The organism is Sphaerochaeta associata, from assembly GCF_022869165.1.
Classification (GTDB): domain Bacteria; phylum Spirochaetota; class Spirochaetia; order Sphaerochaetales; family Sphaerochaetaceae; genus Sphaerochaeta; species Sphaerochaeta associata.
Window position 1 is genome coordinate 1,670,476 of the sequence record NZ_CP094929.1, and the last position, 115,343, is coordinate 1,785,818.

Consider the following 115,343-nt stretch of genomic DNA (forward strand, 5'->3'; position numbering starts at 1 on the left):
AATTGCCTGTTGGATTTCCTCGAAGCTAGGAATGGTGGCAGTGGCGATGACTTGCCCTTCGGGATCGAGGGTATCTGTTTCCGATCCGAATGATATTTCAGCGCGGTAGCTTTTATCCATTGTTGAGAAGAGAACATTCAGCTTGGTCATGCTCCCAGTCAATACAATCAACAGCCCGCGGGCAAACTTATCAAGCGTACCGGCATGACCCACTTTAGGGTCGATGGTACGCTTGATATCATTGAGGGACGAAAAACTGGTAAGACCCGGTTTTTTATTGATGAGAAGAATGCTAGCTTTTGTTCCCATCTTCCACCAGTGTATCGATCAGGGCATTGATTTTCTGCCCCTCTTTGAGGGAGATATCGGCCTTGAAGGTCAATACCGGAGTATTCCTGGTTTTCAGGAAAGCCCCTACCCGCTTTTGGATGAAACCACTTGCCTTCTGCAAGGCATCAACGCTTGCATGCAAGGATTCATCGTCAAGGACACTCGAGATGAAGACGGTGGCAAATGCATTGTCCACCGAAAGTTGAACCCTGCTGACCGAGCACAGGGTGCTCAGCAGCGGATTCTTGATCTCTCCTTTGACGATCAGCGTGCTGATCGCCTCGGAGAGTTTTGCTTCTATACGTTTTTGACTGTATTCACTCATATTTTCACATTGCTTTCCAGCTTGCGGGCGATTTCTTCGGTTTCAACAACCTCAAGAATATCACCGACATGCAGGTCGTTGAAGTTCTCAAGACCGACGCCGCATTCGAAGCCTTCTGCAACTTCCTTGGCATCGTCCTTGAATCGCTTCAAGCTCGAAATCTTGATCATCTCGCTGTTGATCTGGATGGAGTCACGGATGACCCTGACCAGACTATTGCGCTTGATCTTACCCTTGGTGACCATACAACCGGCAATGGTGCCGACCCTGGGTACCTTGAAGGTGTCACGGACCTCGACGGTACCGATCTCAACCTCACGAACTTCAGGACTGAGCATGCCTTCCATCGCCAAGCGAATATCATCCACCACATCATAAATGATGTTGTACTTGCGGATTTCAATCTTCTCCTGGTCGGCCAAAGCCTGTGCACGGGGAGTCGGCCTTACATTGAAGCCGATGACCAGTGCATCGGAGGCGCTTGCCAACGTGACATCACTTTCAATGATGGCACCGGCACTCGCACGGATGACATTGAGATGGATCTCATCGTTGGAAAGTTTCTCAAGCGAACCCTGCAATGCTTCCACAGAACCCTGAACGTCACCCTTGATGATGACATTGAATTCCTGGATGGCCCCTTCCTTGATTTTCGTATAGAGGTTGTCAAGGGTGACCTTCTTCACATTACGGCTGTCACCTAGGCGTTCCAGTTCCTGACGCTTGGCACCAACCTGGCGGGCCTGGCGCTCATCCTCAGTCACCTGGAACGGATCACCGGCACCAGGGATATCGCTCAAGCCAATGATCTCAACCGGAGTTGATGGACCGGCCTCATCGATTTTTCGTCCCTTGTCATCAAACATTGCACGTACTCTACCGGGGTAGATGCCTGCTACGTAGTGATCACCCTGCCTGAGTGTTCCTCTTTCAATCAAGACCGAAGCTACAATACCACGACCCTGGTCGATGCGGCTTTCAATAATCTTGCCTTCAGCCCTGCAATCAGCATTGGCCTTGAGCTCAAGCATTTCAGCCTGCAACAGAACAGTATCAAGAAGCTCATCGATACCCAGTTTCTTCAATGCAGAAATCTGGCAATAGAGAGTCTGCCCGCCCCAATCCTCAGGCATCAGTCCTAAATCGGAGAGCTGTTGCATGACACGTTCGGGCTTCGCTTCAGGAAGGTCGCACTTGTTGATGGCGACGATGATGGGAACATTGGCAGCCCTTGCGTGGTCGATGGCTTCACGGGTCTGCGGCATGACTCCGTCGTTGGCGGCAACCACCAGAATGACGATATCGGTTACCTGTGCACCACGGGCACGCATCATGGAGAATGCGGCGTGACCCGGAGTATCGAGGAAGACGACCTCGCCCTTGCCTGGCAGATTCACCTTGTAAGCACCAATGTGCTGGGTGATCCCGCCGAATTCCCCTTCGGCGACCTTCGTAGAACGAATGGCGTCGAGCAGCTTAGTCTTACCATGGTCAACGTGGCCCATGACTGTGACGATGGGGGCACGATAGACCAGGTTCTCCTCACTGTCAGGTTCACTGGCGATCAAGGTCTCATCGTACAAGGAGACAAGATGCACTTGGCAGTTGTACTCGCTGCAGATGATTTCAGCAGTCTCGAAATCAATCTGTTGGTTGATGGTGACCATCATGCCCATCTTGAAGAGCTTGGCAATGATTTCACTCGCCTTCAAGTTCATCTTTTTAGCAAGATCGCTGACGGTGATTACTTCCATCATATCAACAACCTTGGGAACCGATGCGAGCTTTGCAGCAGCCTGCTCCTTTCTTCTCTGAATCTGGAACTCTTTCTCTTCCTCGGCATTCCGTTTCTTATAGGAAGCCTGATCCTTCTTCTTGGTGAAGGTTTTCTTGGGAGTTCTCTGATTCAGCGTATCCATATCCTGAGAGCCGGGAGCTCCTGAACCAGGTCTTTGCCCTGCACCGGGGCGCTGACCGAATGGAGGTCTTCCGCCTGCTCCCTGCGGTCTGAAGCCGCCTTGTCCCTGGGGCCTGAAACCACCGGGACCCGAAGGTCTTTGTCCGGGAGCTCCACCAGCAGGACGTCCCTGATACGGAGGCCGGTTCTGAAAGCCACCCTGACGAGGAGGCTGCGTTCCTTGGTAAGGAGTTGAAGGACGGGGATTCTGTCCCTGATAGCCCTGACCGGCGGGAGCACCCTGGCCCTGGTAACGGGGATTCTGTCCCTGATAGCCTTGACCTGCAGGAGCGCCCTGGCCTTGGTAACGGGGATTCTGTCCCTGATAGCCTTGACCTGCAGGAGCGCCTTGGCCCTGATAACGGGGATTCTGTCCCTGATAACCGCTTGAAGGCCTATTACCTTGATACGGCGGGCGTGTTCCAGGTGCAGGTCTACCACCTACGGTTCCGGCGATGCGAGGTCCGTTGGAAGGTACCGGTGGCTGCTGGGCAGCTGCAGCCTCAGGTCCACGACTCTGCATTTCGGCATGATCCTTGACCGTTAGGCCTTGATTGGGTACCGGCGGAAGATTGGTCGGCCTGATCACAACCGGACCATTATGCAACGGGGAAGCGGAAAGCTTATCAGAAGCAGGACGTGTTGTTTTGCGCACCCCGCCCAGGCGATGCTGGGTGCCCTGTTTTTCATGAGACTTGGTACTTTCATCCGATTTGGGTGATTCAACAACACTCTCGGATGCACTCTGATCGGAGTCGCTCTTAGGCTGAGGCTTTACCACCACCACTTTCTTTTTTACAACCACAACCCGGCGTTTTTCGGGGGCTTTCTGTTTTGCATCCTGTTCCTTGGCGGGGCTCTTGTTCTCTTCCTTCTGCTCCGAGGGAGTTACTACATGCTTGATCAATGTTGCTTTGGGCTTATTATTCTCTTCCGTCATTATTTCCTCTTGGATGGTTTTACTCTACCTCAAATGCCAGACCTGTTCCACAGCTGGGGCACACGGTCATATCCATGGTGATGGAGGCACCGCAATTGGGGCAGACATATTCGGTCTCTCCATCCTCTTCGTCCTCAACGATATCTACATACTCGTTGATGGTGTCCTTGATTGCGATGATCTCTTCCTCATTCAAATCACCGAACCCTGCCAACTCCTCGTCACTGAGGTTGATGAACTCTTCAACACTATATACATCGTGGAATTGAAGCTTCTTGAGCAACATGGAATCGAGGGGGAGTTCAGAAAGTGCAATCTCATCCTCTTCGACAAAGCTCTCAGCCTCCGCCTCAACAGCCACTTCAGTGGCAACGAACTCCTGTTGAGGTATCTGTTCCTGTTCAAAGATTGGTTCACCATTACCGAAAATGCTTTCAGCCCTGAACCTGGCTTCCTTGGCGATATCCATCTCATCGAATTGGGCCTGGGTTTTCACATCAATCATCCAATCGACCAGTTTATTTGCCAATCGAACATTGAGGCCCTGCTTTCCAATGGCAAGAGAGAGTTGACTGTCCTCGACAATCGCTACTGCATGATAAATGTTCTTATCGATGATCACGACATCCTTGACCTGAGCGGGCGACAGGGCGTTGCGGATATAGTTTGCAGGATTCGTGTCATAGCGCAGAATATCGATTTTCTCTCCCTCTATCTCACTCATGATAGTCTGAATTCGATTTCCCTTCAACCCGACGCAAGCACCGACCGGATCGATATCGTCATTACGGCTGGCTACAGCAACCTTGGAGCGATATCCCGCCTCACGAACAATCTTGATGATGTCAATCTGGTTCTGGGCTATTTCAGGAACTTCGACCTCAAAGAGCTTGCGAATCAGTTCGGGGCTGGTCCTGGAGAGGACGACGCGAAGTCCACGTTCTGCTTTTTCGACTTTTTCCACATAGCACTTGATCTTGTCGTTGCTGCCATAGCTTTCTCGACTGGATTGGTTTCTTCTGGGGAGCAATCCTTCGGTGGTCCCGATATCCACATAGATATCGCCATTGGGAAGCTGCCGGCGATAGTAGCCGATGATCAACTGTCCTTCCTTGGCCTTGTACTCGCTGTACAGGGTATCCTTCTGGATGTCCCTGAAGCTCTGATGGGCACGCTGCTTTGCACTCTGGACGCTGATGCGGTCGAACTCCTTGAGATCGACCGGAATGAGCAATTCGTCGCCGATCTCACACTCCTCATGAATCTCCTTGGCCTCGCTGAGAGGAATCTCAGTAACCTCATTGTACCAGTTGTCATCGTCAACAATCTTTCTGCGGCTGGCAAGCTCGACCGACATGTAGTCTTCACTGAATTCAATGACTGCATTCTCATCGGTACCGAATTTACGTTTATACGCTGCGCGAAGTATGTCCTCGATGGTGCTGATGACCAGCTCTTCGGAAATGTTCTTTTCCGCTACCATACTCCGGATAGCGTCACCTATTTCAGTTGCCATGTGAATCGTCCTCCCATCTATAGTCGAGCTTTGCCTTCTGGATGTCGGAAAAAGCTACAGACATAGTCTCAATCATCTCTTTTGCATCCTCAATAAAAACCTGTGAGAGCTGTACGGAAGTCTGGTCGGCCTGTGCTATGATTCCACTGACCCACGCTTCCTTGCTCGTATCATACACTCTGACTCGCTTGCCCGTAAACAAGCCGAACTCGTACACATCCTTAAACGTTCGCTGCAGTCCAGGCGTACTGACTTCGAGCTGAAGATCACGTTCTCCAAGCTGCAACTCCATACGTGGATACACAAGGCGGTAGACCTTTGCACAGTGGTCAACGCTCACTTCTGCTTCTTTTGCGACTATCACCATGGTAACGGTGACACTTTTTCCCCGATCAATGCGATTGATGTCTACCAGAGTAATCCCCATCGCCTCGAGCAGCGGTTCATACTCCATGAACAAATTGGTTTTTTGTATTCCTGTTGCTAACATATAATTCCTAAAAATTCATAAAAAAGGGATACGCCTGCCAGCGATCCCCCAATAATCAAACATATCCTGATTTGCATAGTAAGCACTTGCTTCATTTTTGTCAACTCAGCAACCAATGTCTGCAGCGTCATGGGGATTCTTCTTCAAGAAAGTGCATCAGATTCCGCATGTAATGCCTGTCATTCGCCTTAAGAGAAAAATTTAAGCAGATTCTAAGCACATAAAATTTACACAATAGTAAAAATGTCGAATATACTTATCATGTGCAGGGTCTTGCCGATAGTGAAAACTATACATGGAGGTGGTGAGTGGCACCGTTCAGTCGTAAAAGATTGTTGCATGGCATGTCCAAGCGGGAAGTACGTGATTTGTATGCCTTTATTGGCTTTACCGCACCGACTTTCATTTTACTGGGTGTTTTCATTTTCTGGCCCATTTTCTACAGCTTCTACTTGAGCCTGTTCAAGTGGAATATGATTTCACCCAGAAAAACATTCCTGGGTTTTCAGAATTATCAAGACATGTTCAATGATGCCGTATTCTGGTTGGTGGTTAAAAACACCCTTCTGATGGCTTTCTTCACCGTTATCGTTAAAATGGCCATTTCCTTGTATCTGGCAGCCCAGCTCAACAAGAAGGTGAAAGGAAGCTCGGTGTACCGAGCAATTATTTTCTCCCCCACATTCACGGCCAATGTTGCGATTGCCATGGTCTGGGCTTGGATTTTTGAACCTACATACGGTCTGCTCAGAGTAGTAATGAAACCTTTGGGATTTCCGATGATCGATTGGATACACAGCACTACACATTCGCTGCCGGCGGTGATCATCGTTTTGATTTGGAGCGGTATAGGCTATGATATGGTTCTATTTCTTGCAGCACTTAAAAACATATCCTTGGAAATATACGACGCAGCTTTGGTCGATGGAGCAAATCCCTTCCAGACTTTCTGGCATATCACCTTTCCTTTGATCTCTCCTACCACATTCTTCTTATTGATAACAGGATTCATCAATGTATTGAAAGCGTTCGACATCGTGCGAATCATGACTGAGGGAGGGCCGTTGAACTCCTCCAACGTTGTTGTTCATTTTCTGTATCAAAATGCCTTCCAATGGTTCAGAACCGGCTATGCATCGGCATTGGCGCTGATGCTCTTTGTATTCATCATGTTCATCACCCTGATTCAGAACCGGTTGTCAAAACGGTGGGTGCATTATTAGGAGGCGGTATGCAAGTGAATCAGATTCAACCGAACCGATTATACAAGATTGCCTCCAAATTCATTACACACAGTATTCTCTTTCTGGCGACCATCGGTATCGGAATGCCTTTTGTCTGGATGCTCATCACGGCAATCAAGAGTCCCCAGGAAGTGTCAATCTTTCCGCCCATATGGTGGCCTGAAGTAGTCAGGTGGGATAACTTTGTCACTGCGTGGCAGACTGCTCCTTTCGGGCGTTTTTATATAAACAGCATCGTGACTGCAGCCGCAGGCGTACTTTTTGGCTTGATCACTTCATCCTTCGCAGCCTATGCATTTGCCCGAATCCGTTTCAGATACAGGGATTTCTTCTTCTTGCTGATGCTTGCTGCCATGATGATTCCCGGCCAAATCGCCTTGATTCCCAATTATGTGATTCTTGCGAAACTAAAATGGATCAATACGTATCAAGGCATTGTAGTGCCCCATATAGCGAATGTATTCGGGGCTTTCCTGTTGAGACAGTATTTCATGACCATTCCTGATTCCCTGTACGATGCTGCTGAAATAGATGGTCTGGGCCATCTGAAAATCATGCTGCATGTCGCCCTCCCCCTTTCAAAACCTGTTTTTGGAACCTTGCTGCTCTATTTGTTCATTCAGAAGTGGAACGCATACCTGTGGCCGTTGATTGTTACTTCCAAGCAAAACATGCGGACACTTCCAGTCGGTCTTGCAATGATACGTTCTGCAGAATATGCAATAGGCCCGGAACATCTGATGGCGGCATCAATTTTTGTTCTTGTGCCTGTATTGATAATCTACTTCTTCGCACAAAAGCAATTAATCGAAGGAATTGCGTCCGGCGCCGTCAAAGGTTAACCAAAGGAGATTCGGTATTTTACCGATTTGTTAGTTCAAGGAGGAGTTCAAGATGAAGAAAAACGTTGCTATCGTACTATTGATTGCGATGGTTCTGTTCGTGACCACCGGTTTATCGGCCGCAGGTCAGGTAGAGCAAGCGAAACCGAGTGGACCAATCAAAATCATCTACTGGAGAAGCCTGACCGGAGTAGCCGGGGAAGCCCAGGAAGAGATTGTAAAGCGCTTCAATGCATCAAGAAGCGACATCATCGTCGAATCTCAGTTCCAAGGCGCCTATGCAGAAATCCTGCAGAAGTTGCAAGCCGGTCTTGCCGCCGGTGATGTACCCGATCTTGTTCTGCTCGATTCACCCCATTTACAGATTTTTGCGAAAGAGGGGGTATTGGTAAATCTTGATGCCTTTGTGGCAAAGGAGCCGAAAGCATTCCTTGACGATTACATACCTGGACTGCTGGCCGACAGTTACTATAATAAAAACCTCTATGCACTTCCGGCACTCAGAAGCACCCCGCTGCTCTATATCAATGAGGATATGCTGGAGGAGGCCGGACTTCCCAGAAAAGCCCCTGCTACGTGGGATGAATTCCGTGAGTATTGCAAGAGGTTGACAAAAGTCGATGCCAATGGAGAAACAATCCAATATGGTGTCGGCTTTACGATGGGAGCCACCACAGCCCATTGGTATTTCCAAGGTGCAGTGTACGCCTTTGATGGAAAAATCAGCGACGAAACGTTTGCAGTGCATTTGACCGAACCTCCTACGGTAGCTGCAGCTACACTCTGGCAGGATATGGTATTCAAGGATAAGAGTGCTGTTCCTTCCACCTCTCATGACGACCTGTTCAACAAGAAGGTTGCCATGGTATTCGGTTCCACCGGCTCAATGGGCAATGTGATGAACCGCTCGACCTTCAAAGTCCTTCCAGCATTCATCCCCGGACAGGTTCGCAATGGTGTGCCGGTAGGAGGATCGGTGCTTGCAATGCCCAGTACCGACAAGTGGCGACAATGGGCGGCGTGGGAGTTCATGAAGTACTTTACCGGTACCGACAGCCAGGCATATCTTGCCGAGAAAACGGGATACATGCCCAACAGCACCTCTGCAAGCAAGCATCCCGATCTTGTAAAGTATTACGCCGCGAATCCTCAATGGAAGGTTGCCATCGACCAACTGAAATACGTCCAACCCCAAGCCAGTGTAATTAGTCTTCCCAAGGGGACGGAGATTCTTCGTCAGATGGTTGAGAAGCTGCTTATCGCAAATATGGATGTCAACAAAGTAATGGCTGAAACCAAAGCAGATCTCGAGAAAGAGTACAACGAGAATTTCAAATAGAGAATAGGAGTGTGATGGCCGCTTGTGCGGCCATCAACGTCATATCGTTGCTATACAAGTGCTCATGCAACGTCCCTTGGCTCTTGCATTCATGCTCGAGCCAATATGCATACTCCGACAGAAACGTCTCCTGTTGTCTGTATGAGTTCGCGTGCCCTCCTACAGGTATTACCCGTAGTGAAGATGTCATCGAGAATGAGAAAGTTGTGGGTGCCGTCTTGGAAATAGGCTTGCATGTTCTTCAAGGCTTTCTTTTTTAGTATGAGATTGTTTGTCTGTTGACGCTGTTTTCGCGTCAACAGTGTGTACAAATCATGTCTTTGTTGTGCGAGCAATCGAACGGATGAAAGATGTAATCGTCTGCAGAGTATGGCTGTCACCAGTGCCATGTGGTCGAATCCCAGATTCCGTTTTCCCGATATTGAGGATGGGATGGGAATGAGTATCGGTGAGCCGAATTTTCTCACTAAAGGCTCAAAGAGGGTTGCCAACTGCCAGGCTGCCTGAACGTTGCCGGCATGCTTGTATGACGTAATAAGTTGCTCGAGAATCCCATCATACACGCCATAAGAAAGCAGTGCATCCTGACAGAAATCACATCCATACGCCGTATCGAGAACAGGCGTGCCGCAGGTTGGGCAACGGTGCTCATAGAGCTGTGCATAAGAAAGTGAAGCGAGCTTTTTCCTGCACCCTGAGCAGAGTGGAGCATCGGAGAGGGCATTGCATGTCAAACACCACATACCCCTTAAGAGGCAATGGTTGTCATTTTGCTTGCAGCATCTCCTGTAATCCTTTCAGAAACAGAAGCGCTTCCAAAGGCGATGACTGCTCTATCGAGAAAGAACGCAATCGATGCAATGCTTCCTGTTCACTTTCATCGTAATATATGTGCTGCGGCGAATCCTCATTGATTGCACTGAATAAATCCGGTTGCACGGAAATAAAATCATACTCGGCGAAATGTTGTTTCTGGAATGTTCGGGCATGGGTCAGGACATCCCTGCCGATACCAGCCATACGCGCAACATTCAAACCATAGGATGAGTTTGCGATTCCTTCCACCACCCTTCGCAGGAACCTCACCTGCCCGCCTTGCTCCGAAACTTGCAGGGTGAGCAGCTGGATGGCGGAGGTGTCGATTCTGGCCAGCTCATGGTAGTGGGTGGCAAAGAGCGTTTTTGCCTGCATTTGCAGTAGCTGTTGCATCACGGCATATGCGATGGACATTCCGTCCTGGGTGCTGGTTCCCCTTCCGAGCTCATCGACGATGACCAAGGAGTTTCTGCTGGCGGTGCGCAGAATGTGGGCGGCTTCCTGCATCTCCACCAAGAATGTCGACTCGCCTCGAGCCAGATTGTCACTTGCACCTACCCGGCAGTAGAGCTTGTCTACAATCCCCAAGCGGGCCTTTGCAGCCGGAACATAGCTGCCGATCTGGCTGAGCAACACTAAAAGTGCTGTCTGCCTGAGGAACGTGGATTTACCTGCCATATTAGGACCGGTTATGAGACAAAACCGTTTACCGGTACTGCCGATTACGAGATCGTTGGCAACAAACTGACCGGCTCCGAGGTGTTGTTCAACCACTGGATGCCTGCCACCCTCAAACTCCAACACATCCTCATCCGTGAAAACGGGTTTGCAATAGGAGTGCGTTACGGCCGTAGATGCAAAACTCTGCAGACAGTCCAAATCACTGAGGAAACGGCTGATCGACAAGAGGGATTGCTGCAGATTCATCACCTCTTCAACCAACGTCTCATACACCTGCCGTTCCCGCTTTTCGGCTTCGTAGGAGCTGGCAAGTATTTTCTGTTCACATGCTATGAGTTCATCACTGGTAAAGCGCTCGGCATTGACGAGAGTCTGTTTCCGATAGAATGTGGCCGGAACTCTGTCCGCCTGGGCCTTGGAGACTTCAATATAGTGGCCCAGGATCTTGTTCGAGGAGAGACGGAGCGTTGTAATGCCGGTTTCCCCCCTGATCTTATCCAGATACGCATCCAAAATAGCCTTGCCGCCACCCTTTACCGCTCTGAGTTCATCCAGTTCAGCATCAAAGCCTGAGACGATGATTTTCCCTTCCTCGAAGGGACCCTGATGATCGTCGGCTATGCCATCAGCAATGCGTCTGGCAACAACAGCAAGTGCCGTAAGTGTCTCTTCCTGCAAGCCATCACCCAATAACTCTTGGTATCTGCCATCTGCAAGGTTGAAAAACGAGCGGATGGTTTGGCTGATACCTACTAAATCCTTGGGCACATGGCGGTGCATGGCCAACCGACTGGAAAGACGTTGTAAATCGAGTACTTGCTTCAGATGTGAACGAACTCTGGCCAGTTCGCCGCGGTCTTCATATAAAAGTGTTACCCAACGCTGCCTGAACGTAATCTTTGCAATATCGGTAAGTGGACTTGCAATCCATTGTTTCAGTTGCCTTGCTCCCATACTGGTCAAGGTTGCATTGATTGAAGCATAGAGGGTGTACTTCTCCGATCCGTCTGCGAGATTGGTCAAGAGTTCAAGGCTCTTCCGACTTGCCTCGTCGATGTGGAGAAATTGCGATTCGGGGACGACGGTGTATCCTTCAATCTGGTTGAGGCTGGTCTTTGCCGTCTCCCTAAGGTACCACAGCAATGCCCCGGCACTGCTGAGCATCGGATCTTTCGCTTCAAGTCCGAATGCTTTCAGCGAAGCCGATCCAATCTGATTGCAGAGCCTCTGATATCCTTCAGAAATACTGAAGTGCCAGGAGGGAAGTTTGGTGACCATGGCCGGATGGCCGTCCATCAGGGCTTGGAAGTCCTGATGAAGGAAATAGTCATCCTCATTTACTAAGATTTCACGTGGGTTGACCTGCTGCAGTACACTGAGCAGCATGGCGTACCGATTGTCCTTATCGACCAAGCGCAGGAAAAATTGTCCGCTGGTGATGTCGGCATAACTTATGGAAAAACCTTGTTTCTGAAAGGAGAGACTGAGGACAAAACTGTCCCGGTCGGCTTGCAAAAAATCCTCTTCCACCACAGTGGCGGGTGTAACCACCTGCACCACTTCGCGTTTGGCAAGCTGGCGTGTGCCGTCAGGCAGCTCAGTCTGTTCGCATATGGCGATTTTCTTACCTGCTTCCAAAAGACGTTTGATGTAGACTTTTGCTGCATGGTAGGGAATTCCGCACATCGGTTGACCGTTGCGTTTGGTTAGCGTGAGATTGAGAAGACGAGAAACCTCGACGGCATCCTCTTCGAACATCTCGTAGAAATCACCGAGACGGAAGAAAAGGATGCTCTGTTGGTGTTGCTCCTTGATCTGACGGTACTGTACCATCATCGGAGTCAATTTCTCTGCTTCTTTTTCCATGCTTAGTACAACGTCGTGGTAATGGCGAGGACCAGTTTCAGCCCGCTCTCATCACTCTTACCCTTGAAAATATTTCCTCCGACCCACGAGAATGCATCATCGATGTAGCTTGCATTCTTAACCAAATACAAGCCGAGCGGGAAACCTGGAACCTTCAGCTTTATGCCGGCCCCTGCAGAGAAGTACCACGCCAAATCCGATGCACCGATGGTATTCAGATCCGTGCTCACACCGGTGGCACTTGCATATACCTCGGCTGAGAGTACATTGTGGGCAAGCGGCCAGCTGATGGAAACTTGGTTGTCCCATAAATAAGCCTGGTCAAAAACCACGTTGAATCCGCGGCCTGTATTCATCCCGTCGATGTACAGCATTTCGTAGCGGGTGGCTCCCTGTTTTGCATCGTACCAATTCCAGGAGTCTGTATCATAGTGCTTGTAGTACTGCGGGAGCATTGCACTGAGGCTGGTGGTGACTCCAAACACAACATTGGCAGGCTTCTCATCCAAATCAAAAGTGAACAGCGTAAGATAGCCGCTTGCCGAGCTTGATGTCCTGATGTAGTTGGAAAGTCCCCCGAGGATGCCTCCTGCATAGGTGAAGCTCTGACTCAAGTAATAACCACGGCTGGTGTTCTCGATCAAATCCCTCCCGTCCCAGGCGAAGGAGAGCGTGAGGCGATTGCTGAACTGCCATTTATCGTGGTAGAGCTTGATAAGTCTCTCATACGGATCATATACATTATCGTCGTACTGGGCGTAGTTCAGTCCGACGGTGATGCCTCCGCCGACATTCAGCGAACCAGGTTGGAACATGAAGGTGTAGCCGGTATTGTATCCCAAGGAAATACGATAGTAGGTATAGCTCATCAAATAGCGTGAGGAAGGCAGGGCTTGGTCGGCTGCCAGGTAACTGGCGTAACTGTCATACCCATAGGGATACGGATTCTCTTCAATGGAGATCTCATCGTGGCCTGTGTAGTATTTGCTGCCGATACCCCGCTGCAACGCAGAATCCTTGACACTGCGTTCAAAATTGAAGGAGAGTCCATTCGACCAACGCCTGTTTCCGAACCATCCATCGGTGAATGAAATGGATATGTTCTGGGTATCAGGGCTGAGGTTTGTGGCGATGGCAAGGTCTCGTCCAGTACCACCGAGGTTCTTGTCCGACCACTGCAGGAAGCCTGAGACGGGGAACCCGTCCACGTTGCCGCCGAAGGTTGCACCAAACTGGATATCCATCTGGTTGCCCTCCACCACCGTAAATACGGGGATGACGCTTCCTTCCTGAGTACCGTTGATGATATCAAACTGCACATCGGTAACGATCAAGGTATTGTAGATGTTCTGGGCGCTCTTGATCAGTTTTTCCTTCGAGAAGATATCACCTTTTGCAAAGGTTAGTTCACGCTCGAATACATAGGGCTTTGTTTTGGTCAGTCCTTCGATGCGGATATCCTCGATGACTGCCTGTTGATTCTCCTGCACCTTGAGGATATAGGTGACTGTCTTGTCCTCGTCACTACGCACAAGATCGCTTGAGATCAGATTGAAGATGTATCCGTTGTTCCAGTACAGGTCGGTGACCGCGGTGATTTCACGCTGCACGCGCGATACATCAAGCACCGAACCCTGCTTCATGGAAATGAGCGACTGGAACTGCTCATCGGTAAAGACCGTGTTTCCCTCAACCTCGATGCCGCCGAAGAACCACTGTTCTCCCTCTTTGACCGTGAATACAACCCTGAGTCGCGTGTAGGCATCGTCATCGGTGCTGATGTCCTCGGTTCGTACATCCATGATTTCAGCATCGATGTAGCCTCTGCTTTGGTAGAAGGAGATAAGCTTTTGCTTGTCGGTTTCTATGGTAAGTGGATTGTAATACCCTGAGTTGAAGTAACTGACCTGCTTGGATGAGAGTTGCTTGGAGAGCATGTCGGATGAAAGCTTCTCATTGCCTTCGAAGACAATTTGTCCAATGCGCTTCTGCTGATTTTCAATAATCCGGTAGGTAAGATCGGCTGAATTGCTTGCTTCATCGATGGTATATTCACTTTCAACGGTTGCATCGGCAAAACCTTTTTCCTGATACAAGGAGACAATCTTTTGCTTGGAAAGTTCGATATTCTGCTCATCCAGGAACAACCCTTCCTTGGCGAGCAAAACTTCTGCTATATCCTTCGTCTTGATGCCCTGGTTCCCTGCAATTGTTGCTGTACGGATATACGGCAACTCATAAAACGTCATGGCAATCTGCAGTTCGTTGTTGCCCTCCCCTGTCCTCTGGGCATCGGCAAGGAAGTACAGAAAGTTCTCCAGACCATAGAGTTCACCCTGCAACTCATTAAATACTGCATCACTGAAAGTTTTGCCGATATACTTGTACTGGATATCCAATACAACGCTCTCCTTTACATTCTGCAACCCGCTGTTGGAAAAGGATGCAATACGCTTTCCGACATACCAAGGGTCGGTATCAGCGGCGGCAAGGAATGAAAAAGATAGGGCTGAAATGAGCACAATGCTCACAAGAAAGCGTGTAAGGCGCTTGTCCATGATGTCTCCTCTATAAACGTGTTTAACGCAAAACAATTCGTTTGGTTACACTAAAGCCAATGGTATCCAAAATATTAGTGAACGACAACTCGTTGGGTTGGGTAAAGAAGGAGAATGTCCCCAGCGGGTTCACCCAATCCAGCGAGAGCTCGAGATCGAGGGAGATGTCGGGTGAAATGAACGAACGCTTCACCCGGGAACGGTCCATGGCGCTCAGATGCACAAGAGCCTGCAGGAAAAACTGTCTTCCCACATACTTGCCCATGAAGATGGACGTATTGTTCAGATACCGAGCCAAGGGAGTAAGCGTTCCTCCGATGTTGCTTCCCGGCAGTGCATCAAACAGAATGTTCTGCAAAATATTGCTGCGAATGCTGAACATATCCAGGCCGAGAGAGATGCGAATGGACTCGGTCAAGGCGGTTGTCTGACTTGCATCTATGTACCCGAGCCTCTCGGCAACATCGGTGGCAGCGGCCGCAAGGCTCACGACGCTGTACAGGTTCACCTCTCCATATGCTCCGGTGGGCAGGATTGACTGGCCCAGGATCTCCAGAATCTCATTCACATCCTTGGAGGGAATCGATTCAAATTGTGGATTGAGGTTGGAGAGTCCGGAATCACGCAGCACCAAAAAGATATCCACGCGATTGCCCTGAGCATCGAAGTCGGTCATTTTTGCTCGAAGGTTGATGGTTGGTTGAATCTGATTCCTGCCGGTCAAGGCATCGGTATGGATGGCCAATGACCCTTCGGTTATGAAGAAGTTCTTCTGGAAATAATAGATTTCACCACTTCTGAAGGAAAGCGTACCGTCGGCAACAAACTCATCGGTGATGTGGTCATACAAGAATGAAATATTCTGGTTTTCCGTTATGGTCGCTTTTATGAACGGATTGGGGGTATTGGGGTAGTAGAAGGAAACATTCTTGCCGGTAACTACATCAAAATTGGTCGTAGTCAGGTTGTTCGCAATATACCAATCAGGCAAATCCCTGATACCCAAGGTCATCGTGGTATCCTGGATGGTGACCTTCCCGTCAAGCCATGTTTCGAATCCAACACCGAACAAGTTGAACGTTCCGCCGGCATACGTTCTAATATCTGCATCGAATCCCTGCATGGGTATCCATACATATACCTTCTCATCGCCGCTATCTGCATGGATTTCGTAGTTTTCCAAGCGCAAACCATCAAAGGATGCACCGAGCCATCCATATCCCTCAATGGTTTTGCCGGTAACACTGTTGGTGGAGAAGAACGGGACACGCGCTGTGATGGCACGGCTTCCATCGCTGGTCGCACTCACGTTCTTCATTGTGATGATGTCCTGAGGAAGCCAGAAGAGTTGCATCCGGGCCGAGTCGACCCACAACTGTCCATACGGCCTGAACCCGTCCTCTGTTTTGGCAATGAACAACTCCCCTTCGGCCACACCGTCAAGGAAGGAAAAAATCGGTTTGAGGAATGTTCGATTCAAAAAAGGAAGAGGCATATGGATATCGGTGATGCTCAACCCGAAATCAGAATCAGAAACAGAACCTTCAACGGCAAACCCTATACCGAAGGATTTGTTGAGTGCAGCCTTCAATTGTCCGGTTGCATGTGCATAGGTGAGATCGAGATGGTCGCCGCCGATCGAAAGCAGGCCATCGTCGAGATTGATGAAATAGGTGCCGTCGCTGATGCCTCCTTCTCCATATACAAGAACATCGGAGATGCTGAGCTTTGCCATAAGGTTGCCGCCGAGTATCGGCTTGAGGGCTGCTGGAAGTGTAAATATCGATTGCATGGTTCCAAGATCGATGGATACATCATAGCTAAGCTGTGACATCTGATCATTGTAGGAGAGATGCCTGATATGTTCAAATCTACCGGAGGAACCAAGCATTGTTCCATCGAACGTTACAGCTTCACCTTCATAGGAAAAATCAGGCATGGTGAGTCTGGATTCGTAAAAATTCAATGCATTCTGGTTGAATGCAAGTTTGGAACTGAAGATGGCATCGCCGCGTGCAAGATCCAGAAGTCCGTCAACACTCGCCGTACTCTTGAAATCGGAATACCCGACCGCTGAGAAAGTAACTACGGTATTTTCCAGGGTTTTTGAGAATCGGTCCAAGGGAAGCGCAGAGAGCTCTATGGCTCCGCTTATCCGGTCCGCTTCTCCTAGGAGTGAAATGGAGATTTTTCTCTTTTCTTGCGCATCAAGGCTGAAAACAGCCTCGAATGGTGCAAGGAAGGAGGCTTGGATAAGTGTTGCAAAATCGGTTCCCCGATAGCTGAGCCTGCCGGGGAATACAAACTCGCCTTCCTTCAGCATAAGGTCCGAAAGTAAAAGCTCCCGCTCCGATGCAGTAAGTGATGTATTGACATCATACAACCTGTTTTGGAATTGCACCCCTTCAAGGGCGAGCCGGCTGCTTCTCACATGCCAATCACGAAGGTTGAAGTATTCTGCTTCCAAGTCGCCGTAAATTGAAGCAAGAGCAAAAAATCCAGAATCCGGCAGCCGCAGGCCATCGAATTTCAAGGAAGTAATGAGCGGAGGAGCAAGATTCGCCGTCAGGCCCAGATGCTCCATTTGGTCGAGTGAGAATTGAAGCGTACTTGTATCAAGACGAAAGGTGAAGGGATACGTGGTTGAGAAGACAGAGAAGTCTGCACTTCCTACAATGTATTTGGAGGCTTCCCTGCTGATCGTCCCTTCTACAAGCAGGGATGGCTCGAAGGGGGTGGTGACATTAAATCGATATTCTGACGGCGGGATGTCTAAAAAATTGATGGAAAGCATGCGCTGACCATCGTCGATGCGGAACAGGTCCAATCCTCCACGGGGCAACCAGTAGTTGAGTTCGGTTGAGCCCGAAAAAACAAGACGATAGCCGCTGCTGGCAAGCGTCATGGCATCGACGAGAATCGAGTCCCCTTGGATATCGGCGAGGAATGTGAATCCGGCATCCAGTTCAACCTTGCCCACTTTCGCCGAGAGCAACGCCAACTCGATGGCGGCCTTGCCATCGAATGGAAGTATGCTCCCCCCCCCCTTCGACGACTGGAAGGAGATGTTTCCGATCAGATTTGTTCCTTCCTGGTAGTAAGGCTTGATGAACGGTGCATACGTCTCGAACATCGGGGAGAGGATGCTCAAGGGGAAATTATCCAGACGAGAGGCAATATGGAAGGTGCCTTCGGAGGAGGATGGCAGATTGTAGATCGATCGGATTGACAGCTTGTCCTGATAATCAAGTTCAGCCTGCAATTGGCTGGTTTGTCGGTTTGACTGGTAGGAGAATCGAGCCGAAAGTGGTTTTGTCGTAAAAGAAGAGTTCAAGCTGGTGAACAGGGCCGAGCTGCTGAGCGATGTGTCGTCCTCTCGATATGCAAACGATGCTGAGAGCGGTGAAGTGATGAATATGTCCCTCTCTTGGAACAAGGCTTGAGCATTCGCTTGCAGGCTCAGCTCGATATCCATCAGTCTCAAGCCATCAAGATTTGCATTGGCCTCGACGTATACGCCGGTAAGACCTGCAGCAAGCGCATCATCCGCATACTGTATACGTCCCAGTGAAAGTTGGAGTTTCAAGGTATCATCGGCTGTATACTGTGCGTTTGCCAGCAGGCTCTCCAGCTCAAGTGAAAGCTCCTGTCCATACACAGCCGTGAAGCGCGATCCCTGCTTGATAGCAAGACCGAAAGACAGGTTTTCATCCTGTTTTCGCGCAGTAAAGGTCGCTGTCGGCGAAAGAACATGAATCCGGCCATAGTCAACTGAAAGCAAGTCGTATGAGAGTGTTGTATAGTCAAAGGCGCCATCCTTGAGTTGGATATTGCCCGAGAGTGTGGGAACAGAAGCATTCAATGGTTCCGCCGAGACCGTCAAGTCGGACAACGATAGGTCTATCGAGGTACCGAGGTCGGAAAACGAAAGTGAATCAAGTGCCCCCAAAGCCACCAGCTGGTTGAATGAGATTTCCAAGCCCTGTCCCAGCAAACTGACTTTGCTGACTCTGACCAAGGCATTTCCTGCACCGTCAAGACTCAGATCCGATTCATCGAACATCCCTTTCCCCAAGGGTGTTGTGAAATCAAAGGCAGAAATACTGCCTCTGACAGAGGGAAAGGTATTCTTGCTGTCCAGCAGGAAAGTGATTGAGGAATTCTCTACATCTGCAGTAAAATCTGGTACATCCACTGAAGCACGAAGATTCTTGAAATCTATGGAGACCGTGTTTGATTCCAACCAGGTTTTCAGAGGCGAGGAGGAGGCTGAGCCTTCAAAAGACAATTGGTCCAGGGTGCCTGCAATACGCACTTCAGGCTTTTCAACGGAAATTGAAATCTGCTTGGAACCGAATAAGAACGAGTTCAGCAACTCGGGAAGACCCCCCGCTACTTCAATGTGGGATGCGGTAACGGAAGAGTCTCCAGAAAGAGACAGAGAAGGATTGTTGATGATGAGCGTTTTCAGGAACATTCGGTCGATACTCTCAGCCTTGAAGGAGACAGGTTTTCCTGCATCGAAGGATTGCAGAAGACGGTCGGCAATATATTGGCTTGGATTTCCCATACCCAGGTTGACCATTCCATACAGGCAAAGAATGGCACAGCTTATGAGAACAAGAACCGAAACCGTAATGTCTTTGAGAGTTGTATGATATCTCACCTTTCATCCAGTATAGCCCATTGTCGAAATCTTGGGCACCTCTTTTCATGTTGGTTCGATGGAGTTTGATAAGGCTGGGATGAAAAACTCATTTACCTTGCTTCGCTTTTACCGTACCATACAGTCATGATAGGAGATATGCATATGCCTTCAGTATTGACCAATTTTATCGTTTTTGAGGGTTTGGACGGGGCCGGAACCACCACGCAGATGCAACTGCTTGCAGAGGCGTGCGATCGGTCGGACCGCCCGTGCCGTGCAACATTCGAACCAACCGACAAACCTATCGGGCGTTTGGTTCGATCGGTGTTGCAAAAGCAGATACTTACCACCCCCTTGGCGCTGGCTATGTTGTATGCAGCCGATAGGGAGGACCACCTGTATAATCCGGTATATGGGCTTGTACACGATTTGGAAGCCGGTAAACTGGTGATATCCGATCGATATCTTTACTCTTCACTTTCCTATCAAGGGGTGGAATGTGATTTTAAAAAGATTGCGAGCCTCAATGAGTTCCCCTCCCCCCAGTATGTTTTCTTCATCGACACACCGGTGGAGGAGTGCCTCAGGAGAATCAACAGCAGGGGAAACGAGGCCGAACTCTTCGAGAAGCAGGAGTTCCTGCATAAAGTAAAGGAAAATTACGAACGCATTTTCAGCTCGCTCGACCCTGCGGTTACCCTTGTTCGCTTGGACGGACTTTTGAAGAAAGAGGAGATAGCTGCTCAGATCCAAGAGATTCTTTTCAGCAAATGAACATCGCATCCCCGTAACTGAAGAATCGGTATGACTCGGAAACAGCATGCCTGTAAGCCTTGTCTATCAGTTCTTTCCCGGCGAAGGTGGAGACCAGGACCAAGAGAGTCGATTCCGGGGTGTGGAAATTCGTCAGTAGCTGGTCCACAATCTTGAATGCATAGGGGGGTCGGATAAAGAGATTCGTCCGACCCTGCCCATGTTCCAGCAAACCGGTTTCGGTGTTGAAGGCACTCTCCAGGGTTCTTACGCTGGTCGTCCCCGTGGCAACAATCTTCCGTCCTTGCGCCTTCGCCTCATTGATGATGCGTGCACTCTCTTGCGAGATCTCATAGGACTCATAATGCATATGATGATCTTCAAGATTTTCCGTCCTGACAGGAAGAAAAGTTCCAGGTCCAACATGCAGCGTTACTGCAACGATGGTGCAACCTTTGTCCCGAACCGAAGCGAGTATCTCATCGGTGAAATGAAGCCCCGCGGTCGGTGCGGCAACCGACCCTTCCTTCTGTGCATACACGGTCTGGTATCGATTCTCATCGGCAAAGCTGTCATCGCGCTTGATGTACGGAGGGAGTGGAACATGCCCGAGTTTTGTGAAAAACATCTCATCCAGTATTTGGTCGAACCTGATGGTTCTGGTGCCGTCATCGTTGGCCTTGATGATGCAGCCGGTTCGGACATAGCTTCCTTGGGCATCACTGAAGGTGTAGTGTTTGCCTACATGCTGCTTCTTGGTTTTTGTGACCATGACGTTCCAGCTGTGGTCGAGATTCTCCTCCAAGAAAAGAAACTCCACGCGACTGCCCGTTTCGCTTACGGCGTACACGCGAGCTTTTCGTACCTTGCTGTTGTTTATAACCAAAACACTTCCTTTCTCAATATAAGAGGAAAAGTTGGTCATCTGTTCATCGATTATGGTTCCAGTCTGCTTGTCGAGCACCAGTAGACGATCGGTGCCTCGTCGGTCGACCGGTGTCTGTGCTATCAGGTGCTCGGGCAGGTCAAAAGAGTATTCCTTGATTGTCATCCATGTTCCTTTTGCAGGGAATACCCAGCAAATCATAAGCTTTTTTAGTGGTCATTCGTCCACGGGGAGTTCTCTTGAGGTATCCTTTTTGAATCAGGTACGGTTCGTAAAAATCCTCAAGCGACTCAATGGCTTCCCCGACACTGATCGAAAGCGTCTCAGCCCCTACCGGTCCACCGTCGTAAAACTCAATGATGGTTCGCAAAATATTGCGGTCCTGGGTCTCAAGGCCGTTGGTATCGATGCCAAGTCGTTCCATTCCATGGTCGACTATGGGGATGGTTACGTTTCCGTCCCCCATAACCGATGCAAAGTCCCGAAGCCTTCTGAGCAGGCGGTTTGCGATTCTCGGGGTTCCTCGGCTGCATCGGGCAAGGTGCGCAATGGCATCCTTGTCAATGTGTACGGCCATGATCTCCGCCGATCGATGAATGATTGATGCGAGCTCGGCCTCATTGTAGAAATCGATGTGGCAGGTGATGCCGAAGCGTGATGAGAGCGGGCTGGATACTGAACCGGCCTTGGTGGTTGCTCCCACCAAGGTGAACTTAGGCAGAGGGATGCGCATCGTGCGGGCTGCAGGACCTTGCCCGATCACCCAGTCGATCTCAAAATCCTCCATGGCGATGTAGAGCATTTCTTCAAGAGCCGGCTTGAGTCGATGAATTTCATCGATGAAAAATACCGATCCCTCGGTGACATTGGTGAGAATACCCGCAAGGTCCTTTGGCTTATCCAACGCCGGTGCGCTGGTCATCCTGATCTCAGCTCCCATTTCATTGGCAATGATGCTTGCCAATGTTGTTTTCCCAAGTCCCGGAGGGCCGATAAGAAACGTATGATCAAGTGGTTCCTTGCGCTCCCGGGCCGCCTGAATGAATACTGCCAGGTTGTCCTTCAGCCGCTGTTGGCCTTGAAAGTCTTTCAACATTTTCGGCCGAAGGATATTCTCCTGCTTGTCCGCCTCCTGTTGGAAGGAGGTGGAGACAACAGAGCTTTGTATCAAGTCGTTCAATTCAGTTTGGTGTGTGTCCATTCCCTCTCCTATCACCCAAGCAATTTGACAGCATTGCGAAACAACAGTTGTTCTGCATCATGGTGGCTGAGTTTCCCGATTGCTTCAGCTTCCTGCTGGCTCAGCGAATCAATTACTTCCTCAACCTTGCGTCTATCATAGCCCATATCGACCAATGCGTTGACAATGTCAGACCATGCACTGGCTTTGCCCTGGTTGCGCTGTACACCGGCTTTGCTTCGTTCATCCTCAAAAACAAGCACATTGCGAAGAGCAAGAATCATTTTCTGGCCTGTTTTAGGGCCGATACCCGGAATTGAGGAAAGAAGTTTCAGGTTCCCGGTATCGAGGGCTTCCGCAAGATGCCTGACACTGATGCCGCTGAGTATTTTCAACGCCTGCTTGGATCCGATTCCGGAGACGGTCTGCAGCTGCAGAAACGCTTCGCGCTCGGCTTCATCAAAGAAACCGAACAGCGACATGCTGTCCTCTCGATGCACCAGGACGGTCAGTACCCGTATACCCTTCCTCTCTTCAATGCCGAGGTTGCTGAGCTTGCTTGTGGTCTGTGCGGAGACAGAAAGAATGTACTCCACAAATCCTGCACGGAGTATAACCTCACCTTCCTGTACTCGAACTACATCTCCAATGATTGCGTTGATCATTACAATTTCATCCTTATCTGGGTAAAATCATATACAGCGAGGCATAAGGCTGCAGCCAAGGCATCCGACGCATGGTCCGGCTTGGGAATCTTATCAAAGCCCAACAGGATGCGGACCATCTCCTGGACCTGATGTTTCTCGGCACCACCGTACCCGGTAACCACCGTTTTAATAGTAGGCGGACTATACAACCGTACTGGAATTTCCAGCAAGGACAGTTGATGAATGCATGCACCGATGACTTTTGCCACCGGGATGGCGGAACTGACATTCTTGGTGAAGAAAATATCTTCCATCCCACAGATGGCAACATTGTGTTTGGTTGCCAACTCCCCTACTGATTTGGCAATGAAATGAATTCGTTCACTGTCAGGTTGCGTCGTGGAAGTCTTTATGACACCAAACGAAACAGGCCGGTTATGCTGTCCATCTGATTCGACAACACCCCAGCCTGTCTGTGCATATCCTGGATCGATGCCTAGGATTCGCATGCGTTATTCTTCGTCGCTGTCCTCAAAATCATCGGGGAGTTCCAGATTTGAGGAGACCTGCTGGACGTCGTCCAGTTCCTCGAGTTTGTCGATGATCTTGAGTACTTTGCGGGCTTTTTCACTTTCCAGTGTTACGGTCTGGTCTGCAACCTTCTCAACCTCAGCACTCTCCTGCTCGAAACCGGCACCCTGCATAGCTTCCAAGACGTTGGCAAAATCAGAGGGAGTGGTGATGACTTCTATGACTCCATCGCTGGTGGTCACATCATCGGCCCCGTTTTCCAAGGCTACCTCGAAAATCTGTTCTTCGCTGTATTTGCCTGCATCATAGGTGATGATGCCTTTGGTCTGGAACATGTAGGAGACACAACCGGTTGCACCGAGGGTGCCGCCGTTCTTGGTGAGTGTCGAACGAACATCGCTTGCTGTTCTGTTCTTATTATCGGTCAGTGTATCGATAATCAAGGCAACTCCACCAAGAGCATACCCTTCGTAGGTGAGTTCATAATACGTGGAGTTGTCGAGTTCCCCGGCACCTTTTTTGATTGCCCTGTCAATATTGTCCTTGGGCATATTCTCTGCGCGAGCCTTGAGGACTGCGGTACGAAGCCGTGCGTTGCTTTCAGGGTCTGAACCACCCATTTTAGCTGCAACGGAAATTTCCTTGATCAGCTTTGTAAACTTCTGACCGCGCTTTGCATCGGCGATACCCTTCTTGTGTTTGATTGTAGCCCATTTACTATGGCCGGACATAATTGAACCTCTTAACTTTATAGAATGCGTGAATTATCTCAACCCAATTAAGCTATCACAACAGGTAGAGGCGGTCAAGGGCTTACGAGATTACCAAGGCCAAACGGAGCAGGATTTCGTCAAGTACCATAAATCCATATTCTGTCAATACAAAGAGATCTTTTGCATCGTTGAACCAAGAGGAATCGAGGGCGGAAATTACTGGTAAAAAAAGTGTATCGAAATCTTTGCAATACCGTGCCTGAAATACCTGCTTGTCAATGCCCGTATTGGTTCGCAGTGCCATCATCAGGTACTCCTCCATTTGTTGGTTTGAATCAACAATCTCTTCCTCGTACCCGGTGAAGAGGGGTGAAGATGCATAATCGCGCAAATCCTGTACTTGGGAATAGTGGCGTGATACGGTTCCTTCCCTGATCGTTGAGGCTGCGCTGCTGCCAAGTCCAAGGTAATCATCCAGTTTCCAATACACCATATTATGTCTGCTCTTCTTCTCGTTGCGGCAGAAGTTTGAAACTTCGTAGTGGTCGAAGTGCAGACGACCGAGCTCTGCCCAAATCCCTGATAAAAAGTTCTGCTGACCGTCCTCATCCAAGACTGTTGTTGTACCGAGGCCGACCTGCTCGGCAAGCTCTGTTCCCTCTTCCACCGTAAGGCAATAGAGGCTGATGTGATCGGCCTCGCTGAGTGTGAGAACTTCCTTTAGGTCGGAGATTGCATCGTCGACGGTTTGCCCTGGAAGGCAAACCATCAGATCAAAGGAAAGTTCAATGCCATAGGCTTCATGCGCTTTCTGTGCAAGATTGATGCCCCTAAGGTTATCACATCGTCTGGCATTACGACCCAACCGATTCAGTGTAGCATCGTCCATGCTTTGGATGCCCATGCTCAGTCTGGTAACCAAACCTTCTGAAAATACATCGAAGAACGCTTCAGAAAAAGTTTCGGGATTCATCTCTACGGTGACTTCATCACTCAGACCGGCTTTAGCGGCTACAAGCAGTCTTCGTAATTGCTCGGCCGAAAGTGAGCCTGGATTGCCGCCACCGATGAAAATTGTGGCAAAACGTTCCACTCTGGAAGCGACTGCAAGAATCTCCTGTTCAAGTCGATCCACATAGGCGTTTAGAAATGCAGTATTTTCATTGATTGGTTCTGAATAGAAGGCACAATAACTGCAACAGGTGGTACAGAACGGGATGTGCAGATAGAGTGACAGGTCTCCATCGGAGGGAAAGCTGAGCACTATTTGTTCCCCATGTACCTGATTCTACTGAGAGGCCAAAAGAGAAATCTCACGCTGCCGTTGATTTTCTTTTGGGAGACGGGACCGAAGTATCTGCCGTCGCGACTGTTGTCCCTATTGTCGCCGAGCGGCAATACAGAACCTTGCGGAATATAGATGCCTCTTTTCATGGAGACACTAGCACTTCTTGCACTGCTGTCTGAAGGGTCGAAGAGATGTTTGCTCCGGTTCTTCGCCATTTCAAAGGCATACATATCATCGGGATAGTTGTCGTTTTGGACCAGCGCATAATTGCTCTTCAAATAAGAAGGTACACTGTTCATGTCCACACCCTTTTCTTGATAACCGAACAAAGAACCCCATGCCTTGATGCCGTTGTACAGATTGGCATCGATGCTGCGGTGAGGGCCGTCGACCAAGGAGAGTGATGTCCGAAAACTTTGGTCATCGATATAGTCGGAGAACCCGGCGCGCTTGATCTCAATATTGCCGTCGTTGAAACGGACATGTTCCAATCCCATCCCTATTGCTCGTTTCACATACAGTCGTTCGGCGATGCTGCCGTCCTCGTTTCGGTCGATGTTTACCAAAGAAAAGGTCCCCATGTAGATGATTTGCGAGAGGATGTCAAAAAAGGGTCCTTTGGATTTGTACTCGGGGTTGTAAAAGGTGATGATGTCATCGCGGTTTACTTGTCTGTTCGCCGATAGGATTTTCGGTCCGCTTGGATAGACTTCAATGCCATAGATGGTCTTGCTTACAAACACACGGTCGCCGACATTGAGCGTTCCGTCCATGGATGGCGTAGGGATGACAAAGAGTTGGAAAATGTATTGGTTGATCAGCAACACTGCAAATACGGCGAAAACGAGAGCATCAGCCCAACCTTTTACTTCACCGATGAAGGTCCGTTTGGGCTTGTTTGCAACTTCATAGGCTTTCAAGGCTTTCCTATGAGTGAGAAACCGTATGGTATTTCGCTCGATAAAACTCAACAATTGTTCCATAGCAAGCACGCTATCACAATAGGTCTGAGTTGACAAGCCAAGGGCGGACCGCTACCTTACTATGTATGAAAAGACGTATCGTTCTTCCTGATGTAGAAGAGGTGAAGCTGCCAGTTCTTTTTTCGATGAGACCCGGCCTCTATCTCCTTATTCTCTACACCATCTGCATCCTTGCTGTTCTTTTTTGTATTGCGTACCTCCCTGGTATTCTCAAGGGTGGTCGGTACGTCACCTTCACCGCCCCACTCTCCGAGAGCGGTGTAGTCCTCGATGGAACCTATCTGGGTGCTGCAGACAACCAATATTTCGTACGCAGCGGGGAGCATGAGGTTACCTACATGAAGGGAGGTGTTGCCTACGCTTCCCATACGCTTGATGTCGACCACCCGGTCTTCTTGACCTGGCTCTTTCATCGTACCAAGCAGGTAGGTGTTCCGGCTTTACAATTGGATGACGACCAAAAGAAACAGATCATCTCCTATGATCTTGAACAGATCCAGACTGCCGGCGCCATTCTCTCGTACGACGCGGTTACCCGCTACGAACCGGTGTACTCCAATTTGGCCGCAGACCTGAAGGCCTTGGATGTCCACCAAGACACGGCACAACAGGCACTCGAGCTTGCTCTTTTATATAGTTCCAATCAGACCATGCTTGAAGAAGCCAAAGAGGCGCTTGAATCATCTCAGATAAGCCGGACTTCCTTCATGCAGGAAATCCTCGTCTCGGCAGAAAGCCTATTTACAACAGGTACTTCATCAGTCGGAATGTCCTTTACAACCCCCACGATACGCAAACAAGAAACATCCCTCAACGCCGGTGACTTCGTGCTTCCAGGGTACGTGTATCCTCAGACGAGTTTTGTAATGGGACGCTCCACAGAACATACGTATCCGGCAATCAATGAGGCAGGTGTACAGATGACCACCCCTGCTTTTGCACTATCTGCTTATGAGGTCAACCAATATCAATGGGCTCTTTTTTTGGAAGAAAATCCGATGTGGGCGAAGGGCAATCTTTCCTCGCTTATAGAACAAGGCTTGGTCGATGAAGCATATTTGGCCGGCATTTCACCCTCAACTATTTTTGTGACCAATAGACCCATCCATAATGTAAGTTACTATGCCGCCCAAGCTTTTTGCGCATGGCTGAGTGAGAAAACCGGAAAAACCGTTTTCCTCCCCTCCGAGGGCATGTGGACGCTTGCTGCAGCAAGTCATGACAATTTGAAGTTCGATGCCTCACTTTCCCCTATTCCATCACAGCTTAAGGAGCCGGTTGCTCTACTTGGTGGTGTTTGGGAACTGACGCAAACCACGCATATTCCGTTGGCAAGGATTACGGATTACCAGAAAGCTCATGCTTTGCATCGGAGTTTCGGTCTTCCCCCGCAGCCGATCGTGAAAGGTGGAAGTTACCTCAATGATGCGAAGAGCATCTCATCCAATACCGTTGGAGTTGTCGATCCCGATGCATGCGGAGACCTCATCGGTTTCCGTGTTGCCTGGTATGAATAAATGAAACAAGATAAGAACACATTCAAGCCGCTTCAGAAGAACAAGAAGGCCTACTTCAATTATGAAGTCATAGAAGATTTGGAATGCGGCATTGCTTTGGTGGGTACTGAAGTGAAATCGTTGCGTGAAGGCCGTTTTAGTTTTGCCGACAGTTATGTAACAGTCACCGACCGGACGCTGACTCTGGTAGGACTTACCATACAACCCTACACACATGGGAACATCCATAACCATGACCCTAACAGGAACAGAAGACTGCTTGCCCACAAGAGTGAGATCAAGAGGCTCAAGCGCAAGGTAATAGAAAAAGGCTTTACCCTCGTCCCTACTTCCATCTATCTTCGAGGCAACTTGGTGAAAGTGCAAGTATCCTTGTGCCGTGGTAAACAATTGCATGACAAACGTGCCGCAACCAAGGAACGTGATTTGAACAGGGATATGCGCAGGGAAGTCAAGCAGCTACAGTACTAAAAGAATCCAATCGGAGTCATAAGAGAACACCAAGGAAGCAATTTCTTGGTGTTTTTTTCTGTCCAAATGTAAGAAAAAATTTTCTAATGTTTATAATAGAAAAAATTATAAGAATCAATACTGCTGATAAGGTGATAGATTGAATTTATAAATTACATAATGTATAGATATGTCATAAATAACTAGTAGGAATGTATAAATTTATGTATATGTATTAATATGCAAGATTATAGAATATATCTTATATACCATCCAGTATTATATATATGTTTTTAAGCACAAGAAATATTATATTAAGGATTTTTTAATATTTTATAGTTAAATAAAATCCAATAATCAAATATATATACTGCTAATTTGGTAGATTATGTTATATAAAAAAAATGGATATTACCTACAATTTATATGCATATACATTATATATAATATAAATATATTTTTATACATAACTATACATACTTACTCTATATAAGTAAGTATGTATAAGATTAATCTCGACACAGAATAAGTTTTAGTCTACTATATTATATAGATATAAATATTTTTAATGTTTCTAATAGTATTCAAAAATTTGATACGATTGAACAATAAGTTGAACAAATAGTCCAAATGGAGATACACAATGGCGAGCCCTGCACCCTACACGCTTTGTAGAATATATCGAGGTGAAAGAGTCTATTATTATGCACTTTTTCGTGATCCAACAACCGGGAAACGCACGAATAAGAAAAGCGTTGAGACGCTGCGCAAGGCTCTTGGGATTATTGAGACAGCCCCAATCAAGAGAAGGGATGAAGCTATTCGTATCTGCCAAAAGGCTTTGGAACAAGGATTGATCTTCGAAAAGAAACAGGAACGAACACTTCTCTCCTACCTACAGGACTTTTATACCTGGGAAGAGAGTGAGTATGTGAAGCGTAGAAATACTTTATCACCTGGCAGTATCTCGATCGATTACATAGGAACACGGAAAAACCTCCTGGATAACCATGTGTTTCCTTTGCTTGACAAGAATCTGTTACTCTCTAAAGTAACAGTAGGAATCCTTGAACAATTGCAGCTTCAATTGGTTGAACAAGGTGTTTTACATCATGCAACGATCAACATATGCATGACAGCTGTTTCAACCGCACTGCGGGAAGCACAACGAAAAGGCTACATCCCATCTTCCACTTCTCTCTTCATTGCAGGCTTGCCGTGCATTCATACGCCCAGGGGAATTCTTAGCGAGCGGGAACTTGCTCTCTTCATGCAGTATGCAAAAGAAAAGAGTGAAAAACGAATATATCTGGCTTGTTTGGTAGCTCTTCTGACTGGAATGCGTTCAGGGGAACTGAGAGCACTCAGGTATGATGCTATTGGATGTGAGATGATTACCATTGACCAAGCCTATGCAGACAGGGCGGGAATAAAAGCACCGAAAGGGAAAAAGACGCGTTATGTCCCCTGTCCTGAGTTCCTGTGCACCGCTTTAAAGGAGTTGGCATTGGAAAATCCATTCGTTACCATGCCGTCATTGGTATTCTGGAGCAAAAGAAATGGTTCTGTGGTATCGAGCCACTACTTCAGCGAACGATTCACCCAGGAACTTGTACGTTCGTCCCTATTCACAAAATCTGCATTGGCGGAAAGAAACATTAGCTTTCATAGCCTGCGACACATGGCTAATACCCTACTCCGGGGATCGGTCGATGAACATGTACTGCGTATGACCATCGGGCACAGCAGTCAGCAACTGAGTGATCTCTATACGCACTTAAGTCAGCGCGGCTTGAAAAGTGTCGCCCTTGCACAGCAGAACAATATATTGCCATTGCTGGGGCAAGGGTTCGCATTATCACCAGAACAAGTGGATGAACAGGAACAAGAGGACAAAGAGTATATTGACGATGGTGAAGAAGCCTAGGTACACAATCGTTCGCTTGGCTTCGTAGTGGGCGAAAATCTTGAAGGAAATCACCGAGGCCATGGATGCAATCAGGGTGCCGCATCCTCCTGCATTCACACCTTTCAAGAGTTCAGTAGCATTGCCGGTAAATTGGGCGAGCAACAATGTTGCAGGAACATTGCTGATAATTTGGCTGGCAAGAAGGGATACAAAGAACTCACGTTTTTCCAATAACCTTGTCAAGGAGTCGGTAACTTGCTTGAGGTGTCCGATATTACCAACAAAAACAAAGAAACCTACAAAGGTAAGGAGCAAAGAATAGTCCACATCCTTGAGGAGCAGCTTCTCACTTGCAACCACCACTATGAGGACCGCAACAGGCCAGGAAACAAAATCAAATACTGCGGCCAGTGATACCAGGAATAGAAGCGTATATCGAATCAGTTTTCCCTTGGCAATTGAAGGAGTCTCCTGCACCTGAAGGGTGAAGGACTGAGAGACTTTGGGGATGAAGAGTAGCAGGAGGCCTACCAGGACACCGCCTGAAAATACATATGGGAACATGGTAAGAAAGAAATCTCCAAGTCCGATGTGATAATACGAATAGATGAAGAGGTTCTGAGGATTACCGACCGGCGTAAGAGAACTGCCGACATTGGCAGCCACTGTCTGCAGTATGACGGTGAACAGGATCGGTCTAGTCTCTTTGCATAACGAGAAAACAACGATCGTCAACGGAACGAAGGTGATCAAGGCGACATCATTGGTCACCAGCATGGATGAGAAGAAGGTCACCCCCACCAAAATCATGCTTACTTGTCTGGGTGTATGTGCATATCGTAAAAGAATTGTTGATAGCTTGGTAAACAGATACATTTTCCTGAAACCTGCGACGACGAGCATCAAGGCAAATAGGCAGCCAAGGGTTTTCCAATCAATATAATCGATATACCCCATACTAGGTGGCACGAAAAAAAGGGAAATGCACGCCAGAACCAAGGCAATGCTTAAAACAGGTTCCTTCTGTAAAAATGCACGAATCGAGCGAGCTTTCATTCACACCACCCTCACCGAGGGTACAATACTGCTCTTTCGGTATTTTTGCAATGAGTCCTAAACTTTCTGAAAGCAAGAAATTGTGCATAGGAGCGGGTGCAAAGGTTTTCTTGCACTTGGTCGTATGGTAGAGTATTTGCATATACCACAGAGGAGGTAGCAAGATGAAGTGTGCAGTGCTCAGTGACATCCATGGAAACCTACGAGCCTTCGAAGCGGTACTCGCAGATGCTAAGGCCTCCGGCGCTGATAGTATAATTTTTCTTGGAGATCTCATATTCATGGGTTTGGACCCACAGCTTTGTTACGATCTGCTGATGGAACAAAAACCAATAGTCGCCATCAAGGGCAACACCGATGAAAATTTGGAACATATAGCTGAGTTGAGCGGAACATCCTCCAAAGAGGAACATCTGCTCAAACTCATCAAATATGCTCATATCCGCATGCACGAGCAGGCGAAAAAACACCTCGCAACCCTTCCTACTGTAAAACGGATGGAGCTTGAAGGGTTGTCTGTCTTGTGTTGCCACGGAACACCGTACAGCGTAGATGAAGGAATCTATCAAAACCAACCGTTCTCACCTGCATTTGCAAAGCAATTATCCGATGAGAAAGTAGAACTTGTCCTCAGTGGTCATACCCATATCCATGCCGACTTCGTACGCAACGGCATTCGATTCATCAACCCAGGTGCAGTCGGGTATTCTTTTGACGGGGATGTTCGTGCAAGCTATGCTCTGCTCTCGCTTTCAGATGGCAGTGTGCAGTGCAAGATTCGCAGGGTTGAATATGATATCAAACGCTACCAGATGGAAGTAGATCATGCAATGGAAGGATTCAAACTACTGGATCGACTTCAATATGCACTGACGTATGGCAAGCCGTTGAATTGAGGACTCTGATCAGGCGGTGAAAATCAAAACCGTTGTATAGATTGCATACATAATCAGCAGTCCGGCCCCTTCGAATCGGTTCACCCGGCCTTGTCTGTTCTTCCTGAAGCCGTAGCCGATGATGAAGAGAGATATTGTAAGTATGGTCATCACCACCATGTCACGGCTGAGAACAAGGCTGTCAACCGTAAACGGTTTAATCGCACCGGCAACACCGACTACCGCTGTTGTATTGAACAGGTTCGAGCCGATGACATTTCCAATGGCAATATCGTGTTCACCTTTCTTGGCTGCAAGGATCGAGGAGGCCAATTCAGGCAAAGACGTTCCGACCGCAACGATTGTCAGGCCGATTATCAAATCACTCACTCCAAAAATTTGTGCAATTTCGACAGCGCCCCAGACGAGAAGACGGGAGCTTAGAATTAAAAAGAGCAGACCGAATACCAGGTACAGCATGGCCCGCCGAAGACTTATCGGTTTAGGCACAGCTCGCTCGATGTCATCGGCCAAAGCATCAGGTTCTTTCTTAAGTCCATTGAAAAATGTCCAAATCATCAGAAGCGCCAACAGCAGAAGCAACAATGCTGCGTCGAACAAGGATAGTTCCAAATCCAACAAGAGAAATCCAGAGAACAAAGTAACGAAAGTAAGAATCGGCAACTCTTTTCTCAAGATTTTTGAACTGACCTGTACGGGATTGAGCAATGCAGTCAAGCCTAATATCAGGGCAATGTTTGCGATGTTGGAACCATAGGCATTTCCGATGGCGAGGCCAGGATTACCATCCATTGCAGCAAGCATCGATACCACCAACTCTGGTGCGCTTGTTCCAAACCCGACAATCACCATACCGATGAGTAAGGAAGGCATTCCAAAAAACCGAGCAGTAGCTGCAGCTCCGTCGACAAAACGGTCGGAGCTGATAACCAGGACAATCAAGCCGCCGACGACGGCAAGGATGGGAAGTAGCATACAAATCCTTTCTTGTGGTCATACACAAGGTTTCATAGAGTAATTCCAAAAGAAACCGGACCACTCATTTGGTGAGTAATCCGGTTTCGGTGTTTTGGAGGTGGGGGGATTCGAACCCCCGTCCTAACGTGCCACCCAGGGACGTCTACAAGCTTAGCCTGTGATCAAATGTTCCAGAGGACGTTGGGTTCACCGGCAAGACGTCCATCCTCTGTATCCTACTTTAGTGTCCCCTCTCTCCATAGGAACTAGAGCGGGTAAGCCCTTGCTTTTACAGGGAACCGATACTTAAGAGCGGCAGTATTCGGACCTGTACGTCATCGTGCTGTTAAGCAGCGAAGGCGTATTCTGCGTCGAAGGAGACTTCGTCTTCTTTTTTGGCAGTTAAATGTTTTTGCTAGTTTAAGGAGTTGGCGCTCCGCTTGCAGCCACTGGCCTGATCTTCCGCCAGTCGAAACCGAAACACCCCCTTTGGATTACTCCATCGAGGTAATGAAACTATACTCATACTTGAACAAATAATCAAGGGAGGGATTTCTCCCTCCCCGATTCTTGCTTTTCTTTGGTTGCCTAGAGTGCGCGGATACCATCAAAGGCTATGCTACAAGACTCAGGCCCAGCGTATCTCATTGTATAAGTGCACAAATGAGAGCCTTCGTCGTCTGCTACCAGTACCTTCATGTGCTTTATTGTACGGCCAAATGCACACGAATGAAAGTCAAACCAATAGTTTTCGAGGTTCCAAGGCAACCAAATACTTTTCAAGGGCCTCAGAGAATTGCTGCAGGTCTGTAAACCGAAGCGTGGCCGAACCATCAAAGCTGGTCTTTTGTGCGTTTACTATAACCAACGGGGCTCCCCGATGCACGGTATATGCAGGAAAAGATGCTGCAGGTTGAACAACCAAGGAGGAACCCAAAACCAGGCACAGATGGGCATGATTGAACATCTCATAGGCTCTGCTGAGGGTGAAGCCATCAAGGTTTTCTCCGTAAAACACGATGTCGGGCTTGATCACAGAACCGCACTCGGTGCATCGTGGAACCTGTCCGGTTAGTACGATTGGTGCAACCCAGTGGTAGGAGTAGTATGCATTGCAGTTGGTGCAGTGATGATGCTCAGCACTTCCATGAACCTCATAACATTTCCTGCTTCCCGCTTTCTTGTGAAGCATATCGATGTTCTGGGTGAAGAGACCTTCAAGGTATCCCTTCTGTTCAAGCAGAGCCAAAGCTGTATGTACCGTATTTGGTTTATAATCATCAAGCTTGTACCAATATTCTTTGGCCCATGCATAGAAGATTTCCGGATTATGTTTGAAAAAAGAGATGCTGAGGATCTCCTCCACCTGGTAAGATTTCCACGTGGTGGCGTACACTCCCGAGGAGCTGCGAAAATCGGGTATGCCCGAGAGCGTGGAGATGCCGGCGCCGGTAAGCACGACCGTCGATCGGGAATTTTTAATCAACGCCTTGAGGATTTCAAACTTCTTTGCAAAGACCGCCTCTTTCTCCGCCACCCTTGGACTCCTTATGCTAGGGACATTGTACACCCGTATAGGTATTACCGGAGAGAGACGTCAGCTGAACAACGACAAACTCCCCTATGCGGGCTGTAGAGGGAAAAGCCACCATTTCGTTGTGTTCGGTTTTTCCGAGCATGTTCTTATGGTCATGTTTCGAAACCTGTGTTACCAGTACTTCAACCATCGAGCCAATCCGTTTTTGTTTTTCCCTGGCAAAGATAGCATGCTGGAACTCAATCATGGCCTGAAGCCGCCTTCCCTTCTCCTCCTCATCGATCTGCTCCTGCATTTCAACAGCCTTTGTGCCTTCACGAGGGTTATAGTAATACATGAAAGCTTCAAGACACCGCATATGCGAGAGGACAGAAAGCGTCTCCTGATATTCCTCCTCTGTTTCAGAGGGGAAGCCCACCATTACATCGGTGGAGAACGTTATGGATGGAACAGCAAGCCTCAGATCGTCTATGAGCGATAGAAACTGTGTACGCGAATACTTTCGGTTCATCAAGGACAAAATGCGTGAAGAGCCGCTTTGCAGCGGCATGTGCAGGTGTCTGGCAATCTGCTTTTCTTCCTTGATCACCTGTATGAGTTCCTGTGAGAAGTCCTTGGGATGAGGGCTGTCAAAACGTATCCATTTGATGGAATTCTTCTCACTGCAGATTCTTTTCAGCAACTTTGGGAAGTTGACGACCTGCCCATCCGCTTCAATGTAGTGGTAGCTGTTGACGTTTTGTCCAAGCAGTGTCACTTCCTTGACACCCTTTGAGTCCAGGAATGCGAGCTCCTTCAGAATATCTTCAACAGGACGTGAAACCTCTCGGCCACGCACATAGGGAACAATGCAGTAGGCGCAGAAGTTGTTGCATCCGTTCATGATGGGGATGTAGGAACTGAATTCACCTTCCTGATAATATGAGGTGCCGAAGGTGTAGGAGTGGGAGTGCTCGTCCATTTTCCCATCCACTGATGTGAGAATATCTACGATTCTTTGTTTGTCGTTGGTACCAATTACATAATCGATTTGCGGGGCTTCATCCTTCAGGTCTTCTTGAAGACGTTCAGCCATGCAGCCTGTAACAATCAGGGTCAAGGGCTTTTTACTTTTTATATGGGTGAAGAATCCGAGTCTTCCCCATATGCGGTTGTCGGCGCTTTTGCGCACCGTGCAAGTATTGAGTATGGCGCAGTCTGCATCCTCTGCTTTTTCTGCCGGCACCAGTCCTGCCCCTTTGAGCTGAAGTTCCAGTGCATTGCTTTCAGCTACGTTCATCTGGCAACCATAGGTTTCCAGCCAATAGGTATGAATCATTACATTTCCTTCTGTGCAAGCTGTAAAGCTGCTTGCATAGTGTTTTTCATGAGCATGGCTATGGTCATGACCCCGACCCCACCGGGAACCGGAGTAATGGCCTTGCAATGGGGAGCAACGTGTTCATAGTCCACATCCCCGACCAGTCGATAGCCACGTTTTCGACTGGGGTCTTCTACACGATTGATTCCGACATCGATGACAATACAGCCCTCTTTGACCATGGATTCGGTCACAAACAGCGGTTTGCCAATGGCTGCAATGAGAATGTCGGCTTGTTTGGTAATCTGTTCAAGCTCTTCCGTCTTGGAGTGGCAGATGGTTACCGTTGCATCCCTGCCCTTTTGCATCAACAGGCTCGCCATGGGCTTGCCTACGATGTTGCTGCGGCCAAGCACGACAACATGCTTTCCTTCACAGGAGAGGGCGTAGTAATCCAAAATATGTAATACACCAAGCGGCGTGCAACTGATAAAGCCTGGTTTTCCGATCAGAAGATTTCCTACATTCTGCGGATGAAATCCGTCGACATCCTTTTCCACCTTGATGTTCTGTATTACCAGGTCGGCATCCAAATGAGGGGGAAGCGGCATTTGTACGAGGATACCATGGACCGAAGGATCATTGTTCAATGTATGAATAAGCTCAAGCAGTTCATCTTGGCTTGTTTCTGCATCGAGATGATAATCGCGATGGCCGAACCCAAGAGAGAGGCAAGCCTGTTTTTTGCCCTGCACATAACTCTGGCTTGCCGGATCGGTCCCTACGAGAATCACAGCCAACGTTGGGGGAAAACCATACTTCTCCACAAATGCGTTGCAATCGGATTGCAGTGTTTCGTATACTTTTTCCGCTACTTCTTTTCCTGTTAGTATCTGCATCGCTTTCTCCTCACGTTCAAAGAGTACAGTACCCTAAAACGTTTGTTTTTGGCAACAAACCCTACAATGGGATTTGCCTTTCGGCTAGACACTTACTATACTGCAAGCAGGTATGCATACCGCTTTGTATCGGGTATAGTCTTACCAACGCTTATTGTAACGGAACATTCATATGAGTTGTTCTCTACGTACATTGAGGTATTGAATGAAAAAATTCCTTCTGCTTGTAGTATTGATGTCTATAGCCATCACGTCGGCTTTTGCCGTTCCCTATTATGACAAGGGAAACCAGATGTTCTCCTTTACCCTGGGCACATCGTTTCCCACATTCACTTATTTTTTTGAGGACAATGAGTTCCGTGCAGGTCTTGGAGAGGGCAATACCGGTGCCAAGATCGGTGGTTATGGAGCTATTAGTTATCAGGTGTTCAATTCCCCTACATCGGCAATCGGTGGTGAGATCGGATACGATTTCAACTTTTCGGCATCCAACATGCTTTTCACCGCTGTTCCCTTCTATGCCAAATATTCGTTCTTCCCGGTCCAAGGCCAATTGGACCTTCCTATTTCATTCGGCCTCGGCGGGGCGTACATCAAGTACAACGATGCCTCCCTGATGACTCTGTTCGCCAATATGCAGGTTGGACTTACTTGGTATCCCGGCGATCATTGGGGATTTGGATTGACTACCGGGCTTTGGCTGATTCCTGAGTTCAACTACGACGATGCACTCAAACAGGATAATGCCCTTGCCGGCTTCATTCCTCTCACGCTTTCCATTACATATAGACAATAGGAGCAGCAACCATGAAGACAAAGCGGACATATAGTATTCTTTTTTCAATTCTTGCAGCACTTCTGGTAATTACTGGCTGTAATGCCGATGCTTCAGCTGGTTTGTTCAGGCAGATCAGCGAGTCCACCAAGCCTGTGGGGATACAGTATAAACAGCTGTTAGGGCTTGATGCAACGAAAACTGTTCTGTATTACTCTACTACTAAAGGAATTTACAAAAGTCCCAATGATCCTCTTAAATCCAGTGTTAAAGATGAGATCATTCAATCGACATTTTACGATACTGCTTCAACGGAAGTCGCATATCTGACAAATGAAGATTCTGTGAGTATCAATATTTTTAATGTTGGTAGTCCGAATTCTGTTACCGTGATCACTCCAACAGATGGGGCTCTCGATCCAAGTGAAACAGTTAGAATCGTAAACTTATATCCCAATGGATTGGTTATGTTGCAAGGAACCTCAGCTGCTGATGCAACCAAAACACTATATGCATTGGGACAGTATGGATCGGGAACAACAACCTCAAAAATCACTTTCCCGGAAATGGATGGCTACAGTTTAGTATCAGTTATTCAAGAATCGGGTTTCGAACAGTCTCTTCTCAGTACTACTTCTCCAGTAATAATTTCTTTTGTTGATAATGCCACAAAGAATATATACAGGCATGTTTTCTATGATGGCACCACTAGACAGGAATTACCTTCTACTTTTAGCGATAAGCGTTTAGCTGGTTTCTCCATAGATACATCTTCTAACATCTACATCATAACAACACTTGGGGAACTATACGGAGGAACAGCCACCGGGGCTTTCGTCGAGATGTATGATGCTGCAAAAACATATGATGTGCATGGGTTTATGTATATGGCAGAAGGAACAACAAATACTCACATCATTACAAAATCATCTAGTAAAAATGATGCACTTTTTGTGTATAGTTTTCCCAAAGGTTCCATCGCAGCAAACGTAACATCAACTAATTCAATTCGTAGTGGATACGGAGAATACTTATTCTCTGCTGAAATTGTAAGCACATTGTATCTAGGCAGTAATTCAGGCATAGATACCTTATTAATTGCAACGAATGAAAATGGTTTATTTAAAATTGGAATTAAAGTTGATACAGCCAACCAAGATAGCAGTAACAACGGTAGATCCAGCCAATCTGAGGAATATCAAGACTTCACCCTATATAGTACATTATAGGGAACGTAACAACACCCCAAGGATTCCTCCCTGGGGTGTTCTTTTTTCTAGTTCTTGATGGCTTTTAGTTCATCCAGCTATCTTTGGTATCAAATACCTGATAATTCTTCTTGTCATCCATTACAACCTTGATCAAGCCATCGTTGAGAGTCAGATGATACTCTGCTCCATAGCGCTTGTAGTTGTTGTAGACGGTCATGCTGTCGAGCTGGTCATGCATGGCAACAACGATCCTGGCGTTGAGGTTCTTGATCCATCTCAGGCTGTTCGAGGTATCACCGCCATGATGATTTGCTTTCGCCACATCAGCTTGCAACAGCTCACCGTATTTGGTAATCAGAGTGCGCTCTTGCGCCATATACAGGTCACCCGAGAACCAAGCCGTCGACTCTCCATATGTAAGTTTCATCGCAAGTGATTGGTTGTTGATGAATTGGGTGGAATTGTCAGGGTAATTCTTCGGATACGTAATTTCCTTCGGAGGATTGTAGATATCCACCTTGACGTAGTCACCAAACATGAAAGAATCACCTTCACTGAGTATGGTGACCGGCAGGTTGTACTGCTCCATCGCCTGAAGGGCTGCCTGATTCACATTGGTACCATACTCAAGAGACGAACGATACACCTGCTTCACCGCAAACCTTGCAGCCACCTGTGGAAAACCTCCAATGTGGTCGATATGCGGGTGTGAAGCAACAAAGATGTCTATAGTCTTCACATCAAGCGCTTCCAAGGCATCTATAACCAAATGAGCACTCTCAGGGTGGCCGCTATCAAGAAGCATCACCTTCCCTTCCGGACTGATGAGAATCGTAGAGTCGCCACTCTTGTCAACAGCTTCAGGACTTACCTCTAAATCAAGAAAATAGAGAGCAAGAGCACCGTTCTCCCTGGTCAGATGCACCGATGCGAACAGTGATACTGAAATACAGACTATGAGAATGAGAGAAAGAAATCGTCTCTTATGCATGCTTTTCTCCCAGCAGAGCAAGGACGGGAGCACAGTGATTGGTGAACACACCATCGACGTTCCAGGTAATCATCTTATGCAACAGCCCCAAGTCATCGATCGTCCACACATTTACCCCGACACCTTGATCCTTACACTCGTCAACGGCAGCCTTCGTGAGAAAAGCTCCATCCGGATGGTAGTACTCCACCTTGAAATTCTTTGCATAGCTGCCGACATTGGCAAGTCCCCTGCCGCCGACTAAGAAAGCACACTGCATACTTTCGCACAGTTGACGCATCCTGATAACAGAGCCATGATTAAAAGAACTTATCAGGGTTTGCTCAATCAAATTATACTTCTCAAGCAAAGCCAACACCTTTTCTTCAATGCCAGGATAGTAAATCAAATTGGTCTTAATCTCTACATTGGTGAAAATCCCATGTTGCTTCGCCCACCGGCAATACGTATCAAGACTGGGAATGGCTTGAAATTGTTCCTCCGTGCCGGCATTGAAAGCTTGTAATTCAGCCAAAGTATGGGAGCAGACCAAACCTTTTGCATTGGTTGTCCGGTCTAGCATCTCATCATGGATGATGACCAGCTCCCCGTCCTTGGAGAGATGCACATCGAGTTCCATTGCCTTGCATCCAGCTTCTCGTGCCTTATCGAACGCCAACATTGTGTTTTCAGGATACAACCCGCTGTATCCCCGATGTGCGAAGACTCTCATATAAACCTTCCTTATTTCATTGCGGTTTTTTCATAACCGGTAAGCATATACTTTTGGAAAATGAAGAACAGGACAATTACGGGAAGAACTGCGAGCACGGCACCAGCCATGATCTCATGATTATTCATCGTATCGAGTCCTGCGAATGTGTTGCGCAGATGAACCAGACCAACCGTCAACACCCTTCTTGTTTCATTCTTGGCTATGATCTTCGGCCAGAAATACGAGTTCCAGCCATTCGTGAACGTAACCAAGGTAATGGTAATCAAGGTGGACTTGCACATCGGAACCAAAACACGGGTGATAATACCAAGTCTTCCCATGCCGTCGAGCTTAGCCGCCTCGATATAAGAATCATCAACCGTAAGAAAAGCCTGACGCATCATGAAGATGTAGTACGGGCTGACCATCTCGGGAAGAATAAGGCCCAAAAAGGTATCGGTTAATTTCCAATTGGCGAACATTATGTACAAGGGGATGAAGGTAACCTGCAGAGGAATCATCAAAGCTCCGAGAACGAGAAGAAACAAAATCTTCTGCCCCTTGAATCGGCCCTTTGAGAACCCATAAGCAGCCAATACTCCCGTTACCACCTGGCTGAACAGAATGCCTGCCGTCATCACAATGGTGTTATAGTAGTACTTGCTGAAATTTGCCCGGCTGAGTACGTTACTGTAATTCTCGAAATGCCACTCCTTGGGCCAGAATGTAGGCAGTGCAAGCAAAACCTCTTCCTGTGACTTTACGCTGGTAATGAACATCCAGTAGAGCGGGAAAATCATAAAGAGAGTAACACCGACAGCAAACACATATTGAAGGACGGTTGCTGCTTTGCGTTTCGCAATCGCCCTTTGGTTGAGCAAAATCGCCTGCTCTTGGGAAAGAGGTTCATGCGTCATAATTCACCCTCTTGTTTGAAATCCTCATCGTGGCTGCGGTAATTGCAAGCAGGACGACGAAGAAGAATACTGCAATGGTGGAAGCACGATCCATTCTGAAGTCTTCCATTGCATATTTGTAGATCATGAACACAATCACTTCAGTGGACCTATAGGGACCGCCTCCGGTCAAGACGTCAACCGATTGGAATACCTTCATCGCTGAAATAAATGTTGTGACAAAGAGGAACAACGTTGTCGGCGAAAGAAGCGGCAACGTGATTCGGGTGAACTGTACAAACTTACTCGCACCATCAATGGAAGCTGCTTCGTAGTAGTTCTTGCTGATACCCCGCATCGATGCTATGTATATCATCATGCCATAGCCGACGGTTCTCCAACCTGTCAGCATAAGAATGGAGCCCAGGGCCCTATTCTTATCACCAAGCCAATTGACCCGGTTCTGCCCTATCTGTTCCAAAAAATAGTTTAAAATACCGTTTTGGGTATTGAGTATCCAAATGAATACGACAGCGGCGCTGGACATGGCCACATATTTTGGTAAGAAGACCAAAGCGCGCATTATTGAAAAACTCGTGGTGATCCGATTGAGTATGATTGCGAACATCATGCCACCGATTATGGTGATGGCAAGCTCCCCAAGGGTATATAAGGCTGTTACTTTCAGTGAATTGAGCAGATATTTTGTACCTGACCCTTGGAACAGCCAGATCCAATTTTTCATCCCGACATACGAATAATTGTCGTTGATGAGATTCCAGTTGGTGAAACTGATGCGTATCACCTGTACTACCGGATAGTAGACAAATATACCCAGGAACAACAACGCAGGTAATACCGTTCCTAAATCTTTACCTTCCTGTATTCGTCTATGCAAGGATTTTTGCTGTTTCATTGTAATTGTGTATCCTTATCCAATTGAAAAGAGATAATGCCGCCCGGTTTACACCGGACGGCAATGTAATGCAAATACGCCTATTCAGAGTCTTCGAGGACTTCGTTGATCTCTTCAGCCATCATCGTCAGGTGACTGTCTACATCAACTCCTTCAATCATAATCTGGTCGAGGTAGGATTTCCAGATGGTAGCCAACTGGTTCCAACCCGGATGCTGAATGCGGGGATTGATCTCATCGAGATTATCGAAGATTGCCTTGAAAGCAGGCTTCCTGTTCAGGAACTCCTGACCTTCGCTCGAGGTGAGCACGGAGTTTCTGGTCGGAATATAACCCGTTCCATCAGCCCACTTCATGTTGACATCCTTTCCGATCAGGTACTGCAGGAAAGCCCATGCGGCATTCTTGGTTTTCTGGTCGTTCTTTGCAGGGATGAGCAGGACGCTGCCGCCGATCTCACTGATTTTGGTATCGCCCGCAGGAAGCCATGCCATTCCAACTTCAAAGTCCTTCACCAAATTGACATAGGTGTTATACAGCGAGCTGGTGTGAATGACGGAGAAAGCCTTCTGGTCGATGAAATTCTGTCTCATGTTGGAAGAAGCACTGGTACCTGAAGCCCAGTAGGTGTAACCCTTGTTGACCCAATCCTGGAACTTCTTGGTAAGAGCGGTTGCAGCAGGACCGGCAAGATCTGTGCTGATACGATCATCGTTCACAATCTTTACACCGCTGTTGAGATAGAAGGTCTCGAAATACCACTGGTCCCAACCAGGAATGATGGTGGCCCAGCGGGTGGTTGTGCCGTCGGCTGCTTTCTTGGTAGCCTTTGCAAGGAATGCTTCCATGTCATCGATTTTGGCAGGAATGACGATTCCTTCCTTATCAGCCATGGTCTTGTTGTAGTACATGACCTGGGTTGAGATGAGGAACGGAACGGTGACCTGCTTGCCCTCATAGCTGGTGGCAGTAATCATACCAGAACCGAAATCATCGATATCGTAACCGGTAGCCTTGATGTATGGAGTCAAATTCTCAGTCAAACCACCCTTGCCATACTCTGCTACATACGGAGTATTTGCTGCACTGAGGGCAGGAAGGCCGGTACCTGCTGCATGGGCCGCAACCAACGTCTCATTGAGTGTTGTGTAGTTGCCGATGTACTTGGCTTCGACTTTGATCAAGGGATGGGTGGTGTTGAATCCACCAACAATCTCATCAACCAACGGCCAATACTGCTGTTCCAGTGCATGCCACCATTCAATGGTAATCGGTTCGGTTACTTCATACGAAACAGCTGGAGCAGCGGGTGCTGCCTTTGTTTCTGCAGCGCCTCCTGCAAACACCATGCCCATTACGAGAAGCAAGGTTGCCGACAAAAGTACAAATCTTTTCATCTAACGTTCTCCTTGTGTGGGGTTATCCCATGAGACAGTCTACGTTGGACCGGCCCATATGTCAAAGTAAATTTGTGAATTACCATGTTAAAATGTGTTAAATATTTATGTATAATTTTATATATATTAAGCTAATTTAAACATATGCCTTACTGTGAAACAGATAATTGCTTATATAGATTTAATTAATTACATAAGCGCCAATCCGTTTATACAACAATCTGAGAAACATGGAAACCACAATACAAGCGGGTCCTGCTGAAAAGATAATTGTTGCAGGAAGAGCGTATATGCTTAAAAACCAAAGTACTATCACTACAAGTACAGTAATGGTTGTGGCAATATGGGTGATCGAAAGGATGAACGCTCGTGTACAATGTTCCTTTATCGTTTTCTCCTGCACACTCATGAGGGCGAAGATATGTAGACTCGGAAACAACAACAATACGTAAAGAGCAACTGCAGCAAAAAAGAGAAATGGGATCGTATTAAGAAAGAACCACGCATCAAAGGCTAAAAATACCGTTGCGGCCAGCACTATGATGGTAACGACAATCCCTTGCTTGAAAGACGAAGCAAACGTTGAGAAGAATGTCCGTAACAGATATGATTCGCGACCATCCAAGAGTGCAAAACAATACGTAAATAGAGCTATTGTTGCAGGTCCCAGGGTGATGATGGGAAGACTGCAGATAAACCAGAGCAACCCGGCCAGAGCGAGGGAGTAGAGCTTCATCAGAAAGGACCACACTGCGTTATCAGGGTCGAAGATTGTCTGGATGTCCACCGATATACCTCGCTTTTCATTGATGAAGATAGATAGTATCATACGTGGAATGGAAAAGTGAGGCAACATACGCGTGAAACGGTTTCAGAGACCCAGTATCATCCAAATACTACTACTACTTGTTGGTTTGCTTGTTGCTGTTTATGTGGCTGACTTGCTTATCCAACGGACAAAAACAATCGTGCTCCAGTTGTTTGTTGCAAACGACGACCAGGATGTGTTTGAGGCAAAACGCATCGAATCGGAGCTGGCTTCAGTATTCTCCATTCAATCTGATGAACGCATCATCGTCGATGATTCTCTGTATGTGGTACTTGGCAGCAGCGACCATTATGTGGAGTCGAGCCTTTCTAAAATCTATGCTTATATGGCTGCAAAGGAACTCGACGCCCTGATAGCTCCTCTGAATGTAGTCGAGCACTATGTAAAAGGGCTGCCGATGCTCGACTTTCCCACCCTGCTTTCCCAAAGACCCGGGCTGCTGGAGCATCTTGCCCCATTTCTTAAAGTTGCTGAATCAATTGATGGCCAAGAAAAAGAATACCTGCTTGATTTGACTCAAAGCAGGTATGAACCTTCTACGCCATTTTATATGGCAATACCTCAAAGCGTACCGCATACTCAGGCGCTCATCACATTTCTACAGTACCTGTTTCCTCTCTACTGATCGCCCCGGACTTCGTGGAGAATTTCCCTGACCTCCGGATCGGTGAACTGCTCATCGACTTCCTGCGAGCTCAAGCCAAGGAACTCGTGGCAGTTGTAATGAATCCATCGTTCATCATCAGGACTGTTGAGAATATGTTTTCTGCAGTAGTAATCCGGCTGGATTGGAAGCGGTTCTTCCTTTTTATAGAGCGGCACCTTGTAGTCGAACACGACAATCTTGATATCCTCACGGGGAATGCCTTTCTGCATAATGATCTGTGCAAGGGCATTCACCGTTTTACCGGTATCAAAAATATCATCGACAAGCAGAATCTTGTCACCGGTGCGCAAATGTTCGGGAGAATAGGTCCAACCATCGACCATGACATTTGTCTGGCTTCTTAAAAAACCATAGGAACGGGCAACAACCGCAGCATAAAAGACAGGTCTTCCCTGCTCACGGATACGAACCATTTTGTAATATTCACTGAACACGTTGGCCATGTATGCACCGCCGCGTAAGGAAGCGTAGATAATATCGGGCACAAAGCGGTCTTGTTTGTACATCTGATGCGCAAGCTTCAATGCACTGTCGCGAATTGTGTCACAACTGATGAATTCCTTGATTACCATAGCTTCTCCTCGGCTCTCAGACTACTGTTAAGATTTCCAGCCCATTTTGTGTACACGCAACAGTATCCTCAAAATGTGCAGATGGCAACCCATCAAGGGTGACTACCGTCCAATCATTGGCCAGCACCTTCACCTTGTGGGTACCCAGATTGATCATAGGCTCGATCGCTAAAACCATTCCTTCACGAAGGCGGGGGTTTGGTAGATACGATGATGTGTAGTTGGGTATCTCGGGCTCCTCATGCACATCCAACCCTACACCGTGACCGCAATAGTCGCGAACGACACCATAGCCGTGCTTGGTGGCGTGCTTGTACACAGCAGCGCCGATATCCTGGATTCTTGCATTTTTTGCAGAGGCCGCTTCTATTCCAAGTACCAGGCATTGTTCGGTGACTTCACATAGTTTTCTGTACTCGTCCTTGGTTTTCCCGATAATGAAGGTCCGTGCCATATCGGAATAGTGACCATCAAGGTTGATCCCCAGATCGACGTCAACCAAATCTCCTTCCTTGACTATGGTTTTTTTGGACGGAATACCATGAATCACCTCTTCATTGACTGAAATGCAGGCGGTTGCCGGAAATCCTTCATAATGGAGAAACGCTGGAACACCTTTGTGCCTGGTTATGAAATCATAGCAATACTGATCAATATCCCATGTGGACATTCCCGGCTCGATGAAACTTGAAAGTTGCTGCATCAAACGTGCGGTCAGATGACACGATTCGCGAATCCTTTTGATCTGTTCTTCAGTCTTCAAACGTATCATGCCTGATATGCTCCTTCACGGGAAACAGCTGTTTTTGCATTGTATCAAGAATTCCGTTGATGAACTTATAATTCACTTCTGTTGAAAAATCCTGGCTGAGCTTTACAGCTTCATCGATGATGATGTGTGGATGGATATCCCCGTAACGCAGGCAGAATACACTCATCCGCAACACATTGCGATCGACGATGTCGATACGCTCCAGAGGCCTGTTCAGAGAGTATTTACTGATGAGTTCATCTATCTCGACGAGGTTCTCCAGCGTCCCGCGAACCAGGTACATGCCGTACAGTTTAACCTCTTCCTCAAGCTGCTCATACTCTTCCTCCGTATTCCCGCTGAATATGGCGGGAATGTGGAGAATGTCGAGTTCCTTGTTGAAATCCATGGCGTACAGTGTCTGCAGTGCCAATTCTCGTGCTTTATGTCTCGTTTTCATATTACTTCTTGTAAAGGATGTTCACCGTGGCGCTCTTACGCAAATCATCAACCAAACCATTGATGGCCTGATAATATGTCTCCTGTTGTTTTGCGGAAGTAAGTTCGCTTCTGATGTAATCACGAATCGTACTGGTGGTATTGGGACTGATCGGTTCATCAAGTCCAAGAATCTTGGTCTCATTGTACGCCAGCACCTTGAGGATGTGATAGCCGGTCAGCGAGGTGACTACCGGGCTCGTGGTCCCTACATCGGTTGTGAAGGCAACATCGAAGAATGCATCGCCGAGCCCGGCCTGGGCATCGGTGTTGTCCATGGTGAGCCAGCCGATATCACCGGCTTTATTCTTACTCTGTGCATCCTGCGAATAATCGACGACAGCCTTTTCGAATGTCATCGTTCCAGCCTTGATTTTTGCCGCCACCTCATCCAACGTCGCCTTATTCTTGTCATTGGTTGCCTGGTCGGCGGAAAAGGGAATATAGATGTGGCTGAGCTTTACAGTCTCAGGACTTACGAACTGAGTCCTGTTCTTCCGATAAAAACTATTGATTTCAGTGTCGGTTATTGAAACAGGCTTGTTCAATACATCGGCCTTCTTCAGCCTGACATACGAATCCACCATCAATTGCTCACCTACCATCTTGCGATATGCTTCCACCGATCCGAAGTTGTTCTTGATTACCTCGGAGAACTGTTCATCGCTGATGTTCTGCCCGTAGGATGCTTCCAAATTTGCTTTCTGGGAAGCATACGCGCTATCGATCATACTATCGGTAATCTTGACTCCATCACGGGCTGCGCCTTGACGGAAGAGTTCATTGTTTATAAGAAGGTTTAAAACCTGCAGGGGATCGATGGTGGAGGGATCCTGTCCTGCCGTTTTTGCACTCTGTTGATATTCAGCAACTTCGGCATCAAGCTCAGCCATGCTGATCGGGGTGGTTTTCGTAAGTCTGACGGTTGCAGCAGGTGCTCCGATAGTGGCGGCAACAAGGTGAAAACCGACAAGCAGCATGACTGCGATAACAATTGCTCTACGTTTCATATACGATACTCCTAGGGTCTTCATGCTCACAAGGTACTCTTTTACAGGAAGAGAATCAATCAAATCTGTAGATGTTTGCCAACAGCCTTGGCAAAATCAACTTTGGAAATCAGTTCGCTCTTTTTGAGGAACATTCCCTCTTTCTCCATGGCTTTCATCAGTGTCTGCAAGGTTTTCATCGATCGTACTCCACCCTTGGTAATAAATGCCATGCACCGCTTACCGGAAATACTGCCTGCAGTTTTCAGGAAGCCGGACACCGAGTTTGGGATTTTTCCACCAAAGAAGGTCGGGCTTTCCGTACCGATAATCAGATAATCGTAAAAGGAGACGATTTTACCCGTCTCAAGGGTCATATCAAGCACGTCCACTTGGTGCCCCTGGGCTGAAATCCCCTCACTGAGCGCTTTGGCTATCGCCTTCATCTTCTCATTGCCTTTTGCAGCTGGTGCATACAGGACACAAACTCGCATGATACCTCCCTTGAAACAGCTACCGACCGCAATTACGCGGCCGGTAGTCACTAGTTAGAACGTTGCTACCGTCCTAGTTGGTACTGGGTACTTCACCAGCGGCTGCAGCTTCACTGGCATTCCACCAGTCGGTTGTCTGCTGTACCTGTTCAGTGGTTACGGAGTCGAGCAGTTTGTCTTGAGACGGAGTCTTGTTGACAAAGGCTACTACGAGAGCCAGTACCAAAAAGAGTACGGCAAGCGTCCCCGTGGCCTTCGTTACAACACTGCTTGCGTGTGAACCAAAGGCGGTATTGCTTCCACCACCAAAAATGCCACCCAAGCCTTCACTCTGCTCATCTTGTACTGCAACAAGGAAGATCAAAAGCAGGCTGACAATCACGAATAAGACCAACAGAATAATGCTCAAAACACCCATTTCTCTACTCCGGTTACTTACTTATCGAAGTTGACAATCGGAAGAAATTGCTCCACAGAAAGTGAAGCCCCACCCACCAATGCACCATCGATATGTTCCTTGGACATCAAGGCTTTCGCATTCGAAGCCTTCACTGAACCACCATACTGTATAATGAGCTCTTCTGCAACACCCTTTGTATAGAGTTTTGCAATAAGAGAGCGGATAAAAGCATGAGCTGCATCAGCATCCTCGGGAGTTGCGGTCTTCCCGGTTCCAATAGCCCAAACCGGCTCATAGGCCAAGGTGATTCGCTTCATCTGCTGCTCGGATACACCCTTGAGTCCTTCAGTAACCTGTCTGGTCAAGACTTCCTCAAGTTTACCACCCTCTCGTTCAGAAAGCGTCTCACCGATGCACAGATCCACATCCATCTCCTGAGAAAGCGCCAACAACACTTTTTTATTGATGAACTGGTCGGTCTCCCCGTACAAGGATCTTCTTTCACTGTGGCCAAGAATGACGGTATTCACGCCAAGGTCCTTGAGCATCAGTGCGCTCACTTCACCGGTAAATGCACCGTTGAGATTGTCGCTCATATTCTGGGCGGCGACAATAATCGAAGAGCCTTTCACGGCCTCAACAACAGCAGGAATAGTCACAAACGGAGGAGCGATCATGACCTTCGTCGTCGAGCCTTTCAGTGCGCTTACCAACTCCTTGGCGAAGGCGGCGCCTTCGCTGGGGGTCATATTCATTTTCCAGTTGCCTGCAATATAGTGTTTTCTCATCTTATTTCTCCAAAGCCTTGATACCAGGAAGCACCTGGCCTTCGAGGAACTCGAGGGAGGCGCCACCGCCGGTACTGACGTGGCTGATTTTATCTGCGAGATCGAATTTGTTGATGGCTGCCACTGAGTCGCCTCCACCTACAACGGTTGTTGCACTGCTTTGCGCAAGAGCTTTTGCAACGGTAAGCGTCCCGTTGGCAAACGAGTTGAACTCAAACACACCCATTGGACCGTTCCACACAACACTCTTAGCCTTTGTTACCGCAGCAACTATTAGCTCGACGGTTTTCGGCCCGATATCCATGCCGATCAAGTTTTGGGGGATGTCGGCGCTGTCAACCTTGATTACAGCAGTATCTTCCTTGAACTCTTCACCGCAGAGATGGTCAACAGGAAGAATGACCTGTACACCTTTCTCCTTTGCTTTCGCAAGGAAGGAGGCTGCAGTCTCCTTGTAGTCCTCTTCAACCAAACTCTTGCCGATGCTGTGACCTTGGACGGCAAGGAACGTATATGCCATACCCCCACCGATTACAATGGTATTGCAGGTTCGGACCAAACTCTCAAGCACGCTGATCTTACTGGAGACCTTTGAACCTCCGATTATCGCCACAAACGGCTTGTCGGGATTCTCAAGCAGCGGAGCCATGAACTTGACTTCCTTTTCGATCAGGAAACCGGCATAGGAAGGCAGGTAGTGTGCAACTCCTTCAGTAGAGGCATGTGCACGGTGGGCGGTGCCGAAAGCATCGTTGACATAGACATCACCAAAAGCGGCCAGACTCTTTGCAAATTCAGGATCGTTTGCTTCCTCTTCTGCATAGAAGCGGACATTCTCAAGCAACAGTACATCACCCTTATTCAAAGCGGCGACCTGAGCGGCGACTTCACTGCCAATAACATCCTTGGCAAGCACCACGGGTTTACCCAGAAGTTCAGAAAAGCGTTTAGCAATGGGGGCCATGGAGAATTCAGGGTTCTTCTTTCCCTTGGGTCTTCCGAAATGGCTCATCACCACCACCGAGGCGCCCTTCTCGAGCAAATAGTTGATCGTAGGAAGAGCTGCCTGGATACGGGTATCATCTGTTACCACTCCATCCTTCAACGGCACATTGAAATCTACACGTACCAAGGCTTTCTTGTTGGAGAAATCACACTCCCGAATAGTATTAAGAATCATAGGTTTCCTCTTTTGATTGGCAGGATAAAATCGTTTCTACAGCCTTAATGAGCGAATCAGGCCTGCTATGAAACAGGCCTGACCCAAATGTTTTATAAACGTTATTTCACCAACTTCTTTGCAAGGTCGACAACACGGGTGGAGTACCCCATCTCATTGTCATACCAGCTGATGACCTTGAACATTCTCTCACCCATCTTCATGGTGAGAGCGGCATCGAAGATCGAGGAGTGGTTGTTGCCGACGATGTCGTGGGAAACAATCGGATCCTCGGTGTACTGAAGCACATTCTTCATTGCGCCTTCAGCGGCCTTCTTCACCGCAGCATTCAATTCCTCAACGGTGGCATCCTTCTCAAGAAGAACAACCAAGTCAACAACAGAACCGGCGGGTACGGGTACGCGCATTGCCATGCCGTTGAGCTTGCCCTTCAGCTCGGGGATCACCTCACTGACAGCCTTGGCGGCACCAGTGGTGGTGGGGATGATGGAGACAGCACCGGCTCTTGCTCTTCTGAGGTCCTTGTGGGGCTGGTCGAGCATGACCTGGTCGTTTGTATAGGCATGGACGGTGGTCATCAGACCGCGTTCAATGCCGAAGTTGTCCTGCAGGACCTTGGCAAGAGGAGCCAAGCAGTTGGTGGTGCAGGAAGCGTTGGAATACGCAAGCAGGCTGTGGTCGATCTTATCGTCGTTTACGCCGCAAACGATGGTCTGGTCAATCTTGTCCTTGGCGGGAACGGTGAGGATGACTTTCTTGGCACCAGCCTTGATGTGATCCTTGTAACCACCCTTCGGGCTTTCGGCTGCTGTGAATACACCAGTGGATTCGATAGCTACATCGACTCCAAGCTCTTTCCAGGGCAGTTCTGCGGGATTGCGCAGTGCATAGACAGGAATGGACTTGCCATCAACGACAATTGCGTTCTCTGAAGCGACAACGCTCTTGGCATATACTCCGTATGTGGAGTCGTATTTCAGAAGATGCGCAAGAGTCTTGGGGTCGGTCAGGTCATTGATACCTACGATCTCAATGTTCTTGTCTTCAAAAGCTACCTTGAAAACATTGCGTCCGATTCTTCCGAAACCATTAATTGCAATTTTCATTGTTTGTGTTCCTCCGGGAATTCTTGTTGTGTATCGATATTAATATACTGTTTTCCTTCTCTAAGGGTCAACGTATATACTTATGATTTAACCACCAATTTCAATTGGTTGATCTTATGCCCATCGATGTCCTCGACGGTAAAAATAGCCTCATCATCCTCGACCGACTCATCCTTGAGTGGAATTCTTCCGAACAACTCAAAGACATAGCCTCCGATTGTCTCAAAATCCTCTTCAGAGAGATGCAGACCGACTGATTCATTGACTTCCTCGATGGAAGTTCGCGCCTCTACAACGAAGGTATTGTCATCCAGCTTGCAGATTCCATCGTCCTCATCCTCATCAAACTCATCCTGGATTTCACCGACGATGACTTCAAGGATGTCTTCCATGCAGACAATCCCGCTGACACCTCCGTACTCATCGATGGCGATGGCAATATGCACCTTGCGCAGCTTGAACTCCCTGAGCAGATCATCGAGATGCTTGCTTTCGGGAATGAAATACGGCTTACGCATCAATGCTTTTGCATTGAAGCCGTTGGTGATGCCGTGTCTGAGAATATCCTTGGCGTACAAGACTCCGACGATGTTGTCGATCGTCTGTTCATACACAGGATAGCGGGAGTACCCTTGTTCCTGGATGATCGTATATAAATCATCCAAATTGATGTCACTGCTGATAAACTGGACATCAACTCTGGGAACCATGATTTCCTTGACTGTCTTATCCCTCAGCTCCCGTATACCCTCTATCATGGTCTGCCGTTCTTCCAAATCAACCTTGGACTGCAATTCACGATCCTTGCCGTCCAGACTTTTCCTAAACAGACCTCTCCATGGCAAGCTCAACGTTTGCTCCCCCTCACTTGCTGCAGCAGCTGCTCCTGTTTCACCAACATTGGTTCATCAGGGTCGTTGGTAGCATGATCCTCGCCCAATAAGTGCAAAAGACCATGAATCAACAAACGATGCAGCTCCTCATCTGGTTCTACACTAAAGGATAGTGCGTTTCTTTTCAAGGTATCAAGAGAAATAACCATGTCTCCGAGAACCTGAATTTCTTGTGGCAGCGACCCGGTTTCCTCAAAAACAACCTCAGGCCAAGTAAAATCCTCGACATCGTCTTCCTGGACGAACGAAAGGATGTCGGTAGGTTCATCCTTGCCCCTGTAGGTACGATTCAATTCCTGCATGGAGGCATCACTGACAAAACTGACCGAGAATTCACAACCTGGTTGTTCCAACATTGTTAAAACCTGTTCCAACCGTTCTATGACGAGAGCCTGCCCTGCACTCTGTTCATACTCATCCTGCTCATACGCCACATCAATATAATACGTTTCCAATCTCCTACTCTCCCCTTGATTTCTGATCCGGTTCATCCGGATAATCGATTCTGTGATGGTCCCGTCCGATCAAGGTCTGGACGAAAGCATCTTCAATTTGGTCAAGATCGGTCAGTGAAAGCTGTGAATCCTTGAGCTGGTCCCGTTCGAACTTACCCATGATGATCGCATGTACCAATTTCTGGTATTTGGAGTGGTTGGGTTTCTTGATGGTCCTGCTTGCCGCTTCAACACAGTCGGCAAGCATGACTATCGCCGATTCAGGAAAGGTTGGTGGGCTACCGGTGTAGGAATAATCATCAGCCTTGACCTCGGCACCCGCCGACAGGGCCTGCTCCTTGGCTTCATTGTAAAAGAACTGAATAATATCGTTGCCGTGATGTTGGGCGATGATGTCCAGAACTTCCTGGGGAAGTCCCGCCTCCCTGCCCTTTTCCAGGCCGAGTTTCACATGGCTTTTAATGATTGCCGCCGACAAACTCGGCTTGATGTCATCATGTTTATTCTCTGTTCCCTGGTTCTCAATAAAGTATTCAGGGTGATCGGACTTGCCGATATCGTGATAAATGCCGCCGACTTTAGCAAGCATGGCATTGACGCCGATGGCTTTTGCGGCCTGATATGCAAGATCCGAGACATAGCGTGAATGATTATAGGTTCCTTGGGCGACGGTCCCAAGTCGGTCAAGAACGGGACTGTCCGTGAACGCCAGCTCGCTGAGTCGATAGGCGGTAGGGATGTTGAACCCACGTTCACATAAGGGAACAAGGGCCTCAACCAATACCAAGCTGATGGTAACGTTCAGAAGCATACCGCCGATAAGAGGAAGAACCGACTGCAGAGGAAGTCCTACCAGCAAGTTCAGTGCCAGGGCGGCAAAACTGCAGATGACACAGGCATAGAACCAGTTGAACAGGTCTTCCAGTCGTTTGAAGGTATATCGGAAGAAGTACAAACAGATTCCTCCAGCTGTAAGGCTGAAAAAGAAAGTCATTGCGGAAGCCTGAGGCATCAGCGAAGCATAGCAGGACAATAAAAAGGCGGCAACCAAGCCAAGACGTTTCTTACTGGTTATATGCGCCGTAAACATCGGTGCGAAGAGAATCGGAAGAAATGAATCAAGGAACAATATCGATTGGGTGTGCAAAAGATGTGATACTGCATACATGGCAAGCATGGAGAGGGCTACCGATGCTAGCATCAGGTTCAAATACAGGTAGAGTCGTTTTTCAGCATACAAAAATTGAATAAAAACATAGACCGATACGCTTGTCGCGAGCAGGATGAAAACAGCCCTTCCGATCATTTCAAGAATGGTGTACTGAAAGGCCTGATTGCCCATCGCCTCCAGCAAAGCCAACTGCTGTTCGGTGATGACGGTGTCCTTGGTGATGATTTTCTCGCCGCGCTCGACCAAAACCACAATGCTTTGAACGGAATCCGCAGCCTTTTGCCGCTCGGTCAGTGTTTGAACTTCCTCATAGACTACATTTTCTTCCAACAACCATGAAAGAGCATCCACCAACAGATACGGCTGGAAGGCCTGCTGCACCTTGCGGTACCCATCCAGCCAGGAAATCAAGACAGTTGCAAGATTCTCCTTGGTGAAGACCGTAGAAACCAATTGCGGTTCCAGCAGCTTCGCATCCTGCATCGAAACGGTATTTTGCAGCACATAGGAGTCATATCCTTCTGCCTCGATTACTGCAAGATCTGATGCAGAGAACAACCCCTGCTTAAGAATGACTTCGGCTGTTTCTTCAAGCGCTTGAAGGAAAAACCATCGGTCGGATTCTGTAAATGAACGAAGCCGCTCAATGACATTGCCAGTGTCAGTCAGCTGGGTCTGTGCGAGAAACGACTCTGCACCATCTTCTCCGTTGTCCATAAGATCAATGAACAAATCGATTCGCTGGCGGCTGAGCATGGTAGAGCGCAGGGAGAAGGTGAACAAAGGCGCTACCGCCCTCTGCTTTTCTTGAATCAAAGCCTGGGTGCGCTTCTCATCGATATAGGAGAAGTTTTCAGTTGCATATACATCGTCCTCAGCCAACTCTCCAACCTGATGCATCCGTCCCCTGTCCTGCAATAGACTATCAGCCGACTTGCTGCTGAAAAGGGGAACCAACATGGCCAAAACGACAATCAGGATGATGAGGGCGATGGAGATTTGTCGCTCCAACTTATTCGGTTTGCGTTTCTCACCCAACCTCAATCGCTGATCTTTCATAAGCTGCTCCGCTTCTGTTGATTGAGATCTTGCGCGTACGCGTCGATGATATGGCTTACTATTCTTGAGCGAACCACATCACGAGAATCAAACAGAACAAAATCGAGGCCTTCGATATCCTTGAGAATATGCATGGCATGTACCAATCCACTGTCCTTGTTGCGCGGCAGATCCACTTGGCTGATGTCGCCGGTGATGATGGCGCTGGAATTTTCCCCTAGGCGTGTCAAGAACATCTGCATCTGTTCCCTTGTGGTGTTCTGCGCTTCATCCAGTATGACTATGGCATTCTGCAACGAGCGACCCCGCATATACGCCAGAGGGGCGATTTCTATGCTTCCATTCTCTTCAAGACGTCTGATATTCTGTACGCTGATCATCGATTCCATTGCATCGTACAATGGTCGTAGATAAGGATTGATCTTTTGGGCCAAGTCTCCGGGGAGGAATCCCAGATTCTCACCCGCTTCCACAATAGGACGGGTGAGTATCAACTTATGCCGTTTTCCCGAGAGCAGTTGGCTCAAGGCGTAGGCTACCGCCAAAAAGGTTTTGCCGGTACCGGCAGGCCCGATGCCAAAGACAATCTGGTTCTCTTCCATGCTCTTGATATATGTTTCCTGACGAGGACCTTTGGGATACGCGAAGCGATTATGCACCAAAATGTACGGTTTCGCATCCGTTTGCGGCAACAGCACCTCGTCCAAGGTAATCGAAGCGTGCTTCAGACTTTGAAACTCCATGAAAATCTCTGATTCACTGAAGTAATGCTGCTGTTCGGAGACTCGTTGCAAGCGGGCGATCAATTGCTGGAATCGGTTGACGACCGTCTCATCCTTACTCAGGCAGGAGACCGTGTTGCCTTTTACATACATATCACAACCCAACAAAGCCTCAATATACGGCAGGTTCCGGTCATTGATTCCGAGAACCCGCTGCATCTGCTCTTCACTGGAGAAATCCACACTTCTTTCCATTCGCAATCCTATGTTGCCTGTGTACGAATCCATTCTTGGTTGGATTGCGTCCACTTCTCTTCTACATTCAACTCCGGGATGGTATTCCAAGTAAGGAAAACCGATACTGTAGGAACCCAGTTGTATTGATTGTTCGATAATACAACACTTCCGGTGTATTTACAATTCAACGACCAATCGCCCAGATAATGGACCAAATCGAACGAGATCGAACTCAGGTTGAACTGGGTGAGGTAACGGCCGTTTCCGCTCATATCAAAGCTTCTGAGCAGGTCCTCCCATAAGAGCGGGAATGAAAACAATCCCTGATCGTCATAATACCGGAAGAAGCCGGTATTCGAACTCTTTACCGCTAGGTTGCAATCCAAAAACTCTGCAATACTGAATCCGACGCTGCCCACCACATCCAGACTGCTGGCATACCGGTCCTGGAAATGGAAATTGAAGGAAGCATCCAAACCGAGCCTGAATTCGATGCGTCGTTTCCACAATCTGAATGACAGTTGTTTTGCACTGATGGTTGCACTCAGCTTTTGCGGTTCAAGCGTACCGACCTGCCCCTGCATCACATAGGTAAGGGCAACCGAAGGAATTTCAGCCTTGAATGTCAAATTTTCAATCCAATCTTGAATATTCTTTGTCGTAAGGCCTTGGTAAGAGACGATTTGTGACAGTTTTACCTTGTTGGTAAAAAGTGAAGTACTCATGCTTTGCTTTACACTGAGCGCATCACGTGTACGAATGGGATTTCCCTTCAAATCATAATTGGCATCGACTTGGAAGGTGAAGGCTGTAAGGGTATACCGTACCTGGCCGAACATTGCATCCTTCTTCAAGACCTGATCCTGCTCCGTCCAACGATAGGAGGCCGAAAGAAGAAATGGTCCGTTCTTGTAGGAGAGCATGGGAAGCAAGGATTGGGTGACCGGGTACAGACCGGCTGTCACAGATGGTGTGAGCATGCCATTCCCAAGCGGCACCGCCCTTTCAAATTTAAGCTGATGAACGGTTACCGTATCCTTGGTGAAAGCGTATTCCTCTTCTTTGGTGTCCACAATCACCGTTACAGGATTTGTCGAGGTTCTTGTCTGTGTCTCCTGCAAGCGGTATAAGCGTTGGCTGAGTGTATAGGAGAGCCCGAGGGCGGGGAGTTCGGCCTTGGTGACGCTGAACAGTTGCACCTCTTGGTTATAAAACACATTCTTGCTCTGGTCCTCAACAACACTGACCTGGGGTATGATCTCCTGGGTCAGCTTGAGCATGTGCGTGTGCGGTGAAGCTGACAGGACGAAAGAACCTTTGGTAAAGCTGTACAGATACGCATCGTCCTCCCAATCGAGGGCGGTAGTGGTTGCGGTGAGGGAGTGAGTAAGTTTCTGGTCGATTGAATAGGTGAAAGAGAGGTTCCGGTTTGCACCAACCTTACTTTTTTGTGCATCAGACAGACCTGTCTCATATGCTTTGGGAACCAGCGGAGGAAGCTCAAGAGAGGCCGTTTGAACCTTTTCCGCTTTCTTTGCTTCGATGGGTGAAGATAATGAAAGCAGAGAACCGGAAATGTTCGCCTGAAGTTCGGGGATGACTACGTTCTTCAGTACATAGGAATATGTACTGTCCTCCTTCTGCCAATCCCACTTTGCCTGTGCACTGAGATTTGAAATGTTCAGTGAATTCAGGTAGGGAGACAGCGTAGTCTTGGGAAGGGAGAAAGAACCGGCAAGTTTCCAGGTATAACTGGTAATGTCATTGTTGAAATCAGTTGGGAACTCCTGTGCCTTTCCCAAGGGCGCATCGAAGGAGAACATGGATAATCGATTGGCATAGAGACGTTTCACCTTGGGGTCCGAGTAATAAGGAAGATCAAGGCGGACATCAAGGAGGTTTGTGTCGAGCTTGAGGGTATGTTCTCCGTAATACCGATAAACAGGCACATCAGAGTAAGCAGCCAGGACATCCTTGCCATCAGCATAGAGGGCGAGAGAATCATGTATATCGATACTGAGTTTTTTCTCAAAAAGAGAGATATGACCGGTAAGGCCGGTGTGTAGTCCAGCCAGTTCATATGCATCTGCGAGAAATGTGAGGTAGGAGCCGCTCAGGCGCGCCCAGCTCTGAAATCCAGTCTCACGTTCTCTTGGGGTGTAGAGGATTCCATCGGGAAACAAGGCCTGGCTGTTGGATGCAGAGAGCAGGCTGGCAAAGCTTGATTTCTCGCTTTCCGAGAGTTTTGGATTGGTGCCGAACAATTCAAAACTCGTGGAAACAAACATCCCTCGTTCACTGGCAAACCCCATGGCGGGATTACCCGTCATCCGATTTCCCGGAAACAAGAAAAACGGAGTCCAAAATACCGGCACACGCCCTACATGCAACGATGCCCGATGCACCATCAAATCTCCACCGGGAAGGAACATCATCTGTTTCGCCCTGATCGAGGAGAGGCTTTCCTCCTTCCTGGTGCCGATCCAACCATCAGTATAGAGAAGGCTTGAAGCGTTTCCGTCATAGGTGATCTGCGTTCCAGAAGTAAAAAGCGTAATCTTCTGGTCCTCACTGTTTGTTTTCTCGCTTTGCGTAGTCGCTCCCCTGATAAAAAGGGTTGAATTCGACCAATCCAGGGTGATTATGGAGGCGTCGACGTCTTGCAGAGCACTGTCAATCGTCGGATCTTCGTAGGATACTGATCCTTGCGCACTGAGCATGGTATGCTCAAGATCGATGAGCATTTTCTGTGCGGATAACCTTTTTTCCTTGCTCTCGCCTTCCAGCTTGAATGAGATCACCACATTTCCCTGCAATTGGACGAGTGAGGAAGCACCGTCGGTGGACAGCTCATCGGCATGGAGGATGGTCATCTCATACTGTCTATCCTTCCCTTCCTGCAATGGGATGGATGCGACATCCAGATTATGGTAGGCGAGCAACTGCTGTCGCAAATCTTTTACATCTGCAGCAGTGATATCCCGGAGCCGGGCCATTTCCTGCAATGTTCCCTCATCGGCCTGCTGGATGCTGAGTGCAAGCATCAGATTGTCCGTCTGTGCATGTAAAACAGAACCCATGATGAAAATCAGGGCAAAAACACAGACAATCCTTTTTTGTTTTCGTTCAGCCTTTCTCATGGAACATCTGAGCAAGATAATACCCTGTGTGGGAGTCCTTGCATAGGGCAAGTTGCTCAGGAGTTCCAGTTGCTACAACCATACCGCCGCCATCGCCGCCTTCAGGACCCAAGTCAATCACATGATCGGACTGCATGATTACATCAAGATTATGTTCGATCAACAGAATGGTATTGCCTTGATCCACCAAACGATTAAGGACTTCCATCAATTTCTTGACATCGGCAAAGTGCAGACCTGTAGTAGGCTCATCGAGAACATACAAGGTCTTTCCCGTCCCGTACTTGGAGAGCTCAAGACTCAGCTTGACCCGTTGGGCCTCTCCTCCACTGAGGGTGAGGGCGCTTTGACCGAGTTTGATGTACTCAAGACCTACGGAAATGAGGGTGTCTATCTTGCGCTTGATCTTGGGAATGGCAGAGAAGAACCCACTCGCCTCTTCCATGGTCATCTCCAAAACCTCATGAATATTTTTACCCTTGTATCTTACAGCCAACGTTTCCTTATTGAAGCGCTTTCCATGACACACATCGCAGGTTACATACACATCCGGCAGGAAATTCATCTCAATTTTCAGATTCCCGTCACCTTGGCAATTCTCACAGCGGCCTCCTTGGACATTGAAGGAGAAACGCCCGCTCTTATACCCCCTGGCCTTGCTGTCGGGCAAAGAGGCAAAGAGATCACGGATCGCCGTGAATACACCGACATACGTGGCGGGATTGCTCCTTGGCGTTCTTCCGATCGGGCTCTGATCGATATTGATCACCTTATCAAGATGCTCCACCCCTGAGATGGAGGAAAACCCATCGTAATTAGGATTCTTTCGGGAGAGCTGCCTGCGAACCGCAGGAAGCAGCACTTCATTGAGCAGAGAGCTTTTGCCGCTGCCGCTTACTCCGGTGAATACAACCAATTTGCCAAGCGGTATCTCCACATCGATGTGTTTGAGATTGTTCTTGTTAGCCCCTTCGACACGAATCACACTTTTGTTGCCCGTCCTGCGTTTTGTGGGGATATCCATACGTAAGGCACCACTTAGATATTGACCGGTTATGCTGTTTGGATTACGGGCAACTTCTTCGGGTCTCCCTTGGGCGGTGATATAGCCGCCGTGTACACCGGCCCCCGGTCCTAAATCCACAAGATAGTCGGCTTCCCGAATCGTAGCCTCGTCGTGCTCTACGACCAGAACCGTATTGCCCAGATCCCTGAGATGCTTCAAGGTATCGATCAGCTTCTGATTATCCCGCTGATGCAGCCCGATGGATGGTTCATCCAGTACATAGAGCACTCCGCTGAGAGCCGACCCTATCTGCGTGGCTAGTCGTATGCGCTGTGCTTCACCGCCGCTGAGCGTGGCGCTGCTGCGATCGAGGGTCAGATAGTTCAATCCGACATCACGCAGAAATGAGAGGCGACTGCGGATTTCTTTGAGAATCTGGTAGGAAATCTGTTGCTGGCTCTCGGTAAGTGTCAATGTTTGGAAAAAGGCATTTGCTTCTTTTACCGACAACCTCGTAGTCTGCATGATGTTCATGCCGTTGATCGATACTGCAAGGGCTTCCTCCCGAAGTCGGTCCCCATGACACGTTGGACACACTTTCGAGGTTTGGAATCCATTCATCCACATTTTAATCTGCATGCTGTTCGTCTCATAATAACGACGTTGCAAATCAGAAATAATACCGGGGAACGGCTTTTCCACGCGATACGTCTGGCTCGACTTCTCCCTGGTATACTCAACGAAAATCCTCTCCTCGGTTCCATAGAGTATTGCCTGGATGGTTTTTTCACTTAAGTCTGCGAATGGAGTATCCAAGGTAAAATGAAAATGTTTTGCAAGGGCTTCGAATTGCGAACGAGACCACTGGGCATCCGGATTCATCGTGGCTATCGCCCCTTCATTGAAGCTTTTCGAGTAGTCGGGAATGATTAGATCAGGATCGAATTCAGTCTTGACACCCAGACCATTGCACTCAGGACATGCTCCGAAGGGATTGTTGAAACTGAACAACCTCGGTTCAAGTTCAGGCATGGTGATCCCGCAATGGGCGCAACTATTGCGTTCACTGTAGATCTCCTCATGCTCCTCATCATTTGCACCCAGAAAAGTAATCTTAACCAATCCTTGGGTCATCTCGATACAGGTCTCGATGCTGGAGGCAAGACGAGTTCGGATATCGCTCTTGAGTATCAAGCGATCGACAACCACATCGATGGAGTGCTTGTACTGCTTATCCAACTTGATGGGGTCTTCCAGACTTACCATCTGCCCATCCACTTTCACACGCACAAACCCGGAGGCTTTCGCATCGTCGAAGACCTTCTTGAACTCCCCTTTCTTACCTATGGCAACGGGAGCACTGACTATGATTTTTGTCCCCTCCTGGGCTTTGAAAATGGCATCGATAATTTGATCGACGCTCATCTCACTGATAGGACGACCGCACACATGACAGTGGGGTTCTCCGACACGAGCCCACAAAAGACGGAAATAGTCATATATTTCAGTAACCGTACCAACAGTCGAACGAGGATTGCGGTGCGTCGATTTCTGTTCGATGGCGATGGCGGGACTCAACCCCTCCATGTAATCTACATCGGGTTTGTCCATTCGATCCAAAAACATACGCGCATAAGAGCTGAGGCTTTCGACGTACCGCCGCTGTCCCTCGGCGAAAATGGTATCAAAGGCAAGCGAACTTTTACCGCTGCCGGAAATCCCACTGATGACGATCAGTTGGTCCTTGGTCAATTCAAGGTCTATATTTTTCAGATTGTGCTCTCTCGCACCTTTGATGATCAATGTATTAAGCATGTTCAATGGCTTCCAACAAAGCAGCTTTAGCATCCTGCTGCGTCACTTTCTTTATCAACGTACCCTTCTCATAGAGAAAAATACTATTACCGATGCCTGTGATGGCCAAATCAGCTGCTTTGGCTTCCCCGGGCCCATTTACCTGACAACCCATAATGGCTACTGTCAAATCCTTGTCCATCATCAGCAAATCAGACTCGATGGACTCTAGGAATCCTTGGGAATCAAAACTATGCCTTCCGCAACGGGGACAGCTGACAACCCTGATCCCCTTCTTTCTCAAGCCAAGGGTCCTCAGCAGTTCGACACCCGCCTGTACTTCAGTCTCAATGTCACCGGTGATGCTGATTCGAAGCGTATTCCCGATTCCCTCGCTGAGAAGCTGTCCCAAAGCCCATGTCGAGCGGGTGATTGCACTGACAACCGACCCAGCCTCGGTTACACCGAGGTGCAGAGGATAATCACTGAGCTTTGCAAAGAGACGGTTCGCCTCAAGCGTCACCTCGGTATCGCTGGCTTTCAAGGAAACCACCGTATTGTAGAAATGCGCCTGCTCAAACCACGAGAGATACGTCAAGGCGGTGTTGCACATCAAAGTCGGCACAGGATCGTTTCCTTTGGGAAGGGAGCCGCTGTTCAAACCAATGCGTATGGCGACATTATGATCCTTTGCACTCTTGACCACCTCATCGACTTTCCACCTTGCCCCGATGTTCCCGGGATTGATGCGGATTTTCTGGCATCCGCATGCTATGGCGTCAAGGGCGAGCTGGTAATCAAAATGAATATCAGCCACTACAGGGATAGGGCTTCGTTTACATATATAGGAGAACGAATCTTGGTCATCCTTTGAAGGATATGAGAACCTAATAATATCGCAACCCATTGCATTGAGCTTTCCAATACGTCTGAGCAGTTCATCGAGGGCCTCTCCCTCCTTGGGAAGGGCGCTGTCATACATCGTTTGAATAAGAACAGGGAAGCCTTTGCCGAGCATTGCATTCCCGATCATTACCTGATGATCACCTGTCATTGTGCATCTCCTCGTACATCGTACACAAACACTTTACAATTGTAAAGTACATGCCTACGGTTGTAGAACAATTGTCATTCGTCTTACCACAGAAGGTGAATTCGTGCATGCAATACCCAAGGCATACGGCTCACGCGGTAAAAACAGGGTAAACATACCCTTTTTGGCTGTCACCACAGCTTTGATGGGACTGTCGTCGATGGCCAACCAACCCTTTTCATCTCTGGCGATTCCCTTGCATCGCTCGCTGTATGTCAGGCCGAACAACTCTTCTCCCTCAAGCATCACCACCACAGTGGCAGCCGATTCATGAGCCCTGAAGCTGCCTGAAAAGGTGGATGGAACATATGATTCCACCTTCACAAGGAGTCTGCCGATTTCATAGGTCCCGTCTTCGTAGGCGTTTCCCAGAACATTTGAAATCTGATCGATACCATCGAGTATCGGAGCATACTGCATAAGATTTGAGAGACTGTCGTGAATCATTGCCACCTCACCTGAATGCTAGGATATACCGAATGGAAATTCCTTACAAGAAGCGTCGTTGACCTGATACCTTGCCAACTTTGGGATGGTACCGTACAGTAATTGGCATGCAGTACGAAAGAACATATCACAGCCCGATAGGCCCTCTCTATTTGAGATGCAGTGACACGCACATCGTCGAACTCTCGTTTCATGGAGAGGCTTCGGAAGTCGAAGCACATCATCATCTGCTTGATTTGGCACATCTGCAATTGGATGAGTATTTTGCCGGAAGCAGAAAAGCATTCACCCTTCCCTTGTTGATCGGAGGGACCCCCTTTCAAAAGAAAGTGTATGAAGCTCTGCTTTCCATCGAATACGGCCAAACGGCAAGCTATGAGGAAATTGCCATGAGAATCGGCAATCCAAAGGCCTGCAGGGCGGTCGGGATGGCGAACAACCGCAATCGATTGGCCCTGCTCATTCCCTGCCATCGTGTAGTCGGCAAGCATGGCTCTTTAGTAGGTTATGAGGGAGGTTTGGAGAAAAAGGCCTGGCTGCTGGATTTCGAACGCAGGCATCGTTCCTCATAAAAAAGAACATCCCGGAAAGGGATGCTCTCTATCATGAACCGTTGCTTGGTAAGCTGCTTATTGCAGGGCGAGCAGGCTGAAGACCAAGGTGAAGAGTGCCACGGTCTCAACGATACCGATAACGATGAAGTAGTTGGCGGTTCCCTTGCCGGTTTCAGCAAGCGCATCACAGGCATTGGCTGCAACCTTTCCCTGCATCCAGGCTGAAAGCCCGATGGCAAGACCACCAAAGACACCAACGCCGAGGGCAAGTGTAGAAGCTGCGCCTGCTGCGATGGCGGCGGCGATGAAGTTCATCAACAAGAAGCCATAGATGGTCTGGGTCAGCGGGGCACCAGCGAACGCAACCATGATGAAGGGAGCAGGCTTTCCATTGGCATAGCACTTCTTCCAACCACCAACAGCCGCCTGTGCAGCTGCACCTGCGCCGAGACCGGAGCCGAGAGCAGAAAGAGCCAAAGCGCAAGCCATTCCGATAAATTCCAAATTTGCCATGATTTTCTCCTTAGTTGTTACCAAACAACGATCAGTTTTCTTCCACCGTTTGTGCAAACGGTTCATATGCGATTCCGGTCCACTCCATTCCTAGCTGGCCGGAGAACTCCAAGAGATTGAGACGTACGCCATGTACGACCACACTGAGCAAACCCATGACCAAGTTCAAGGAGTGCCCGATAACCAAAATCAGAATACCGGCCGGTAAAGCCCAGCCGCTGAGCATGCCGCTTGCCATACTGTTGAAACTTTGAGCAATCGCAACCGATGCCATACCCACCGCAAACAACCTGATGTAGCTCATGATATTTGAGAAGGCGCTGATGGTGTTGAGAAAGGTGGTAAAGAAACCACCCAACCCGCTGAGGAACCCTTTCAGAAAAGGCACTCCAGGAGCTTGACTTCCGAAGCTGACAACCAAAAGGAAACCAATTCCTACAATGCTGAATATCAGCATTACATCCGCAGGTTCTCCCACAACCAGTTGCAGGACGATGAAATAGAGCGCAAGGATATCGATCAACCACCCGATATCGGCGACAAAACTGAGGTCTTTCTTGGGAATCTTGTGCATGATGTTCATAATGCACGCAAGAGAAAGCTGAACAGTTCCAATGATGAAGCAGAACTTCATCACCTGGTTCTGCGCATCCACCGCAGTCAAGCCAAAGAGCTCCGGATAGTTCGAGATGGAAGGAATTACCAAGTTCTGAAGGAAGGGGAAAGCGACCAAGATTGCTTTGGAACCGAACCAGGTTCCTGTCAGGCTCCCCCACACCAGTGTTGCGATACTCAGTACATAGATGAGCATCACCAAGGTGGTTGCCTTTTTCTGCTTTGCATGCAAACCCACTGCAGCACCCAAGAAAATCAAGCCATAGCCTGCATCTCCGATGATCATGGCAAAGAAAAGGGTGAAGAAGAGCAAGAACCAGGTACTGATGTCATTCTCGCGATATCCGGGTACCGTGCCCAAGATATCGAACACAGGCTTGATGATTCCAAGACCCTTTGCATACTTGACCAACGTCGGAGGAGTGTCCTCTTCTGAAACATCATCGAGCAGATAAGCCCACTGATGAGAAGCTGCAAGACTGGTGAATTTCTCAACTTCCATTTCTGGCAGATATCCGCAAATCCACGTCAACTCCTCGGTTGCTTGTAAAGACTCACCCACCCGTTCAAAACGCATCGCCATCTCGATTTTCTTGAGTTGCAGGGCAAAAGCATCAAGATATTCTGCGCCATGCTTGAGGTTTTGAACAATGTGCGAAAGCTGCTTCTGATCCGAGGCGAACCTCTTCTGCAGAAATCCAAGCCCATACTCCGGAAGGTAGAAACGAGTGGCCGAGACCTCGGAGGGAAGTTCACTCCCAACCGTTGCAATGGCCTCCAGACTGCCTACAGGAGCCAAGGGAAGGTACTGGATTGAAGCGTCTAGTTTTTCCAGGTCTTTCTTGGTGATGGTATAGAAATACAGCTTGATTCCTTGCATTGCAAGTGTACGTACCTGATCGGGATCGAAATCACCCCAGGCACTTAGTGCTTCAATTTGAATCTTGTCATGAGAAATCTGCTCTTCAAGCTTCTTTCTACTCTCCAAGAGTCCTTGATAGCGTTCCGCAACTTCGGCAAAGACTTCATCAGAGAGCGTCAGCTGCTCCTTAGGTTTTTTCTTATCCTGCAAATCTGCAATGGCAGAGCGAATTTGGCTGATCTGGTCATACGTCTTTTCAAGCCCTTCAATCCGATCATTGCGGACCTGCTGGGTGTCGATATGCAGGAGCCCGGCTTTTCTCAGGTCCCTGAGCATGGAGCGACCATTATGCGCCTGTACAATGATATAGGCTTTTTTCATTGGTACTATCATATCAGGCCCCCTGCACCAGTTTTTTCTTGGCGATTTTACCCCGGACGACGGCAGCAGTCTGCTGATCTCCCAGATAAATCCCAATGCGTCTGATATTATCTTTCGCCTCAGGAATTTTTACTTTCTCAAAAAGATTGACTCGTTGGCTCGTGGTTCTCAACTCCCTTCCCAGCAACTTGATCTGCTGTTCCAAAGTTGATATCAAGGCATCGTACCGGGCACAATCACGAAGACTTTCCAATCCTTTATCGACCCACAGGGGAAACTCCCTCAAATCGTAGGAGATGGGAACAAACGTCAATTCCTTGAAAACAGGAATGTTAACCCCTGCAATATTTCCCTTGGTACGAACCACCCGGTCGACTTTCACCAACTGTTCAACCTTGTGCTCAGCGCTGAATGCCGAGTTTTCATGGTAAACGGCGATCCAGCTCTGCATATCCTGAACCAGCTTCTCCTGTTTTACCCGCAATGAAGCAACCTCGGTCTCAATCTGCCTGATGACCATCTGCAGCTGTTGTTTTTTCAGCTGCAGGGTCGGCAGATACCGTTGGTATTGCTTCAATCGGTCTTTTTGCAGTTTTTGCTCGTTCTTCGTCAGTTTGACGGCCATGCAAGCTCCTTAGTCGTTCAACTTCTTCGGCCAGCGGCTGAGGATAAGGTCACTCTTCAAACCGGTTTCATTCGGTTCGAAACACTGAGAGAGAATCTCCCAACCCAGGTCCAATGCCTGCTCAAGAGAAATATTCACACTCAAATCCATCAACTTGGACTCAAACAAACGACCATACTTAAGGAGTTTGTCGTCCCATTCGGTCATCATGAATCCCATGGACTTCTTCTCAACAGACTCCTTGTACGAAGCATAGAGCTTGATCATACCGTCCATCAAGGAACGATGGTCGTCACGGGTATCCTTGTTTACCTGCTGCTTGAGTCGGCTCAACGAACCAAAGGGTTCGATGCGTCCGCCCTTGAGGTAGTACTGCCCCTCGGTGATATACCCGGTATTGTCTGGAACCGGATGGGTTACGTCGTCACCAGGCATGGTGGTAACAGCCAGGATGGTAACCGAGCCGGCACCCTCGAAGTCTACAGCCTTCTCATAACGGGAAGCAAGTGAACTGTAAAGGTCTCCCGGATAGCCGCGGTTGGAAGGCACCTGATCCATGGTAATGGCCATTTCCTTCATGGAGTCGGCGAAGTTGGTCATATCGGTAAGCAGTACCAGAACCTTCTTTCCATCGAGGGCGAAGCGTTCGGCTACTGCAAGAGCCATGTCCGGCACCAGCATGCACTCAACGGTCGGGTCGCTTGCAGTATGGATGAACATAATCGTCCTGCTCATTGCACCACTGCTTTCCAGGGTATCCTTGAAGAACAGATAGTCATCATACTTCAATCCCATGCCGCCAAGAACGATCAAATCAACTTCAGCCTGCATGGCGATGCGGGCGAGCAGTTGGTTGTACGGCTCTCCGCTGACAGAGAAAATCGGCAGTTTCTGGCTTTCTACGAGCGTATTGAATACGTCGATCATCGGAATACCGGTTCTGATCATGTTTCTCGGGATGATGCGCTTCGCCGGGTTTACTGCAGGACCGCCGATATCGATCATATTCTCGGTCATGGACGGGCCGTTGTCACGAGGAGTGCCGGTACCGTCGAACACACGACCTAAAAGATTGTCGGTATAGGAGACACGCATGGGAACTCCAAGGAAACGAACCTGATCACCGGTTGAAATTCCCTGCGCACCACTGAAAACCTGCAGCGAAACCAGATCATTGTCGAGTTTGATGACGTTGGCATAACTCTGCACTGAACCGGAAGTTACAATAGCCAATTCACTATTACGTACATCCTTTGCACGGACTGTGATGACGTTACCGACAATGGACTCAATTTTTGAATATACCTTTTGCATCTGCAACCCCTTAGATCAGCTTCTCGGCATCAGGATCAACAGCAACCTGTTTACCCTTGTAGAGCGTCTCAATTTCTTTCTCAATCTGAGCAAATCGCTCTCCCTTGAAAGGAACGTTGTTCCAGTCCAGGAAATGCTGCCTGATAGTATTGAAGAACGAACGAACCTGTTTCTTGTCATCGAAGGCGAACTCGCTTGCCAAGACCTTGAACAACAAGTCGAACAAGTAGCGCTGTCGTTCAATAGGGATTGAGGAGTCGACCGGGTCGAAGGAGTTCTGCTGAAGATAGCATGCATCCAGGAGCTCACCCTTCTGATACGTTACATAGTCGACGACCGAAGTTCCCTCTTCACCTACAACCTTCATCATCTGGTTGATTTCACTACCCCTGAAGAGGATGCGTCGAGCATACTCCACTTTGCTTCCCTTGATGACACCCTCATATTTCGACCATGAGGAGAGAGGGTCGATGGCAGGATACTTACGTGCATCACTTCTCTCCCTGCTCAGTCCATGGAAGGCACCGACAACCTTCAGTGTAGCCTGGGTGACAGGCTCCTCGAAGTTACCGCCTGCAGGACTTACCGTTCCGCCGATTGTGACGGAACCAATGCGTCCATCCTTGAGTCGAACTTTGCATGCTCGTTCATAGAACTCTGCAATCCTGCTCTCGAGGTAGGCAGGGAAGGCTTCCTCACCTGGAATCTCCTCAAGTCTTCCACTCATCTCCCGCATGGCCTGCGCCCAGCGGCTGGTGGAATCGGCAAGCAGAAGAATGTTCAAACCCATCTGCCGGTAGTATTCTGCGATTGTGACCGCTGTATACACCGAAGCCTCACGACTGGCTACAGGCATGGAGGAAGTATTGCAGATGATGATGGTTCGTTCCATCAAGGACCGACCGGTCTTCGGGTCGGTGAGCTCGGGGAACTCCTTAAGTACTTCAACGACCTCACCGGCGCGTTCACCGCAGGCTGCTATGATTACGATATCCACATCGGCATTACGGCTGGTCATATGTTGCAAAACAGTCTTTCCTGCTCCAAATGGTCCGGGAGTACAGTAGGTGCCGCCCTTGGCGACAGGCAGGAAAGTATCGATGATCCTGATTTTTGTAACCAGTGTCTCATCGGGACGAAGCCGCTCTTCGTAAAGCTTGATGGCCTTCTTTACAGGCCAGGTAAAGACCATGGAGAGCTCCTTTTTTGCGCCCTTTTGGTCTTCAACCACACAGACAATGTCACGCACCCCATAGGAGCCCTTTTCCTTGATCGAAAGCACCTTGTAGGGAACATTGGCGAATGTGAACGGCACCATGATTTGATGGGTGAACAACCCTTCGGGAACAGTGCCGAAGGTATCGCCGGGATAGAGGGTGTCACCGACGCCGGCGGTCGGGGTGAAATCCCAGTTCTTATTCGGGATGGCATCGAGGTAGACGCCACGCTGCAGGAAAAAGCCGCACTGCTCGGCAAGCTGGGGAAGAGGATTCTGCAGACCATCGTAGATTTGTTGCAAGAGACCGGGCCCGAGCGCCACGCTCAACATTTCGTCAGTGAATTCAACACGGTCGCCTACACTGATGCCGTTGGTCATTTCAAACACCTGAAGAGCGGCGGTATTTCCGTTGATGCGGATTACCTCGCCCTTGAGGCGGTCGGAACCGACCTGAATATACCCTACCTCGTTCTTGGAGATGGCATTGTCAAATTCGACTGTTACCATGTTTCCATTGACGCCCAGAACACGTCCACTTGTATTTGCCATATCAAACTCCACTAATTATTCGCTATTTCAGTTTGAATATTGGAGAAGAGACGCTTGAACTCGGCATTTCCCTCCTCACGGGTAAAGAGACTCTTTCGCTGAAGCAATTTCAACTTGAGTGCAAAACTCAAGAGAGCCTCTATGTCAAAGGTATGCAAGGTTGCAAGCTCGTCCAAGAATTTCCAATGCAAGGTTAGCAAGAGCAACTCCGCCTCCAGTACATTCTCTTGGGCAAGGGCCTGACGGACCGTATCGCTGATTCTTCCTTCCTTGTCCGCATCGTTGCGATAAGCAGGGTCGGAAAGGGACAGCTTTCGACTTCGTTGTTCCACCAGTTCCTTGTTCACCATCGTCTCGAAGTGCTGATACGCCTTCAAGAAAGGGTGAGAGGCCTTCTCCCCGCTCAAAGCCATGCAAAGCAGGTGGTAGTGCCGTTCACTGACCTGCGTTTTGCATAGCGTGAGAAAAGTTTCGGTGGAAAACGAAAGCGGCCCGTCCAAGCGCAACGTCGGCAAGGTCGCAACCAGATAATAGTAGGAAGCCACGTTGTCTCCTTACTTCGCCGAACTGAAGACGATCTTTTCGATTGCAGCAGAGAGGAATGGCTTAAGCAGCGCCGCTGTCTCTTCTGCACTGAAGTCATAGAATGAGGCGCCATCCTTCGCGGCAATCCTGAAACCAGTAGACACGGAGGCAACCGGCTTGATTTCAAGACCGGCCTTGATGGCATCGCTCAACTGTCCAGCAAGACTCTTGGCAAGTGCATCAAAGTCTTTCCGGCTCAACTGTACTTCGTGTTGCTTGGCATCGCCAAGGGAAGCAACGACACTGGCAATCAGTGAAACCAAATCATTTGAAGCATAAGCCTTCTCGACCTGCTCGACGAGCAGTCTATCCAACTGGGTGGTGATGGCTTTCTTGAGCGAGAGCTGCACATCACGGCTGGCCTGTTGCAGGCTGGAACGTGCGCTTTGGTCCCGAGTGTCGATCTCCCTCTGTGCTTTCTCCAACAATGAGGCTGCTTCTTTTTTCGCCTCTCTGATCAAATCTTCGGCCTGGGCCTTCGCATCAGCAATAATCTGGGCTGCCTCTTTTTGGGCAACCTCAATCCCATCCTTGCGGATGGAAGCAACCAAATCTTGAATTTGTTGAGCCATCTGATTTCCTACCTTCTACTGTGTGCATAATGATACGGGATAACGCTGACTTGTGCAATCAAACCAAAGCCCATACCTTCTGGACAAACTCTGACAATTATCCAGCAATGATACAGAAAATTCAACCTATTTCAGCATACTTTCGCTCAGTAAACACGGTAATATGAATTTTATTTGCCATTATATGAAGCAAATCACACAATTGAGGATGCAAGTGTGATTGTGGTTTGCATACTTGTCCCACTTTTGATACGATGCCTTCATGCTTGTACACGATCGATATTCCCACTTGTTTACCAATCAAAAAGTCCGTGGATTGCTGCGAATCAAAAACCTGCAAAGCAATAAGGTCCTGTTGGTTATGAGCGAGGACCTGGCATCGGACATACAGAAAATCCGTTTCTCCTTGGATCTCGGCACCTATGAGCACGAGGTACTGCAACAAGAGTATGAAACCATCGGCCTTGAGCTTTTCAGTATCGATGCCTACTATCAGGCAACGGCGGAAGAAAATCTGCAACGCTTGCTTGAACAGCATACTCATGCCCTGAAATTGCAATCAGCTTCCCTTTACTGAAGCAAAAGAGCTGGTGATGCACCTGTCCCTTCAGGAGGAGGCGGATGTATTACCTACTTACCTATAGAACCCGACGGTGTTTGTTTGCTACAGCAGACGACGCATTTCACTGTCTGCAAGCATGGCAGCAGTGGGCCGAAGCGCATACATGCAATCTAATCGATTATTTGCTCTTGCCTCATTGCCTGCAGCTTGTTCTGCAGGGTCGCATCCAAGTGTACCGGACCAAGACATTGGTTATACAGCAACTCACAGACGAAGAGCTGCTTGCATCTCTGGCAAGACTCGGCATGCATGGCAGGAACTATCCATTTTGCGGAACCTACGAACTCTATCACGCGAGCAACTGTTACGCCGCATTGGGAAAGGCAGGGTTTTACGCCCTGCCCTATCCTTTATCAGTTATTTTGAAAGCAAAAAAGAACCAATCAAGCAAGAGAGCGCGCACGGTCGATTGCGATGAGATTGCGTAGGGCTTGTACTGTCACCCGGATTGCATCCTCGGTATCATGAAGCTTTGGATTGTCCATACCCAGTATCTCACGTTCCTGGTTTCCCACCACCGAAAACGCACTGCCGCATCGCGCTCCCAAACGGGCTGCCACGACAAACAAAGCTGCACTTTCCATTTCGGAAGCGAGAACGCCCAAGCGTTTCCAGGCTTCCCACTTGTTGATCAAATCATAGCTGACCGGCATGATTGCAGGATCATGTTGACCGTAGAAGGAGTCCTTGCACTGCACAACACCGATATGGCTCCTCTTTCCGAGCATGTTTGCAGCCTCGGCAAGAGCCTGCACGACCTCAAAACTGGCTACGGCGGGAAATTCAATCGGAGCATACTCGCGGCTTGTTCCCTCCATGCGTACAGCACCGGTTGCAATAACCACATCACCGCCCATGACCGGAAGGGCGATGCCCCCGCACGTACCCATGCGGATGAAGGTGTCACTGCCGCATTTATACAGCTCTTCCATGGCTATGGAAGCAGAAGGCCCTCCGATTCCCGTGGAAGTGACAGAAACCTTTTCCCCGTCCAGAAACCCTGTATAGGTTACATACTCCCGGGTGTCAGCCACCTGTTTCGCATCATCAAAATGCTTTGCAATCAGTGGAACACGCTTTGGATCGCCGGGAAGAATAACGTAGCGGCCTACATCGCCTTCCTTGATATGCAAATGGTATTGGATACCCGTTCCATTCATATAATCAGACATACCTGTCTCCTCTCATACCCCTATGGTACCATCACAAAAACAGAAGTGCAAGAAAGCTCAGTATCCCATGGTTTTCAAAAGCGATGAGAGCAACGCGAACCGTTCTCCCAAGCGCTCCCCTTCCCGGGAGACCACATCGGCAAGCAGGCGAATATCGGTATCGATCATCTCATTGTCCGTACATACCTCAACCGTCATCGCATCACCCTGCATCGGTATCCGGTCAATTCGTGTTTGGGCGGGATCGTAATACTTGGGTAACCGATAGGCATCCTGAAAGTACAAATTGGTTCTGCACACCAATATCGCCAGATCCAGGACACGGTGCAGCGGCAGCTCCTCGCTTTGGCGTGACCATTTCTCTCCGGTATGGCGCCACACTTTTGCAGAGGCTTCGATGTTTCCCCGGTCGTTCCATTGGGCAAGGCCGACCGAAAGTCCTTTTGCGTCGCTCTGTAGTGCCATAGCACCATCCACATTCTCATAATTCGGGACTACAATGACCGGCTTGTGCTTGAGTGTTGTAGGAATATTCATACACGTATCTCCTTTGCTTGAAGAACCTGTTCCTTATACAACTCCAACAGGATCGCTAGATTCTCCTCTATTGCCTCCGTTTCTTCCATCGGTGGGAGAAACTCAAGGATTTTGAAGGTGAATGCATCCTCTCCATGGTTCGCATAGGCAGCCTGAAGGCTCGGAAGATTCGCCAGGGCCCCTACCGACAGTCTGAAGAAGATGCGTTGCTTGATGGTATCCAGATCCTTGGTAACACCAATATAGTGCTCGCCGCTGATTGAACAGGTGAGCATAAAACACCCCATCGGGTGTCTCATCTCTTCATATTGCTTTCTTAAAGCTTTCTTATCCATAATGTCCTTTAGTAATTTACTAATTTACTAAATACAGTAAAAAGCCTCTCATGTAAAGAGAGGCGGTTGCAATCTAGAGCATTACGTACGTCTTACCCATTCCCCCGTCCTCTGGAAGAGCAAAACGATAGTCTTGCACCGAACGGTGTTTTTTCAAATAGCTGCCAATTCCTTTGCTGAGAATTCCATCCCCATAGCCGTGAATAATGGAGAAGGTGCTCATGCCGTGCACCAGGGCGCTCTCTATCTGCTGGTCAAGCAAATGCAAGGCTTCCTCGAGAATCAGGCCCCTGACATCCAGAACCAATTTCGGCTCCGGCGCACTGCTTTGGAAGAGTACCGACACTTTCTGGTCCACCCGCTTGGGCAGGCTGAGCTGGGACGACGGGAGGGTCATGCGCATGGTGCCGATGGCGACCACAAAACTGTTCCTGCCCTTTTTTTCCAATATCTTGCCTTCCCGCTTTGCACTGCCGCACAACACATCCATTCCAACTTCCAGCCGTTGCGCCTCCTCGGGCTTGAGGAACTCGATTTCATCCTCGAATTGCTGCAGTTGTTCCTCTTGCTGCGCCAGTTTCTCGGAGAGACCCTCAAGGTAGGTCTTCACCTGTTTGGTCTTGTCTTTGGTCACCTCGCCGGTTCTCAGCTCGGCAACCAGATTCTCCAGCTCCTTGCGCTTGGTTTGCATGAATCGGGCCAGTTCGGTGGACTGTTCCCTCTTTAGCTGAGCCTCACGCTGCTTGATCCTCAGCTCTTTCAATTGCAATGCTTTCACTTCACTTTGCAGCGCAAGATACCGCTTGTGCATGGCAGTCTCCTGCCGTTCAAGATCGCGCCTTTTGGCTTCCAAGTCCTTTATGATAGTACCGATTTGCACAGCTTCACTGCCCAGGTACTGTTCGGCTTTCGCAAGGACATCCCGGGGAAGCTTCATCAACCGTGCAGTATCGAGTGCATGGCTTTCACCCGGGAGTCCCTGTATGATCCTGAAGGTAGGCAGATGCGAATTGTCATTGAACTCCATGGAGGCATTTATCACCTCCTTCTTGGCGTAGGCAAACTGCTTGAGGACTCCATGGTGACTGGTAACCAAGGTCAAAGCCGCTTTTTGCAGGCAGTACTCCAGGGTTGCCCGTGCTATTGCGGACCCCTCCACAGGGTCGGTTCCACTTCCCAGCTCATCCAGGATTACCAGCGAGCGCCCTGTCATGTTGGAAAGTACGTAGGCAATCTGCTTCATGTGTCCGCTGAAAGTGGAAAGTTCAGCCTCGATGGACTGCTCGTCCCCGATATCGGTATAGATATCATCAAAGACGGGCAGTGCACTGCCCTCCTGCGCGGGAATGTATCCGCAGAATTGGTTGAGCAGGGCGAACAATCCCACCGTCTTGATGGTTACCGTTTTTCCTCCGGCATTCGGTCCGCTGATTACCACAGCCCTGATGTCCGAATCGAGTTGCATGGTGATGGGAACGACCTTTTTGCCGAGCAAGGGGTGACGCGCCTTGATCAGGGTGCAGTGTGTAATCTCCAAATCGGTACGACTGCACTGTTTTTCCCTTGCCCATTCTGCGATGGCCAGCCTGGCATCGGTTTGCCCTACACGAAAAGCAAGATCGGAAAGTTCCTTTCGCCAAGAACGAACCTCATCGTTGAGCTGTTTCAGAATTTTTGCGATTTCGATAAGAATTTGGTTCTGTGCCATCACCACGGAATTATTCATCTCCACCAAGGGATACGGTTCCATGAAGACGGTATTGCCGGTCGCAGAACTGCTGGTGATGAAACCCTGCACGTTGGACCTTCTATCGCTGCGTACAGGAATAACCAGACGGCCGTCACGCAATGCCTCCTGGTCGGTCTGCACCACTTCCCTGTTTGTATGGATGAATTGGCTGCAGAAGCGTGAACGCTCGTTCTTATGGGCCTCCACCTCCTTGCGTAGCTGTCTGAGCGCAGGATGTGACTCCTTCACCTGACCCGACTCGTCCAGCACATCCAGGATATGCCGACCGATCCGTCTGAGGTTCTCATCGAAAGACCGCCCCATCAACTCCTTCAAGGGTTCAAAGGAAGACCCGTCATCGAGGGCTTGATTACAAAATGACTGCAGGATTTCGGAGCTGGCGATATAGTGGGCGATACCGACCAAATCCGGTCCTTCCAATGCCTTGACCGGATCACCCAAGAGGGCCAAGGATGCCTTGATGGAGGGAAACGACAGCAGAGAACCGCCCAAAGAAGATCCGAGCAGCGTGATAAGACCTGCAATTTCTTCCTGTCGCTTGGAAAGCAGCGCCTGCTCAGTTAAAAACGACAACTCCAACAGGCAATCCCGTCCCTCTTCGGAACGTGAATGAGCCTGCATCTGATTAACTACCTGGTAAAAACCCAGTTCTTCAATACTCTTGTGATTCATCCTTATCCATTCTCGTACGCCAGGAATTGGAGCGATCATTCTTGCCCGCCCACAGCGGGGCCTTGTCATCAAGGGAGGCAAGCATCCTCAAGTAACTTTCATAGCGGTCATAGTGGATCTTATCCTCCTCAACCGCTTCTTTCACCTTGCACCCTGGTTCATCCTGATGCAGGCACCTCTCATACTCACAGTTTTTCGCATACCGGGCGAACTCGATGAAAGCCTCTTGCAGCGTCGCCTTATCTCGATGGGGAACCTGTATCTCGCGAACACCAGGTGTGTCGACAACCGTAAACAAAGGACCGCTGATCAACAGCGAATGGTTGGTCGTATGCCTTCCACGGTTATACTTTTCACATACCTCGCTGGTGCGTTGGTCGCTGCCAAGAAGGCAGTTGATCAACGTAGACTTGCCTACACCGCTCTGTCCGACAAAAGCGACGGTCTTTCCTTCCAGCTCCTTGTACAGCTTCTCGATGTTCTCACCTGTCTTTGCACTCACACCCAAAACACGGTACCCAAGGGTCTTATAGAGCTTGAACCGTTCGTACTCATCCTCGGTAAGAGGAAAATCACATTTGTTCATCACAATCATGACATCGACATCCTGGCAGCAGGCGATGACACGATCGATGAACCGGGGCCTGAACGGCGGGGTATCGGCACTGGTGACACACACGATCAGATCCATATTGGCAACAACGGTCTGGTTGCTGCCGCCTTTAGTATTCCACCTCTGAAAACTGTTGCGTCTGGGAAGGCGGTCGAGAATCAGACCCTCATGTGCATTGGTGGGGACAAAGCTGACCATATCACCCACGGCAAGCGGGTTGTACTCCTCGATTACTTGGGAAAGCTGCTTGCCCTTGATGCGGCACAAGTAGGAAACACCCTTCTCCTCGACTGTGTAGATATTGTTTATTCCCCTGCAAATCAGGCCGATATGTTGCTCCATGTGTACTCCCAGAATGTACTGTATCTGCAAAACCTTCTCTTGACAACCTAAGCGTATTTGATACTGTTAAGCTATGTTTAATTTTATGACTTGCGCCCACCCGGGCTGCCGCACCTACATCTGCGAAGACGGCCCGTATTGCTATCGTCATTCCCCCAATCAAGAGGAACTTCAGGCACGCTGCATCCAGATGCTGCTCAGTGAAACGAACATGGTGGATTTTTCTCTCACCGGCAGTGAATTCGAGGATTTGGTACTACCCAAGAAGGAACTGATCGCATCCAATCTTGCATGGTGTACCTTCCGCAATGTAGATTTTTCCCACACAACACTGCTGAACACCTTCTTCGATTTTTGTCTGTTCGAGAACTGCACCTTCAACAATATCCTCAGCCGTTATGCAGTATTTTCTGGCAGCAAAATGATAGATTGTGATTTTTCAGGATCCATCATCATCCACACCAACTTCTGTGGTGTCGACACATTTCGATGCAATTTCAACGACTGCGACCTATATTTCTCCACGTTCAACTCCAGCTATCTCAGGGATACTTCCTTCGAGGATTGCAACTTGAAAAAAGCCGACTTTGTCCATACGGACCAAAGACGTGTCTCACTGCGGTATTCGAACTACGAGGAGGCACGCCGTTGAACATTTATCAGCACTTCTCCGTCGTTGGTTTTTGCAACACCTATCTGGTCGCATCCAAGAAGCATAGTGAAGCCCTCTTGATCGACCCCGGCCACGTGGATTCGGAACTGATCAATCTCATTGAAACGAACAAGTACAACCTCAGACATGTCTTGCTTACACACCGCCACATATCCCATATGGAAGGACTCGGAACGTTGAAGAAAATCTACGATGTCACCGTCTATGGTTCATCGTTCAGCTCGTATGACTTTCCCTACCAATCGGTCGAGGACAAGCAGATTCTGAATCTCTGCAACTTGGCAATTGAAGTGATTCATGTACCGGGACACTCACTTGACAGCATGGTCTTTAAAATAGACCATGCCCTCTTCACCGGCGATACTCTGATGTGCGGGAGAATCGGATCGACTCCCGGGTATCGGGAACAAGCGCTCTTGATCAATTCAATCAACCAGAGATTGATGGGTTTGGATGAGAATACCCTCATATTTCCAGGGCATGGGACTGCATCCAAAATCCGCATCGAGCGGATGTTCAATCACGACCTGTTGCAGTTGGGAACGATCCAGACCGAACGCGAGCACTGGCGGGACGAGGAGCAGTCTTAAGCAGCACCCTGAATCGTTCGGGCATGGGGGCTGTACAACGGATTCTCCTGCCCGTCGAAGGACTGGCAACCTCAAGGAGGAGGGCGTGCAGCATCAAGGTCAAACCTTCAGCCTTGCCGTAGAGAGGGTCTCCAAGCAGGGTATGTCCGATGGACTTGAAATGTACACGTATCTGATGAGTCCTGCCGGTAAACAATTCTATGCGCACCAAGGCAAAGTCCCTGTACTGCCTGAGGACGGTGTAATCGGTACGGGCATCCCTGCCCTCGCCGCTTGAGCAGGTGGTAAACTTCTTTCGATCATTGCCATCGCGCTTGAGATTCGTCCTGATCGACCCCGTCCTCTCCTTGAAGACACCCTTCGCCAGAGTAATATAGACTTTGCGCGTCGTCCGCTCCTTGAACTGTTCGCTCAGGTTTTTGTGGCTCTGCCGATTACGGGCGATAACCAGCACCCCGCTGGTGTCCTTGTCCAGACGGTGCACGATGCCCGGTCGCACGGAAAGCTCCGTGTTTTCCACCTCGCCTTCCTCATCATCCTCAAGAGCTGAGGAGAAATCCTGGCCATAGCGAAAAAGCAGCGCATGCACCAGCGTATGCTCATGATTTCCCGCTGCAGGATGCACCACCATCCCCTGCTCCTTGTTGATGACCAACATCTCCTGATCCTCGTACAATACATCCAACGGGATGTCTTCTGCGACGATTCCCTCAAAGCAGGCCTCTTGGTAGTGTACTTCTATACGATCGCCTTCCTTGACAAGCCGACTTTTCTTGACCGGCTTTCCATTGAGGTAGAGTTGTGTTTTCTCATCTGAAAGCTGCGAGCGCGAAACCTTCTCCTGTTTGGAGGCTACATAGGCATCCAGTCGTCTGGGTTCTTGGATGGCATCAACCACCAACGCAAGAATCTCTTCCTTCACCGCCATCACGTGTTCCCCACTTCCCCGATGATAAAGTCAGCCACACTGATTCCCAAGGAGAGTGAAGCCGCGATGGACCCTTGCACCAATAGCGATTGCAATTCACTTGCAGGAGGATCGATCAGGTTGGTCTTTTGGGCGAGTGAGTATACAAGCATCGCTACGGGCAACGTAATGACCAGTGAGCCCAGAAAGAGGGTTTCAGCCCTTCGAAGCTTATAGGTGAAGAGAGGAAACTCATCCTTCTCGTACGGGACATAATCCTTCAACGGTTCTGCTGCAAGAGGAAGCGAACAGCAAAGGAGGACCAGGCAAAGCGTGAGGACTAAGGTTCGCATCATCCCTCCCTTGGGCCGAACAGTCGTGTTCCCACCCGTATCAAGGTGGAACCTTCTGCTATGGCATAGCGGTAGTCGCTGCTCATGCCCATGCTCAAGGTTGAGAAATCCAGTTCTGGAAAGCGCTGCTTTGCCCGTTCCGCCGTTGTTCTCAGCAATGCAAATGCTTTTCGTATCTCTGTTTCACTCCCTGCCAAAGGCCCGATGGTCATCAACCCCTTTACGCTGACTTTGTTGAAGGAGGAGATTGTTTCCAAGGCTTGAAACAAAGCATGCTCATCTTCAAACCCACTCTTGCTCTCCTCGGGGGCAGTCTTCAGTTCCAGGAGGATGGGCAATGACTTGCAGGCAAGGCTCTCAAGCTTGAGAGCAAGCTTGAGGGAGTCGACGCTGTCTATTGCGTCAAAGAGTTCAAGAGCCTTTTTCGCCTTGTTTGTCTGCAAATGCCCGATCAGGTGTATACGCATGCCTTGTGGTCGCCCGGAAGGCAGCTTCTCTTGCGCTTCCTGTACTCGATTCTCACCAAAGACCAGCTGCCCGCACGCAAAAAGTTCCTCCATGGCTTGAAAAGGATGTGTCTTGCTCACCGCCATCAAGGTGATGTCCCTTGCATTACGTCCATAGGTGGATGCAGCTTTTGCTATATCAGAGAGAATTTCTTCACGATTCTTTTGTAGGTCAGTCACGTCTTGTATGCCTCCTCAGGAATGCTTTGCGCCTTTGTCTCCACTCTTTGGTATGCTGTTTCAGTGTTTCAAACTGAAGCCGTTTCTCCTCGTTCACACTGGTGATCGAGGGGAATGCATCCAATATTCTCCGGGAGGCTGACTCAAGGCGCAGCCTCAATTCATCACGTTCCTCATCCAGGCGAAGTTTCAACTGTTCCAAAGGTTTGTTTGTGGTAAGCTTGGAGAGCAGGGCCATTCGATCCTCGATCTCCTGGGCTTTCTTTCGGAAATCCCCAAGCTGCTTTTGGAATGCAGCCATTCTGAATACCGAACTGGTGGTGTCGATGCTGATGACCACAACGATTACGGTCGACATCGTGTCAAGAAGCCGGGGATCCAATGCATGCATCAAAGAGAACACAAAGGGGTGTATGCCATAGATGACCAGCAGACCCAACAAGCCGAACAGTGTTGAGTTGAGCAGGCAGACCCTGCCGTGAAGATTGAAGGGATAGGTACTGTAATCCCATAGCTTTGCATTGAAGAGCCGTTCAAGGAGAAAACTCGTCACATATTCAAGCAGGCTTGTCAACAGGAATGTCAGGATGAAAACAAGCATGGGGTGGACTGAGTGGTTTTGGAAAAGCAGGATGATGATCAACGAACCGAACCCGTAGATCGGAAGATACGGACCATGCAAAAATCCGCGGTTGACCAACCGTTTTTCAAAGAAAGAGCAGTAAAGCACCTCTACTATGTATCCAATAACAGCGTAGCAAAAGAAATATCCAATGAGTAGATCCAATTGCATTGCCCAACCTCGCCTAGGTCACTATACCCAATCTCATGCAGAGAGGCAACTACAAATAAAAAACGCACCCGAAGGTACGTTTATGACCGGAGAGGGATTTGAACCCCCGACCAGTTGCGTGTAAGGCAACCGCTCTCCCGCTGAGCTATCCGGCCGACGAGAGTGAACGTATCATAAAGATTGAACCGATGTCAACCTTTTCTGAGTAATTGTCTGAATTCAGCTTGTACAACCGGCTTCGAATACAGATACCCCTGAACAAGGTTGCATCCCAGATCCTTGAGGCAGTTCAACTGCTCTTCGGTCTCCACGCCCTCGGCGATGACAGGAAAACTGAGATTTTTGCCCAACTCGATCAAAGATGCAATGATGTAGCGGCTTCGCGTGCCTTCCCCGAGAGCTTGGATGAATGTCCGGTCGATCTTAAGTATATCCAAAGGAAGCGAGTACAGCATGTTCATCGATGAATACCCGGTCCCAAAGTCATCCATGAGAATGGTGAATCCCAATCCCTGCAGCTCCTTGACGACCTGGCACATCTGGTCGGGGTTGTCGATGTAGGCCGTCTCGGTAACTTCCAAGTGAATCAAGCGGTGGTCGATCCGGTACTTCTCAGCAGTATTCGTAATATGGCTTACAATATTGCGGTTGCTCAAGTCGATGCGGGACAGGTTCAAGGAAATCGGAACGACAGGCTCCCCTTCTTCCTGGCACGAGGCGAGAAACGCACAGATTGCATCCAATAGATACAGATCCAAGGTGGTGATGAACCCGTAACGCTCGAAAACCGGTATGAATTGAATAGGGGCTATGATCCCGCGCTTGGGATGCACCCAACGCACCAAGGCCTCTGCGCAGACGACATGCTCTTTGTGCACATCGTAAATCGGCTGGAGATGGAAGGTGAATTGGCCCTCGGACAATCCTTGATGCATCTCATTGAGGACATCCTGCTCATTGAAGGTATCTGATCTGAATGCCGGGTTATAGAAGGCATAACTCTTGAGGTAGCTCTGCCTGCTCTCCTTTGCAGCGCTATGGGCGCGGTCAAGCAGCTGGCTTACCGGCACACTCTCATCATCAATCTCATACATGCCGAAAACCACCGTCACCGTGTAGCCGATGCTTTGGGAAATCGATTCCACATCGATGGCATGGGACAAGGCTTCGAGGTCGCAACATTCCTTGGGAATGCATGCAGCAAAATGATCACTTTCCAGATGTGCATATACACCACAATCTTTCATGAACGAGCGCAGCGATTCAGCCACCAGTTGCAGAACTTGATTGCCGGTTTCAAATCCCAACAACTCGTTGATGATGCTGAATCGCTCGATGTTCCAGTACACCATCACATAGCCAGTACCATGGTGTTGATCAAGCAGTAATCGGGTTTCCTCGTAAAAGCGCTGCCGGGTGTACAGACCGGTAAGCAGATTATGGCTGAGTGCGTAGTGCAATCGGTCCAAGGTCTGCTTCTTCTCCTGTTGGTTTGCCATGACTTCATTGATGTCATCAAACAGCAGGCTGAACGGTTGCCCCCAACCGACGACACCGACCTGCCTGACCGTTATCTCACTCCAGAAAATCCTCTGGTCCTTGGTTCTCAGCCTAAGCCTAAGCGACCCGTATTTGCCGCTCAGGCACATCTGCTCGATGTTTCTCAGCAACAGGCTGCAATCCTCTGGATGAAAAAGCGAGAGTGCATTGCCATGCAGTATTTCCAAAAGCACATTTCGCTCGTATCCCAAAAACCGTGCAAGGGTCTCATTGATGTACTGCACCTGCAATGAGTCGGATGCAACATGGAACACGGCTATGCCCTGAAGGGCTTGTTCCACATAAGGCTGCATGCGTTGGTTCAAGGCCAGAAGATGGCGCTCCCTGCTTACATCCTGGACAATGAGTGTCACCACCTGTTCTCTTCCATACAGAGGTCCGGCATGAGGCACAAGGTTGAAGTATCGATTATGCTGATCCTTGAAGACAAATGAGCCACTACCTTGCTTTCTATCGAGCAACGTCCGCAGGTATTGGAAAAATTGCATACGATCCTGCTGTCCAAGCCAGAGGAAGGGATTGGATTCAAGCAAATCCTCATCCAAGCCCATTTTCAGCAGGAACTGCTGATTGCAATACATAAACGTTGGTTCGTTGTCAAAACCGAAGACCAGAAGAGGAACACTCAGCTGACCGAGAATGGATGGCATGACAGGTTTACGGCAACTGAATCCATACTCTGCAAATTCAATGATCTGGCCACCGATGCGCCTCACCCTCTTTTGGTCATCAACAGCATACAAGCAGGTAAGCATGCAGGGAATGTACTGCCTCGATGTTTCATCGGTACGCAACTTGACGATGATCGGCTCCCCGTTTCCATCAAGTACCTTTGCTTTCAAAGCGTCGCGTACAAGCAAGGCATCCGTTTCATGCATGCATGACACGAAACCACCCTGTTTGAGAAAGAGCGGGAACTGAAAATTCATCGGCTTTTGCTTTTCAACACGCAATATGGTCAGCACATCGCATTCGATGTCATAATCCCAGCTTTCCCCCCCATAGTGCAGGCTTGCCAAATAAGCAGGCAAGTCTGTTCTTTGTGGTTGAAGCCCATGAAAATTCAAGGAAGAGATATCCTGCGCCTGCTTGACCTGATCGACCAACACGGTAAGCTTCGCAGGACGGTCATGAAATTGAACCAATTTTTCCTTGTGCAGCATGCTCGTTCCATCGTCGGAGGTGGAAACCCACAGTCGGTACGAATCATAGTTCAAATCATGGGTCATGCAATTCGGACAGATGCCCTGTCTGTCAAAGAGCACCTCATAACATGGTTTGCCAAGGTACCCTCCCATGGGGGCGAACCTCTGTCTGCCGGCCTTATTAAGAAACAACATTTCACAGGTTGCAGCATCACTGAGGGCGATTGTATCGGGCAGGTTGTCAAGAATCCACTCGTGGTTCGTCCAGGTGAAGGGTTTCGCTGCATCCATGGACATGTCATACAACACGCATTGATTTCTACCCTGTTCTTTCGCTCTGTACAGTGCAAGGTCGGCATTCTGGTAGAGCTGCCCAAACCCGATTGCTTCTTCTTTCTTGTAACATATCCCCACCGAACAGGTACATGCAATTTCCAAGGCGGTATTGCGTGCAACTGCATTGCAGAACGAAGCTCCCAAGGAATGACTGTAGACTTCACCGTGACTATCGGGAAGGTATACGACAAATTCATCTCCGCCGAGCCTGCCGAAGATCGCTTCGCTCGGAAAGTGTAACAGCAGGATCTCTGCTATCTGTTTGAGCACCTTGTCCCCACGGTCGTGTCCGTAGGTATCGTTTATCTGCTTGAATACATCGATGTCGATGAGGTAGAACGCTCCGACACTATCTTGGTTTTCAAGCCTGTCGGTTATCATCTCCTCAAGTGAACTGCGATTGAACAAGCCTGTAAGGGAATCGCGCTGAGACCGTTCAATCAACTGTTGCTGTCGCATCGTATCTACATCTATATCCTGGATGGAGATGTATCCAATTGCCTGAGCGGTGGAAGTAGCGATACTCAGGGTGAAACGCACCCATGGATAGCCTTTTTCGGGATAGGAAGGATGCTGCATCCGAGCCTCGGTTGAAAACTCCTTATGCCCCGATAAAAGAAATTTCTGCAATGTTTCAGCATCGGATATTTCGCTGAACAAATGAAAATATGAAGGTTCCACACTGGTTTTCAGTACCTGCTCAAAGACCTCATACAGGTTAGTCCGACCCTGCATGATTTTTCTGGTAGCACTGTCGGCGAGAACCGGACGACCGCTCTCTAGATTGAATGCAGCGAAAAAAGCCTTGTTTTTCCCCAAAACCTGCAAGCGGGTCTCAATCTCGTCATGAACATCCTGAAACACTCCGATGGCACTGCTGTTGTTCCCTTCATTATCCTTTAAAAACGAATAGCTGCATCGGAGGTATCGGTACAGACCGTGCTTGTTCTTCACACGCAGGATGGAATCGGGAGCGATGCCTCTCTCCAAGTCTTCGAAATCCTGCTTCAGCGTCTGCTCGAAGGATGGATGAATCAATTCCTGCTTCAGCACATACGTTGCAGGATCAGAGATGTGTATGGGTGGATGTCCGCCGAGAATGGAGCGTGAAAGCGTGGTCACCCGGTCCGTAGCTGCATGATACTCCCACATCTCCAACGTTGAATGGGTAAAGGCAAAGTGAAGGCGGGTGTTCTGTTGTTCAAGCAACACACTGCTTTGATGTGCTTCGGTGGTATCGCTGGCAACAAAGTAATAGACAGGAAATTGTCCGTGAAATCGAGCGAAGCGTCCAAGAAGGCGAATCCAATGCTCCCCTTCTGTTTTAATGCGAAATTCCGTATCGATTTCTCGATGGCTCTTCTTGATTCTCGAAAAAAGCGAACCAATACGCTTCCTGTCCTGAGGGTGGACCGCGTCAAGCAGATGTAATTCGGTGTAGATGTGATACTCGGCACTGCTGTAACCCAGGAGTTTTGCCAAACCGCGACTGAGATACGTCGCTTTGATGGTGTCACCCAGCTCATACACACCCACACCGCCAGGAAGATTGTTGATCGAGAGGAACGCCCCTCCTTCATTGACCTTCCTCTGGACTTCTTTCATACCTCATACACCCCAATAGGATAAAATTGGCCAATTATAGCACAGTTAGTGTACGAAGTTGTAAGATTCTTACTTTTTTGGAATATCGTTGGAGTCCTTGAGTAGGACATCATGCGCCCCGCCTTCAATGATCGAGGTGGAAGAAACCAACGTGAGTTTTGCCTTTTGTTGCAGCTCGGCGATGCTCAAGGCACCACAGTTGCACATCGTTGAGGTGATTTTGCTCAACGAAAGCTGCACATTGTCTTTCAACGGACCGGCGTACGGGACATAGGAGTCAACACCCTCGACGAAGCTCAGTTTTCCGTCTCCTCCCAAGTCGTACCGTTGCCAGTTCCTTGCCCTTGCAGAACCCTCGCCCCAGTACTCCTTCATGTAGGAGCCCTTCACATTCACCTTTTCGGTCGGGCTTTCATCGAAGCGGGCGAAATAGCGGCCGAGCATTAAAAAATCGGCTCCCATCGCCAAGGCAAGGGTCATGTGGTAATCGTGCACGATCCCCCCGTCACTGCATATCGGGACATAGATGCCGGTTTTCTTAAAATACTCGTCACGGGCCTGAGCGACCTCGATCAGAGCGGTTGCCTGTCCACGACCGATTCCTTTTGTTTCGCGGGTGATGCATATCGAGCCTCCGCCGATACCGACCTTTACGAAATCGGCTCCGCTCTCTGCCAGAAAGAGAAAGCCCTCCTTGTCGACTACATTGCCCGCCCCTACCTTGACCGATTCCCCATATTGGTCCTTGATCCAGGAAAGCGTACGTTTCTGCCACTCGGAAAAACCCTCCGAGGAGTCGATGCACAATACGTCGGCTCCGCTCTTTATCAGGGCGGGAACCCTGTTTTGATAATCGCGGGTGTTGATGCCTGCACCGACGATATAGCGCTTATGCTTGTCAAGCAGTTCATTCGGGTTTTCCTTATGACTGTCGTAGTCCTTGCGGAATACAAAAAATCGCAATCGATTGGAGGCGTCTACAATCGGCAGACTGTTCAGCTTGTGCTCCCAGATGATGTCATTGGCTTCGGAAAGCGTCACCCCCTCACGAGCATAGACCAACCGTTCAAAGGGGGTCATGAAGGAGGAAATCGGAGTATCCTCACTCATCCTGCTCGGCCGCCAATCACGGGAAGAAACAACTCCAAGCAGTATACCGTTTGCACTGCCGTCATCGGTAATGGCAATCGTTGAGTGTCCTTTTGCATGTTTCAAGGCTATAAGGTCCTTGAGGGTCTGGGTGGGCCTGAGATTTGAATCGGAAGGAACAAAACCCGCTTTGAACGCTTTCACTCTTGCCACCATGGCGCTTTGGTCTTCTATGCTTTGACTTGAGTAGATGAAGCTCAGCCCGCCTTCCCTGGCCAAGGCTTTGGCCATGAGCTCGCCGCTTACCGATTGCATGATGGCGCTGACCAAGGGGATGTTCAAACTCAGTGACGGTTGTTCACCTTCGGGGTATTTAACCAAAGCGGTCCGCAGCGAAACATTGGATGGAATGCAATTGGTATCCGAATATCCCGGCACAAGCAGATATTCACTGAAGGTTCTGGATGGTTCGTCAAAAAAGTAGGCCATTACACGACTCCTGAGAGGGTTTTGGCAATATAGTGTGACCAGAATCTAAAAAGAAAGCAAGCAGGATGCAACAAAATTTCTTACTTTTGTTGCATCCTGTAAAAAAGCTAGCGTTTTGCGACAAAGAGAATCGATTCACACGGTGCAAGCGCTACCTGTACTTCCTCGGTACTGATTCGCACCTGCTGCTTCATGCCCTCTATCAATGTGGAGAGACAGAGCATGGCATTGGAAAATGTTACGATGACATCGGTTTCTGCACGACTCAGTATGCAGACGATGGCGAGAGCTGCATCGTATCTGGCGAAGGTGAGTGTATGTTCATCGCTTGCCACAACAGCCCAACCGCCCCGCTTGAGTGTATCTGCATAGGTTTTTCGCATCTCTCCCAATTCGGTGTAGAGGGCAAAAAAATCGTGATTCCATACATTCTCGTCCCATTGCATGGGATAGCGTGCCCGTTCAACCGTCCCATACGGGCCGGCCAGTGCAATCTCCTCGCCGTAATAGATGTTCGGCATACCCGGCAACAGATACAGAAGTCGGACGAGGCCTCGGTACAACGGCCAATTGAATAATTCGGTATTGTTGTAGAGTCTGGGGGTGTCGTGGCTGTTGATGAGGTTCATCTGCATGCCCAGCATTTGACCCGGCATGCCGGTGAGGTGACTTTGCAGCGCCTGTGCAAACTCATCTCCTGTGAACGGCCTTGTCTTTGCAGGTTGATGACCCCATCCATCGGTCATATACCGGTCGGTCTCCCCCATCCACGATCGCATGGGTCGGCTGCTTCCCAGGTAGTTCATGGTTGCATCCCACATATCGCCCTGCAAGAACGGGGTGGAGTCAACCCAATCCTCCCCCACCAGGTATGCTTGGGGGTTCTCTTCTTTTACAGCAAGCCGCACCTCTCTCCATATCTCTTCGCACAGCTGGTCATCTCCTCTTCTTCCTACTTCGCTTGAGACATCCAGGCGCCAGCCATCCTGCAGATACGGAGGCTTGAGAAAGGATCTCATAACAGAATCAGGGGCGCGGTAGATGTGATCACGCAGCGCTTCACTGGTATAGTTGAGCTGAGGCAGTGTCGGGACATCCTGCCAGCAGGCAACCGAATCGTCTTCGTTTAAGTAGTAGTATGAAGCTTCCTCACTGTGTGGATCTGAAAGCGCTTTCTTGTACCACGGGTGTTCGGTTCCTGTATGGTTGATGGAGATATCGATGATGATCTTCATCCCCTGTGCATGCAGTGTGTTGCACAGGTGCTCAAACGCCTCATCGCCTCCGAGCTTCTCATCCACATGGAAAAAGTCGGTGCAATCGTAACGGTGTGTCGTGCGGGCTCTTCCGATCGGGTTCAGATACAGCGTATCGACGCTGAGTTTCTTGAAATGGTCGAGGCTATCCTCGATGCCCGCCAGATCACCATTGAAGAAATCGAGGCATCGCCCGCTCTCATATTCAAGCGGCTGTTCATCAAAGGAGTGTACAGTCACAATCCCGCCGTCAAAGCTGTATTCACCCGGTATTGCACCGGTATGAGAACCGCCTTTTTTGAAGCGATCGGGGAATATCTGATAACAGATGGCTCCGCCTACCCAGGGAACATCCTGAAGGCCTGGCCGTAATGAAAAACACTCTCGAAGCGGTGGTACGGATGCTTTCAGACCTGCTGTACTGTATGAATAGGCACGGTCTTCGGCTTGAATCATGAAGTACCAGTAAATCGGATCGTCCAGCACCTTGACCGAACCTTCATATAAGGAAAACGGGCTTTGTCGTACCTTATGGAGGACGATCTGTTTCTCCCGGCCAAGCTGGAAACTGACCAAACGCACAGTATGTACGCGATCGGTTGCACCTGTCTGTATTCGTATGACGACCTGCTCTCCTTTCTTGGGAAACAAGGGTTCGACATACACCCAGGAGACTTTGCTGTCCACTCCCAACTTCCAACCATTTGGATCCATAGACTACCCCTCTTTATCGTTGACTGTTGAAGAAAACCGGTTTAGTATCAGTGTATACAATCTTTTATCCTGATGCAACCTGCACGGTTTCCCTGTAGTATGTTTTGTGCTAGGATACCATCAGCTGAACAAGGACGGGATGGCTATGGAAGAGAACGTGACAATGACCAAGCGACCGACGATCAAGGATATCGCCCGTGAGAGCGGGTACTCGAAGACGGCGGTCTCTTTCGCGTTCAACGACCCTTCCAGGATCAGTGAAAAGGCATGCCAACAAATTTTGGAAACTGCCGAGAAGCTGGGATATATTCCCGACCCGATGGCCAGGAACTTTTCACTGCGCCGCCATTTGAGCATCGGATTCCTGTTGCCCCAGATGGTTCAGTTTTCACTGCAGAATCCCTATACCCTGCAAGTCATATTCGGTATCGGCAATGTCTGCGAGAAGTACGGCTACACACTCACCCTCATCCCTCCCTTGCATAAGAGCATCACCGAGGCAGTGCGCAGTGCAGCGGTGGACGGACTTATCACCATGGGCATGCAGGTTGAAATGGAGATTGTTTCGGTGATGCAGACACGCCTGCTCCCGTATGTAACCATAGACGGAACTCCCGATGCACAGATGCCCAGTGTGAACATCGATGACGAGCAGGCCTGCTTTGAGATCATGCGCCTTGTCTTGGAGGCGGGACACAGGGATATCGTTCTTGTAAGCCTTTCAGAGGATGCCTTTGCATCACCTGCGAAAGATCAAAGCGTACCTAATAAACGCATGCGCGGTTACCGCAGGGCCATGGCCGAAGTCGGCCTTGAGCTGCAGAAATCGCAGGTGTTGGTCAGTGAATGCACCATGGAGGATGGGATCAGGATTGGTAAAGAAATCCTTGCCCGCAAGATACGACCGACCTGCGTGGTGGCAATGAGTGACATTGTGGCAATCGGTTGCATTCTTGCATGCAAACAGGCAGGGCTCGGTATTCCCGACGACATGTCGGTTGTAGGGTTCGACAACATCGATGAAAGCTCGTGCATCATGCCCCAACTGACGACCGTCGACCAACCCGCAAAAGAGAAAGGACGCCTTGCCGCAGAGGCCTTGTTTAGAATGATCAACAAGGAAACCTTGGAAAGCGTCCATATGGAGATTCCCTACCGTATCATCCGGCGGGAATCGCTGAAGAGCCGATAATCTACTTTTTCAATGCTTCGATCAGAGTAGCCAGAACCTCTAGGGGAGAGGGTGCCGCATCGATGTCGAGCAAAAGCTTGCGCTCTCGATAATATTCGATCAGAGGGGCGGTTTGTGCTTCATACACGGCAAGTCTGTTAAGAATTGCCTCAGGCTTGTCGTCATCGCGCTGTATCAAGGGCTCGCCGGTCTCATCGTCAAGGCCTTCAACCTTCGGAGGATTGTACAGAATGTGATAGGTTCTTCCTGTTGACTTACACATCCGTCTCCCGCTCAGGCGGGCAACTATCTGGTCTCTGTTCAGCACAAAATTCACCACGAAATCAAGGTTTTTCATCTTTGAAAGAGCATCCGCCTGGGCGATGGTCCGGGGAAATCCATCAAGAATGAACCCTTTTTTTGCATCGTCCTGCTTGAATCGGTCCTCCACCATGGCGATGGTAACAGAGTCGGGAACGAGGTCGCCGCTTGCAAGGATGGCCTGCACCTGTTTACCCAACTCGGTGCCGCCTTTGATGTGGCTGCGGAACAAATCCCCGGTGGAGATATGGGGGATGTCAAAGTGATTCTTTGCTTCGGACGCAATGGTCCCTTTTCCGGCACCCGGAGGGCCGAGAAATACTAGATTCATGGTTCACCTCACAACAGAAGATAGGGTCATGCTAACACAATCGTTCTTTTTTTGCACCACTGTTGCAAAATTAGTCGATTGTTTTATAGCAATTTTTTTGAAATTACCTACTTTGGCAGACAGGGAGGTGCCGGTGCTTGTGAAGGAGTGAACCCTTCCTTGTAAAAAGGACGGTCATCGGGTAGAATCGCTAGCGAAACAGGAGAAAAGCACTGATGAATAAAATTGTCCTTCATGCCACAGACCTTGACGGGTATCTCAAGGATTCGGATAAAGAAAAGATTGCACATGTCGATGAGCTGTACAAGAAATCTTTGTACCATTGCTCGATTCTTGAGAGTGCAAGCGATGTGATGCAGCTTGAGGAAGCCCGCAAAGGATTGGTCGAAAGCGCTGGAGAAATCGGTCGCTTTCTGAAGAACATCTGTGCCGAAGAACCGAATATTCACGTGTATTCGTTCGAGACGCCCCAGGAGCAGCACGGCCAGGCCAGCCGCCTCATAGCAAAGCTTCGCGATCCGTCAACCGGGCATGAGGAGTTCCTCTACTATATCCAGCGTGCGTATGAGATGCTCTTCTCCCATGTATATGCCGATGCCGCACTCCCTACCAAACGATCGATCATCACCAAGACTCCGGTCACCGATCCTGTACGCAATTATGCAGTGCATAGAATTCCTGATGTCGACTCGTTCATTCACAACAGCGTCATGTGCGTGATGCTCAGGGGGGCGTTGCTGCCGAGCATGATTCTCAGCAAGGAGATCCAGGAGTACTCCTCCAACGACTTCGTCACTCCTTTCGCTCTGTTCAAGATCAAGCGTGATGATTCAAAGAAGGAGTCCAACATGGATTATATCCTGGATCTGGACAAGTCTTACTTCGATCTTGCATCCTTGAACGACAAGGACTTGATCTTCGCCGACCCGATGAATGCCACCGGAGGTTCACTGGTGACAATCGTAAAGTACCTGAAGGACAACAACGTTCAGCCCAGGTCGGTTAAATTCATCAATGTCATCAGCGCACTGAAGGGTTCGTTGCGTATCGCCCGAGCCATTGAAGGTGCCCAAGTGTATACCCTGTGGATGGACCCCGTGCTTAACGACGCAGCCTACATCCTCCCCGGCCTCGGTGATGCCGGTGACCGGCTCAACGGCAAGGACGAGCACGACAATCCCCGCAACATCATACAATTGGTGGCCGACTACGGAAGTTCAATCACCAACCTCTACCGCTCACAGGTGAGGGAGATTGAGAAGACTGTATTAGAAAACTGATGAAAAAACTTCTGCTGCTCGTACTCAGTTCGTCACTGTTGCTCGTCTCCTGCCGATCCTATCAGGCGGCCAGACTGGCAGGACTGGGGTATGAGCAGTTGCAATCTCGCAATTTTGCATCTGCCGGCGCGTCGTTTGCCGAGGCAAGCGACAAGGATAGCAACAATCATACCTATCGCTACAACCACCTTCTCTCGCTCTTTCTCCAAGGTGACTATGATCAGGTCATTTCACTCAGTGAAAATGCCTTTGAAACGTTTAGCTTCAATCTCTCATTTTTACTACTGAAAGCCCAAGCACATGCACAGAAGGAGGAGTATCCAAAAGCGCTGGAAACGTACGATCGAATATTCGCCCTCGATCGTGCATCGTATGAGACACAAGCTGATGTGATGGAAGCTGCTCTCACTTGGAACGAAACTGAAAGTGCAAAGCATCTGGCCCTCGGCCTGTTGCAGGAGAAAGCGTATGAGAAGCGGGCTTTGACGGTATTGAGCCGGTTGTCAGGAGATAATTCCTGGTATGCACTCGCCCTCTCCTTCCTTACGAAGGAAGGGCAAGCAGAAGACCTGCAGTAGCTCCGATCACTATCCAGATCAGAGGATGCACCTTCTTAAACCGTAACACCAGAACAACCAGTACTGCGAACAATACAGCTTCCTTCACCTTGAGAGTGTGCTCGAAAAACAGTGTCACCGACAACAATCTCAATCCGGCAAAGGTGATCAAGCCCACCACCGCTGGCCTTAATGCGTAAAAGGCATCCTTGACGTAGAGGTTCTTATCGAACTTACCCAAGAACCGGGCGATGAAAATAATAATTATCACGCTGGGGGTTACTTCCCCCAAGGTGGCTATGAGACCACCCAATGCACCTGCAGCCTGATAGCCGGCAAACGTTGCCATGTTGATCCCGATCGGACCGGGTGTTGACTCGCTTACGGCAATCATGTCGGCAATGGTCTTTGCCGTCAACCAATGGGGATGCGTCTGGGCAAGCGTATAAAGAAACGGGAGGGTTGCCAGACCTCCTCCGATGGAGAAGAGTCCGATCTTGAAGAACTCCCAGAACAGCTGAAGATATATCATCGAACCCTCCGTTTTACGCCCTGTACACTCAAGCCGAAAAAGATGGCGAATAGCACTATTACTACCGGTGATACCGACAAAAAGAATGTAGAGAGCACCACCGCCAGATAAAACAAAACGGTTGGGAGGTCGATCAGGCTTTTTTTTGCAAGCGATAGTACCGATTGTGTTATCAAGGCGCAAACTGCAACCCGTATGCCTCCAAATGCATGTTGAACCCAGACATTTTCCTGAACATGAAACAGGATGGTCGCCAGCAACGTGATGATGAGAAGCGATGGGCTCACCTCGCCCAAGGTTGCAGCAATGGCTCCAGCGATGCCACGTTTTCGGTATCCGATCATGGTGGCGGTATTAACTGCAATAATGCCCGGCGTGCATTGCCCGATGGCATAGATGTCCAGCACCTCTTCCTCGGTCACCCAATTGTGTTTGGTGATGACCTCACGTTGAAGCATGGGAAGCATGGCGTAGCCGCCGCCGAAGGTCAGTCCTCCTATCCTGAAAAACGAGATGTACAAATCCCACAGGCTTGTTGAGTTGGACTTCATACCAAGGCATCCATCGCTTGACGTACCAACTGGTCGCACCGCTCGTTGCCCTCGATGCCCGCATGTCCCTTCACCCAGTTCCATTGGACGGGAAGACTTGCATTGAGACGGTCGAGTTCCACCCAATATTCCTTATTCTTCACCGGATCCTTGGCTGCAGTCCTCCAGCCGTTGACCTTCCATTTCTTGATCCAACTGGTGATGCCGTTCTTCACATACTGGCTGTCCGTGTTGATCACAATGGCTTTTGCTCCCAGCGGCCGGCAGGCCTTCAACGCCTCGATCACCGCAGTGAGTTCCATACGATTGTTTGTGGTATCACGTTCGCTGCCGCTTGACTCTTTCTCGAATGCTCCATCAGCCTTCAATACATACGCCCATCCGCCAGGCCCCGGATTGCCTAGACACCCACCATCGGTATAGATCTCAATTTGGTTGTACATCATAGGGCGGATAGTAATATAGAGGCCGGTTGTGGTCAACCATGCTAACTCTTGACAGAAGGTTGGACAACTCCGTAGGATAAGGTTGTCCATGCCAAGGGAAAGGGGTACAAGCCCCTGCGGTCCCGCCACTGTAGAGGCTGGGAATCTGCAAAAAGAGACACTGCAAGAATTTGTAATGCGGGAAGTCGCAGATTCTGGGTATGCCTGAGCCAGGAGACCTGACATGGATAATTTCCGACGACCTACGGAGTATAGGTCAGGGTATGTTCCATGCCCATATTATGAAGGGGCGTTATGCACAATCACTCATACAAACACTTTCTCCTCGTTTTCTCCTTATTTCTCTGCCTCATCCTTCCCCGACTTGCAGCAAGAGGGGCCGAGGAACAACCGATGGAGCAACAGCAGTTGAGGATTGTCAGTCTTTCACCTAATGTAACCGAGACCATCTTCGCCTTGGACGCCGGTGAATTATTGGTCGGAAGAAGCGATTACTGCAACTATCCCGAGACTGCAACTACGCTTCCCTCGGTGGGGACGTTGTACAACCCTTCACTTGAGATGCTTCTTTCTCTTGAGCCGAATCTGGTCATCAGCAGCGCATTTGTACCCGAACAGTTCCTGGATGCTGTTAAGAAAGCAGGAATCGATGTCTTGACCCTCGAAACCCAACAGGATTTTCAAGGGACCTACACCCTCATCCGTGAAATTGCCCGTCGTACGGGCAAGGACGCCGAAGCCGAGTTGATGATCCTTTCCATGCAAAATGTAGTACGCAACGTTGTACTGAAGACTCAACAATCAGCTAAGCCTACCGTCTATGTAGCCTTGGACTTCGGTTCTTTCGATTCAAGCGCCACCAAGGGGACGTTTCTCAGTGAAATGGTCAGCCTTGCCGGAGGCATCAACATAGCTGATGACGCACAAAACTGGACATACAGCAAAGAGCTTCTGATGTCCCACGATCCCCAGGTAATCCTGCTCAGTCCCAGATGGGGGGAGACAGGGGAGCAGACGCTCAAGGAATTTACCACCACAAAACCGTATGCAGATTTGAGCGGCACCATCAGGATCTTCGATGCAGACCTCATCAGCAGGCAAGGCCCCCGCAGCGCCCAGGCTCTGGAGGAACTCTATAATCTGATACATCAGGAGCAGATGCAATGAGGCGGATGCTGGTCCCAGCCTTGACAGCGACAATTTTACTCTTAATGTTGCTCTCCCTTACCCTCGGACCTTCAAACATTCGTCTCTCCGATACTGTATCCATTCTCATGGGAAAAACTGCACCGGCCAATAAGGCTTACATCATTCTTCAGCTCAGGCTTCCCAGAATTCTCTCCTCCTTTTTCACCGGAGCAATCCTGGGTCTCAGCGGTGCAGTGTTTCAAGCTGCTCTGCGCAATCCTATGGCCGACCCCTTTATTCTGGGAATCAGCTCGGGAGCTTCCTTCGGCGTTGCCGTTGCCCTTTTCATCGGCATGGCCCCTCTGTTCGGCTTTCCTGTCAGTGCACTGGTGGGAGCGCTTGGTACAACGTTGTGCATCGTTGGACTCGCTTCACGTCGCAAAAGCAGCAGCACCACACTGTTGCTTACCGGGGTCGCAGTCAACTATATCCTCTCATCTGCCATGACGTTGCTCATGTTCCTTCACAAGGAGCAGTACCAAAGAATTCTCTACTGGACTTTGGGAAGTTTCTCAATGAGCACCTATGCCCAGGTTGTTGTGGTACTCATTGCTTGGATTGTCCTCTTCATTCCGCTCTCTTTGAAGCACCGCAGTATGGATATGCTCCTGCTCGACGAGCTATCCGCTCGAGCAGGCGGACTCTCGGTAAAAAGAACCCGTCTGGGCCTCTTGCTGCTCGCCTCTTTCTCCACCTCCCTCTGTGTCTCCTACTTCGGTGTAATCGGGTTCATCGGCTTGATGGCACCGCATGCAACCCGGCTTATGGTCGGGCCGAAGCATCGACACCTGCTGCTTCCCTCCAGTTTACTGGGCGGTTTGCTTTTGCTCTCCAGTGATACCATATCGAGAATGTTACTGCCCTCGGGAGAGCTTCCCGTGGGTATCATAACCAGTTTGTTGGGGGTTCCTCTCTTTATTTACCTGCTTCGCAGAGGAAGGTACTTCTATGGTTAGCCTCGAATTTTCCCACGTGTACGGCGGCTATGAAAGCCAGTCGGTCTTTGAGGATTTGAACCTTGCCTTCCCCAAAGGATCCTTCATCGCCCTGACCGGGCCCAACGGAAGCGGCAAGTCTACGTTGCTCAAGTTCATCTATAAACATTTGAAGCCGATCGATGGCAAGGTTTTACTTGAAGGCAGGAACGTTGCAACCATCAATCAAAAGGAGCTGGCCAAGCACCTGGGCTTTGTCCCTCAAAACGGGAAACTCGATTATGCCTTCACGGTAACCGAGGCCGTCAGCATGGGACGGTATGCCTACGGGGGGCAAGACAGCGGCCGCAGCGTCGAGCAGGCCCTCTTGGAGTGTGATATCGTACACCTTGGGGACAAGCTGGTAACAGAGCTCAGTGGAGGCGAATTGCAACGTGTTCTGCTGGCTCGTGCCCTCTGTCAACAAGGAAAGGTGTTGTTGCTTGATGAACCGGTGAACCACCTCGATGTAAAACACCAGCGCTCGATCATGGAACTGCTCTGCCGTCTGGTAGAGAAAGGGTATACGGTGATATGCGTACTGCATGACCTGTTGCTGGTGCAGATCTACAGTCAGACGACTTTGGTACTGCAAACAGGAAAGGTCGTAGCCTACGGCCCGACCGAGACGGTGTTCACCGAGACCCTGCTGCGCGATGTGTACGACATCGATGCCCACCAAGTCTATGATCCGACACTCGATCGCATGCTTTGGCTTCCTACCTATAAGGGCTCATCGCAATGAATGCGTTTCGGCTTTTTCTGCACCGAACCTACCGCAGGGTGGTGAAAATCATCCTTGCCCTCTCCTATGATTTCCAGACCTGGCAGGAGTGCGAACTTCCTGCAGGTCCGAAAATCTTCTGCTCAAACCATTTCAGCAGCAGTGATGTACACTTTGTGACCACCTTGGCCGATGACATTATGCACATTGTCATCGGACCCGGATTTGGAATTCCGGTAGTCGGTTCATTTCTCGGCTGGACCGAGCAGATACGGGCCCTCACCAAGGAGGACCGTAAAGCGGTGGTTGCAACGGCCGTCTCCTACTTGAAAAAGGGGGAAAGCGTGTACATATTTCCTGAAGGTGCCTTGAATACACAGGAAACCTTGATGGCATTCAAGAGAGGCATTGCAGAGATATACCTCGCCTATCCCTGCCCTGTCATACCCATCGGGCTCATAGCCCCCAAACGAAGGGTAAGAAGCAAAGTCAGTCGGGCGGCAGGCAGAACCATGACGGTGGTAAGCCGCAACTACTATGCAAATATGGGCAAACCGATGGAATTCAATGCTGCCCTCTCGTTGGCAGAGGTGGATCGAGACAAGGCTTGTCAGGTAATTCTTGATGAGCTTAGCATACGAATTGATGCCTTGATTCAAGAAATCAAGACCGATAAATTCTGGAGTTGAACATGGATGATCTACAGAACGTATTTTCTGAATTCAAGACACAAGTGCTGGAGATAGCCGACCATGCCCAATCGGTGCAGAAACTCACCTTCAAGGCCGAACTGAAGAATGGTACGGCTTTCAATTTCAAGTACGATGCTGATACATTCGGCCCCAAACAAGCCTATCATCCACTCTCCATTTTCAATGGCATTCTGGACATTGCCTCCGCTTTTGTTGCGGTTTGGCTGTTGGCCTCCTTCATCGTGCGCATGATGAAATCAGACACGGTGAATCTCTCCTTGCTGCTCGCCCTCTCCCTGATGGCGGCGGTCTTCGTGTTCTCATCCCTCCATCACTTCATGCACCGTGACAAGCGAAGCAGCCTTGTGTTCGCCAATCTCAAGGAAATAAGCAAGATTCTGGCTTTAGCTTTCATCAATCTCAGTATCACAGCCTTCTTTGACAGCACCAAGTTACAGCTGACACAATCCCTCTCCCTGGTTTTTGTTGCCTTGTGCCTGCTCTTCTTGTTGGGCAGAACCCAGCTTTCGCTTCAGGTCAGCCTGGCTCTCGCCGCCATTCTCCCTCTTCTCTCCCTGGTTTCTTCGCTGAGCTTTGAGAGTGTGACCAGGGCCTTGCTTTTCAGCCTCTGGTCCATCGTTGCCCTTGTGAGCAAACAAGATTCCCGCATGCACACAACCTCGCTCTTCGCCTTGGTCGGATTGCTTTCCTTTGCATCCCAATTGAATGCCGTGATGATTTGACTTTTCAAGACCCTCTGTTGCCCCTATACTGGTAGGCAGGAGGAGCCATATGAAACTAGGAATTCTAGGAGCCGGCAATATAGCTCGCAAAATGGCCGCTACGGTCAGTGAAATGGAACATGTCGAGGCGCATGCTGTGGCCTCTCGCGATTTGCAGAAAGCACGCGACTTCGCCCAGAAATGGAATGTACGCAAAGCCTATGGGTCCTACGAGGAGATGCTCAGTGATCCTGAGATCGATCTCGTGTACGTATGCACCCCCCACTCCTTGCATTTTGAACATATGATGATGTGCCTTGAGAAAGGCAAGCATGTGCTGTGTGAAAAATCCTTCACCATGAATGCGGACCAAGCCAGGAAGGTGCTTGCCTATGGCAAGGAGAAGAAACTGCTCGTAGCCGAAGCCATTTGGACACGCTACCTTCCCATGCGTCTGGTGCTCGATCAAATTCTGGAACGTCGGGTCATCGGGGAACCGCACGCACTCACTGCAAACTTATGTTATCCGGTCAAGGGAGTCAAACGGCTTACCGATCCGGCCCTTGCCGGAGGAGCCCTCCTGGATGTCGGAGTCTACCCCATCAACTTTGCCATGATGGTATTCGGCAACAACATCGAGAGTATAGAATCGAGCTGCATCAAGACCGACAGCGGAGTGGATGAGTCCAATTCCATCACCCTCACTTTCAAAGGTGACAAGATGGCGGTATTGCACTCCTCCATGGTCAGCACATCGGACCGTCGCGGAGCCATCTTCGGCAGCAGGGGTTTCATCGAATTCCTCAATATCAACAATTGCGAGGGGATCAACGTCTACGATAAAGACTACAATCTGGTGGAGACTTACAAGCCTTTCAAGTTCATTACCGGCTTCGAACACCAGGTTGAAGCATGCCGAAAGGCAATCGAGGAAGGAGAGCTTGAGTGCAAGCAAATGCCTCACAGCGAAATCATCAAAGTCATGGAAGTGATGGATACACTGCGCTCTCAGTGGGGTATCCGCTTCCCGGGAGAGTGAGCAATGGAATTGGAAGAGAGAATGGCGATCTTGATGGCACAGGAAGAACTGCTCAAGTTTGAGACCTTCACCTGTGAGGATGCATGGGAACTGGGAAAAATCTTTGTTGCCGATGCAATGGACAATGACTTGAAGATTGCCATCTCCATCAAGGCACTGAGTGGGAAGACACTGTTCCACTATGCCCTTGAGGGAACCAATCTGGGTAATGACGGGTGGATAGACCGCAAATTCCGCACCGTCCAGCATTTTGAGATGAGTACGCTTCGCTACTCCTTGTTCTTGAAGAAGCGGGGGGCGACTCTTGCCGAGCGCGGATTGGACCCAGCCCTGTTTGTTGCGTGCGGCGGTGGATTCCCGATTTTTGTAGAGGGTGTGGGATGTGTTGCAGCTGCAATGGTCTCGGGCCTGAGGGACGTCGAGGATCACGAGGTGTTGATCCGATGCATCAGCAAATATCTGGTGGTCGAGGATGTACCGCGTTATCCGGTAGACTGAGAAGCAAGCAGGTGCATATAGTACCTGCTTTCAATGTCGGCTTGGTCGATGCCGAGCATTTCAAGCATGTTTAGCAGGAAGGTCCTCGCTACGGGGACCTTCGTTTCATCGGTGAGAACGAACTCCATTTCCAAGAACCATCCCAATGGGGGGACCTCCACCAGTTCAAGATGCAATGCGGGTAGTTCGCTGGAAATCGAATAGGAGTACGCGTAACCCCGTTTGGTCTTGCGGATGTAGATTTCATATCCCAGCGACAAGAAGAAGGCGTGGGCCTGTTCAAACTGGCTGTCATGTGAGGTGAACTCCAGTTCCTGATTCACCTCGATGCCGTCCTTCAGCGTTTTGTATTTTCTGGTGAAAACAAGCTGGCCTTCCAACGCAGAAAAAGTGGATCCGCTGCTCTCCCTTCTGAGCCGAAAGAGGGCATCCTCGTTCGGCAGACAGTAGTATACATCTTCCTTGTACTCACAGCGCGGTGAAGAGATGCCCTTGAGCGCCTCCAATTCTATCTTCAGGCTTATCGGGTCCCGTACATGTGCTTTCAGCTCCACCTCGATGCCCATGTCAATCCTTCCAAGGGAAAATCATGTTCTTCAATGAACGGTGACCGACGCACTCGCGTTCCTCATACAGCAGCTCATCCCAAGGCAGGTGCTTCCTATCGGCATCTGCATGCTCTTCCAGGTAGTCGTACTTGAGCATCAAGAGCTTCACAGCATCGCTGGAAGCAAGGTGCATGCCCGTGACACCAGGGGCAAGACCGGCGAGCAGTGCTGAAAACACCAGGTTGACCACCTGATAGACAGCGAAGAACAAAGTAAAAAAGAGATTGTCAAAGACAATGATGAAACTTTTCTTCAGTGTTTTTGTCGGTCTGTCGCCCTGCATGAGAAAGAACAGGGGAAAGTAGTAAAACAATGCCAGGGTCAAGCCCATGAACAACCAGAATAGAAGGACGCTGAGCAACATACCGATTGCATTGCCGTAGCTGAGATAAAATGGAATGACAAACAGGATGAGGGTTGCATCGAGTACGATCAACAGCCAATAGAACAGGGCATGGCGCCACGATTCGCGAATGCCACGCTTGAAACCTTCCCAGCCGGGACGTTCATATTTTGCATAGGCGTGCGTCGAAGCTGCAGCTCCGGCACTGTAGAAGGAGAATACTCCTGCACTGGCCAACAAGGCCAGCAAAGCAAGGACTGTATTGGTACCCATCAGCGACATGCTGCCCATGAATGCGAGCAGAAGCAGGAGAAACCCAAGATTGAGGACAACCATCGAAATGAGGTTGTCCCAGCCGTCGAAAAACGCTTTTTTCAGAAAGAATCCAGTCATGGTACTAGAGTACTCATACACGAGCTTGAAAGCAAGAGGGATTAGAACGGAGCTTCATCGGGATTACGTGTCGGCCCGCATATGTTCGGCATTTCATCGAGGCTTTTCATCTGGTTCTCGTTCAGGGTGAAATCGAAAAGCTCAAGGTTCTGCTTGATCGAGGAGGGGGTTACCGACTTGGGGAGAATCACATGTCCCTTCTGCAGGTTGTAGCGAAGGCATACCTGGGCTGCACTCCTCTTCACTTCCGATGCAATTTCCTGAATAAGCGGACTTGTAAGCAAGGCACCGGTACCCAAGGGGCTGTAGGCCTCTGTCACCATTCCCAGGCTATGGCAATAGGCAACCAGAGATGATTGCTGTTCACCGGCAAAAAGCCGGATTTGATTGACCATCGGTGTGATGCCTGCCGTCTCAAGCAAAGCATCGATATGCCGTTCACAGAAGTTGCTGATGCCTATTGCGCGGACCAAGCCCTGTTCGTAGAACTCCTCCATCGCCTTCCAACTGCCGCTGTTCGCCTCTTTCCAGTTCTCCCTGGATGCAATGGGATTGGGCCAGTGAATAAGGTAAAGATCGACGTACTCGGTTCCAAGGTCGGACAGACTTGCAAGAAAAGCTTTTCTTGTTTCTTCATAGCCGTGGTCGTCATTATGCAATTTGGTGGTCAGAAAAATCTCGCTCCGTGCAATACCGCTATCATGAATCGCCTTCCCTACGCTTATCTCATTGCGGTAGGCTGCGGCGGTGTCGATATGCCGGTAACCGGTCTCCAAGGCATACCTGACACTTTCATAGGCCTCTCGGCCATCGGCTATCTGCCAGGTTCCATATCCAATAACCGGAATGGCTACTTGGTTGTTCAAGAGAAGAGAGTTCATACTAGCTCCTTGTTCAGTTGGTCAAGAAATCGAGAATGTTCCAACCGGTCTGCTCACTTTGCTTGAACAGTTCGGTATATCCGCACTGTTTGCAACTGATGGTTACGAACCGCTTGTTCTGCACATCGAAAATCTTGGCAAAATTGCCTCCTGTAGCCTGGAAGCGGTCGCTCTCGTAGTGGGTACAACCGCATTTGGGACATACATACTGCTGTTTTTCCATGGGTACTACTCTAGCACGGAACTGCTACAGAAAAAAGGGATAAAAACCCTCTTGACTAAACCAAAGGCCTTTGGCTATAGTGCAAGAGTTGTTACGGCGGCATAGCTCAGTTGGTAGAGCAAACGGCTCATATCCGTTCGGTCAGGGGTCCGAGTCCCTTTGCCGCTACTACAAAAGGCCTTCTTGGAATTCCAAGGAGGCCTTCCTCTTTCTCAACTCAAATAACCCAGCCAACGGTTCTGCCTCTGAATCATACCATCGACCAATTCGGATAGATTGCCAACAGAGTGCACCATCGGACATGCATGCAAGGCTTGGATGACGTACTCCTTTTTCTTGTGCAGGACGGCCTCGGCGGTAAGATCGTACACCCCGCAATACGAGCGAAGCAGGGAAGCGAAGCCTTTGGGATAGGAGTCGAATACGATTCCCTTCAATCCTTTGGCGTAGACACGGGCGGGAACCTCCACGGCAACCCAGGGCGGCAGTTCCTTGATAAGGTTGTTGTTCATGATGTTCACCGCAATCTCCTCATACCCGCTGTTGTCGAGAATTCCTTCCAGGATATAGACCAGACGCTCATGCACCTTCAACTCGATGGACACCTTGGTTCTTGCCAGCATCATGCGGTACAAGCTGTAGAAGTCCTTGATTCCCTTATGGTCTGCGACATCGCCCGCCCATCCGATATATTCACCCAGATGGCTGTCGACGGTGATAGGCAGAAGCTTGTAGGTTTCCAGGATATGTCGAAACAGTGTACGGTCGGCCCATGCCTTCTTGCTTTTCATGCCTTCAGGCAAGGAGCGAGTGGTCGACCCTTCGGTTTCGAACTCTGCTTGATGTTCCAGCACGTAGGAAAGAATATCCGAGTAACCGGGCTCTCGTTCAAAGAAAGCGGGAGCTTTTGCAAGGATATCCGGATAGGCATTCTTGCCTGAATCGCGATAGTGTGCCTCAAGCAGTACGCTACAGTGATTCAGACCGGCGCTGCGCAGGTCCAGATTGGAGAAGGGAGTGTGCAACATGGAGGGTAGATACCGCTCAAGACTTGCAATCTCGTGACACAGGCCGACAAACTTGAGCGCCGGGTGCTTTCTCAGAACAGTGGTGGTGATGGCCGTCATTGGATTGGAGTAGTTGAACACCCAGGCATCGGGACAGATATCAACGACATCGTCGCAGATATCCATGATCACCGGGATAATTCTGAGCGAGTGAAATATTCCCCCGGGTCCCCCGTTCTCACCATAGACCTGGTTGATCCCGTACTGCTGGGGAAGCGTCCAATCCTCATCCCAGAGGGCGAAACGATTGCCCACCTCGATGGAGATGACTACTACATCACAGCCTGCCAACGCTTGCTTGCGGTCGGTTGTCGCCTCCACGGTAAAAGGAAGTTTGTGCTCCTCGATAAAGGCGGATGCCGTATCACATACAGTAGAGAGGGCCTTCTCATGAATATCCACAAGCCTGATGGTACTCCCATAGAGCTTTTTACTCTGCATCAGGTCACCCAACGTACCCAAGCCAAACTGAGCACTACCCGCCCCGATGAGTGCAATTTGCATACTATTTTGTCTCCTCTTGTTTCAATAATAGTATGGTTTTTCCAATCGCGAAAGCCTATACTCAAGCCATGAGACTCTTCTACGCACTCACCTTCGACGAGCAGACGCTGTCCAGGCTTTCCAGCATCCAGGACTCGCTTGTACCCCTGCTTGAGAAAGGCCGAAAAAGCGCAAAACACAACCTGCACCTTACACTTAGTTTTCTGGGGAACCAGGAGCCAAGGCTGCTTCCGCTCTTCAAAGAGATTGTGGCGGCGCTGCCAAACACTCCGATCAATCTGCAATTTTCTCATCTCGGACGGTTTACCAAGAGCGGGGGAGACGTCATTTGGCTGGGTATCCAGCGTAATGTGGAGCTATTGCATCTTCAATCGATGTTGGTTGAGCACCTGATAAAAAGCCGTGTGCCCATATCCGATACCTCGTTTGCCGCCCATGTTACACTGTTTCGCAATGCCCGCATTGCCGAGCTCCCGTCCTTCTCTCCTTTTTCCTGCACCTCGCAAGCAATTCGGTTGATGCTCTCCCATCAGGTGGAGAACGTGCTCGTCTATACACCATTGGCTTCTAACTTTTTATTGGAAAACTAGTTGAATTTTGCTTCATTGCATCGAATGTGTTTGTATGCTATGGTCTGGCCATGGATACATATGTTGAGCAAAATGCTAAAGCCTGGGATTGGGAGGTCGGTCATAATAATATCTGGACCGATGGTTGCACGCAGGAGCAGATCGACAGGGCGCGCAAGGGAGACCTGGACATGGTTCTCTCCCCTTTCAAGAAAGTCCCTCCTTCCTGGGTCTGCGACCTCAAGGGTAAACGGGTCCTCGCCTTGGCATCGGGCGGAGGCCAACAGGCTGTACTGTTGAGTTTGGCCGGGGCGGAAGTGACTGTATTCGATGTCTCCAAAAAGCAACTTGCCCAGGATGCCTCCTATGCCGATACACTAGGCCTCTCCATGCAATTGGTTCGAGGTGATATGAGAGACCTCTCATGTTTCGAGGACGCTTCGTTCGATCTCATTTATAACCCAACCTCTTCCTGTTTCATCGACGACGTGAAGGCCATGTACCGCCATTGCTACAGGATTTTAAAGCCGAAAGGGTACTTTCTTACTTCCGTCACCAATCCTGTGCTGTATATGTTCGACGAGAAACAAGCTTTAAAAAATAAACTTCGTGTCAAATACACCCTTCCCTACTCAGACCTGTCCAGCCTGAGTGAGAAGCAGCTTCAAAAGCGAATGCAGAAACACGATACCGTGGAATTCAGTCACACCCTCCAAGACCTCTTGGGAGGGGTGACCGATTGCGGCTTTTCCATCACAGACCTCTATACCGACACCAGCGGCTGTATGATGATGGACAGCTACGTACATGACTGCTACCTGGCTCTTCGAGCCCGCAAACCCTGAGAAACGCTTGTTGATCGGCATACAAGATGTATATACTGAGTACATGGAAAACTATTTTGCACGACTCTTATTGACCAGTGAGCTCGATGACCCAATCTATTTTGCCAAGATCCATCAGCAGATTGCCGATCTTGAGAAGCAGCGCATCGCCCACTTCAATGCCAACGGACCGATGAATGCGCAGTATGTCGTGCTGATGAGCGAGTTGAACATGGCCTATCTGCAGGCTCGTGACACCTCAAGTGAATTGGAGATCGCCCAACAGATTTATCAGACCAATCAGAACCTCTACGGCGACGAGGATGAAAGAACCCTGGAAGCACTTGTGGCCCTTGGGCTCTCCTATCTTGACGACTCCCAGAGTGAGGAAGCACAGGGAATTGCAACGCAACTGCTCTCCCTGAGCTGGTCGGAGGAGAACGGCCCCAGCTACGACCTCTACATCGACGTCCTTTGTTTGCAGGCGGATATCCATCACGCCAAGGAACTTTACTCACAGGAATTGGTGATCAGAAAGCATGTTCTCTCCCTGCTGGAGGAGTTGTCCGGTTCCGTTTCCAGCCAGGCGGTCATGGCCCGGTGCGGACTTGCCTACTGTTATGAGAAAATGAAAAAGTACCGGCAGGCACTGGATCACTACCTGGTCGTACGATCGTATTTGGACAGTGATGAGCAGTTTGCCACCGAGGCTGAGAAGATCGGGCTGCTGGTGCATATCGGTCGCTGCTACCGCAAGCTTGGTAATTTCGATGATGCCGTCGTGCTCTACCATTGGGCGCACAACCAGGCGAACAAGCATTTCGGTCCTGCATCCTCCTTGGCGCAGAAGATGAGAAAGCTCGTCGGCGTCGTCGATGGTACGAAAATTTAATTCCTACTATTATTATAGGTATTGACCAAATCCTTCGGGTTGTGTACAAATGAGTTGTTGTTAGCCTTGGCTAACCTATTATACATCGAGGAAGGCCGTGTCAGACGAACTTATCATACGCTTTGCAGCCCCCACCCTTGCGTCACTGAAGGTGGGCAGCCTTATCAGCTGTAGGACCACCGATATCGAGGATTTGCTGCAGTCGGTTGAGCAATGGAATATAAAGCTGAATCCCAAGGGTGTGGTGGTCACCATATTGCAGCAGAAGAAGGATTTGTATTTGATGTATGTTCATCGTCCGCAACTCTTGGAGCAGCGTCTGATGCAACAGGATGTCCAACACCTGCTCTGTCCTTTGGGATATCCTCTCTGCCCGCTGAGAGAGTCGTTGGGTCATTTGATGCACCGCCTCGAGCATGAGGCCCAGTTCCCCCACGAGATAGGTTTGTTTCTCGGTTACCCCGCCGCCGATGTAGAAGCCTTCATGCGGAACAAAGGCTGTGACGGCAAATGTGATGGATGCTGGAAGGTGTATACCGATGTACAGCAAGCGAAGAAAGTATTCGCACAATATAAGAAATGCACCCGTCTGTACCTCGAGATGCATAAAAGAGGAAAGAAGCTCGAGGAATTGACGGTGAGAAGGATACAGGTATGAAAAAGATTGCAGTTGTGTATTACAGTGGTACGGGCAATACGGAAGCCTTGGCAAATGCCTTGGTCGAGGGCGCACAGGAATCAGGAGCGTCGGTGAAGGTCATCAGTGCAGGCATGTTCTCATCGGATATGCTGGACAGCTACGATGCCTTTGCCTTCGGCTGCCCTGCCATGGGCAGCGAGGCTTTGGAGGATGAAGTCTTCGAGCCGATGTTTGAATCGCTGTTGGAACACCTTGCAGGGAGAAAGGTGGCTCTGTTCGGCTCCTACGGATGGGGGGACGGCGAGTGGATGAGGCTGTGGAAAGAAACGACCGTTGAAAGCGGAGCGATTCTGGCCGCAGAGCCCGTAATCGCCTTGGATACTCCCGACCAGAACGCCCTCGAGGAGGCGAAAGCCCTAGGTGTTGCGCTTGCTCGCTAAACCCATCAAGAAATAGACGAGCTTGGCTGCGGTATAGCTAGGATGGTGGAGTTGATTCGGAGCCAGCTCCACCACGTCCATGCCTATGATTGTCCTTCCCTCAGTCAGGTTTTCAAGCAGGGTGACGGCATCCCACCAAAAAAGCCCACCGGGATCGGGCGTTCCAGTTGCACTCATCAGGGATGCATCAAATGCATCCACATCGAAAGTGATATAAAGCTTCTTGGGAAAGGTAGGAGGAAGGGTCAAGCCCGATGCATCCTTTCTTCGATAGAGCGTTGATGCATCGTAATACCCTACCTTGTACTGCTCTCTTGCAGCCAAGTCCTCTTCGCTGTAATTTCTGATTCCCACTTGAAAGAGAGGGATTCCCGCCTCCACCACACGCCGCATGACACAAGCATGGCTGAACTTGCTTCCTTCATAGGTATCGCGTAAATCCATATGGGCGTCAAATTGCAGCACTCCGACTTCACCACTGCTCAACAACATATCCAAGGCTGCATTGGTTACCGAATGCTCCCCTCCCAGCAGAACGGGAATGGCATTCCAGAACCGGGCATTCTGCATCGCGCTGCTTGCAAGCTGTATCGAATGTTCAACCCCACCGTTGGCGGGAATCGGGTCTGTTGTATGAATTCCAAGGCTGCCTGGATTCCCGTACCCTTCCACCAGTCGCTCCAATTGTGAGGAAGCTTCGATGATGGCCCGCGGCCCCTCCTTTGTCCCTCCCATGTAGGAAACAGTCTCCTCCAAAGGGAAGGGAATTACATGAAATGCAGCAGACTTGGCATCGGCATTGGGGAATTCAGAGTCCAAGAACCAGTGTTGCATCACAGCCTCCTACGAGAGCCGTCTTTGATAGTCATCAAAGCCGAAGGATTTCACAATCTGATACAGACCGTTGCGTACTATGCCAATATCAGGAAGAGCAATACCATTGAACATGGTGGTTTTTACCATGGTGTAGTGCATCATATCACAGAGCATGAGCATGTCCCCGACCTTGGGAGGTTTCTCAAACTCATAGGAACCCACCCAGTCGCCGGCAAGGCAGCTGCAGCCACCCAGTCTATATCCACCCTCTTTTGTGAGCTTCGCCCCGACTACCACCGGGCAATAGGGCATCTCAAGACAGTCGGGCATGTGTGCAGCGAACGAGGAGTCCAACATCAAGGTCGTAATGCCCCTGTTCTGCACGATATCCACTATCCTGGTCGCCAGGTACCCTGTTTCCCAGACAAATGCCGCACCGGGCTCCACGTAGAGCTTGATATGAGGATGGCGCAGGGAGAAGGATGTAAGAATCGCCTTGAAAAGCTCCAGGTCATACCCTCTTCTGGTAACCAGATGCCCTCCTCCCAGATTAAGATGCGAGATGAAGGGCAGCAGGTGTCCATAATGCTTCTCTATGGAGACCAGTGTTTGTTCCAGCTCGCCGGCTCCGCTTTCGCAGAGATTGTGTGCATGCAGGCCTGTGATGCCATGAGGCAGCACCTCAAGGTCCTCGGGCAGCACGCCAAGACGCGATCCACGAGCGCAGGGATCGTACAAAGGTGTTTCCACTGTTGAGTACAAGGGATTGATCCTCAGGCTTTTCTTGGCGTTTGGACAATCGTTCTTGTGTTTCTCATATTGCGAGAGAGAATTGAACGTGATGTGCTTGGCAATCCTGGCAATCGTCTCAAACTCACGATCCTGATACACCGGAGCATACGCATGGACTTCACCGAAATAAGGCGAGGCCAAGAGTGCTTCATTCAACGACGAAGCGGTGGCACCGCATGCAGTCTCTGCAAGCTCGGCAAAGACCGCATGCATGGCAAAGCCCTTCAGGGCGAAGAGAAAAGAGACCGGGACCTGCTGCTGCAGGTCCTTGATGAGCTGAAGGTTCTTCTCAAAGCGCCCATAGTCCAGGACAAAGGCGGGGGTATGGCTTATCTGGTTGGTATCGAACATCGCCTACCTTCCAAAGGCAAGCTTGCCATCGACTACGACTTCCCAGGGCAGGCCGAGTGGTCCCAGTTCGGCAAGGAACGGATCGGGATCGAACTGCTCCATATTCCATACGCCCCCTTTCTTCCAAATCCCTCGTGCAACCAAACTGGTCCCAAGAGCGGCAGGAACTCCGGTGGTATAGGAGACAGCCTGGGCTTTGGCATCCTGATACGCCATCTGATGGCTGCAGTTGTTGAAGATGAAGAGGGTGCGTTCCTTTCCATCCTTGACACCTCTGATCTGGCATCCTATTGAAGTCTGGCCCTGATAGTTCGGTCCCAAGGAAGAGGGTTCAGGAAGCAAAGCCTTGAGAAACTGCAACGGCTGGATCTCCATACCTTGGTAGTTGATCGGCTCGATGCTGGTCATCCCGACCTCCTCAAGCACTCGTAGAAAGGTGATGTACTGCTGACTGAAGGTCATCCAAAAACGCGCACGCTTGAGCGTCGGGAAGTGCTTCACCAGCGACTCAAGTTCTTCATGGAACAGCAGGTAGCTCTCCTTGGATCCAATCCGGGGATAATCGACGTTCTGATGGATTTCAAGCGGCTGGGTCCTCTTCCATGTCCCTTCTTCGTAATACCTTCCCGGCTGGGTGATCTCACGGATATTGATCTCAGGGTTAAAGTTCGTGGCAAAACTCTTGCCATGGTCGCCTGCGTTGCAATCGACGATGTCCAGATAGTGCATCTCATCAAAATAGTGCTTGGCGGCATAGGCGGTGAATACATTGGTCACCCCGGGGTCGAAGCCCGAGCCAAGCAAGGCTGTCAGGCCTGCCTTCTCGAATTTCTCATTGTACGCCCACTGCCAGGAGTACTCAAAATGCGCTTCGTCCTTTGGTTCATAATTGGCGGTATCCACATAATGCACCCCACAGCGCAGGCACGCCTCCATAATGGTCAGGTCTTGGTACGGCAGTGCTACATTGAGGACTATATCGGCCTTGAACTCCTTGATCAGGCGCTCTAATGCATCAACATCGTCTGCATCGATGCAGGCGGTCCGAACAGGTACCGGACCCGCTTCCTTTGCTATGGCGTCACACTTCGCCTTGGTCCTGCTGGCGAGTAGAATCTCTTCGTAAACATCTTCCATCCGGGCTGACTTGCGCACAGCCACATTGCCGACTCCACCGGCTCCTATGATCATCAAGCGTTTCTTCTGCATTCTTTACTCCTCTTGGTCTGTTTCATAATACGTATACCCTCTCAGGCCCGCTGTATAGGCTGAGATGATCCTTCTCCGCTCCTGCACGGTAATCCTGCCTTCCTGCACAGCCTTCTCAGCCTTGGTACGAATCATGGTTTCCAAACGCTTGGGTTCGTACTCGACATAGCTGAGCACATCGGCCACCGTATCACCCTCCAGCTCGTTGTGAAGGCTGAAATTTCCATCCTCGTAGGTGATGGAGACGACGTTGGTATCACCGAGAAGGTTGTGCAGGTCCCCGAGCGTCTCCTGGTACGCACCTACCAAAAACACACCGAGGATATAGTCTTCATCCTCTTTTGGCGTATGAAGGGCCAGGGTGTCGCTCACTCCCTTGGCGGTAATGAACTTGTCGATTTTCCCCTCGCTGTCGCAGGTGATGTCGGACAAGACGGCTTTGCGGTCGGGTTTGGTCTCCAAGCGGTGGATCGGCATGATGGGAAACAGCTGATCGATCGCCCACACATCGGGAAGCGATTGAAACAGGCTGAAGTTTCCGTAGTAAATGTCGGAGAGCTGGTGTTCCAGCTTCTGAATTTCCGCTGCATGGATATCGCCGTACTTCTGCTGGATCTCGGCTACTATCGACCAGTACACATGCTCGGCGGCCGCCCTTTCGCGCATATTGACCTTGCCGTACAGAAACTTGTTACGAATCTCCTCGCGATAATAGTTCAGGTCGTTGAGGCACTCCTGGGCATTCTTCTCGTTGAGCATGGTGCGTACATACAACAGATTTTCCAGTGCAGGCATCAGCATCTGGTCGTAAACAACCTCCTCCCCGTTCTTCCCATCCCAGAAGACGTTGGTATCCAGGATATTCATCAACAAAACCGAATAGTAGGAGACAAGGGCCCTTCCCGACTCACTGATGATGGTCGGGTGGCTGATTTTCTCCTCCTTGCAGATCGTCATAATCTCCTCGACCACGTCGTCGCAATACTCCTTGGTCGTGTAGTTTCTGCTGTTGGGGCTGTTGGAGTGGCTGCCGTCATAGTCGATGGCCAACCCGCCGCCGATATCCAAAAGTCCCATGGGAGCGCCTTCCTGCACCAAGCCGGCATAGAACCGGGCCGCTTCGGTCGCACCTACACGAATGTCGTGGATATTGGGAATCTGGCTGCCCAGGTGGTAGTGCAGCAGCTTCAGGCAGTCAAGCATGTTCTCCTTGCGGAGCCGGTCGACGACCTGGATGACCTGTGTCGTATTCAGCCCGAAGACACTTCGATCCCCCCCACTGTCCGTCCAATGTCCGCTTGCCATCGTCGAGGGCTTCATTCTCAGCCCTATGTTGGGCTTGATGCCCAAGGCGCGCGAACGTTGCAGAATGATTCCTACCTCGCCCGGCATCTCGACAACCAACACCGTATTGATGCCCAGCTGCAAGCCTTTGAGAGCCAGGTCGATGTACTCCTCGTCCTTGTACCCGTTGCAAATTATATACGCCTCAGGGTCATCGATATGTGCAAGGGCGATGATGAGTTCGGCTTTGCTGCCGGTCTCAAGTCCGTGATGGTACTGCTGTCCGTATTTGCAAATCTCCTCGACAACCTGTTGTTGTTGATTGACCTTGATCGGATAGACCCCGCGGTAGGTTCCTTGGTAGCCGGCATCCTGTATGGCATGCAGGAAACTCTCGTTGATGTGTTGGATCCTATCATCGAGAATATTGGAAAAGCGTAGAAGCACCGGAAGCTTGAGCCCCCGCTCCTGCAATCCTTTGGCGATGGAGAGCAGGCTGATGGACGATTGCGGAGACTTGTCCTTCAACCTGACCTCGACCTCGCCTGTTTCCGATATATGAAAATAGCCGTTCCCCCAATCATTGATTCGGTACAGCTTCTCGGCATCATGAATGTTCCAGTTCTCCATAGGCTCTCCCTTGTTGCTATTCTCTCATACTATAGCAGAAAAAGGGAGTGATGCACACAGAGCCTAGCATTTCACTGGGGAAGACGTACGAAGTATGGATAAAGCCCTTTGGCATAGTGTCTTTTGCATTAGAATTTACCCTTTTCATAAAACATATTATAAAGATGGAACACACCTTTTACACATCTTGCGTGAGCACTCCGCTTGACAAAACCTTACAAAGAGTGGATTATCTAATTGATATCATTTTAATATCTTTATGAATCACATCGGAGGCGTTCATATGAATGAACCTGTCTATTCCCAAGAGAAAGTATTGAACACAGCTGCACATGGACTGGCATTCCTGTTGATCAACACTGCCCTGATCATTCTCTGCTTCTTTCTCTTCATCTACGGTGTGGCAGCCGACATGCCTACACTCCTGCGCATTCTTGTCCTGACGGCAAGCTCGCTCTATGGTTTTATTGTCGGTCCCGTACTGTACGCCGGACTCAAGATAGTAAAACCCAATGAGGCGTTGGTGCTCACCTTGTTCGGCAAGTACTACGGCACGCTCAAGAAAGAGGGTTTTTTCTGGGTCAATCCGTTTGTCAGTGCCATAAATCCGGCTTCGAGTCCCGACTCTTCAAGTGCAACGGCCAAACCCGAGGTAAAGACTGAGGGCGGGAAAACCACTACGGCCTACACCATCCAGTTCCCCAAGAAGAAAATCTCCCTGAAAGCAATGACGTTGAACAATGACAAGCAGAAAGTCAATGATGCATTGGGCAATCCGATCATCATCGGTGTGGTGGTCATCTGGAAGGTTGTCGATACGGCAAAGGCCGTGTTCAGCGTAGACAACTATGTGGAGTATCTCTCCATCCAGTGTGATTCGGCGCTCCGCAACGTCGTACGCCTGTTTCCCTACGATTCGGATGAGGATGAGGATGAGAAGTCTCTGCGCGGCAGCAGCAAGGAAGTAGCGCAGGACCTGCTGCGTGAACTTCAGTCAAAGGTTGAAGTTGCAGGGCTACAGATCATCGAGGCCAGGATCACCCACCTCTCCTATGCACCGGAGATTGCTGCAGCCATGTTGCAGCGACAGCAGGCATCGGCCATCATTGCTGCACGACAGAAGATTGTGGAAGGTGCTGTCGGCATGGTGGAAATGGCCCTTGAGCAGTTGAACAAGAACGGCGTGGTCACCCTTGATGAAGAGCGCAAGGCTTCGATGGTGAGCAACCTCATGGTTGTGCTGTGCGGCAACCGTGATGTCCAGCCTATTGTAAACAGCGGCTCACTCTATTAATCGAGCGGGAAAGGATGATGACGTATGGATGCAAAGGATAAAGCGAAGAAGCAAGTATTGCTGCGTCTTTCGTCATCACTGTGGGAAGAGTTGGCGAAATGGGCCGATGACGATTTTCGCTCGATCAACGGGCAAATTGAGTACCTTCTCACCGATGCCGTCAAAAAGCGCAGAAACAAGGCATTCGAGGAAGAGCCTATTGAATCGTGAAGCCTTTATGGAAGTTCTCCCCTCATCCACTTCGGGTGAGGGTTTTTCTTGCATCGAAGCGGAGGCGGCATTGCCGCCGCCTCCAATGTATCGA

Annotated in this window: 109 protein-coding genes, 2 tRNA genes, 1 other RNA gene and 1 riboswitch (1 of these 113 running past the window's edge); of the genes, 34 read left to right on the plus strand and 78 right to left on the minus strand. The window is 49.4% G+C overall.

Going from position 1 to position 115,343, the window contains the following annotated elements:
- The 5 genes in view from truB to MUG09_RS07765 are tightly spaced (at most 19 nt apart) and all read right to left on the minus strand, a layout consistent with a single transcriptional unit that may run on beyond the window.
- Window positions 1–309, minus strand: the start of a protein-coding gene (truB, locus tag MUG09_RS07745) for a tRNA pseudouridine(55) synthase TruB (protein WP_244775144.1). Its footprint begins 585 nt before the window's first position; the window shows 309 of its 894 coding nt (coding positions 1–309); its start codon is at window positions 307–309; its stop codon lies beyond the left edge, outside the window.
- The gene (gene rbfA, locus MUG09_RS07750; RefSeq protein ID WP_244775146.1) at window positions 293–655 is read right to left on the minus strand and encodes a 30S ribosome-binding factor RbfA; all 363 of its coding nucleotides are present in this window, start codon (window positions 653–655) and stop codon (window positions 293–295) included. The genes truB and rbfA overlap by 17 nt, the downstream gene beginning before the upstream one ends.
- Window positions 652–3,552: a translation initiation factor IF-2 gene (infB, locus tag MUG09_RS07755; protein WP_244775147.1), complete on the minus strand. Its 2,901-nt coding sequence runs from the start codon at window positions 3,550–3,552 to the stop codon at window positions 652–654. The genes rbfA and infB overlap by 4 nt, the downstream gene beginning before the upstream one ends.
- Before the next feature lie 19 nt (window positions 3,553–3,571).
- Window positions 3,572–5,068 (minus strand): transcription termination factor NusA, encoded by a 1,497-nt coding sequence (nusA, locus tag MUG09_RS07760; RefSeq protein ID WP_244775148.1) that lies wholly within the window; start codon window positions 5,066–5,068, stop codon window positions 3,572–3,574.
- The gene (locus MUG09_RS07765) at window positions 5,058–5,522 is read right to left on the minus strand and encodes an LSm family protein (RefSeq protein ID WP_244775149.1); all 465 of its coding nucleotides are present in this window, start codon (window positions 5,520–5,522) and stop codon (window positions 5,058–5,060) included. The genes nusA and MUG09_RS07765 overlap by 11 nt, the downstream gene beginning before the upstream one ends.
- A 344-nt stretch (window positions 5,523–5,866) precedes the next feature.
- Between MUG09_RS07765 and MUG09_RS07770 the strand changes: the two genes are divergently transcribed.
- From MUG09_RS07770 to MUG09_RS07780, 3 genes are read left to right on the plus strand one after another with little or no spacing between them, the layout of a single operon-like run.
- Window positions 5,867–6,781 carry a carbohydrate ABC transporter permease gene (locus tag MUG09_RS07770; RefSeq protein WP_244775150.1) on the plus strand — a complete coding sequence of 305 codons (915 nt, stop codon included), beginning with the start codon at window positions 5,867–5,869 and terminating at the stop codon, window positions 6,779–6,781.
- An 8-nt stretch (window positions 6,782–6,789) separates the two neighbouring features.
- A complete protein-coding gene (locus MUG09_RS07775; protein ID WP_244775151.1) occupies window positions 6,790–7,644 on the plus strand; it encodes a carbohydrate ABC transporter permease in 855 nt (284 codons plus the stop codon).
- A 52-nt stretch (window positions 7,645–7,696) separates the two neighbouring features.
- Window positions 7,697–8,983, plus strand: coding sequence for an ABC transporter substrate-binding protein (locus MUG09_RS07780; protein ID WP_244775153.1), 1,287 nt, complete (start codon window positions 7,697–7,699; stop codon window positions 8,981–8,983).
- Between the two features lie 89 nt (window positions 8,984–9,072).
- Here MUG09_RS07780 and MUG09_RS07785 read toward each other — a convergent pair whose 3' ends face one another.
- From MUG09_RS07785 to MUG09_RS07800, 4 genes are read right to left on the minus strand one after another with little or no spacing between them, the layout of a single operon-like run.
- Entirely contained in the window at window positions 9,073–9,726 is a 654-nt protein-coding gene (locus MUG09_RS07785) for a ComFC family protein (RefSeq protein WP_244775156.1), read from the minus strand.
- Window positions 9,727–9,748: 22 nt separating this feature from the next.
- On the minus strand, window positions 9,749–12,346 hold the full coding sequence (gene mutS / locus MUG09_RS07790; RefSeq protein WP_244775158.1) for a DNA mismatch repair protein MutS: 2,598 nt from the start codon (window positions 12,344–12,346) through the stop codon (window positions 9,749–9,751).
- Between the two features lie 2 nt (window positions 12,347–12,348).
- Window positions 12,349–14,904 carry an outer membrane protein assembly factor BamA gene (gene bamA / locus MUG09_RS07795; RefSeq protein WP_244775161.1) on the minus strand — a complete coding sequence of 852 codons (2,556 nt, stop codon included), beginning with the start codon at window positions 14,902–14,904 and terminating at the stop codon, window positions 12,349–12,351.
- 22 nt (window positions 14,905–14,926) lie between these two features.
- Complete coding sequence (locus tag MUG09_RS07800) at window positions 14,927–19,570, minus strand: translocation/assembly module TamB domain-containing protein (protein ID WP_244775163.1); 4,644 nt, start codon at window positions 19,568–19,570, stop codon at window positions 14,927–14,929.
- Window positions 19,571–19,714: 144 nt separating this feature from the next.
- On the opposite strand from MUG09_RS07800, the gene tmk reads away from it, so the two are divergent.
- Window positions 19,715–20,326 carry a dTMP kinase gene (gene tmk / locus MUG09_RS07805; protein WP_244775166.1) on the plus strand — a complete coding sequence of 204 codons (612 nt, stop codon included), beginning with the start codon at window positions 19,715–19,717 and terminating at the stop codon, window positions 20,324–20,326.
- On the opposite strand, the gene queA is transcribed toward tmk, so the two are convergent.
- The 7 genes from queA to lepB form a co-directional block, all read right to left on the minus strand.
- Window positions 20,316–21,356, minus strand: a complete 1,041-nt coding sequence (queA, locus tag MUG09_RS07810) for a tRNA preQ1(34) S-adenosylmethionine ribosyltransferase-isomerase QueA (protein WP_244775168.1) — start codon at window positions 21,354–21,356, stop codon at window positions 20,316–20,318. The genes tmk and queA overlap by 11 nt on opposite strands.
- Entirely contained in the window at window positions 21,331–22,392 is a 1,062-nt protein-coding gene (gene ruvB / locus MUG09_RS07815; protein ID WP_244775169.1) for a Holliday junction branch migration DNA helicase RuvB, read from the minus strand. Before ruvB ends, queA begins: the two co-directional genes overlap by 26 nt.
- Before the next feature lie 11 nt (window positions 22,393–22,403).
- Complete coding sequence (ruvA, locus tag MUG09_RS07820) at window positions 22,404–23,036, minus strand: Holliday junction branch migration protein RuvA (RefSeq protein ID WP_244775170.1); 633 nt, start codon at window positions 23,034–23,036, stop codon at window positions 22,404–22,406.
- Window positions 23,036–23,527 (minus strand): crossover junction endodeoxyribonuclease RuvC, encoded by a 492-nt coding sequence (gene ruvC, locus MUG09_RS07825; RefSeq protein WP_244775172.1) that lies wholly within the window; start codon window positions 23,525–23,527, stop codon window positions 23,036–23,038. Before ruvC ends, ruvA begins: the two co-directional genes overlap by 1 nt.
- 3 nt (window positions 23,528–23,530) lie before the next feature.
- Window positions 23,531–24,280 carry a YebC/PmpR family DNA-binding transcriptional regulator gene (locus MUG09_RS07830; protein WP_244775174.1) on the minus strand — a complete coding sequence of 250 codons (750 nt, stop codon included), beginning with the start codon at window positions 24,278–24,280 and terminating at the stop codon, window positions 23,531–23,533.
- 82 nt (window positions 24,281–24,362) lie between these two features.
- On the minus strand, window positions 24,363–25,526 hold the full coding sequence (gene hemW, locus MUG09_RS07835; RefSeq protein ID WP_244775176.1) for a radical SAM family heme chaperone HemW: 1,164 nt from the start codon (window positions 25,524–25,526) through the stop codon (window positions 24,363–24,365).
- Window positions 25,526–26,533: a signal peptidase I gene (lepB, locus tag MUG09_RS07840; RefSeq protein ID WP_244775178.1), complete on the minus strand. Its 1,008-nt coding sequence runs from the start codon at window positions 26,531–26,533 to the stop codon at window positions 25,526–25,528. The genes hemW and lepB overlap by 1 nt, the downstream gene beginning before the upstream one ends.
- 65 nt (window positions 26,534–26,598) lie before the next feature.
- Between lepB and MUG09_RS07845 the strand changes: the two genes are divergently transcribed.
- The 3 genes from MUG09_RS07845 to MUG09_RS07855 all read left to right on the plus strand — a co-directional run bounded on the left by MUG09_RS07845 (window position 26,599) and on the right by MUG09_RS07855 (window position 30,427).
- Window positions 26,599–28,050 (plus strand): formylglycine-generating enzyme family protein, encoded by a 1,452-nt coding sequence (locus tag MUG09_RS07845; RefSeq protein WP_244775180.1) that lies wholly within the window; start codon window positions 26,599–26,601, stop codon window positions 28,048–28,050.
- On the plus strand, window positions 28,051–28,521 hold the full coding sequence (gene smpB / locus MUG09_RS07850) for an SsrA-binding protein SmpB (RefSeq protein WP_244775182.1): 471 nt from the start codon (window positions 28,051–28,053) through the stop codon (window positions 28,519–28,521).
- Between the two features lie 910 nt (window positions 28,522–29,431).
- Window positions 29,432–30,427, plus strand: coding sequence for a tyrosine-type recombinase/integrase (locus tag MUG09_RS07855; RefSeq protein WP_244775184.1), 996 nt, complete (start codon window positions 29,432–29,434; stop codon window positions 30,425–30,427).
- Here the strand turns inward: MUG09_RS07855 and MUG09_RS07860 are convergent.
- On the minus strand, window positions 30,359–31,465 hold the full coding sequence (locus tag MUG09_RS07860) for an SLC13 family permease (RefSeq protein WP_280529396.1): 1,107 nt from the start codon (window positions 31,463–31,465) through the stop codon (window positions 30,359–30,361). The genes MUG09_RS07855 and MUG09_RS07860 overlap by 69 nt on opposite strands.
- Before the next feature lie 164 nt (window positions 31,466–31,629).
- On the opposite strand from MUG09_RS07860, the gene MUG09_RS07865 reads away from it, so the two are divergent.
- Window positions 31,630–32,361 (plus strand): metallophosphoesterase family protein, encoded by a 732-nt coding sequence (locus MUG09_RS07865; protein WP_244775186.1) that lies wholly within the window; start codon window positions 31,630–31,632, stop codon window positions 32,359–32,361.
- 9 nt (window positions 32,362–32,370) lie between these two features.
- Here the strand turns inward: MUG09_RS07865 and MUG09_RS07870 are convergent, their stop codons facing one another.
- The 5 genes from MUG09_RS07870 to folD all read right to left on the minus strand — a co-directional run bounded on the left by MUG09_RS07870 (window position 32,371) and on the right by folD (window position 37,054).
- Complete coding sequence (locus MUG09_RS07870) at window positions 32,371–33,336, minus strand: calcium/sodium antiporter (protein ID WP_244775187.1); 966 nt, start codon at window positions 33,334–33,336, stop codon at window positions 32,371–32,373.
- A 92-nt stretch (window positions 33,337–33,428) separates the two neighbouring features.
- Window positions 33,429–33,806, minus strand: a transfer-messenger RNA (tmRNA) gene (gene ssrA / locus MUG09_RS07875).
- A 248-nt stretch (window positions 33,807–34,054) separates the two neighbouring features.
- Window positions 34,055–34,855, minus strand: coding sequence for an NAD-dependent protein deacylase (locus MUG09_RS07880; RefSeq protein ID WP_244775188.1), 801 nt, complete (start codon window positions 34,853–34,855; stop codon window positions 34,055–34,057).
- 16 nt (window positions 34,856–34,871) lie between these two features.
- Window positions 34,872–36,173, minus strand: a complete 1,302-nt coding sequence (gene miaB / locus MUG09_RS07885) for a tRNA (N6-isopentenyl adenosine(37)-C2)-methylthiotransferase MiaB (RefSeq protein WP_244775190.1) — start codon at window positions 36,171–36,173, stop codon at window positions 34,872–34,874.
- Window positions 36,173–37,054 (minus strand): bifunctional methylenetetrahydrofolate dehydrogenase/methenyltetrahydrofolate cyclohydrolase FolD, encoded by an 882-nt coding sequence (folD, locus tag MUG09_RS07890; RefSeq protein ID WP_244775192.1) that lies wholly within the window; start codon window positions 37,052–37,054, stop codon window positions 36,173–36,175. The genes miaB and folD overlap by 1 nt, the downstream gene beginning before the upstream one ends.
- 205 nt (window positions 37,055–37,259) lie before the next feature.
- On the opposite strand from folD, the gene MUG09_RS07895 reads away from it, so the two are divergent.
- Window positions 37,260–37,850 carry a TP0733 family outer membrane beta-barrel protein gene (locus tag MUG09_RS07895; RefSeq protein WP_244775194.1) on the plus strand — a complete coding sequence of 197 codons (591 nt, stop codon included), beginning with the start codon at window positions 37,260–37,262 and terminating at the stop codon, window positions 37,848–37,850.
- 11 nt (window positions 37,851–37,861) lie between these two features.
- Window positions 37,862–39,058 (plus strand): hypothetical protein, encoded by a 1,197-nt coding sequence (locus MUG09_RS07900; protein ID WP_244775196.1) that lies wholly within the window; start codon window positions 37,862–37,864, stop codon window positions 39,056–39,058.
- Window positions 39,059–39,122: 64 nt separating this feature from the next.
- On the opposite strand, the gene MUG09_RS07905 is transcribed toward MUG09_RS07900, so the two are convergent.
- The 6 genes from MUG09_RS07905 to MUG09_RS07930 all read right to left on the minus strand — a co-directional run bounded on the left by MUG09_RS07905 (window position 39,123) and on the right by MUG09_RS07930 (window position 44,763).
- Window positions 39,123–40,031, minus strand: coding sequence for a ComEC/Rec2 family competence protein (locus MUG09_RS07905; RefSeq protein WP_244775198.1), 909 nt, complete (start codon window positions 40,029–40,031; stop codon window positions 39,123–39,125).
- Window positions 40,024–40,743 carry a glycerophosphodiester phosphodiesterase gene (locus tag MUG09_RS07910; RefSeq protein ID WP_244775200.1) on the minus strand — a complete coding sequence of 240 codons (720 nt, stop codon included), beginning with the start codon at window positions 40,741–40,743 and terminating at the stop codon, window positions 40,024–40,026. The genes MUG09_RS07905 and MUG09_RS07910 overlap by 8 nt, the downstream gene beginning before the upstream one ends.
- An 11-nt stretch (window positions 40,744–40,754) precedes the next feature.
- Entirely contained in the window at window positions 40,755–41,642 is an 888-nt protein-coding gene (locus tag MUG09_RS07915) for a carbohydrate ABC transporter permease (protein WP_244775202.1), read from the minus strand.
- Entirely contained in the window at window positions 41,632–42,537 is a 906-nt protein-coding gene (locus tag MUG09_RS07920) for a carbohydrate ABC transporter permease (RefSeq protein ID WP_244775205.1), read from the minus strand. The genes MUG09_RS07915 and MUG09_RS07920 overlap by 11 nt, the downstream gene beginning before the upstream one ends.
- Before the next feature lie 80 nt (window positions 42,538–42,617).
- Window positions 42,618–43,934, minus strand: a complete 1,317-nt coding sequence (locus MUG09_RS07925) for an extracellular solute-binding protein (protein WP_244775207.1) — start codon at window positions 43,932–43,934, stop codon at window positions 42,618–42,620.
- A gap of 181 nt (window positions 43,935–44,115) precedes the next feature.
- Window positions 44,116–44,763, minus strand: a complete 648-nt coding sequence (locus tag MUG09_RS07930; RefSeq protein ID WP_244775209.1) for a DUF624 domain-containing protein — start codon at window positions 44,761–44,763, stop codon at window positions 44,116–44,118.
- Window positions 44,764–44,866: 103 nt separating this feature from the next.
- On the opposite strand from MUG09_RS07930, the gene MUG09_RS07935 reads away from it, so the two are divergent.
- Window positions 44,867–45,388, plus strand: a complete 522-nt coding sequence (locus MUG09_RS07935; RefSeq protein ID WP_244775211.1) for a hypothetical protein — start codon at window positions 44,867–44,869, stop codon at window positions 45,386–45,388.
- Here the strand turns inward: MUG09_RS07935 and MUG09_RS07940 are convergent.
- From MUG09_RS07940 to MUG09_RS08020, 17 genes are all read right to left on the minus strand, one after another.
- Window positions 45,382–46,002: a phosphoribosyltransferase gene (locus MUG09_RS07940; RefSeq protein WP_244775214.1), complete on the minus strand. Its 621-nt coding sequence runs from the start codon at window positions 46,000–46,002 to the stop codon at window positions 45,382–45,384. The genes MUG09_RS07935 and MUG09_RS07940 overlap by 7 nt on opposite strands.
- A gap of 16 nt (window positions 46,003–46,018) precedes the next feature.
- On the minus strand, window positions 46,019–46,774 hold the full coding sequence (map, locus tag MUG09_RS07945) for a type I methionyl aminopeptidase (protein ID WP_244775216.1): 756 nt from the start codon (window positions 46,772–46,774) through the stop codon (window positions 46,019–46,021).
- On the minus strand, window positions 46,755–47,213 hold the full coding sequence (gene nusB, locus MUG09_RS07950) for a transcription antitermination factor NusB (protein WP_244775219.1): 459 nt from the start codon (window positions 47,211–47,213) through the stop codon (window positions 46,755–46,757). Before nusB ends, map begins: the two co-directional genes overlap by 20 nt.
- A 1-nt stretch (window position 47,214) precedes the next feature.
- A complete protein-coding gene (locus tag MUG09_RS07955) occupies window positions 47,215–48,261 on the minus strand; it encodes a peptidylprolyl isomerase (protein ID WP_244775220.1) in 1,047 nt (348 codons plus the stop codon).
- A gap of 59 nt (window positions 48,262–48,320) precedes the next feature.
- Window positions 48,321–48,734: a flavodoxin family protein gene (locus tag MUG09_RS07960; protein WP_244775221.1), complete on the minus strand. Its 414-nt coding sequence runs from the start codon at window positions 48,732–48,734 to the stop codon at window positions 48,321–48,323.
- 73 nt (window positions 48,735–48,807) lie between these two features.
- Window positions 48,808–49,152: a preprotein translocase subunit SecG gene (gene secG / locus MUG09_RS07965; protein WP_244775222.1), complete on the minus strand. Its 345-nt coding sequence runs from the start codon at window positions 49,150–49,152 to the stop codon at window positions 48,808–48,810.
- A gap of 17 nt (window positions 49,153–49,169) precedes the next feature.
- Window positions 49,170–49,922, minus strand: a complete 753-nt coding sequence (gene tpiA / locus MUG09_RS07970; protein WP_244775223.1) for a triose-phosphate isomerase — start codon at window positions 49,920–49,922, stop codon at window positions 49,170–49,172.
- 1 nt (window position 49,923) lies between these two features.
- Complete coding sequence (locus tag MUG09_RS07975; protein WP_244775224.1) at window positions 49,924–51,102, minus strand: phosphoglycerate kinase; 1,179 nt, start codon at window positions 51,100–51,102, stop codon at window positions 49,924–49,926.
- 101 nt (window positions 51,103–51,203) lie between these two features.
- Window positions 51,204–52,208, minus strand: coding sequence for a type I glyceraldehyde-3-phosphate dehydrogenase (gene gap, locus MUG09_RS07980; protein ID WP_244775225.1), 1,005 nt, complete (start codon window positions 52,206–52,208; stop codon window positions 51,204–51,206).
- 80 nt (window positions 52,209–52,288) lie between these two features.
- Window positions 52,289–53,059 carry a hemolysin family protein gene (locus MUG09_RS07985; protein ID WP_244775226.1) on the minus strand — a complete coding sequence of 257 codons (771 nt, stop codon included), beginning with the start codon at window positions 53,057–53,059 and terminating at the stop codon, window positions 52,289–52,291.
- A complete protein-coding gene (ybeY, locus tag MUG09_RS07990; protein WP_244775228.1) occupies window positions 53,056–53,556 on the minus strand; it encodes an rRNA maturation RNase YbeY in 501 nt (166 codons plus the stop codon). The genes MUG09_RS07985 and ybeY overlap by 4 nt, the downstream gene beginning before the upstream one ends.
- Before the next feature lie 4 nt (window positions 53,557–53,560).
- Complete coding sequence (locus MUG09_RS07995) at window positions 53,561–55,786, minus strand: HD family phosphohydrolase (protein WP_244775231.1); 2,226 nt, start codon at window positions 55,784–55,786, stop codon at window positions 53,561–53,563.
- Window positions 55,783–56,763 (minus strand): PhoH family protein, encoded by a 981-nt coding sequence (locus MUG09_RS08000; protein WP_244775233.1) that lies wholly within the window; start codon window positions 56,761–56,763, stop codon window positions 55,783–55,785. Before MUG09_RS08000 ends, MUG09_RS07995 begins: the two co-directional genes overlap by 4 nt.
- Before the next feature lie 8 nt (window positions 56,764–56,771).
- Window positions 56,772–59,885: an LPS-assembly protein LptD gene (locus MUG09_RS08005; RefSeq protein ID WP_244775236.1), complete on the minus strand. Its 3,114-nt coding sequence runs from the start codon at window positions 59,883–59,885 to the stop codon at window positions 56,772–56,774.
- Window positions 59,872–62,706: an excinuclease ABC subunit UvrA gene (gene uvrA / locus MUG09_RS08010; protein ID WP_244775239.1), complete on the minus strand. Its 2,835-nt coding sequence runs from the start codon at window positions 62,704–62,706 to the stop codon at window positions 59,872–59,874. The genes MUG09_RS08005 and uvrA overlap by 14 nt, the downstream gene beginning before the upstream one ends.
- Window positions 62,699–63,739, minus strand: coding sequence for a flavodoxin-dependent (E)-4-hydroxy-3-methylbut-2-enyl-diphosphate synthase (ispG, locus tag MUG09_RS08015; RefSeq protein ID WP_244775242.1), 1,041 nt, complete (start codon window positions 63,737–63,739; stop codon window positions 62,699–62,701). Before ispG ends, uvrA begins: the two co-directional genes overlap by 8 nt.
- A gap of 54 nt (window positions 63,740–63,793) precedes the next feature.
- On the minus strand, window positions 63,794–64,225 hold the full coding sequence (locus MUG09_RS08020; protein WP_244775244.1) for a YhcH/YjgK/YiaL family protein: 432 nt from the start codon (window positions 64,223–64,225) through the stop codon (window positions 63,794–63,796).
- Between the two features lie 107 nt (window positions 64,226–64,332).
- On the opposite strand from MUG09_RS08020, the gene MUG09_RS08025 reads away from it, so the two are divergent.
- A complete protein-coding gene (locus MUG09_RS08025) occupies window positions 64,333–64,797 on the plus strand; it encodes a methylated-DNA--[protein]-cysteine S-methyltransferase (RefSeq protein WP_244775246.1) in 465 nt (154 codons plus the stop codon).
- 57 nt (window positions 64,798–64,854) lie between these two features.
- Here the strand turns inward: MUG09_RS08025 and MUG09_RS08030 are convergent, their stop codons facing one another.
- From MUG09_RS08030 to MUG09_RS08060, 7 genes are read right to left on the minus strand one after another with little or no spacing between them, the layout of a single operon-like run.
- Window positions 64,855–65,292, minus strand: coding sequence for a V-type ATP synthase subunit K (locus tag MUG09_RS08030; RefSeq protein ID WP_244775248.1), 438 nt, complete (start codon window positions 65,290–65,292; stop codon window positions 64,855–64,857).
- A 31-nt stretch (window positions 65,293–65,323) separates the two neighbouring features.
- Entirely contained in the window at window positions 65,324–67,150 is a 1,827-nt protein-coding gene (locus tag MUG09_RS08035) for a V-type ATP synthase subunit I (protein WP_244775250.1), read from the minus strand.
- A gap of 13 nt (window positions 67,151–67,163) precedes the next feature.
- Complete coding sequence (locus MUG09_RS08040) at window positions 67,164–67,775, minus strand: V-type ATP synthase subunit D (protein WP_244775252.1); 612 nt, start codon at window positions 67,773–67,775, stop codon at window positions 67,164–67,166.
- 9 nt (window positions 67,776–67,784) lie between these two features.
- A complete protein-coding gene (locus MUG09_RS08045; RefSeq protein ID WP_244775253.1) occupies window positions 67,785–69,089 on the minus strand; it encodes a V-type ATP synthase subunit B in 1,305 nt (434 codons plus the stop codon).
- Window positions 69,090–69,099: 10 nt separating this feature from the next.
- Complete coding sequence (locus tag MUG09_RS08050; protein WP_244775256.1) at window positions 69,100–70,857, minus strand: V-type ATP synthase subunit A; 1,758 nt, start codon at window positions 70,855–70,857, stop codon at window positions 69,100–69,102.
- A gap of 11 nt (window positions 70,858–70,868) precedes the next feature.
- Entirely contained in the window at window positions 70,869–71,402 is a 534-nt protein-coding gene (locus MUG09_RS08055; protein WP_244775258.1) for a DUF2764 family protein, read from the minus strand.
- Window positions 71,403–71,411: 9 nt separating this feature from the next.
- A complete protein-coding gene (locus MUG09_RS08060) occupies window positions 71,412–72,014 on the minus strand; it encodes a V-type ATP synthase subunit E (protein ID WP_244775260.1) in 603 nt (200 codons plus the stop codon).
- A 262-nt stretch (window positions 72,015–72,276) separates the two neighbouring features.
- Between MUG09_RS08060 and MUG09_RS08065 the strand changes: the two genes are divergently transcribed.
- Window positions 72,277–72,591 (plus strand): GIY-YIG nuclease family protein, encoded by a 315-nt coding sequence (locus MUG09_RS08065; RefSeq protein WP_244775261.1) that lies wholly within the window; start codon window positions 72,277–72,279, stop codon window positions 72,589–72,591.
- 44 nt (window positions 72,592–72,635) lie between these two features.
- Window positions 72,636–73,064, plus strand: a complete 429-nt coding sequence (locus MUG09_RS08070) for a hypothetical protein (RefSeq protein ID WP_244775262.1) — start codon at window positions 72,636–72,638, stop codon at window positions 73,062–73,064.
- Here the strand turns inward: MUG09_RS08070 and udp are convergent.
- The 5 genes from udp to rsgA all read right to left on the minus strand — a co-directional run bounded on the left by udp (window position 73,020) and on the right by rsgA (window position 78,057).
- Window positions 73,020–73,808, minus strand: a complete 789-nt coding sequence (udp, locus tag MUG09_RS08075) for a uridine phosphorylase (protein ID WP_244775263.1) — start codon at window positions 73,806–73,808, stop codon at window positions 73,020–73,022. The genes MUG09_RS08070 and udp overlap by 45 nt on opposite strands.
- Before the next feature lie 57 nt (window positions 73,809–73,865).
- The gene (locus tag MUG09_RS08080) at window positions 73,866–74,345 is read right to left on the minus strand and encodes a DUF6530 family protein (protein ID WP_244775264.1); all 480 of its coding nucleotides are present in this window, start codon (window positions 74,343–74,345) and stop codon (window positions 73,866–73,868) included.
- Window positions 74,342–74,680: a GIY-YIG nuclease family protein gene (locus tag MUG09_RS08085; RefSeq protein WP_244775265.1), complete on the minus strand. Its 339-nt coding sequence runs from the start codon at window positions 74,678–74,680 to the stop codon at window positions 74,342–74,344. The genes MUG09_RS08080 and MUG09_RS08085 overlap by 4 nt, the downstream gene beginning before the upstream one ends.
- A gap of 73 nt (window positions 74,681–74,753) precedes the next feature.
- A complete protein-coding gene (locus MUG09_RS08090; protein ID WP_244775267.1) occupies window positions 74,754–77,102 on the minus strand; it encodes an endonuclease MutS2 in 2,349 nt (782 codons plus the stop codon).
- Window positions 77,083–78,057, minus strand: coding sequence for a ribosome small subunit-dependent GTPase A (gene rsgA, locus MUG09_RS08095; protein WP_244775270.1), 975 nt, complete (start codon window positions 78,055–78,057; stop codon window positions 77,083–77,085). Before rsgA ends, MUG09_RS08090 begins: the two co-directional genes overlap by 20 nt.
- A 73-nt stretch (window positions 78,058–78,130) precedes the next feature.
- On the opposite strand from rsgA, the gene MUG09_RS08100 reads away from it, so the two are divergent.
- Window positions 78,131–78,709 carry a pentapeptide repeat-containing protein gene (locus MUG09_RS08100; RefSeq protein ID WP_244775273.1) on the plus strand — a complete coding sequence of 193 codons (579 nt, stop codon included), beginning with the start codon at window positions 78,131–78,133 and terminating at the stop codon, window positions 78,707–78,709.
- Window positions 78,706–79,320: an MBL fold metallo-hydrolase gene (locus tag MUG09_RS08105; RefSeq protein ID WP_244775275.1), complete on the plus strand. Its 615-nt coding sequence runs from the start codon at window positions 78,706–78,708 to the stop codon at window positions 79,318–79,320. Before MUG09_RS08100 ends, MUG09_RS08105 begins: the two co-directional genes overlap by 4 nt.
- On the opposite strand, the gene MUG09_RS08110 is transcribed toward MUG09_RS08105, so the two are convergent.
- The 8 genes from MUG09_RS08110 to MUG09_RS08145 form a co-directional block, all read right to left on the minus strand.
- Complete coding sequence (locus tag MUG09_RS08110) at window positions 79,247–80,248, minus strand: RluA family pseudouridine synthase (protein WP_244775277.1); 1,002 nt, start codon at window positions 80,246–80,248, stop codon at window positions 79,247–79,249. The two genes, MUG09_RS08105 and MUG09_RS08110, sit on opposite strands and share 74 nt — an antisense overlap.
- On the minus strand, window positions 80,248–80,580 hold the full coding sequence (locus MUG09_RS08115; RefSeq protein WP_244775280.1) for a hypothetical protein: 333 nt from the start codon (window positions 80,578–80,580) through the stop codon (window positions 80,248–80,250). Before MUG09_RS08115 ends, MUG09_RS08110 begins: the two co-directional genes overlap by 1 nt.
- The gene (locus tag MUG09_RS08120; RefSeq protein WP_244775282.1) at window positions 80,580–81,266 is read right to left on the minus strand and encodes a YggS family pyridoxal phosphate-dependent enzyme; all 687 of its coding nucleotides are present in this window, start codon (window positions 81,264–81,266) and stop codon (window positions 80,580–80,582) included. Before MUG09_RS08120 ends, MUG09_RS08115 begins: the two co-directional genes overlap by 1 nt.
- Window positions 81,259–82,059, minus strand: coding sequence for a putative ABC transporter permease (locus MUG09_RS08125; protein WP_244775284.1), 801 nt, complete (start codon window positions 82,057–82,059; stop codon window positions 81,259–81,261). The genes MUG09_RS08120 and MUG09_RS08125 overlap by 8 nt, the downstream gene beginning before the upstream one ends.
- A gap of 83 nt (window positions 82,060–82,142) precedes the next feature.
- A tRNA-Val gene (locus MUG09_RS08130) sits at window positions 82,143–82,214 on the minus strand.
- 36 nt (window positions 82,215–82,250) lie between these two features.
- The gene (locus MUG09_RS08135; RefSeq protein WP_244775287.1) at window positions 82,251–86,705 is read right to left on the minus strand and encodes an EAL domain-containing protein; all 4,455 of its coding nucleotides are present in this window, start codon (window positions 86,703–86,705) and stop codon (window positions 82,251–82,253) included.
- A 69-nt stretch (window positions 86,706–86,774) separates the two neighbouring features.
- A complete protein-coding gene (locus MUG09_RS08140) occupies window positions 86,775–88,283 on the minus strand; it encodes an IMP dehydrogenase (protein ID WP_244775289.1) in 1,509 nt (502 codons plus the stop codon).
- Window positions 88,284–88,390: 107 nt separating this feature from the next.
- A complete protein-coding gene (locus MUG09_RS08145; RefSeq protein ID WP_244775291.1) occupies window positions 88,391–90,253 on the minus strand; it encodes a glycoside hydrolase family 13 protein in 1,863 nt (620 codons plus the stop codon).
- A gap of 106 nt (window positions 90,254–90,359) precedes the next feature.
- Between MUG09_RS08145 and MUG09_RS08150 the strand changes: the two genes are divergently transcribed.
- Entirely contained in the window at window positions 90,360–91,445 is a 1,086-nt protein-coding gene (locus MUG09_RS08150) for a LacI family DNA-binding transcriptional regulator (protein ID WP_244775293.1), read from the plus strand.
- A 1-nt stretch (window position 91,446) separates the two neighbouring features.
- Here MUG09_RS08150 and MUG09_RS08155 read toward each other — a convergent pair whose 3' ends face one another.
- The gene (locus tag MUG09_RS08155; RefSeq protein WP_244775295.1) at window positions 91,447–92,076 is read right to left on the minus strand and encodes an adenylate kinase; all 630 of its coding nucleotides are present in this window, start codon (window positions 92,074–92,076) and stop codon (window positions 91,447–91,449) included.
- Window positions 92,077–92,291: 215 nt separating this feature from the next.
- Here MUG09_RS08155 and MUG09_RS08160 point away from each other — a divergent pair, with 215 nt between their 5' ends.
- Window positions 92,292–93,356 (plus strand): uracil phosphoribosyltransferase, encoded by a 1,065-nt coding sequence (locus MUG09_RS08160; RefSeq protein WP_244775297.1) that lies wholly within the window; start codon window positions 92,292–92,294, stop codon window positions 93,354–93,356.
- Complete coding sequence (locus MUG09_RS08165) at window positions 93,356–93,934, plus strand: tetratricopeptide repeat protein (protein ID WP_244775300.1); 579 nt, start codon at window positions 93,356–93,358, stop codon at window positions 93,932–93,934. Before MUG09_RS08160 ends, MUG09_RS08165 begins: the two co-directional genes overlap by 1 nt.
- On the opposite strand, the gene MUG09_RS08170 is transcribed toward MUG09_RS08165, so the two are convergent.
- The 3 genes from MUG09_RS08170 to rnhA are packed head-to-tail and all read right to left on the minus strand — an operon-like array spanning window position 93,900 to window position 95,442.
- Window positions 93,900–94,445 (minus strand): chromate transporter, encoded by a 546-nt coding sequence (locus MUG09_RS08170; protein ID WP_244775302.1) that lies wholly within the window; start codon window positions 94,443–94,445, stop codon window positions 93,900–93,902. The genes MUG09_RS08165 and MUG09_RS08170 overlap by 35 nt on opposite strands.
- Window positions 94,442–94,996: a chromate transporter gene (locus MUG09_RS08175; protein ID WP_244775305.1), complete on the minus strand. Its 555-nt coding sequence runs from the start codon at window positions 94,994–94,996 to the stop codon at window positions 94,442–94,444. The genes MUG09_RS08170 and MUG09_RS08175 overlap by 4 nt, the downstream gene beginning before the upstream one ends.
- Window positions 94,993–95,442: a ribonuclease HI gene (gene rnhA, locus MUG09_RS08180; protein ID WP_244775308.1), complete on the minus strand. Its 450-nt coding sequence runs from the start codon at window positions 95,440–95,442 to the stop codon at window positions 94,993–94,995. Before rnhA ends, MUG09_RS08175 begins: the two co-directional genes overlap by 4 nt.
- Window positions 95,443–95,481: 39 nt before the next feature.
- Window positions 95,482–95,681, plus strand: a riboswitch (cobalamin riboswitch).
- A gap of 55 nt (window positions 95,682–95,736) precedes the next feature.
- Between rnhA and MUG09_RS08185 the strand changes: the two genes are divergently transcribed.
- The 7 genes from MUG09_RS08185 to MUG09_RS08215 are packed head-to-tail and all read left to right on the plus strand — an operon-like array spanning window position 95,737 to window position 101,279.
- Window positions 95,737–96,609, plus strand: coding sequence for an ABC transporter substrate-binding protein (locus tag MUG09_RS08185; protein ID WP_244775310.1), 873 nt, complete (start codon window positions 95,737–95,739; stop codon window positions 96,607–96,609).
- Entirely contained in the window at window positions 96,606–97,586 is a 981-nt protein-coding gene (locus MUG09_RS08190) for a FecCD family ABC transporter permease (RefSeq protein WP_244775312.1), read from the plus strand. Before MUG09_RS08185 ends, MUG09_RS08190 begins: the two co-directional genes overlap by 4 nt.
- Entirely contained in the window at window positions 97,579–98,349 is a 771-nt protein-coding gene (locus tag MUG09_RS08195) for an ABC transporter ATP-binding protein (RefSeq protein ID WP_244775315.1), read from the plus strand. Before MUG09_RS08190 ends, MUG09_RS08195 begins: the two co-directional genes overlap by 8 nt.
- Complete coding sequence (locus MUG09_RS08200) at window positions 98,346–99,017, plus strand: lysophospholipid acyltransferase family protein (RefSeq protein WP_244775317.1); 672 nt, start codon at window positions 98,346–98,348, stop codon at window positions 99,015–99,017. Before MUG09_RS08195 ends, MUG09_RS08200 begins: the two co-directional genes overlap by 4 nt.
- Window positions 99,018–99,019: 2 nt before the next feature.
- Window positions 99,020–99,763 carry a hypothetical protein gene (locus MUG09_RS08205; RefSeq protein ID WP_244775320.1) on the plus strand — a complete coding sequence of 248 codons (744 nt, stop codon included), beginning with the start codon at window positions 99,020–99,022 and terminating at the stop codon, window positions 99,761–99,763.
- A gap of 49 nt (window positions 99,764–99,812) precedes the next feature.
- The gene (locus MUG09_RS08210; RefSeq protein ID WP_244775322.1) at window positions 99,813–100,781 is read left to right on the plus strand and encodes a Gfo/Idh/MocA family protein; all 969 of its coding nucleotides are present in this window, start codon (window positions 99,813–99,815) and stop codon (window positions 100,779–100,781) included.
- A 3-nt stretch (window positions 100,782–100,784) separates the two neighbouring features.
- Window positions 100,785–101,279 (plus strand): heme-degrading domain-containing protein, encoded by a 495-nt coding sequence (locus MUG09_RS08215; protein WP_244775324.1) that lies wholly within the window; start codon window positions 100,785–100,787, stop codon window positions 101,277–101,279.
- Here MUG09_RS08215 and MUG09_RS08220 read toward each other — a convergent pair.
- Genes MUG09_RS08220 through MUG09_RS08235 form a run of 4 tightly spaced genes read right to left on the minus strand, consistent with a single transcriptional unit; the run spans window position 101,264 to window position 103,727 of the window.
- Complete coding sequence (locus MUG09_RS08220) at window positions 101,264–101,845, minus strand: CYTH domain-containing protein (protein WP_244775327.1); 582 nt, start codon at window positions 101,843–101,845, stop codon at window positions 101,264–101,266. The genes MUG09_RS08215 and MUG09_RS08220 overlap by 16 nt on opposite strands.
- Before the next feature lies 1 nt (window position 101,846).
- Window positions 101,847–102,623, minus strand: coding sequence for a YesL family protein (locus tag MUG09_RS08225; protein ID WP_244775329.1), 777 nt, complete (start codon window positions 102,621–102,623; stop codon window positions 101,847–101,849).
- Window positions 102,624–102,664: 41 nt separating this feature from the next.
- Window positions 102,665–103,504 (minus strand): aldo/keto reductase, encoded by an 840-nt coding sequence (locus MUG09_RS08230; protein WP_244775331.1) that lies wholly within the window; start codon window positions 103,502–103,504, stop codon window positions 102,665–102,667.
- A 13-nt stretch (window positions 103,505–103,517) separates the two neighbouring features.
- Complete coding sequence (locus MUG09_RS08235) at window positions 103,518–103,727, minus strand: zinc ribbon domain-containing protein (protein WP_244775333.1); 210 nt, start codon at window positions 103,725–103,727, stop codon at window positions 103,518–103,520.
- A 95-nt stretch (window positions 103,728–103,822) separates the two neighbouring features.
- Here MUG09_RS08235 and MUG09_RS08240 point away from each other — a divergent pair.
- Window positions 103,823–103,895: transfer RNA gene (locus tag MUG09_RS08240), tRNA-Met, on the plus strand.
- 44 nt (window positions 103,896–103,939) lie between these two features.
- On the opposite strand, the gene MUG09_RS08245 is transcribed toward MUG09_RS08240, so the two are convergent.
- The gene (locus MUG09_RS08245; protein WP_244775336.1) at window positions 103,940–105,298 is read right to left on the minus strand and encodes a family 4 glycosyl hydrolase; all 1,359 of its coding nucleotides are present in this window, start codon (window positions 105,296–105,298) and stop codon (window positions 103,940–103,942) included.
- Between the two features lie 32 nt (window positions 105,299–105,330).
- On the opposite strand from MUG09_RS08245, the gene thpR reads away from it, so the two are divergent.
- From thpR to MUG09_RS08270, 5 genes are all read left to right on the plus strand, one after another.
- Window positions 105,331–105,888 carry an RNA 2',3'-cyclic phosphodiesterase gene (gene thpR, locus MUG09_RS08250; protein ID WP_244775338.1) on the plus strand — a complete coding sequence of 186 codons (558 nt, stop codon included), beginning with the start codon at window positions 105,331–105,333 and terminating at the stop codon, window positions 105,886–105,888.
- Window positions 105,889–105,938: 50 nt separating this feature from the next.
- Window positions 105,939–106,712, plus strand: a complete 774-nt coding sequence (locus MUG09_RS08255; RefSeq protein ID WP_244775340.1) for a class I SAM-dependent methyltransferase — start codon at window positions 105,939–105,941, stop codon at window positions 106,710–106,712.
- Between the two features lie 43 nt (window positions 106,713–106,755).
- The gene (locus MUG09_RS08260) at window positions 106,756–107,583 is read left to right on the plus strand and encodes a tetratricopeptide repeat protein (protein WP_244775342.1); all 828 of its coding nucleotides are present in this window, start codon (window positions 106,756–106,758) and stop codon (window positions 107,581–107,583) included.
- Between the two features lie 97 nt (window positions 107,584–107,680).
- Complete coding sequence (locus MUG09_RS08265; RefSeq protein ID WP_244770940.1) at window positions 107,681–108,241, plus strand: DUF3793 family protein; 561 nt, start codon at window positions 107,681–107,683, stop codon at window positions 108,239–108,241.
- Entirely contained in the window at window positions 108,238–108,663 is a 426-nt protein-coding gene (locus MUG09_RS08270) for a flavodoxin (protein WP_244770941.1), read from the plus strand. Before MUG09_RS08265 ends, MUG09_RS08270 begins: the two co-directional genes overlap by 4 nt.
- Here the strand turns inward: MUG09_RS08270 and MUG09_RS08275 are convergent.
- Genes MUG09_RS08275 through speA form a run of 4 tightly spaced genes read right to left on the minus strand, consistent with a single transcriptional unit; the run spans window position 108,640 to window position 113,745 of the window.
- Window positions 108,640–109,497, minus strand: a complete 858-nt coding sequence (locus MUG09_RS08275) for an agmatinase family protein (protein ID WP_244770942.1) — start codon at window positions 109,495–109,497, stop codon at window positions 108,640–108,642. The genes MUG09_RS08270 and MUG09_RS08275 overlap by 24 nt on opposite strands.
- A 9-nt stretch (window positions 109,498–109,506) precedes the next feature.
- Window positions 109,507–110,622 (minus strand): carboxynorspermidine decarboxylase, encoded by a 1,116-nt coding sequence (locus tag MUG09_RS08280; RefSeq protein WP_244770943.1) that lies wholly within the window; start codon window positions 110,620–110,622, stop codon window positions 109,507–109,509.
- A gap of 3 nt (window positions 110,623–110,625) precedes the next feature.
- A complete protein-coding gene (locus MUG09_RS08285) occupies window positions 110,626–111,831 on the minus strand; it encodes a saccharopine dehydrogenase family protein (protein ID WP_244770944.1) in 1,206 nt (401 codons plus the stop codon).
- Window positions 111,832–111,834: 3 nt separating this feature from the next.
- Window positions 111,835–113,745, minus strand: a complete 1,911-nt coding sequence (speA, locus tag MUG09_RS08290) for a biosynthetic arginine decarboxylase (protein ID WP_244770945.1) — start codon at window positions 113,743–113,745, stop codon at window positions 111,835–111,837.
- A gap of 283 nt (window positions 113,746–114,028) precedes the next feature.
- Between speA and MUG09_RS08295 the strand changes: the two genes are divergently transcribed.
- Together MUG09_RS08295 and MUG09_RS08300 are read left to right on the plus strand one after the other, a co-directional pair.
- Entirely contained in the window at window positions 114,029–115,039 is a 1,011-nt protein-coding gene (locus MUG09_RS08295) for an SPFH domain-containing protein (protein WP_244770946.1), read from the plus strand.
- A 24-nt stretch (window positions 115,040–115,063) separates the two neighbouring features.
- Entirely contained in the window at window positions 115,064–115,249 is a 186-nt protein-coding gene (locus MUG09_RS08300; RefSeq protein WP_244770947.1) for a type II toxin-antitoxin system antitoxin, read from the plus strand.
- The last annotated feature ends 94 nt before the right edge of the window (window positions 115,250–115,343 follow it).

Excerpts from the sequence above, each read along its gene's own strand:
- rbfA (WP_244775146.1), bottom strand. The coding sequence starts at position 655 with ATGAGTGAATACAGTCAAAAACGTATAGAAGCAAAACTCTCCGAGGCG.
- infB (WP_244775147.1), bottom strand. The coding sequence starts at position 3,552 with ATGACGGAAGAGAATAATAAGCCCAAAGCAACATTGATCAAGCATGTA.
- nusA (WP_244775148.1), bottom strand. The coding sequence starts at position 5,068 with ATGGCAACTGAAATAGGTGACGCTATCCGGAGTATGGTAGCGGAAAAG.
- MUG09_RS07765 (WP_244775149.1), bottom strand. The coding sequence starts at position 5,522 with ATGGAGTATGAACCGCTGCTCGAGGCGATGGGGATTACTCTGGTAGAC.
- MUG09_RS07775 (WP_244775151.1), top strand. The coding sequence starts at position 6,790 with ATGCAAGTGAATCAGATTCAACCGAACCGATTATACAAGATTGCCTCC.
- MUG09_RS07780 (WP_244775153.1), top strand. The coding sequence starts at position 7,697 with ATGAAGAAAAACGTTGCTATCGTACTATTGATTGCGATGGTTCTGTTC.
- MUG09_RS07785 (WP_244775156.1), bottom strand. The coding sequence starts at position 9,726 with ATGTGGTGTTTGACATGCAATGCCCTCTCCGATGCTCCACTCTGCTCA.
- mutS (WP_244775158.1), bottom strand. The coding sequence starts at position 12,346 with ATGGAAAAAGAAGCAGAGAAATTGACTCCGATGATGGTACAGTACCGT.
- bamA (WP_244775161.1), bottom strand. The coding sequence starts at position 14,904 with ATGGACAAGCGCCTTACACGCTTTCTTGTGAGCATTGTGCTCATTTCA.
- tmk (WP_244775166.1), top strand. The coding sequence starts at position 19,715 with ATGCCTTCAGTATTGACCAATTTTATCGTTTTTGAGGGTTTGGACGGG.
- queA (WP_244775168.1), bottom strand. The coding sequence starts at position 21,356 with ATGACAATCAAGGAATACTCTTTTGACCTGCCCGAGCACCTGATAGCA.
- ruvB (WP_244775169.1), bottom strand. The coding sequence starts at position 22,392 with ATGGACACACACCAAACTGAATTGAACGACTTGATACAAAGCTCTGTT.
- ruvA (WP_244775170.1), bottom strand. The coding sequence starts at position 23,036 with ATGATCAACGCAATCATTGGAGATGTAGTTCGAGTACAGGAAGGTGAG.
- ruvC (WP_244775172.1), bottom strand. The coding sequence starts at position 23,527 with ATGCGAATCCTAGGCATCGATCCAGGATATGCACAGACAGGCTGGGGT.
- MUG09_RS07830 (WP_244775174.1), bottom strand. The coding sequence starts at position 24,280 with ATGTCCGGCCATAGTAAATGGGCTACAATCAAACACAAGAAGGGTATC.
- lepB (WP_244775178.1), bottom strand. The coding sequence starts at position 26,533 with ATGGAACAATTGTTGAGTTTTATCGAGCGAAATACCATACGGTTTCTC.
- MUG09_RS07845 (WP_244775180.1), top strand. The coding sequence starts at position 26,599 with ATGAAAAGACGTATCGTTCTTCCTGATGTAGAAGAGGTGAAGCTGCCA.
- smpB (WP_244775182.1), top strand. The coding sequence starts at position 28,051 with ATGAAACAAGATAAGAACACATTCAAGCCGCTTCAGAAGAACAAGAAG.
- MUG09_RS07860 (WP_280529396.1), bottom strand. The coding sequence starts at position 31,465 with ATGAAAGCTCGCTCGATTCGTGCATTTTTACAGAAGGAACCTGTTTTA.
- MUG09_RS07865 (WP_244775186.1), top strand. The coding sequence starts at position 31,630 with ATGAAGTGTGCAGTGCTCAGTGACATCCATGGAAACCTACGAGCCTTC.
- MUG09_RS07870 (WP_244775187.1), bottom strand. The coding sequence starts at position 33,336 with ATGCTACTTCCCATCCTTGCCGTCGTCGGCGGCTTGATTGTCCTGGTT.
- miaB (WP_244775190.1), bottom strand. The coding sequence starts at position 36,173 with ATGATTCATACCTATTGGCTGGAAACCTATGGTTGCCAGATGAACGTA.
- folD (WP_244775192.1), bottom strand. The coding sequence starts at position 37,054 with ATGCAGATACTAACAGGAAAAGAAGTAGCGGAAAAAGTATACGAAACA.
- MUG09_RS07895 (WP_244775194.1), top strand. The coding sequence starts at position 37,260 with ATGAAAAAATTCCTTCTGCTTGTAGTATTGATGTCTATAGCCATCACG.
- MUG09_RS07900 (WP_244775196.1), top strand. The coding sequence starts at position 37,862 with ATGAAGACAAAGCGGACATATAGTATTCTTTTTTCAATTCTTGCAGCA.
- MUG09_RS07905 (WP_244775198.1), bottom strand. The coding sequence starts at position 40,031 with ATGCATAAGAGACGATTTCTTTCTCTCATTCTCATAGTCTGTATTTCA.
- MUG09_RS07910 (WP_244775200.1), bottom strand. The coding sequence starts at position 40,743 with ATGAGAGTCTTCGCACATCGGGGATACAGCGGGTTGTATCCTGAAAAC.
- MUG09_RS07915 (WP_244775202.1), bottom strand. The coding sequence starts at position 41,642 with ATGACGCATGAACCTCTTTCCCAAGAGCAGGCGATTTTGCTCAACCAA.
- MUG09_RS07920 (WP_244775205.1), bottom strand. The coding sequence starts at position 42,537 with ATGAAACAGCAAAAATCCTTGCATAGACGAATACAGGAAGGTAAAGAT.
- MUG09_RS07925 (WP_244775207.1), bottom strand. The coding sequence starts at position 43,934 with ATGAAAAGATTTGTACTTTTGTCGGCAACCTTGCTTCTCGTAATGGGC.
- MUG09_RS07930 (WP_244775209.1), bottom strand. The coding sequence starts at position 44,763 with ATGATACTATCTATCTTCATCAATGAAAAGCGAGGTATATCGGTGGAC.
- MUG09_RS07940 (WP_244775214.1), bottom strand. The coding sequence starts at position 46,002 with ATGGTAATCAAGGAATTCATCAGTTGTGACACAATTCGCGACAGTGCA.
- map (WP_244775216.1), bottom strand. The coding sequence starts at position 46,774 with ATGATACGTTTGAAGACTGAAGAACAGATCAAAAGGATTCGCGAATCG.
- nusB (WP_244775219.1), bottom strand. The coding sequence starts at position 47,213 with ATGAAAACGAGACATAAAGCACGAGAATTGGCACTGCAGACACTGTAC.
- MUG09_RS07955 (WP_244775220.1), bottom strand. The coding sequence starts at position 48,261 with ATGAAACGTAGAGCAATTGTTATCGCAGTCATGCTGCTTGTCGGTTTT.
- MUG09_RS07960 (WP_244775221.1), bottom strand. The coding sequence starts at position 48,734 with ATGCGAGTTTGTGTCCTGTATGCACCAGCTGCAAAAGGCAATGAGAAG.
- secG (WP_244775222.1), bottom strand. The coding sequence starts at position 49,152 with ATGGGTGTTTTGAGCATTATTCTGTTGGTCTTATTCGTGATTGTCAGC.
- tpiA (WP_244775223.1), bottom strand. The coding sequence starts at position 49,922 with ATGAGAAAACACTATATTGCAGGCAACTGGAAAATGAATATGACCCCC.
- MUG09_RS07975 (WP_244775224.1), bottom strand. The coding sequence starts at position 51,102 with ATGATTCTTAATACTATTCGGGAGTGTGATTTCTCCAACAAGAAAGCC.
- gap (WP_244775225.1), bottom strand. The coding sequence starts at position 52,208 with ATGAAAATTGCAATTAATGGTTTCGGAAGAATCGGACGCAATGTTTTC.
- MUG09_RS07995 (WP_244775231.1), bottom strand. The coding sequence starts at position 55,786 with ATGAAAGATCAGCGATTGAGGTTGGGTGAGAAACGCAAACCGAATAAG.
- MUG09_RS08000 (WP_244775233.1), bottom strand. The coding sequence starts at position 56,763 with ATGGAAAGAAGTGTGGATTTCTCCAGTGAAGAGCAGATGCAGCGGGTT.
- MUG09_RS08005 (WP_244775236.1), bottom strand. The coding sequence starts at position 59,885 with ATGAGAAAGGCTGAACGAAAACAAAAAAGGATTGTCTGTGTTTTTGCC.
- uvrA (WP_244775239.1), bottom strand. The coding sequence starts at position 62,706 with ATGCTTAATACATTGATCATCAAAGGTGCGAGAGAGCACAATCTGAAA.
- ispG (WP_244775242.1), bottom strand. The coding sequence starts at position 63,739 with ATGACAGGTGATCATCAGGTAATGATCGGGAATGCAATGCTCGGCAAA.
- MUG09_RS08020 (WP_244775244.1), bottom strand. The coding sequence starts at position 64,225 with ATGATTCACGACAGTCTCTCAAATCTTATGCAGTATGCTCCGATACTC.
- MUG09_RS08025 (WP_244775246.1), top strand. The coding sequence starts at position 64,333 with ATGCAGTACGAAAGAACATATCACAGCCCGATAGGCCCTCTCTATTTG.
- MUG09_RS08030 (WP_244775248.1), bottom strand. The coding sequence starts at position 65,292 with ATGGCAAATTTGGAATTTATCGGAATGGCTTGCGCTTTGGCTCTTTCT.
- MUG09_RS08035 (WP_244775250.1), bottom strand. The coding sequence starts at position 67,150 with ATGAAAAAAGCCTATATCATTGTACAGGCGCATAATGGTCGCTCCATG.
- MUG09_RS08040 (WP_244775252.1), bottom strand. The coding sequence starts at position 67,775 with ATGGCCGTCAAACTGACGAAGAACGAGCAAAAACTGCAAAAAGACCGA.
- MUG09_RS08045 (WP_244775253.1), bottom strand. The coding sequence starts at position 69,089 with ATGCAAAAGGTATATTCAAAAATTGAGTCCATTGTCGGTAACGTCATC.
- MUG09_RS08050 (WP_244775256.1), bottom strand. The coding sequence starts at position 70,857 with ATGGCAAATACAAGTGGACGTGTTCTGGGCGTCAATGGAAACATGGTA.
- MUG09_RS08060 (WP_244775260.1), bottom strand. The coding sequence starts at position 72,014 with ATGGCTCAACAAATTCAAGATTTGGTTGCTTCCATCCGCAAGGATGGG.
- MUG09_RS08065 (WP_244775261.1), top strand. The coding sequence starts at position 72,277 with ATGCTTGTACACGATCGATATTCCCACTTGTTTACCAATCAAAAAGTC.
- MUG09_RS08070 (WP_244775262.1), top strand. The coding sequence starts at position 72,636 with ATGTATTACCTACTTACCTATAGAACCCGACGGTGTTTGTTTGCTACA.
- udp (WP_244775263.1), bottom strand. The coding sequence starts at position 73,808 with ATGTCTGATTATATGAATGGAACGGGTATCCAATACCATTTGCATATC.
- MUG09_RS08080 (WP_244775264.1), bottom strand. The coding sequence starts at position 74,345 with ATGAATATTCCTACAACACTCAAGCACAAGCCGGTCATTGTAGTCCCG.
- MUG09_RS08085 (WP_244775265.1), bottom strand. The coding sequence starts at position 74,680 with ATGGATAAGAAAGCTTTAAGAAAGCAATATGAAGAGATGAGACACCCG.
- MUG09_RS08090 (WP_244775267.1), bottom strand. The coding sequence starts at position 77,102 with ATGAATCACAAGAGTATTGAAGAACTGGGTTTTTACCAGGTAGTTAAT.
- rsgA (WP_244775270.1), bottom strand. The coding sequence starts at position 78,057 with ATGGAGCAACATATCGGCCTGATTTGCAGGGGAATAAACAATATCTAC.
- MUG09_RS08100 (WP_244775273.1), top strand. The coding sequence starts at position 78,131 with ATGTTTAATTTTATGACTTGCGCCCACCCGGGCTGCCGCACCTACATC.
- MUG09_RS08110 (WP_244775277.1), bottom strand. The coding sequence starts at position 80,248 with ATGGCGGTGAAGGAAGAGATTCTTGCGTTGGTGGTTGATGCCATCCAA.
- MUG09_RS08115 (WP_244775280.1), bottom strand. The coding sequence starts at position 80,580 with ATGCGAACCTTAGTCCTCACGCTTTGCCTGGTCCTCCTTTGCTGTTCG.
- MUG09_RS08125 (WP_244775284.1), bottom strand. The coding sequence starts at position 82,059 with ATGCAATTGGATCTACTCATTGGATATTTCTTTTGCTACGCTGTTATT.
- MUG09_RS08135 (WP_244775287.1), bottom strand. The coding sequence starts at position 86,705 with ATGAAAGAAGTCCAGAGGAAGGTCAATGAAGGAGGGGCGTTCCTCTCG.
- MUG09_RS08140 (WP_244775289.1), bottom strand. The coding sequence starts at position 88,283 with ATGGCCTACTTTTTTGACGAACCATCCAGAACCTTCAGTGAATATCTG.
- MUG09_RS08145 (WP_244775291.1), bottom strand. The coding sequence starts at position 90,253 with ATGGATCCAAATGGTTGGAAGTTGGGAGTGGACAGCAAAGTCTCCTGG.
- MUG09_RS08155 (WP_244775295.1), bottom strand. The coding sequence starts at position 92,076 with ATGAATCTAGTATTTCTCGGCCCTCCGGGTGCCGGAAAAGGGACCATT.
- MUG09_RS08160 (WP_244775297.1), top strand. The coding sequence starts at position 92,292 with ATGAATAAAATTGTCCTTCATGCCACAGACCTTGACGGGTATCTCAAG.
- MUG09_RS08165 (WP_244775300.1), top strand. The coding sequence starts at position 93,356 with ATGAAAAAACTTCTGCTGCTCGTACTCAGTTCGTCACTGTTGCTCGTC.
- MUG09_RS08170 (WP_244775302.1), bottom strand. The coding sequence starts at position 94,445 with ATGATATATCTTCAGCTGTTCTGGGAGTTCTTCAAGATCGGACTCTTC.
- MUG09_RS08175 (WP_244775305.1), bottom strand. The coding sequence starts at position 94,996 with ATGAAGTCCAACTCAACAAGCCTGTGGGATTTGTACATCTCGTTTTTC.
- rnhA (WP_244775308.1), bottom strand. The coding sequence starts at position 95,442 with ATGATGTACAACCAAATTGAGATCTATACCGATGGTGGGTGTCTAGGC.
- MUG09_RS08185 (WP_244775310.1), top strand. The coding sequence starts at position 95,737 with ATGCACAATCACTCATACAAACACTTTCTCCTCGTTTTCTCCTTATTT.
- MUG09_RS08190 (WP_244775312.1), top strand. The coding sequence starts at position 96,606 with ATGAGGCGGATGCTGGTCCCAGCCTTGACAGCGACAATTTTACTCTTA.
- MUG09_RS08195 (WP_244775315.1), top strand. The coding sequence starts at position 97,579 with ATGGTTAGCCTCGAATTTTCCCACGTGTACGGCGGCTATGAAAGCCAG.
- MUG09_RS08200 (WP_244775317.1), top strand. The coding sequence starts at position 98,346 with ATGAATGCGTTTCGGCTTTTTCTGCACCGAACCTACCGCAGGGTGGTG.
- MUG09_RS08205 (WP_244775320.1), top strand. The coding sequence starts at position 99,020 with ATGGATGATCTACAGAACGTATTTTCTGAATTCAAGACACAAGTGCTG.
- MUG09_RS08210 (WP_244775322.1), top strand. The coding sequence starts at position 99,813 with ATGAAACTAGGAATTCTAGGAGCCGGCAATATAGCTCGCAAAATGGCC.
- MUG09_RS08215 (WP_244775324.1), top strand. The coding sequence starts at position 100,785 with ATGGAATTGGAAGAGAGAATGGCGATCTTGATGGCACAGGAAGAACTG.
- MUG09_RS08220 (WP_244775327.1), bottom strand. The coding sequence starts at position 101,845 with ATGGGCATCGAGGTGGAGCTGAAAGCACATGTACGGGACCCGATAAGC.
- MUG09_RS08225 (WP_244775329.1), bottom strand. The coding sequence starts at position 102,623 with ATGACTGGATTCTTTCTGAAAAAAGCGTTTTTCGACGGCTGGGACAAC.
- MUG09_RS08230 (WP_244775331.1), bottom strand. The coding sequence starts at position 103,504 with ATGAACTCTCTTCTCTTGAACAACCAAGTAGCCATTCCGGTTATTGGA.
- MUG09_RS08235 (WP_244775333.1), bottom strand. The coding sequence starts at position 103,727 with ATGGAAAAACAGCAGTATGTATGTCCCAAATGCGGTTGTACCCACTAC.
- MUG09_RS08245 (WP_244775336.1), bottom strand. The coding sequence starts at position 105,298 with ATGCAAATTGCACTCATCGGGGCGGGTAGTGCTCAGTTTGGCTTGGGT.
- thpR (WP_244775338.1), top strand. The coding sequence starts at position 105,331 with ATGGTTTTTCCAATCGCGAAAGCCTATACTCAAGCCATGAGACTCTTC.
- MUG09_RS08255 (WP_244775340.1), top strand. The coding sequence starts at position 105,939 with ATGGATACATATGTTGAGCAAAATGCTAAAGCCTGGGATTGGGAGGTC.
- MUG09_RS08260 (WP_244775342.1), top strand. The coding sequence starts at position 106,756 with ATGGAAAACTATTTTGCACGACTCTTATTGACCAGTGAGCTCGATGAC.
- MUG09_RS08270 (WP_244770941.1), top strand. The coding sequence starts at position 108,238 with ATGAAAAAGATTGCAGTTGTGTATTACAGTGGTACGGGCAATACGGAA.
- MUG09_RS08275 (WP_244770942.1), bottom strand. The coding sequence starts at position 109,497 with ATGCAACACTGGTTCTTGGACTCTGAATTCCCCAATGCCGATGCCAAG.
- MUG09_RS08280 (WP_244770943.1), bottom strand. The coding sequence starts at position 110,622 with ATGTTCGATACCAACCAGATAAGCCATACCCCCGCCTTTGTCCTGGAC.
- MUG09_RS08285 (WP_244770944.1), bottom strand. The coding sequence starts at position 111,831 with ATGCAGAAGAAACGCTTGATGATCATAGGAGCCGGTGGAGTCGGCAAT.
- speA (WP_244770945.1), bottom strand. The coding sequence starts at position 113,745 with ATGGAGAACTGGAACATTCATGATGCCGAGAAGCTGTACCGAATCAAT.
- MUG09_RS08295 (WP_244770946.1), top strand. The coding sequence starts at position 114,029 with ATGAATGAACCTGTCTATTCCCAAGAGAAAGTATTGAACACAGCTGCA.
- MUG09_RS08300 (WP_244770947.1), top strand. The coding sequence starts at position 115,064 with ATGGATGCAAAGGATAAAGCGAAGAAGCAAGTATTGCTGCGTCTTTCG.